This window comes from [Pseudopropionibacterium] massiliense (genome assembly GCF_900607225.1).
Lineage (GTDB): Bacteria > Actinomycetota > Actinomycetes > Propionibacteriales > Propionibacteriaceae > Arachnia > Arachnia massiliensis.
The window spans coordinates 1384208-1499550 of record NZ_LR027842.1 but is presented as its reverse complement, the minus strand read 5'-3'; the positions used below and the strand labels follow the sequence as shown (position 1 = coordinate 1499550).

Here is a 115343-nt window from a genome sequence, read left to right as displayed (position 1 = left end):
CGCGATGTCGGTGTCGGTCAGGGGTTTGAGCCGCAGCAGCAGCGAACGCGACAGCAGCGGGGAGATCACGGAGAAGCTGGGGTTCTCCGTGGTGGCGGCGATCAGGGTGACGATCCGGTTCTCCACCGCGGGCAGCAGCGCGTCCTGCTGGGTCTTGGAGAAGCGGTGCACCTCGTCGATGAACAGCACGGTCGAGACGCCCCGTTCCAGCTCCCGCCTGGCCGTATCGAGTTCGGCGCGCAGTTCCCTGACGCCCGCGGTCACCGCCGAGAGTTCGACGAACCGGGCCCCGGACGCGTTGGAGACTATGGATGCCAGGGTGGTCTTGCCGACTCCCGGCGGCCCCCACAGGAAAACGCTCATCGGTTGCCCCGCAACCAGTCGGCGAAGCGGTGCGCCCGGGCCGAGCAGGTGCTGCTGCCCGACGAGTTCGTCCAGGCTCGCGGGACGCATCCTGACGGCCAGCGGCGCCCCTTCGCCGCGGGCATTCCCCAAGGAACCACCCGCCCTGGCGGGTGTGGGGTCGGGATTACCGAACAGGTCAGGACTCACACGAATCACAGTAGCGTCACCATGGCGGGAAAACCCGGGCTCCTGCCGTATCATTTGCTTGCTCGTGACGCCCCTGCATCCGCGGAGTTCGAATGCCACAACCACTCGGGGACCGGTTCAGTGCGCGCCGACGGGTGGCGATCATCGTCACCCTCGGCCTGTTGACCGGTCTCGGTCCGTTCACCATAGACCTGTACCTGCCCACTTTTCCAGCCCTCAAGACCGACCTGGGGATCACCGACTCCCAGGTCCAGGTGACTCTCTCCGCCACCACTCTGGGTTTCGCTCTCGGGCAGCTCGTGGTCGGGCCCCTGAGCGACCGTCTGGGACGTAGGGTTCCGCTGACGGTGGCCGCTTGTCTGCACATCGTCTCCTCGGTTCTCGTGGCGATAGCCCCCAACGTCGCCTTCCTGACCACGATGCGTGTTCTCCAGGGGGTCGGGGCGGCGGGTGGTGCCGTGGTCTCCATGGCCATGGCCCGCGACCTGTTCTCCGGACGGCGGTTGGTCGTGATGCTCTCCCGGCTGGCGCTCGTCAACGGGCTGGCGCCCATCATCGCCCCCCTGGTTGGTTCGTGGATGGTCACGGTCATGAACTGGCGCGGAGTCTTCTGGGCACTCGCCGGCTACGGTGCTCTCCTGTTGGTACTGATCCTGCTCCTGATAGTGGAGACCCGCCCTCCCGGTGAGCGCACCGCGGGTGGATTTGCACCGCTCCGCGCCGCCTACCGTCGGGTGGCGGGCGACAGGATGTTCGTCGGCATCTGGCTGACCGCGTCCTGCTGCTTCGCCGGTTTGTTCTCCTACATCTCCACCTCGTCCCTGCTGCTGCAGGAAACCTTCGGGCTCCATGAAACCGAGTTCGGCGTGGTGTTCGCCATCTGTTCCATGGGGGTTTTCGCCGGGGTTCAGCTGGGAAGCCGCCTGTCCGCACGTTTCGGCCCACAGAATGTACTCATCGTCGGTACGGCGGGAATGATCGTCGCTGCCTCGGCGCTGCTGGGGCTCGATGCGCTGCGTGGTGGCCACATTCCCCTGATACCGGCGATGTTCTTCTACACCTTGTCCTTCGGGGCGTGCAATCCCGCGGCCCAGGTGCTGGCATTGCAGAACCACCGTGCCGATTCGGGAGTGGCCGCATCCCTGATGGGAGCCCTCAACATGACCCTCGCCGCCGTGGTGGGGCCCATCATCGGTCGGTTCGAACTGACCTCGGCCGCCCCGATGGCGATCTCGATGCTCTGCTGTGCCATCGCCGCCGCGCTGTGCCTGTGGCTGATCGCGCGGCCGAGACGAATCGAGTTCACACTGTGAGGCGGGGAATCTCCCCGGTCCTGCTGGTGCTGGCGGCCACCACCTCGGTGCAGATCGGTTCCTCCTTGGCCAAAGGGCTGTTCGTCGCGACCCCACCGCAGGTGGCGGCATGGTTGCGAATCCTGTTCGCCGCGGTGCTCCTCGGCATCGTGTTCCACCCGACCCTGCGTGGCCGCAGCCGGGGACAGTGGCTCTCGGCCGCAGGATACGGGGTGGCGCTCACGGGCATGAGCGCGATCTTCTACCTGTCGATCCAGCGCATCCCTGTCGGCATGGCGGTGACCTTCGAGTTCCTGGGGCCACTTGCCGTCGCCACTTTCGGATCGAAACGCAGGCGGGACCTGCTCTGGGTGGCTCTCGCCGCCCTGGGGGTGATTCTCCTCGGCATCAGTCCAGCCCCGCTGGATCCCGCGGGCGTGGTCCTGGCGCTGCTGGCCGGGGCCTGCTGGGGCGCCTACATCCTGCTCACCCCCACCCTCGGAGCTCGCTGGGAAGGTTTTTCCGGGTTGACGGTGGGATTCTGGATCGCTGCCCTCCTGCTGCTCCCCGTGACCCTCGCCACGGCCTTGTCGGGTCAGTACTCCTGGGCCCTGGATCCGAGCGTGTGGGGTACGGGGCTGGTGCTCGGCCTGCTCAGCTCCGCCATCCCCTTCACCTTGGAGATGCGGGCCCTGCAGCGCATGTCCCGGGCCACCTTCGGGATCCTGATGAGCCTCGAACCCGCGGCCGCTGCACTCGTCGCCTTCCTGTTGCTGGGCGAACAGCTCGGCGCACTGGAACTGATCGCCATGACGCTGGTGATCCTCGCAAGTGTCGGATCCATCCGAAGCTCCGCGGAAGGCCCGCGCACCGACAACGGCTGAATCGTTCCGGTTGATTTTCGGAAGAGAGAAGAAAGATTTGTACCCGATCCGCATTTGACACGGGTGATCAGGCGCCACGAGGCGCGGTGGTTCTCAACCGCTACCCAGGGAGTTGATCAATGTCCGTGCCACACGCGGGGTGGTACGGACATCGCGGATCACGATTTCGTGTTCTTCTCTCCCGGTTTGGAGTCGACCCCGGCCTCCTTGCGCTGCTGAACGGTGATCGGGGCCGGCGCCGCGGTCAGCGGATCGTAGCCGCCGCCCGACTTCGGGAAGGCGATGACCTCGCGGATCGACTCCGCGCCGCCGAGCAGGGCGACGATCCGGTCCCATCCGAAGGCGATGCCACCGTGCGGCGGGGCGCCGAAGGCGAACGCGTCCAGCAGGAAACCGAACTTCTCCTGCGCCTGCTCCTGTGTGATGCCCATCACCTTGAACACCCGCTCCTGCACGTCGCGGCGATGGATACGGATGGACCCGCCGCCGATCTCGTTGCCGTTGCAGATCATGTCGTAGGCGTAGGCGGTGGCCTCGCCCGGGTGTTCGTCGAAGGTGTCGAGCCACTCGGGTCTGGGCGAGGTGAAGGCGTGGTGCACGGCGGTCCAGGCTCCCTCGCCGACGGCGACGTCACCCTCGGCCCTCGCCTCGGATGCGGGTTTGAACAGGGGCGCGTCGACAACCCACAGGAAACTCCAGGAGTTCTCGTCGATCAGCCCGCAGCGACGGGCGACCTCGCCGCGGGCGGCACCCAGGAGGGTCTGGGATGCGATACGTTCCCCGGCCGCGAAGAAGATGCAGTCGCCGGGTTTTGCCCCGGTGCGTTCCGGCAGCGCGGCCAGTTCCGCCTCGGAGAGGTTCTTGGCAACCGGGCCACCCAGTTCCCCGGCCTCGGAGACGGTGACGTAGGCCAGGCCCTTGGCGCCGCGCTGCTTCGCCCATTCCTGCCAGGCGTCGAACTGGCGTCGCGGTTGCGAAGCACCGCCGGGCATGACCACCGCACCCACGTAGGGGGCCTGGAACACGCGGAACCGGGTCTCGGAGAAGACATCGGTCAGCTCCGTCAGTTCCAGGTCGAAGCGCAGGTCCGGTTTGTCGGAGCCGTAGCGGTTCATGGCGTCGGCGAAGCTCAGGCGCGGGAAGGGGGTTTGCAGTTCGATTCCCCTGATGGCCCAGATCTCCTTGACGATGGCCTCCCCCAGCTCGATCACGTCCTCCTGGTCGACGAAACTCATCTCGATGTCGAGCTGGGTGAACTCCGGTTGCCGGTCGGCGCGGAAGTCCTCGTCGCGGTAGCAGCGGGCGATCTGGTAATAGCGCTCCATTCCCGCCACCATCAGGAGCTGTTTGAACAGCTGCGGGCTCTGCGGCAGCGCGTACCAGGAACCGGGATTGAGCCGGGCCGGCACCAGGAAGTCGCGGGCCCCCTCCGGGGTGGAGCGGGTCAGGGTGGGGGTCTCGATCTCGACGAAGTCGCGTTCCCCCAGCACCTTCCGGGCTGCCTGGTTCACCTTAGAGCGCAACCGGAGCGCGGCTGCGGGTGCTGGCCGCCGCAGGTCCAGGTAACGGTGTTTCAGACGCGCCTCCTCGCCGACGGTGACGCGTTCGTCGATCTGGAATGGCAGCGGCGCCGACGGGTTGAGCACCTCCAGCTCGGAGATCGCGACCTCGATCTCCCCCGTCGGCAGGTCAGGGTTGGCGTTTCCCTCGGGGCGGGTCTCCACCACGCCGGTGACCTTGATGCAGAACTCGTTGCGCAGGTCGTGCGCACCGGAGGAGGCCAGCACCTCGTCCCTGACCACCACCTGGGCGATGCCGGAGGCGTCCCTCAGGTCGATGAACGCGACACCACCGTGATCGCGTCGCTTCGCCACCCAGCCGGTGAGCACCACCTCTTGACCCACGTTCGCGGCCCTCAGCTCACCCGCGTGGTGTGTGCGCAACATGCAGTTTCCTCTCTAGTTCCGGCTGCGTGGACGGCGCAGCCCGCCAGCGACGAATCCTACCCGGGAAGGCTCGCCTCGTCGTGTTCCCTTCCCGGGGTCTCCGGTCCCGTTTCCGGGTTCTCAGCCTCGGATGACCCGCGGGGTGGCGTCCTCGGCGGGTGGCCGCCAGGCATCAGGGGCAGCGGGCAGCTGCTCCCCCGACCGGATGTCCTTGACCGAGTCGTCGAGGTCCGCACCGAACCAGACGAACGGGATTCCCCTGCGTTCGGCGAACCGGATCTGGCGCCCGAATTTGTCGGCCCTGGGCGCCACCTCGCAGGCAATGCCGCGCTCCCGCAACCTGCGCGCCACGGATATCGCCCGGTCCCGGGTATCCTCCGAGTCGACGGCCACCAGGACCGCCGACGGCACGCCGCGGGTGGTGGTCAGGGCGCCCCTGCCGATCAGCGGGGCGAGTATCCGGGTGACGCCGAAGGAGTACCCGACCCCGGGGAAAGTCGTTCTCCCGTCGCTCGCCAGGGAGTCGTAACGACCGCCCGAGGCCACGGAACCGAGTTTCTCCGAACCCAGCAGCAGGGTTTCGTAGACGGTTCCCGTGTAGTAGTCGAGGCCTCGCGCGATCCTGAGGTCCGCCACCACCCGGCCCGGTTCGGTTCCGCGTGCGATCCGGATGAGCGAGGCGAGATCCGTCAGGCCCTCGTCCAGCAGCTCGTGGGTGACGCCCAGGGCCCGCACCTGATCGACGAAGGACTCGTCCTCGGATCTGATCCCCGCCAGGGCGACGCAGGCGCGGGCCTGGGATTCGCTCAGCCCCACCTGCTCGGTCAGCAACTCGACCACCACATCCGGCCCCACCTTGTCGTACTTGTCGACGCGCTGGAGCACGGCAGCCGTGTCGTCGATCCCGAGGCCCCGGTAGAACCCCTCCGAGAGTTTCCGGTTGTTGACCCGGATGCTCACCGGCGGCAGGCCCAGGTCCCGGTGCAGTTTCCCGAAGACGTCGAGGGCCACCAGGGGGATCTCGGCGTCGTGGTGGTCTGCCAGCCGGTCGCGGCCGACGATGTCGATGTCGGCCTGGGTGAACTCGCGGTAGCGGCCTTCCTGCGGGCGTTCGCCGCGCCAGACCTTCTGCACCTGGTAGCGGCGGAAGGGGAAGCTCAGGTGCCCGGAGTGCTCCAGCACGTAGCGGGCGAAGGGTACCGTCAGGTCGAAGTGAAGGCCGAGTTCATCCGTCTCCCCGGCCTGTGCGTGCAGGCGCCTGACGACGTAGATCTCCTTGTCGATCTCTCCCTTGCGGGAAAGCTGGTCAAGGGGTTCGACGGCCCGGGTCTCGATGGGTGCGAAGCCGTGGAGTTCGAAGGTGGAGGTGATGGTGGCGAGCACCTGATTCTCCACCAGGCGCCCGGTGGGAAGGAATTCGGGAAAACCGGAGATCGGTTTGGGGCGTGCCATGGCTCAGTCCTTCAGGAAATCGGCTTGCAGGTAGGGGTTGTGCAGTTTCTCGGCCCCGACGGTGGTGGGTTCCCCGTGACCGGGCAGCAGCACGGTCTCGTCGGGAAAGGCCTCAAGAATTCCCCGTAGGGTGGATCGCATCTGTTCCGGGTTCCCGCCGGGCAGGTCTGTTCGCCCGATGGTGCCCCGAAAGATCACGTCCCCGGTCAGCAGCACCTTCCCGGTCCCGTCCCCGACCTCCAGGAGCGTGGATCCGCGGGTGTGTCCCGGGGCGGCGTGGGGTCTGACCTCGAGTCCGCAGGGAGCCCGGAAGGTCTCGTGATCCCGGAGGTCACCGGGGGGATCCAGTTCGTCCTCGCCGATGAGCTGTCGGATCAGGGGCACCAGCCGGGGCCCCAGACCTGCGGAGGGGCGGACGAGCATCTCCTGGTCGACCTTTGCGCATCGGACGGGAGCGTTCCACACGGCCGCCAGGGTCGCCGCATCGCCGACGTGGTCGAGATGCCCGTGTGTGCACAGGATGACCTCCGGGTGCCAGCCAAGACGGCCCAGGGCCGCGGAGATCAGCTCGGATCCCTTCACCCCCGGATCGACGACAAGGCATCCGTTCTCATCCGAATCAGCCGCGATGAGGTAGCAGTTCGCGGTCCAGGGGGAAACGGGGATGGTCTCGATACGCACGCGCCCAACTGTATGGCAGCAATCCGGGGCGTGCACGAAAAGGTTTCACACAACCTTCGCACCCGCCCTGTCCCCTGAAGGGTTTGCCCGCTAGATTGTGTGCATGAGCCAACAGCAAGCGCCCGCGGACTTCGGTCGTGTTGACCCGGACGGCACCGTTTATGTTCGCATCGGTGACACAGAGAGAAGTGTCGGGCAGATCCCCGACTCCACCCCTGAGGAAGCCTTGACGTTCTACACACGGCGCTACGAGAACCTGGCCGCCGAGGTGACCCTGCTGGTGTCTCGCGTTGAGACCCAGGCCATGTCCCCCGAGGATGCACGCAAGGCCATCATCACCGCTCGCGCCAATGTCACGGAGGCGAATGCGGTTGGTGATCTCGCAGCCCTCGCGGCCCGGCTGGACGCTCTCGAGGAGCTGCTTCCGGCCCAGATAGAGGCACGCAAGGCCGCCCGCGCGGAACAGAACGCGTCCACCATCGCGGCCAAGCAGGCGATGGTGGACGAGGCCGAGTCCTTGGCGGGCGGCAACGACTGGCGTCGCGGGGTCGATCGGTTCCGGGAGCTCCTGGAGGAGTGGAAGGCACTGCCCCGCGTCGACCGCACCACCGACAACGACCTCTGGCACCGGTTCAGTTCGGCACGCACCCAGTACACGCGCCGCCGCAAGGCCCATTTCACCGAACTGAACTCACGCCGCGACGAGGCGAAGCGTCTCAAGGAAGAGATCATCGAGGAGGCCACACCCTTGGCCGAATCCACCGATTGGGGGCCGACCGCGGGCGCTTTCCGTGACCTGATGGCCCGTTGGAAGGCGGCCGGATCCGCCCGGAGAGCCGATGACGAGTCGTTGTGGGCCAGGTTCCACGCCCTGCAGGACAGATTCTTCAACGCCCGTTCAGCGGCCCAGCATGCCGTGGACGACGCGCAGGCAGAGAACCTCAGGGCGAAGACAGCGCTTCTGGAGCAGGCGGAACACGACCTCGACGGTGTGACGGATGTCGACGTGGCCAAGAGCACCCTTCGTGGGTTCCTGTCCAAGTTCTCCGAGATCGGCCACGTTCCTCGGGCGGCCATGCGTGACCTTGATTCCCGGGTCAGGAAACTTTCCGACCGGGTCGGCGAATTGGAGGCCGAACGTTGGCGCCGCACCGACCCCGAGGCGCGCAAACGTGCTGAGGACACCGTCGCCTTGTTCCAGTCGCAGGTGGACAAGCTGACCAAGGATCTTGAGACGGCGGAGGCCGCAGGTGATGCCCGCAGGGCGAAGGACGTGCGCACATCACTGGAGACCTACGCGTCGTGGCTGGACCAGGCCCGACAAACTCTTCAAGACTTCCAGGAGATGTGAGCGGGCAAGGCCGTTTCCCCTTCCCCCGGTCCCGGGAAAGGGGAAACGGCGGCTTCGGGATCAGGAATTCGTGCGGAAGGCGTCGTAGACCCCGGGAACCCGACGCACCTGTTTCAGGACGTGGTTCAGGTGCCTGGGGTCCGGGGACTCGAAGGTGAGTCTCCCGGAGAATTTCTTGTTGCGCCCCGATGTCAGTGTGGCCTCGAGAATATCGACGTGCAGGTCTGAAATCACCCGGCTGACGTCCGCGAGCAGACCCGCCCGATCGATGCCCTCGACCTGGATCGTGACGGGGAACTGTCCACCCTCCGTCTTGTCCCAGGCCACCTTGACCAGTCGCTCCGGGGTTTCCTGTAGGGCGGGAACGTTCGTGCAGTCGGTGCGATGCACCGACACCCCGTCGGTCCGGGTGACAAAACCCGTGATCGCATCCCCGGGAATCGGATGGCAGCAGCGCGCCAGTTTGACGACCATCGTCGGATCGTCGTCCACCAGAACTCGGGGTTCCATGGCCGCGCGGGGACGCCTGCGGGAGTTTCTCATCCCCTCGTCCTCGGTGATGGTGTCGACGACCTCGTCCTCACCCCCGACGAGCTCTATCAGATGGGTGACCACGGCCTGGGCGCCAATCTGCCCTTCTCCCATCGCCTTGTACAAGCTGGAAACATCCGCGTGGCGCAGTTCGTTGGCGACAGCGGTGAGGTTCTCCAGGGTGAGGAGACGCTGCATCGGCAAGCCGGTGCGACGAAGCCTTCTGGCCAACATCTCCTTGCCGTCCTCGATCGCCTCGTCACGACGCTCTCGAGAAAAGTACTGTTTGATCTTCTGACGGGCCCGGCTGGTGGCGACGAACCCGAGCCAGTCCCGGCTCGGCCCGGCATTCGGGGATTTCGAGGTGAGAATCTCAACCTTGTCACCTTGGACGAGTTTCGTCGACAACGCCACCAGGCGGCCGTTCACCCGCGCACCGATACAGCGGTACCCGACCTCCGTGTGCACGGAGAAGGCGAAATCGACCGGGGTGGCCCCGACCGGAAGGGCGTTCACCTCGCCCTTCGGGGTGAACACGTAGATCTCGTCGGAGTTGATCTCGAACAACACCGAGTCGAGAAACTCCGTCGGGTCCTCGGTCTCCTTGCTCATCACCCCGAGCTGGTGCATGGCCCGCAGCCCCGCCTCCTCGGGGGTGACCCCGTTGCGCAGGTTCTCCTTGTATTTCCAGTGCGCCGCGACGCCGTACTCGGCCCGGCGGTGCATCTCGTGGGTGCGGATCTGCAGCTCGACGGGTTCGCCCCGGTCCCCGAGCACGGTGGTGTGCAGGGACTGGTACATGTTGAACTTCGGGTTCGCTATGTAATCCTTGAACCGGCCCGGGATCGGCTTCCACTTGGAGTGCGCCACCCCGAGCACTCCGTAGCAGTCCCGCACGTCGTCGACCAGCACCCGCAACCCGATGAGGTCGTAGATGTCGGCGAAGTCGCGGCCCCGGACCATCATCTTCTGGTAGATCGAGTAGAAGTGCTTGGGGCGGCCGTAGATGGTCGCCTTGATCTTGTTGTCCGCCATCAGCTGCTTGAACTGCGCGATCAGGTCCCGCAGGTAGCGTTCCCGTCCCGGTGCCTGCTGCGCCACCAGATCCGCGATCTCCGAGTAGACCTTGGGTTCGATGGCCTGGAAGGACAGGTCCTCCAGTTCCCACTTCACGGTGTTCATGCCCAGCCGATGGGCCAGCGGGGCGAAGATGTTGAGGGTTTCCGTGGCGATCCTGACCTGTTTGTCGGGGCGGAGAAAACCGATGGTCCGCATGTTGTGGAGACGGTCCGCGAGTTTGATCACCAGGACCCGCACCTCCTCGGAGGTGGCCATGATCATCTTCCGGATGGTTTCCGCCTTAGCGGTTTCCCCGTAGGTCACCTTGTCCAGTTTCGTGACCCCGTCGACCATCCGGGCCACCTCGTCGGTGAACTCCTCACGCAACTGCTCGAGGGTGTACTCGGTGTCCTCGACGGTGTCGTGCAGCAGAGCAGCGACCAGCACGGGTTCGGTCATGCCCAGCTCTGCGAGGATGGTGGCCACCGCCAGAGGGTGGGTGATGTAGGGATCACCGGACTTGCGTTTCTGCCCCCGGTGCAGCTGCTCCGCCGTGCGATAGGCGTGCTCGATCAGTGACAGGTTGGCCTTCGGGTGACTGGCCTTGATGATCTTGAACAAGGGATCGAGCACGGCTGAACGGGGCCTGACCGCCCCGAGCCGGGCCAATCGATGCCGCATTCGCAGTCGCGGCTGCTCCGGTCCGCTGGTCAGGCGTTGCAATGCTCCTTGTTGCGTCACCTGCTCAGCCATGGTGAAAGTTTAGTGCGATTGGAACCGATATCTGACTCAGTCGTCGCTGTCTCGCAGGTCGGGTCGTTCCGCGCGGCGCACGACGATTAGTTGATCACCGGTTTGGATCTTGGATGCCGTGGAGTCGTAGAACCGCCGCAGCGTGCCGTTGCGGATGATCCCGATCACCTGCTCCCCCTTGACGTCGTTCGGGGACTGCCCCACCTCGCTGGGTCTCGCCTGCCTCTGCTGGACCTCAAGACCCGTACCCGCGGTCAGCAGGTCCTGGATGATGGCACCGAGCTCCGGACCGACCGCCGACAGGCCCAGCAGACGCCCCACCGTGTCCGACGAGGTCACCACGGAGGTGGCCCCGGACTGGCGGACCAGGGCGACGTTGTCCTTCTCACGGACGCTGACGACGATGCTCGCCCCGGGGTTGAGCTGCCTGGCGGTGAGTGTGGTGAGGATGGCGGCGTCGTCGCGGGACAGACAGATGATGATCTTCCGGGCCTTGGACACCTCGGCCCGCCGCAACAGGTCACGGCGTGTCCCGTCTCCCAGGAAGGCGGCCAGCCCGTCGAGGTTGGCCTCGCTCACCGCGACATCGCTGCTGTCGATGACCACGATCCGGTCGTCCGGTTCCCCGTGGCGACGAAGGGTGTTGATTGCGCTGCGGCCCTTCGTGCCGTAGCCGATCACGACGACGTGATTGCGCATTTTCTGCCTCCACTGCAGGTCACGGATGGCGCGGCTGCCCTCGTCCGCCAGCACGGCAATGGTGGTGCCGACCAGCAACACCAGGAAACCGACGCGCATCGGGGTGATGAGGATCGCGTTCAGGAGCCGGGCGTGCGGGGCGAGGGGGGTGATGTCGCCGTAGCCCGTGGTGGTCATGGTGACCGTCGAGTAGTACAGGGCGTCGATGAAACTGACCCCGTCATCGCGGATGTTGTCGACGTAGGAGTCGCGGTCCAACCAAACGACGAGGGTGCTGATCATCAACAGCACGAGCGCCAGCAACCCGCGTTTCCCGAGTTCACGCAGCGGCCGCACCTGTGGACGGGGCATGCTCACCATCGAGGTGGCATACCCCTTGGGGACCCGCTTCCTCAGTCTGCCCACGGCCCTAACTCGTCAGAACCGCCGAACAACTGCTGATCCCTTGGTCAGCGAGCCTTTCCCTGCCACCGAGGGCTGTGAGCTCGAGAAGCACGCTCACGTGCACGAGTTCCGCGCCGAGCCGTTTCAACAACGCGGCCGTGGCCGCCACGGTGCCGCCGGTGGCGAGCACGTCGTCCACGACGAGCACACGCGCCCCCGTGACGAGGGCATCCGCGTGCATGGTGAGGGTCGCGGTGCCGTATTCGAGGTCGAAGGATTCACTCAGCACGGGACGCGGCAACTTCCCCGGTTTCCGGACCGGCACGAAACCGGCCCCGAGAGCCAGGGCGACGGGGGCGGCGAAGATGAATCCCCGGGCTTCCATCCCGACCACCACGTCAATGGCCTCGGGGGCCGACGCCACGATGGCGTCAACCGCCTGCCGGAAACCCTCGGGAGAGGCAAGCAGCGGGGTGATGTCCTTGAAGACCACCCCAGGTTTGGGCCAGTCCGGAACGTCCGCAATCAGGGAGGAAACCAGGTTCATCGCTTTTGACGCTTCCTCTGCTCGCGCGACAGGTTGCTGCGCTGCCTGCGCGTCTCCGAGGAGACAACGGCCTCGGAACCCGAGGCGTCCTCCTCATCGTCGCCCGTGTCCTCCCCGGACGGCTTGCGCTCGGCCTTGGCGGCCGCGCGTTTGGCCTTGCGGGCCAGCGATGCGCGATGGGCCACCTGGGCGGGTTCCTTTTCCTTCATCTGCACCAGCAGCGGGGTAGCGATGAAGATGGAGGAATAGGCGCCGGCGATCATGCCGATGAACAGCGCCAGGCCGAGATCGGCGAGGGGGCCGCTGTGGAGCATGGCGCCGCCGATCAGCAGAGCCGTGACCGGCAGGATCCCGATCAGGGTCGTGTTCAGGGACCGGATCAGCACCTGGTTGATGGCCAGGTTGGCGGCCTCCCCGTAGGTCTTCCTGCTCTCCTTCAGGTTCCTCGTGTTCTCCGACACCCGGTCGAAGACCACCACGGTGTCGTAGAGCGAGTAGCCGAGAATGGTCAAAACGCCGATGACGGTCGCGGGTGTGACGGTGAAACCACTCAGCGCGTAGATGCCGATGGTGACCACCAGGTCGTGCGCCAGGGCTATGACGGCGGCCAAGGACATCTTCCAGTTGCGGAACCAGAAACCGATCAGCACCATCACGAGCGCTATGAACACCGCCAGGGCTATCAGGGCCTGCCGGGAGATCTGTTCACCCCACGAGGCGCCGATCGCCGTGTAGGTGACGTCATCGGGTTTCACGTCTGCCAGTTTGGCGATGGCGGCGCGAACGGAGACGGTTTCCTCGGGGTCGAGGGAGCGCGTCTGGATCCGCACGGCGCTCTCCCCGAGGGAGAAGACCTGGGCCCCCAGGTCCTTGACCTCGAAATCGGCCACCTTGGCGCGCACCTCGTCGACGGTGGTCTCGGTGACCGGCATCGCCACCTGGAAGTCGGTTCCGCCCCGGAAGTCGATGCCGAGCGCCAGGCCCTTGAACCCCACGGCCAGGAAACAGACGGCGAGCACCACGACCGAGAACGCGTACCAGAATTTCTTGTGGCCGACGAAGTCGTAGGAGATCTGGCCCGTGTAGAAACGGTGGGCGAGCCCGTGTTTGGTGGACATCAGGCCTCCTTGGCGCGGTGGGTGCGGCGGCTGCGGCGGCCCAGCAGGGAATCCCGGCTGACTCCCATGTGGCTGGCGTCGAGTCCGGAGAACCGGTGCCCCTCACCGAAGAACTTGGTGCGCCCCAGCAGCTGCACGAGGGGTTTGGTGAAGAAGAAACAGACCGCCAGGTCGAGCAGGGTGGTCAGGCCGAGGGAGAAGGCGAAACCCTTCACGCCGCCGACCGCGAGGATGAACAAGACGATGGCGGAGAGAATCGAGACCATGTCCGCGACCAGGATCGTGGGTCTGGCCTTGACCCAGCCCGTGGTGAGGGCGGATCTGAGACTTCGCCCATCGCGTATCTCGTCACGGATGCGTTCGAAGTAGATGACGAACGAATCCGCCGTCACACCAATTGCCACGATCGCCCCGGCGATGGCCGGGAGGTTCAGGGTGAATCCCATCGCCTCGCCGAGAATCACCATGGATGCGTAGGTTGCCAGCGCCGCGACACCGAGGGATCCGATCACCACGAGCCCCAGTCCACGGTAGTAGACGAGGCAGTACAGGATCACGAGCGCGAGACCGATGCCGCCGGCGATCAGACCGACGCGGAGCTGTTCGCCACCGAGTGTGGGGGACACCGTTTCCACCTGGGAGGGCTCGAAATTGAGGGGTAGCGCACCGAATTTCAGGATGTTGGCGAGTTCGGCAGCGGACTCGGCGGTGAAGTTGCCGGTGATCTGGGCCTGTCCGTTGGTGATGGCGGTCTGGACGCGCGGCGCGGACTGCACCACGCCGTCGAGCACGACCGCGAACTGGTTTTCCGGCGCCTGCTTGGAGACCATGGCCGTGGTCATCTGACTGAACGTGTTCGTGCCCGCTTCGTCGAACTCGAGGGTGACGACGTGGGCAACCTGTCCCTGCGGAACCCCGGAGTTGGCCTTGACAACGCGCTCACCGACGATGGCCGCGGGGCCGAGGAGGTATTTCATCTGGCCCGTCGGGTCACAACCCATCGTGGTCCTGTCCAATCGTGCCTCGACCTTGTCGCTGCACTTGAACTCGTTGAGAGCCTGGGTGTCCTGCTCCGTTGCCTTGTAGGCCAGCACCTCGTCGACGCTCAGGACGCTCCCGACATCACCCGGCTCCGGGGTGGGGGTGGGCAGGCCGGGAAGGCTGGGATCGGTGTTCTGCTGCCCCACCTGGCTGATGCCTAGCACAGGACGGAAGGTCAGCTGGGCGGTGCTGCCGATCAGGTTCACCATGTCGTCGCGTTGGATGTTGGGGGCGGAGACGACGATGTGCCTGTCACCGGAGGTGGTCACCGAGGCCTCGCCGATTCCCAGTCCGTCGACACGTTTCTGGATGATGCTCTTGGCCAGCTCGAGCGAGTCCTTGTCGACCGTCGAGTTCGTCGCGGTCAAGGTGATGGTCATGCCGCCCTGCAGGTCGAGGCCGAGCTTCGGGGACCAGGCACCGGCTGATGCCATGATCCCGAACATCGCGCCGATGGCGAGCAGGAAGACGAGCAGTGTCAACCCTGGACGGGGTTTACGGTATACCTTTGCCATACGGGCTCGATTCAGTTCTTCTCGGAAACGGACTCATCGACCGTGGCGGATTCCTGCGTTCCCGGGGTGTCGGTGCCGTCCGTGACATCTTCCCCGCCATCGGTGGTTTCGTTTTCCTCCACCACACCCACCTCATCGGTGAATTCGAACTCTTCCTCATCGTTCTTCGCGACGCGTGCAATGACCTGCTTGAGGATGGTCACCTCGACCCCGGGGGCCAGCTCCACGATCGCCTGTGTGTCGGCGATGTGGGAGATGGTGGCGAAAACACCGGAGTTGAGGATGACGCGGGCTCCGGGCTGCAGCGCGTCGATCTGGGACTGGTGCTCACGCATGCGCTTCTGCTGGGGCCGGATCATCAAGAAATATGCGGCGCCCACGAAGACGACGAGCATCAAAAGCAGATCGAGACCTGGCATCTGTTCATTCCTTAACGAGGCGGTTGGCGGGTTTGCCGTGGGTCAGAATAGCTCACTCGAACAACGAAGGCTCACCGACCGGAGGGCGCAGTCCGAGATGCCGCCAGCCTGCGGCGGTGGCGATTCGGCCACGCGGGGTGCGCATCATCAGGCCCTCGCGGATCAGGAAGGGCTCCGCCACCTCTGAGACGGTCTCGGTTTCCTCCCCCACGCTGAGGGCCAGGGTGGACAGGCCCACCGGCCCCCCGTTGAACAAGGTGCACAGGTTGCGCAGCACCCCCCTGTCGAGCCGGTCCAGGCCACGTTCGTCGACCTCGTAGAGTTCCAGCGCGGCCCGGGCGTGTTCGAGCTGCACTTCCCGGTGTCCCCCCACCTGGGCGTAGTCCCGGACACGACGGAGCAGCCGGTTCGCAATCCGAGGGGTCCCCCGGGACCGGCCCGCGATTTCCTTCGCCGCCACTTCCTGCAGCCGCACTCCCAGCTTCGCGGCCGAGGCCGCGACGATGTCCGCCAGATCGGCGGCGTCGTAGAACTCCAGCTGCGCGGTGAAACCGAACCGGTCCCGCAGCGGCCCCGGCAGCAGACCCGCCCGGGTGGTTGCGCCGACCAGTGTGAAGGCGGGCAGGTCTATCGGGATGGCCGTTGCCCCCGGCCCCTTGCCGACCACCACGTCGACCCGGAAGTCCTCCATCGCCAGGTAGAGCATCTCCTCGGCGGGGCGGGCGAGCCGGTGGATCTCGTCGAGGAACAGCACATCCCCCTCGTCGAGGCCCGAGAGTATGGCCGCCAGATCACCTGCATGCTGGATCGCAGGACCGGACGAGATGCGCAGGTTCACGTCGAGCTCCGCCGCGATGATCATCGCCAAGGTGGTTTTCCCCAATCCCGGTGGACCGGACAACAGCACGTGATCCGGGCTGCTTCCCCGGTGCCTGGCAGCTTCCAGAACGAGCCCAAGCTGGTCACGGACCCGGGGCTGACCCTCGAACTCGCTCAGACGCCTGGGCCGCAGGGCCGCTTCGAAGTCCTTTTCCTCGGAACGGCTTGCGGGATCCACCTCAGAGAAATCCACGGCTCCCTCCTCGGACATCAACGTTTCGCCAACGTTCCGAGGGCTGCCCGCATCAACTGGGCGACGTTCGCGCCCTCCGCAGCCAGGTCAGCGACGGCATCGCACGCGGATCCGGCCTCCTTCGCGGACCAACCAAGCCCCTGAAGGCCATCCACGACCTGGTCACGCCACGCCTCATTCGTCGTTCCGACCCTCGTCTCCGGCTCCGCATCCCCCAGGGCGAGCAGCCCGGCCTTGTCCTTGAGTTCCAGCACCAGCTTCTGAGCGCTCTTGTTTCCAATTCCGGGAACCCGGCACAGGGCACGCAGATCCTCCGTGAGAACGGCTCGTTTCAGATCACCGGGCGACAGCACGGAGCAGATCGCCAGGGCAACCCTCGGCCCGACTCCCGATGCGCCCTGCACCAGTTCGAAGGCCTCTCGTTCGGCGTCGCTACCGAAACCGAACAGCGTCAACGAGTCCTCGCGCACGACGAGAGACGTGTGGATGGTTCTCGTCTCACCCGGACGCAGTGTGGCTGCGGTCGCCGGCGTGCAGTTCCCGCGAAAACCCACCCCACCGACATCGATCACGAACCAGGCAGTCCCTGCGGCTGTCACTGTACCCGTCAAGTGGGAGATCATCATTTTCCTCTCGCAGCCGCCGCCAAGGCCGCATATCGATTCGTGTGGCCACCTCGCCAGGCGTGACAGACGGCCAGTGCCAAGGCATCCGCCGCATCCGCCGGCCTCGGGGGCACCCCGAGTTTCAGGACCATGGTGACCATGGAGGTCACCTGCGCCTTGTCCGCCCGCCCGGAGCCGGTGATGGCGGCCTTCACCTCGCTCGGGGTGTGGAACGTGACGGGAAGTCCACGCCGGGCCGCGACCAGGGCAGCGACCCCCGCGGCCTGTGCCGTGTCGATCACGGAGGCGGTGTTGTGCTGGGCGAACACACGTTCGATTGCGACCACGTCGGGAGAGCATTCGGTGAACCACCGTTCGAGCCCGGCCTCCACCTGGAGCAGCCGATGCGCCACGTCCAGATCCGGGCTGGTGCGCACGACCCCGACCGCGACGAAGACGGGAGGGCGTCCCACGGTACCGTCCACCACGCCGACACCACAGCGGGTGAGACCGGGATCGATCCCCAGAATGCGCTTCTTCTCGAACATCAGTTCGGATTATAGACGATCAATCCTCGGTTTCGAGAGCTGCCGCAACCTCCGGCGTGAGGTCGAGGTTGGTGAAGACGTTCTGCACGTCGTCGGAGTCCTCGAGGGCATCGATGATGCGGAAGATCTTCTGGGCGAGTTCCACGGTGTCGACCTCCTGGTCGAAGGACGCGACGAACTGAACCTCGGAGGAATCGTAGTCGAACCCCGCCGCCTCGACGGCCCTGCGAACCTCCACCGTGTCACCGGGATCACAGACGGCCTCCCAGGCCTCGCCCTCGTCGTTGACCTCCTCGAGACCCGCCTCGAGGGCTGCCTCGAGCAGGTCGTCCTCCATGATTTCCCTGCCCTCCTGCTGTTTGGGGACCACGACGACCCCTTTGCGGGAGAACAGGCGCTGTACCGATCCGACATCTGCCATGGTGCCACCGTTGCGGGTGACCGCGACGCGCACGTCCGAGGCGGAACGGTTCCGGTTGTCGGTCAGGCATTCGATCAGGATCGCGATCCCGGAGGGCCCGTAGGCCTCGTACATGATCGTCTCGTAGTCGGCGCCACCGGAGATGGCGCCGGAACCACGCTTGACGGCACGATCGATGTTGTCGTTGGGGACGCTGGACTTCTTGGCCTTCTGAATGGCGTCGTAAAGTGTCGGGTTGCCGCTCGGGTCTCCGCCACCGAGCCGGGCTGCCACCTCCACGTTCTTGATCAGTTTGGCGAACAACTTGCCGCGTTTGGCGTCAATGACCGCCTTCTTGTGCTTGGTCGTCGCCCATTTGGAGTGTCCGCTCATGCATCCCGTCCTTCGGGTAGAGGTCAATTTTGCTTGAGCGAGCTTATCTCAAGCCGCCGGGATGCTCTTTCCCAACAGGGTCACGCTGTCGCGCTCCTCATATCCGAGCACCCGGTGCAACCAGTCCGCGACCGCACGGTTGCGGGTGTCAACCCCGATACCCGCTGCGGGGCAGCCAGAGGCGGCCATCGAGTGAAGGGACCGGCACAACAGGGCCTGGGCCACTCCCTGATGCCGATGTGACCTGGCCACGCCCAACCGGTCGCACCACCCCTCCATCACGCCGTCCAGCCCTGCGGCGTCGTCGGTGCCCGACAGGCAGTACCCGACGACCTCGTCTCCCCTGATCGCGATCCATGACCAGTCGGCGCGAAAGGTTTCCTCCCTCAACGACTCCGCCCACGCGGCGTCGTCGATCCGCGCGCTGAAGCACGAGTTGTGCAGTCGCAGCACCTGGTCGCTGCGCTCCGGGGTGAAGTTCTCGAACACCAGCCCGGGGATGTCGTGCAGCTTGGGGAGGTTGAACAAATCCCTGTGCATGTCGAAGAAGTAGCGTTCCGCCAGGAAGCCCCGTTGCACGAGCAGGTGCCTCAGACAGGTCTGATCCGCCTCCACGTACGAACCGAGCCATATCGACTCCCCCGGGTGGTGCTCGTCCCGCCAGGCGAGTGCCCGCTCCTCCTGCCAAGCAAGCAGCGCACGCCCGATCCCCTGATACCGGTGTGTTGGGTGTACCCCACCGAGCAGGAAAAGTTTCGCGGGATGGCTTCCCGGCTCCGGGATGTTCCACCCGAAGGCAGACAGGTTCCCGTAGGAGTCCCAGCCGCCGATGGCGTCCCCTGCCGTCATGGTTCGCGCGTTCCCCCCGATCACCCGATCGGTGGCGGGCAGCACGAGGTCGTCCAGCGCCTCCAGTTGTGCCCTCAAGGAGAGCAACTCATCCCAGTCGTCCTGGGCGAGAATGCGCCACGTGAGATGGTTCTCGATGTAGAGATCCACGGCTTCTCCTCACCCGCTGTTCTTCCAGATGTGTCGGTCCCGGTCGGGACGCGGCGCCGTCTGCTGCCAGAGCCTACGCCAGCGGGGCATGGGTTCGCCGTTGGCCATGGGAGCGTGACTCTGGATCGCCCACCACGAGATTTCCTCGCTGTGGAAAAGCGCCCCAACCGCTCCTTGGATCACCTCAGTCGTTTCCGTGACCGACCTGCCCCGAGCATAGATCGGTGACCCGAAACGCACCGAGATTCGGGGCCTTCGCCGCAGGGCCAGCCTCAGCACCTCGTTCAGCTTGAAGGTCCCGACGATCGCCACCGGAATGATCGGTACGTTGTGCTCGGTCGCCAGTTCCGCTGGCAGCGCGGTGAACTCCCCCACTCCGCCGTCGACGCGCGAGGGCTCCGAGAAGACGACGATGCTGCGCTCCTTCGTCAAGGCGCGGTCGACACCCCGGTTGGTCGTGCGAAGCCGTGCTGGAAGAACGGCCTTCAGGACCTGCCAGTCGAGAACCCCCTGTTCGTTGACGGCGAAGATGACCGGCCCCTCCAGTCCCTGCAGCGAGTCGAGCCCCGCCACCCGGTACTCCAGCCGCCAGGTCAGTGGGTTGAACAGGTCCGGGGTCTCGCTCAGGTCCGAGCGCGCCAAGCGGTCACGGCGCCGCGCCGCCGGTTCCGGGGCGCCGGCAGGACGCCGCCGAACCAGTCCGAACCCCGTCGTCCGGGCAAACCCCAGCATGTCCGAGAACCAGGTGATCACCGCGACTCCCCGAAGATCCGTCCCGGTCCGTGCAGATAGATGGCATGCCCCTGGTCCCCGGTGATCTGCCGGGCAAGTTCAAGCGCGTCCTCCAGGGTGGTTGCCGCCCGCTGCCCGAGGACGCGGGCGGTTTCCCGGTCGGCCCCCACCCAGATGACATCAGCCAGTCGAGCGGTGGCACGACGGATCCCGTACCAGGTGTGGAATGCAGCCAGTGGATGCCAGGCGTTGTGGTCGCGATAGAGCTTCAGGTACCAGTCATCGGCCAGGGCCCGGCGTTCGAATCGCTCATGGATCTCGGCAGGTTCCCTCGTGCCGGGAAGCACCTTGGCGAAGAAATCGGCAGCCGGGGCGAGGACCCGGTTCGGAAAGGCCCGGCTGAGCGGGTGGAAGGCGACCAGTATCCCGCCGTCGCGCAGGAGGGAGCGCTCCGCATCGATTCCCGCATTGCGCAGCGCTTGGTGGGAGGCGTTGACGGGCGAGCCCACGGGGTCGCCCGGGTCGAAGCCACTGCCCCACACCGAGGTCAGGAGGATCCCGGTGCTCGGCGCCGCAACGGCGTTCGCCGCCCGCCACACCTCGGCGGCGCGGGTCGCCACCTGCTTCGGTTCGCCGCCGATGACGTCGCAGAGCTCGTAGTCCGCTCGCGGTGCCGCGTAGAGTTTCTGGGCACCCTGCCGGGGTAGGAGCGTGGTGAACTGACGGGCGGTGGCGTATGCCATCTGCTCCGGGAACCGCCATTCCCACTCACAGTGGTTCAGAAAACTCAGGTGGCGACCCAGGTAGGGCTGCCCGAGAACCGCGGTGACGGAGAAAACGGGAATGGCCCCGTGGATCGCCGCGGCGGCCTGCCCACGCGCCGATTCGCTGCCATTGAAACCAGAGATCCGGTTGATGGTGGCCACGTCCGTCGCCCCGGCCGCGAGCAGCATCCGCTCCCCGGGCCCGTGGCAGACATCCACCAGGACCACCAGGTCCGACTCCGCGATCCGCACACTCGTCCTGACCGGTTCCCCGCTCACGGTGGCCACCGTGACCAGGTCCTCCGAGGTCACGTCGTGGCTGGTGATCCTGCCCTCGGGCAGGAAGGACGCGGCGACCCGGTCCCCGAGGGCCTCGACGATGTCCTGACCACCCCACCGGGGTCCCAGACCACCGGCCACCACGATGGCGACGTCATCCACCCGCACCCTGGCGGCGTGTTCCAGGACGCGCTCGACGATGCTGCGCCTGATGTCGAAACGCATCCCGGGTTGCACCGGGTCGACGTTTCCCACCACGACGGTCAGTCTCATCCCCGGGCGCAACAGCCCCGCCAGGGGGGTGCTGTCGACCGGGTTGGCGAGTGCCCCCTCCACCAGAGCGACGGGATCCGAGGAGGGCACGGGCTGCGGCGGGTAGACCACACCGGTTCCGGCGGGGAAGCGTTGCAGTCCGACGTTGCAGCCCGCGAGGGTCAGCAGCGGCGGGGTGCGTTCGTCGACCTTCAGGACGAAACCGGGGCGGGTCACGACGGCAGCTTCCATCTGGGCTGAAGCGCATGGGATGGCCAGTCGATGATCGACCAGCCGGACTCCCTGGCGGCGCGCATCAACCCGATGTCCGGGCTGACCGCGACGGGATTCCCGACGGAGCGCAGCATCGGCAGGTCGACGTGGCTGTCCGCGTAGGCGAAGGATGCCGACAGGTCGATGCCGTGGAGACCCGCGTAATGGGTGAGCCACGCGGCGCGGGAGTCCCCCACCATGGGGGGACCGGTCAGGAAACCGGTGCACACCCCGTCCGCATCCGTCGCCAGGTCGGCGGCGACGATATGGTCGAAGAGCCCCTCGAACGGCCTGGTCAGGGGGCGGATGACTCCGGTGAGAAGGATCGTGGTGTGCCCGGCCTCCCGGTGCTCGCGAATGCGCCGGACCGCCTCGGGGGAGGTCCGGTCCAGCACGAACGGGGTCAGCCGCTCGTCGACGAAACGTTCCAGCTCGTCCAACCTGGCGCCCTCGTAGCGGCGGTACACCTGCCGCAGGAACACCCCACGATCCTTGCGTTCGGCCCCCAGGTAGTTGGGCAGCTGGGCGGCGACCCTCATCAACTCCCCCGCGCGCTGCGTCAGCGACAGCTCGGGCAGCCGCAGCCACAGGTAGGTCTCGATGACGTTGGTAGTCATCACCGTGCCGTCCAGGTCGAAGGCGGCCAGCACCGTCCCGGGCTCGGCGGGTTTGAGGTCCCGGTAGGTGGCGGAACGGGCCTTGCGGCGCCGCCGGGCGGCCTCGAGGCGACGCACGGGATCCGTGATCGCCGGGGCGTGAACATCCTCCAGGTAGTGGGTCCAGTCGAGGTTGCCCGAGTCGAAACCGAAGGTTTCGCGGTCATCCTCGTGAAGACTGTTGTGCAGGGCCAGGGTGCAGTCGTCGACGAAGTGCAGCTCAGACTGGAGGTACTCGCCGTAGAGACCCAGGTATCTGTTGAGGAAATCCAGCTGCTTCGCAGTCCTGTCGAGGGCCCGGGCCGCGGCGCGGGTCCTCCTGCCCCGCGGGGCGAAGTCCAGGAGACGATTGCCGATCGCAACTCCCTTCTCCGCGAACCAGAGCTTGCGCTCCACCGGTTCCGGACCGGGGAAGTTCCACGTGGCGAGCTGGTGGGAGCCCTGGCCGTCCCGGTAGGGATGGCGTGAGAAGTAGGAGCGGATGTGCTCGTAGATGCCGCGGAAGGTCAACGGGTTCCTGGCCCCTGAGGAGCAGTGGTAGAACTCCGGTTCCCCCACCTTCGGCCGGGTGGCACAGACGGCGACGATGGTGTTGACCACGTAGTCGCAGGGAATGATGTCGATCACGGCATCCGGAGAGGCCGGGAACTCGGGCAGTTGCCCCCGCCCGTAGGCCAGGATGATCGGATCTGCCATCTTGAAACCCTCGATCCATCCCGGGTGCGGGTATCGCAGCGACGACTCCACGATCGCCGGGCGGACGATGGAGACCTGCATGTCGCGGCACAGATCCGCGACGACCGCCTCACCCATCGCCTTGGCGAAGGTGTACACGTCGGTCCATCCCAGCGACCGAGCCCTCTCCGTTCCGGCAGCCACCAGCTCCCTCTTCACCCACTCGAGCCGTCGCCGCTCGGTGTCCTCGCTGGTGGTGAGGTACCCGGCACGGCGATGCAGTTTCTCTGCCTCCTTGCGCAACGCCGTCAACTGCTCGGATGTGCGGGACCGGGCCTCGACGAGGTCCGTCATCGCCAGCGCGGCCCGGGTCTCGGCCTCGTAGTCCACCTCGTGGGGATGGGCTGCCTCCGGGATCGGTCCCCTGCGACGCCCGGCCGTGTAGGCCGTCGAGATGTGTACGTAGTGCGGAACGCGCACCAGGACCCCGTTCTCGTCGGAGCAGGATTCACGGAACCGTTTCAGCAGCGCCTTGACACCGAGCACATTGGTCTTGAACGCCGCGTCGATGGGCGGATCGAAGGAGACGTCCCCGGCGCAGTGCACCAACACGTCGATGTCGCGTGGCAGCTCCGGGGCGTCCGGGAGGTCACCCTCGATGACATCGATGCGAGTGGCCATCAGTTCCTCGACGGAACCGGCCTCGGCGACGACGTCCTTGAAGATCTTCTTCCTCAGCAGCGAGGCGACCCGTTGGGTGGCGGACAGAGAACCCTTGCGGCGCACCAGCACCGCAGTTGTCGTCTCCGGGCACTCGGTGAGGAACTTCCAGAGCATCTGTTCACCGATGAAACCGGTGACACCCGTCATGGCGATCTTCTTGCCCGCGAGCAGCTCGGCGATTCGCCCGGTCAGCAACGGTGGGGTGTGAAGGCGGGTCGATTCCGAGGCACCGAAACTGCTGCGTGGCGCGGGACTCATGCCGCTCCTCCAATCTGCTGCGGACCAGCGACTTCAATGGCCTCGGCCAGGGTGAACCTGCCGAGGTAGAGGGCGGTGCCGACGATGGCACCCTCCACACCGTCACGGGTGAGGTCCCGCAGCGCACGCAGATCATCCAGGTCGGAGATACCGCCGGATGCGATCACGGCGGCACTCGTTCGAGCGCAGACATCAGCCAGCAGATCGAGGTTCGGCCCGGTGAGCATGCCGTCGGAGTTGACGTCGGTGACCATGAAACGACGGCACCCGACCGCTGCCAGCCGGTCAAGGGTCTCGGTCCACGGCCCTCCCTCGGTGGTCCAGCCCCGTGCGGCGAGCCGTTCCCCGCGCACGTCCAACCCGATGGCGACACGGTCGCCGTGACGCTCGATGATCCTTTCGCACCACTGGGGCCGCTCAAGCGCCGCGGTACCGATGTTGACCCGGCGGCACCCGGTGCCGAGGGCCCGCTCCAGGGATGCGTCATCCCGGATTCCACCGGAAAGTTCGACATTCACATCGAGTGCGTCGATGATCCCGGCGAGCAGAGCCGCGTTGGAGCCGCGCCCGAAGGCGGCGTCGAGGTCGACCAGATGGATCCAGGACGCGCCTTCCTCCTGCCACCTGAGTGCCGCGGAGAGCGGATCCCCGAACTCCTTCTGGGTACCCGCAACGCCTTGGACGAGTTGGACGGCCCGGCCGTCCTGCACATCGACTGCGGGCAACAACTGCAATGCTTCCACGACGCGCAACCCTACCGTGAAGGCAGGCTGTGGGACAGAAAGCATCAGCAGGGGTTGAGGCGGGACCAGGACGTCAGTCGAGCGCGCCATCCGCGAAGTGCGCCTCGGGAGCATCGAGATGGTTCAGGACCGCTCTGAGGCCTCGTTCCTGGGAGTCCAGGTCGAGGGTTTCCTCCGGGGGTACGTGGATGAACCCGCATCTCGGTCGGCTGTCCCGTGGGAGAGCCGCGGCCTCATGCAGTACCAGGTAGAAGAGCGCGTTGCAGACGTAGCTTCCGGCGCTGAGGGAGAGTTCCCCGGGCACCCCGGTCGCGTGCACGGCACGCAGCATCGCCTTCACGGGTAGAGTGGCGAACCTGGCGGCAGGACCGCCGGGGACCACAGGCCGGTCCACGGGCTGGGCCCCGGCGTTGTCAGGAATACGGGCGTCGATCAGGTTGACTGCAACCCGTTCCACGTTCAGTCCCGACGCACGGCCGGACAACCCCAGGCACACCACATGGGTGGGAGTGTGCTCGGCCAGCAGAGCCGGAACCAGCCTCCGCACTGTCCCGAACTCCACCGGAAGCACCACGGTGGCGAATTCGCCCTCGACCCGGGTGATCAACTCCTCGGAGGGGTTGTGGTCGGAGCCACCGAAGGGTTCGAAACCGGTAACCAAAATCTTCACCGGGGCAGGATATTCCCGTTCCAGGAGGTGACCCGGATGATGGGTGGACCTGCTTGACGGGACCACCCGACGATGTCGGGAACAACGAGGCCTGTTCACGGCTTCTCCGAAACTGGTTGAGCCTGACCGCGACGAAGGAGCGGTCCACATCGAAACCACCAGGGCCCGTCGCGATTCCCGGACACGAGACCACCAAGGGGTTTCGAGGCGGCCGGCTCGCGGAATGAGCAGGCCGACCCACCCGGTTCCCGTCTTCGCCGACGTTGCCAACGTATCGGATGGCGTATCGGATGGCTTGTGCAAGAGTGGTGGCATGAACCACCAGAAACTGGAACCGCTTCCCGTCGAGTTGCTGGAACGGGCACGTTCCGCCCGGAGGGTCCTGGTGTTGACCGGGGCGGGCATGTCGGCCGAGTCGGGGGTCCCCACCTTCCGTGACGAGTCCGCGGGGTTGTGGGCCCGTTACTCTCCCGAGGCGATGGCCACCGAGGAGGGTTGGCGTGCCGATCCCGAGCTGGTGTGGGCCTGGTACCTGTGGCGCATCGGGATCGTGAACTCCACCACACCGAACGCGGGGCACGAGGCGCTGGCCCGCTGGGCGGGACTGACCGGCGAAGGGTCTCCTCTGCAGCGCATGGACGTCGTCACCCAGAACATCGACGACCTCCACGAGCGGGCGGGATCGACGGTGCTCGCCCACCTGCACGGCAGGCTCGACCGTTTCCACTGCATCGATTGCGGGCTTCCCGGCCAGCCGGACCTGTCGATGGCCTCGCGGGAACCGGTCCTGCGCGTCCCGCCGTCCCCGTGCAAATCCTGCGGCGGTGATCTCAGGCCGAGCATCGTGTTCTTCGGGGAGCCCTTGGACGCAACCGACATCGACGCGTCCGTGGAGGCCGCCCAGCGGGCCGACCTGACCCTGGTCGTGGGGACCTCGTCGATCGTCTACCCGGCCGCTGCCCTACCCGGTCTGGCGGCGCGCGCCGGGTCGTTCGTCGTGGAGGTCAATCCCGATCCCACCGGCCTGGACTGCGACCTGCACTGGTGCACCACCGCGGCCATCGGGTTGCCGCAGCTGGTGGATCAGCTGGCGTCCTGAGGGTTCAGCGGATCCAGCCAGTTGCGCAGCAGCCGGGCGCCGGCCTCCCCGGATTTCTCGGGATGGAACTGTGTGGAGCAGACATTCCCCCGCTCCACGGCGGCCACGAAGGGAACCTCGTGGGTGGCGGTGGTCACCAGGGTGTCGCCGTTCCCCGGCATCCGGGTCGCCGCGTAGCTGTGAACGAAGTAGAACCGTTCGTCCTCGACGCCTGCGAACAGACGGCTGCCCGGGGGAACCTCGACGCGATTCCAGCCCATGTGCGGAAGCCGACGGGCCGCCAAGATCTGCACGGTTCCCGGCCAGATGCCAAGGCCAGTGGTGCGGATGCCGTGCTCGGTGCCCTCCTCGAAAAGGATCTGGTGCCCCACACAGATGCCCAGCAGTGGCTTCCCGGTGGGCAGCCAACCCGCCAGGAGCTCCGCTCCCCCGGCCGCCCGCAGCCCCGCCATGCAGGCGGCGTAGGCCCCGACGCCGGGCACCACCAGCGCATCGCATCCCGCGAGTTCCCGGATGTCCCCGGTCAGCACGACCCTGCCCCCGGCCGCCGCCAACGACCGTGCCGCGGAGTGCAGGTTGCCCGATCCGTAGTCGAACAACCCCACCCGGGGGTTCAGAGCGCCCCCTTCGTGGAGGGCACACCCACAACGCGCGGATCGAGGGCGACGGCGTCGCGCAACGCACGCGCCAGGGCCTTGTACTCGGCCTCGACGATGTGGTGCGGGTCACGGCCGGCGAGAAGCCGCAGGTGAATGCACAACCCTGCGTTCACCCCGAGGGACTCGAAAACGTGGTAGGTCATGGAGCCCGCGTAGGTGACACCCGATCCGCCGATGCGGGCGTAGGCCTGTGTTTCGGGCTCGCCCGAACACACCACGTAGGGGCGCCCCGCCACGTCGACAACGCAGTGCGCCAGGGCCTCGTCGAGGGGCACGGTGGCGTCCGCGTAACGCCGGATGCCGCGTTTGTCCCCGAGGGCCTCGCCCAGAGCCTGGCCGAGCACGATCGCGGTGTCCTCGACGACGTGGTGCCCGTCGATGTGCACGTCCCCGCTGGCCTGGATGTCGAGGTCGATCAGGGAGTGCCTGGACAGCGCGGTGAGCATGTGGTCGTAGAAACCGACCCCGGTCGAGATCCGGCTGTGGCCGGTTCCGTCCAGGTCGAGGGTGACGGTGATCTCGGATTCGCTGGTGGTCCGGGACCTGGTTGCAGTGCGGCTCATGAATGACGTCCTTCCGGATTGATCTCGGTGAGTGCCCGTTTCAGGGCCGCCATTTCCCGGGGGGTGCCGGCGGAGGCCCTCAGGAACCCGTCGGGTCCGGTTTCGCGGATCAGCACCCCGCGGTCCAGCAGCCCCTGCCACACTGCGTGACGGTCCCCGAAGCGCCCGAACAGCACGAAGTTCGCCTCCGAGCGAATCACCTCGTAGCCGTGGCCCCGAAGCCAGCCCTGGAGGACCCGGCACTCCTCGGCCAGCTCCTCCACCCGGGACAGCAGCTCGTCCCGGTGCGCGAGGGCCACCCGTGCCAGGACCTGGGTCTGGAGGCTCATGTGGTAGGGCAGCCGCACGATCCGACAGGCGTCCACGATCTCCGGGGATGCGGCCAGGTATCCGACGCGCCCACCGGCCATGGCGAAGGCCTTCGACATGGTGCGGGTGATGACGAGCCGGGGATGCCCGGCCAGCAACGACAACGCCCCGGGGTGGCGGGAGAACTCCTGATAGGCCTCGTCGACCACGACGATCGCGTCCGTGGCGGAGCAGATCTCATCGATCACTTCCGGGGCGGTGCGGGTGCCGGTCGGGTTGTTCGGGGTGGTGATGACGACCACGGTCGGTGCGTGGCGCTCCACGGCGGAGAGCACCAGGTCGGCATCCACCGTGAAGTCAGGGTTGCGGGACTCGGTCACGTAGGAGGTGCAGGTGTTGCGCGCGTACTCGGGATACATGGAATAGGTGGGGGTGAAGGTCAGCATCCTGCGGCCCGGCCCTCCGAAAGCGGTCAGCAGCTGCCCCATGATCTCGTTGGACCCGTTTCCCACCCAGATGTTGCGGGCGGTCAGGCCGTTGCCGAGATAGGCAGCCAGGTCCTCGCGGAGCGCCACCGCTTCCCGGTCCGGGTAGCGGTTCATCGTCGCGGCGGCCTCCTGGACGGCCTGCCCCATGGCCCGCCTCAACCCGGCGGAGGGCGGGTAGGGGTTCTCGTTGACGTTGAGGATCACGGGCACGTCGATCTGTGGCGCTCCGTAGGGTTCCTCCCCCACCAGGTCGTCCCGGAGCGGCAGGCCGGCGGACCCGCTCATCGTCTCGTCCTGACCGTGATCGCCGCGGCGTGACCCGGGAGGTCCTCGGCCAGCGCGAACCGTTCGATCCCGTCGGCGATCTCGGTCAGGGCCCGTGCCGAGTAGTCGATGACGTGCACGGTGCGCATGAAGGAACGCACGGTCAGCCCCGATCCGTGGCACGCGCAGCCAGCGGTCGGCAGGACGTGGGTGGAGCCGGCCGAGTAGTCGCCGAGACTGACCGGTGAGTGGTCGCCGACGAAGATGGCGCCGGCGTTGCGGATCCGGGCGGCGACTTCTCCGGCGTCGCGGGTCTGGATCTCCAGGTGTTCGGCGGCGTAGGCATCCGCGACCTCGACCGCCTGATCGAGGTCGCGCACCAGCAGCACGGCCGACTGCTGCCCCGTCAGGGCGGTACGGATCCGTTCCCGGTGTTTCGTGGCCGCCACCCGGGGCTCCAGCTCGGCCGCCACGGAATCGGCGAGTTCCGGGGAGTCCGTGATCAGGACGGACGCGGCCATCGGGTCGTGCTCTGCCTGGGAGATCAGGTCGGCGGCCACGTAGGCGGGATTCGCGGAGGAATCCGCGATGATGGCGATCTCGGTGGGTCCGGCCTCGGAGTCGATACCCACGATTCCCCGCAGCATCCGTTTCGCCGCCACCACGTAGATGTTCCCGGGTCCGGTGACCATGGCGACGGGGGCACAGAGGCCGGTCACCCCGTGGGCGAACATCGCGATCGCCTGGGCCCCGCCGACGGCGTAGACCTCCTCGACCCCGAGCATGTGGCACAGGGCGAGGATGTTCGGGTGCGGCCAGCCGCCGAATCCGGCCTGCGGCGGGGATGCGACGGCGATCTCCCCGACACCGGCCGCCTGGGCGGGAACGACGTTCATGATCACGCTGGAGGCCAGCGGGGCGAGCCCCCCCGGCACGTAGAGGCCGACCCGTTCGACGGGGATGTTGCGCAACCCGACCCGGGCGCCCTCGGCCAGGACGGCGGGGGCGGGATCGGTTTCGTGCTCCAGGGTCTCGGCGACGCGCCGGCGCCGCCGAATGGACTCCTCGAAGGCCTCGCGGAGCTCCGGGTCGAGCTGTTCGGCGGCCTCGGCCAGCACCCTTCCGGGCACCCGGAAGGTCCTGGGAACCACGCCGTCGAAGCGTTGTGAGTACTCGGCGAGCGCCTCGGTTCCCTGGTCACGGACGGCGTCGCACACCCCTCGCACCGCCTCCATGGCCCCCGCTACATCCAGCGCCGCCCTGGGAACGTGGGCACGGTAGCCGCCGTCGATGCTCGTCAGATCAACCGTTCTAAGCACGGTCGATCAGTCTACCGCCGCGATCCTGCGAGGCTCCGATGGTGGTGCCTGAACGGGATGCGGTTCAGGCCAGAATGCCGCGAGCAGCATCACGGGGGTGATGGCGCAGAACGGCCCCACCAGCAGGGCAGACATCGAGTGCAGGCTCAGGTCAATGGGAACGATGTCCCCGGCGGAGGCCGCCGCGAGGCGGGAATCGAAACTCGGTGGCAGAATCCACATCCCACCCAGCCAGATGAGCAGACAGACCATCAACGCCCCCCCGACGGCGGCCACGCACACCCACCAGCCACGATTCCTGAACCACCACCAGGAGATCAACCCGATTGCGAGCCCGCTCAGGGCGGCGAGCAGGACGAACAGCGCATCCGCGGAGAAAACCTCCGCCAGTCCCCGCTCCGACAGGCTCGCCCCGAGTTCCTGGGAGACGAGATACCCGGGCCTGCGTGCGAGCCATGCCCATGCGAGGGCACACAGGGCCCCCAGCCCCAGCAGCACCCCGAGGAACTGGAGTACGCGCCACAGCAGGCGGGGCATGGCCCGGGAAGGGCGAGGCTCAGCCATGCGCCGCCCCCTTCCCGAAGGACACCGCGCCAGGCCCCAGCAGCGCCTTCAGGTCGGCGAACAACGGCGAGCTCGGGGCGACGTGGAAACCGTTGCCGAGCCGGAAAGTGGTGAGCCGGTCGCCGTTGCGGAGCTGGAGATGTACCTCTGCGGACCCGGGATGACCCGACAGCACCTGTTTGAGGTTGCCCACCACTCCCGGGGTGCAGCGCACCGTCGGCAGGGTCAGCACCACCGGCCCCAGGCCACCGTCGGCGCTCACCTGTGGGGCGTGCACGTCCTGGGCCCGTATCCGCGCCCGGTCCTCCGCTTCCTCCACCACGCCCTTGACCGAGACGATGGTGTCCGGGGCCAGGTACTGGGCGACCACGTCGTAGACCTTCGGGAAGACCGTGACCTCGATGCTGGCCTCCAGGTCCTCCAGCACGAGGACCGCGTAGAATGCCCCCTTCTTGTTGACCCGTCTGGTCACCGAGGTGATGAGCCCGCACACGGTGGTCTCACCCCGGAACCCGCCCTCCGCGGCGAGGCTCGAGACTGAGTGTTTGCCGTGCTGGAGCAGCACGTGTTCCAGGCCGTTGAGCGGGTGATCGGAGACGTACAGTCCCAGCATCTCCCGTTCGAAGGCCAGCTTCGTGCGTTTGTCCCATTCCTCCAGGTCGGGCACGGGCTGCCTGTCGAGACCGCCCTCACCGTCACCGCCGAAGTCCCCGAAGAGATCGAACTGGCCGTGTTCCTCGTTCTTCTTGAGCTCGATCACAGAGTCGACGGCGTCCTCGTGGACGGTCATCAGCGACCTCCGGGTGTGGCCCAGCTCGTCGAACCCGCCTGCCTTGATCAGCGATTCGATCACCCGTTTGTTGCACATCAGCAAGGGGGCCTTGTCGAGGAAGTCGTGGAAGTCCTTGGCCTTGCCTTCCCGGGCCCGTTCCGCGGTCCACGCGGAGACCACCTTGTCGCCGACGTTGCGGACGGCCCCCAGCCCGAAACGGATGTCCTTGCCGACGGGGGTGAAGGCGATCTCGGAGGAGTTGACGTCGGGGGGCAGGACGTGGATCCCCATGCGCCGGCACTCCGCCAGGTAACCGGCGGACTTGTCCTTGTCGTCGCGGACCGACTGCAGCAGCGCCGCCATGTACTCGGTCGGGTAGTTCGCCTTCAGGTAGGCGGTCCAGTAGGAGACCAGCCCGTAGGCTGCCGAGTGGGCCTTGTTGAAGGCGTAGTCCGAGAACGGCAGCAGGATGTTCCAGAGCACGTCGATGGGTCCCTGGCTGAATCCCCGTTCCTTCATGCCCTTGCTGAAGCGTTCGTAGTGGGCGTCCAGCTCCGCCTTCTTCTTCTTGCCCATGGCGCGGCGGAGCATGTCGGCGGCGCCCAGCGTGTACCCGGCGAGCTGCTGGGCGATCGCCATCACCTGTTCCTGGTAGACGATCAGGCCGTAGGTCTCCCCCAGGATCGGCTCCAAGGCCTCGGCGAGCTCCGGGTGGATCGGTTCCACCTTCTCGCGCCCGGTCTTGCGTCGCGCGTACTTGTTGTGCGAGTCGGCGCCCATGGGACCGGGACGGTAGAGCGCACCGACGGCGGAGATGTCCTCGAAGCAGTCGGGCTGCATGGAACGCAGGAGCTGCCGCATCGGGCCGCCGTCGAGCTGGAAGACCCCTAGGGTGTCGCCGCGCTGCAGCAGGTCGTAGGTGGCGGGATCGGTCAGGGGAAGGTCCTCCAGCACGATGTCGATGTCGCGGTTGATCTTGATGTTGTTCACCGCGTCGGCGATAACCGTGAGGTTCCGCAACCCCAGGAAATCCATCTTGATCAACCCGAGGGATTCGCATCCCGGGTAGTCGAACTGGGTGATGATGGCGCCGTCGGATTCCCGTTTCATCACCGGGATGACGTCCTGCAAAGGGGCGTTCGACATGATCACCCCGGCGGCGTGCACACCCCACTGGCGTTTCAGTCCCTCGATGCCCTTGGCCGCCTCGACCACGGTCTTGACGTCCGGGTCCGAGTCGTAGAGGTCACGGAACTCCTGGCCCTCGGCGTAGCGTTTGTGTTCCGGGTTGAACAGCTCCGGCAGCGGAACCCCCTTGCCCATGACATCGGCGGGCATGGCCTTGGTGATCCGCTCCCCGACGGCGAACGGCATGTCCAGCACCCGGGAGGCGTCCTTGACGGCGGCCTTCGCCTTGATGGAGCCGTAGGTGATGATCTGGGCCACCTTGTCGGAGCCGTACTTGTGGGTGACGTACTGGATCACCTCGCCGCGGCGGCGGTCGTCGAAGTCGATGTCGAAGTCCGGCATGGAGACGCGTTCGGGGTTGAGGAACCTCTCGAACAGCAGGCCGTGCTCGAGGGGGTCGAGGTCGGTGATGCGCATGGCGTAGGCGCACATGGACCCTGCGCCCGACCCGCGGCCGGGACCCACGCGGATGCCGTTGTTCTTGGCCCAGTTGATGAAGTCCGCGACCACCAGGAAGTAGCCGGTGAATCCCATCTTGGAGATGATCCCGGATTCGAACTCGGCGCGTTCGATGACCTCGTCGGGAATGCCGTCGGGGTAGCGCTGGTGGAGTCCCCTCTCCACCTCCTTGTGGAACCAGGAGTTCTCGGTTTCGCCGTCGGGGCAGTCGAAGCGGGGCATGTAGGTGCCGATGCCCTCGTCGAAAACGGTTTCGATGCGTTCCGCGATGGCGAGGGTGTTGTCGCAGGCCTCGGGGAGGTCCTTGAACAGGGCCCGCATCTCCTCGGGGCTCTTGAGGTAGTAGCCGGAGCCGTCGAACCTGAACCGGTCGGTCTGGGCCTTGCGGGAACCCGCCGAGACGCACAGCAGGGTGTCGTGGGCGTCGGCGTCCTCGGCGCGCACGTAGTGGAGGTCGTTGGTGGCCACCAGGGGCAGTTTGAGGTCCTTGGCGATGCGGAGCAGGTCGCACCGCACCTTGTTCTCGATCGACAGGCCGTGATCCATCAGCTCGACGTAGAAATTGCCCTCCCCGAAGATGTCGCGGAACTCCGCCGCCGCGGCCCGGGCGTTGTCGTACTGGCCGAGCCGGAGGAAGGTCTGGACCTCACCCGAGGGGCAGCCCGTGGTGGCGATCAATCCCTTGCCGTACTCGTTCAGGAGTTCCCGGTCGGCGCGGGGTTTGTAGAAGAACCCCTCCAGGGAACTCCGGGAGCTGAGTTTGAACAGGTTGTGCATGGCCTGCTTGTCGGAGGCCCACATCGTCATGTGGGTGTAGGCGCCCTTCGATGCGACGTCGTCGCCGGTACCGTCGCCGAACTGCACGCGTTTGCGCTCGGTGCGGTGGGTGCGCGGGGTCAGGTAGGCCTCCAGGCCGATGATGGGTTTGACGTCGTAGCTCTTGGAGGCCTTGTAGAACTCGTAGGCCCCGTAGAGGTTCCCGTGATCCGTGATCGCCAGCGCCGGCATGCCCATGCGTTCCGCGCCCCTGAACAGGTCGTGGACGCGCGCCGCGCCGTCGAGCATCGAGAACTCCGTGTGACAGTGCAGGTGCACGAACGTGTCCCCCACGACTGCTCCTTCCATCCGACCCGAACGGGCACCAACCCTACCCCGGGATGCGGATCGGGACCGCACGGGCCGGTGGGAACCGCGTAAGCTGTGGCCCATGCCCCAACCGGACCACCTGCGCTGCTCGGACGCGGATCGCACGGCCATTGAACAGCTGCTGACCGACGCCTACTCCGACGGCCGCCTGACACGTGAGGAACACGACGAACGCCTCACCAGGACCTGGGAGGCGAAAACCTTCGGGGATCTGCGGGAGATCACCACCGACCTGGTGCCCACCGATCCCAAGCCCGCCTCGTACCTGGTGGAGAGAACCCGGGACGACCGGCCGCGTGCGCTGATCGATCCGACAGGGGCGGGATCGGGAAGTGAGAACATCGTCGCGATCTTCGGGGACGCCAAACGGGGCGAGGGCTGGCGGGTGCGCGCCAACACCCACGTGAACACGGTCTTCGGCGACGTGAAACTGGACCTGACCAAAGCCGTGTTCGATTCCGCGTCCTCCCAGTTGAACGTCATGGTGGCCATGGGCGATGTGGTCCTGCGAGTTCCCGCCGGGGTCAGGGTCCGCAACGAGGCCGCCTGCATCTTCGGGGACGTGGGGGTGGCCGGTCTGGAACCGGATGAGAGCGGTCCGGAACTGGTGCTGACCGGTGTCTGTATCTTCGGAAACGTCAAGGTGTACGGCCCGAAACACAAATCTTTCTTCAAGAAGTTCAAGGAGCTGCTCTGAAACTGTCGGGCCAGCCCCACCCCGGGTCTCGGGCCAGCGGGATGGGACCGAAGGCCGCCGGGGTGAAGAGTGAAACCATGAACACGACACCCACCTTCCGTCCCCCACTCGCGGGAACCATCGCCTACCTCCTCCTCGGCTGGCCCGTCATGCTGATGGCCTTCTGCACGGTCATACCTCTGGTTTCTCTCGGAGGCGGCCTGTTGATCATCTGGCTGGGCATCCCCATCCTGACGTTTGCCCTGCTGCTTACCCGCGGCTTCGCGACAGTGGAACGGCACGCCCAGGCGAGACTCTTCGGACACGAACCGGCAGCACTGCACTATCGGCAGCGTCGGGAGGGGGATTCCTGGTTCAAGGCGATGTTCAACGTCATCGCCGATCCCCAGTCGTGGCTCGATGTCCTGTGGGTCTTCGTGGGCTTCATCACCTCGACGATCACATGGTCGCTGGCCGTGACCTGGGTGGCCCTGTGCACGGGACCGGTGACAGGCCCCGTTTCCGCCCTCCTCAACGAGATCTTCCACTCGGATGGTGGTGGTCTCGCCTACCTCTACTGGTGGGGCACGGGTTTCACTCCCATGTTGAACTCGACCCTCGTGAGAATCATCGACGCACTCATCTACATAGTGGTCGGGTTGCTCGCCATCAAGCTGGCGCCAACCGTGTTCCGTGGCCTGGCGTGGCTGCACGGCTCGGTGGGCGATACCCTGCTGAACCTGAGGGCCCGCAACGATGCCCGGATCGGTCAGCTCAAGGACTCCCGTGCCGCGGTGCAGCGCGCCGAGACCGGGGCCCTGCGGAAACTGGAACGCGACATCCACGACGGCCCGCAGCAGCGGCTCGTGCGGCTCAACATGGATCTGGCCCGCACCCGCCGGCAGCTGGATCAGAACCCGGAACGGGCCCGCGAGATGCTGGGGGATGCCATGGCCCAGACCCAGGAAACCCTCGCCGAGCTGAGGCAGCTGTCCCGTGGCATCGCTCCGCCGGTGCTGGTCGATCGTGGGCTCGAGGCCGCCATCGACGAGGCCGCCGCCCGTTCCGCCATCCCGGTGACCGTCTACTCCAGCATCCCCGGGAAACTGCCCGATCACGTCGAGCAGGCGGCATACTTCGTGATCTCGGAATCCCTGGTCAACGCCAACAAGCACTCCGGGGCCACCACGATCGACCTGATCACCGCGGTCCAGGACGGCTGGCTGTACGCCACCATCACCGACGACGGCGTGGGCGGCGCCTCGACGGCCAAGGGCCACGGCCTGGCAGGTCTTGAGGAACGCCTCCAAGGGGTCGACGGCAGGCTGACCGTCACCTCCCCCGCAGGAGGACCGACCACGATCGAGGCGGTGATCCCTTGCGAGTCCTGATAGCCGACGACTCGGTCCTGCTGAGGGAGGGCCTGGCGTTGATCCTGGGCGACGGCGGTCACGATGTGATCGCCGCCGTCGGGAGCGGAACGGAACTGGTGCCCCGCGCACTGGAGCTGCGTCCCGAGCTGATCATCACCGACATCCGCATGCCCCCGTCGAACACCGACGAGGGCCTGCGGGCCGCCGTCGAGATCCGCAGCCGTTGGGGTGAGGCCCCCATCCTGTTGCTGAGCCAGTACGTCGTGGCCGCCTACGTGCAGGAACTGCTCGCCGACGGCGGCACCCACCTCGGTTATCTCCTCAAGGACAGGGTCGCCGACATCGACACCTTCTTGGAAGCCGCGGACCGTGTCGCGGGAGGCGGGCTGGTTCTCGATCCCGAGGTGGTGGCGCAGGTTCTGGGGCGAGGCCGGAAGGTGGATCCCGTCGCCCAATTGACCCCCCGGGAACGGGAGGTGCTGGGTTTGATGGCGGAGGGCCACACCAACACCGGAATAGCGAAACGCCTGGTGGTCACGGAGGGGGCCATCGAGAAGCACACCCAGCGCATCTTCTCCAAGCTCGGTCTCCACCCGGATCCGAGCGTTCATCGCCGGGTGAAGGCCGTCCTGACCCTGCTCTCCAATTGACGTCCCGCCCCCGCGGAAGATCTGCCCTCAGGAGGAGAGGAAGGTTCTCAGGCCGGTCTCGGGAGCATCCGGCAGATCGAAGAGGACGCTGAGGGTGACCTCCTGGGTCTCGTCGGAGGTCATGTCCACCTTCAGGTTCATCTCCGATTTCCTGCCCTGAACGGTCACGTCGGCGTTGAGTTCCATGGTGAGGTTCTTCATCCGGAAGGTACTCCTGTCGATGGTCAGGGTGAGCAGGCAAACGTCACGGTCGTGCCGCCCATCGACGTGTTGAGCACGGTGTTCATCATGGTGAACACCTTCGTCCCATCGGCCGGGGATCAGCCTACAACACGGAGGGTTCACCGAAGACCCGCTGCGGCCCGTCCGGGAACTGCCGGCCTTTGTTCGTCCTGCCCGGGTGATGCGCTGACGGATCAGTTCCCCACCGCGGGGCCCGGTGGCTCGGGCTCCCCGGCCCTCAACCGCGCCTGAGACCGGTTTCGACGTCGAAAACGTGGCGGACTGCGTCCCGCAGGTCGATGGTGACGTGGTCACCCACCCGGACGTCGGGAAAACCCGATTCACGGGCGACGAACAGCTCCCCTCCCCCGATGTCCACGATCACGTCGCTGTAGGCCCCCAGGGGTTCGATCACGGCCACCCTCCCGGCGGCCGTCTCCTCGGACGCCGACACCACGTGACACTCCGATGGCCGCAGACCGATCCGGATTTTCTCCCGGAGCTCCGGCAATTCCAGATCAACCTTCAAGCCGGTTCCGGGAACGGCCACCCGGCCTCTTTCCAAGGGCTCCGCCGTGAACAGGTTCATCCTGGGTTTCCCGACGAAACCGGCCACGAACTCCGTGGCGGGACGGCTGTCGATCTCCTCCGGGGAACCGTACTGCTCGAGCCTCCCGCGACTCATCACCGCGATCTTGTGAGAAAGCGACATCGCTTCCTCCTGATCGTGGGTGACGTAGATGCTCGTCGCCCCTATCTCGTTGTGCAGGAGTTTGAGCTCGGCGCGGGTCCTGTCCCGCAGGAGCGCGTCGAGATTCGACAGGGGCTCGTCGTAGAGGAGCACCCCGGGGCGGCGCGCGATGGCGCGGGCCAGGGCAACACGCTGCCTCTGCCCTCCCGACAACGCCCTGGGACGCTTGCGGAGCTGCTCGACCAGGCCCAGCTGCTCGGCCGCCGCCCTGACCCGGGTCGCGATCTCGGCCTTGGGCATCCGGCGCATCCGCATACCGAAGGCGATGTTCTCGTAAACCGAGAGGTGCGGGTAGAGCGCGTAGTCCTGGAACACGAACGCCAGATCGCGTTTGTGGGGTTCGAGCGTCTCGACGGAGACCCCGTCTATCTCGATGGTTCCTTCCGAAACGCTCTCCAAGCCCGCGATCATGTTCAGGGTCGTGGATTTCCCACACCCGGAGGGTCCCAGCAGGGATACGAACTCCTTGTCCTCCACGGTGTACGAAACCCCCCGGACGGCGAAGTCATCCCCCTTGCTGGCGTAGCGCTTACCGACGTCGGTCAACTTTATCTGCGCCATCTTCTCATCCTTTCACAGCCCCCTCGGTTATTCCCTGCACGATCCATTTCTGGGCCACCAGTGCGAGAAGTAGGACGGGGAGGGCCGTGATGACCCCGGCCGTGGCGGCCCGCGTGTAGTCCATGGCGAACAGCCCCTGGAAGGAGGCCGTGGTGACCGGCAGCATCGGCGTTTTCGTGCCGGTCAGCACCTTGGCGAGGAAGAAATCACTCCACGCCGTGATGAACGCGAAGATCGCGGTCGCGGTGAATCCCGGCCCGGACAGCGGCAGCACCACCCTGCGAAAGATCCCGATGCGACTGCACCCGTCCACGCGCGCGGCCTTCTCCAGGTTGACGGGAATGGAGTTGAAGAAACTGACCATCATCCATATCACCAAGGGAAGGATGAACGCCGTGTAGGTCAGGATCAAACCGATCCTGGTGTCGAACAATCCCATTCCACGAAGCAGCACGAACAACGGCACCGCCAGCACTATCGCGGGGACGGCCTGCACCGTCATCATGGCCAGCAGCAGCCCCTGTGAGCCCCGGAAACGGAAACGGGCCAGCACGTAGGCGCACAGCGAACCCAGGAGCATGCACAGGGCGGTGGTCGCCGCCCCGACGATGAGAGAGTTCAGCATGGAGGTCAGAAAAGCCTGATCCGTCAGCAGGCTCCGGTAGCTGTCGAAGGTGATGGCGGCGGGATTCAGGTCCATGGGGATGGCACGAAGGTTCTGGGACGGGTAGATGCTGTACACCACCATCCACACGAAGGGCAGCACCAGGTAGATGCAGAGCAGCACCACGAGCACCCGGTGGATCAGCGTTGCCCACCAGCTTCGTTTCATTCCTTCCATTCGGTCACTCCTTCCCCTTGCGGCCGAGGACCAGGACCCAGAACATCGCCACCAGGGTGACGACAACCATGATCGCGAGCGACATCGCCGCCCCGTATCCCCTGTCCAGGTAGCTGAAGGTGGTCAGGTAGGCCAGGAAGTTCACCGTGGTGGTCGCCTCCGCCGGCCCCCCGGAACCACCGGTCAGCACGTAGATGGAATCGAAAACCTTGATGGACCACATCGACTGGACTATGAGCAGGAACATGATGGTCCCTCTCATGTTGGGCAGCAGTATGCGCCAGAACTGTTGCCAGCTGCTCGCGCCATCGATCGTGGCGGCGCGATACATGTTCGCCGGAATTGCCTGCATCGATGCCAAGGCCATCAACGCCAGGAAGGGAGTCAATTTCCAGATCTCGGCGAGGATCAGCACCCCCATGGCCAGGTTCGGGGTCGCGAGCCACTGGATTCGGTCCTCGGTCAGTCCAAGGCCCATCAAAATGTAGTTGATCACCCCGTACGAGCCGTCGAACACGACCTTCCACATGATTCCGTTGACCACCGGCGGGACGGCCCAGGGAACCAGCAGCAGGACCCGTGCGACGGTTCGTCCCCTGAATCTTCTGTTCAGCAGGCTCGCGATCCCGATCGCCAGTCCCACCCCTCCGAAGACCGTGAACACGCAGAAGACAGAGGTCCTGAGCAGCGAGGACTGGAATCCGGAATCGGAGAGCAGGGCGAGGTAGTTTCCCGCACCGACGATTCCGTTGGATGCCGGGGTTTTGTCGTTGACCCGGTAGAACGAGAGCACCACCGCGTACAGCATCGGGTAGACGAACAGGGCACCGATGGTGATGACGGCAGGGGCCGAGGCAATGATCGCGAACCGCCTGTCCTGTCGCTCGGCGGCGGACACCGGAACCCTGTTCATCTCTTCCCCTGTCAGCCGAGGTACTTCGCGATGACCGGCTTGAGCTGTTCCTGGGTCGAGTCCAGGGCGGCCTTGGGCTCGATTTCCTGGTTCATGGCCTTGGAGACCTGCACGGACAGCAGCTGGTCGAGCTCACTGGACCACGGCGTGCCGTAGCGTTTCGTGACGTACTTGGTGCTTTCCTCGTAGGTCTTGACCACGGGAAGCGCCTCGACGGTCGCGGGATCCGCCAGGGTGGCCTTGGACACCGGGAACCAGCCCTCCTTCTCGACGATCTGTTTCTGGGCGACGTTGGAGGATGCGAACTCGAGCCATTTCATGGCCGCCGCCTTGTTCGTGGAGTTGACGTTGATCGCATATCCCTCCGATCCGTCGATGGATGCGGAGCGAACATTGATCCCGGGGATCAGGCCGTTCCCGACCACCCCTGCGGTCTTGGCCCCGGATGCGTTCGCGACGGCCCACTGGAACGACCAGTTGAAGACGATGCTGGTGTTGCCCTGGGCGAACACCTCGACCAGGTCCGAGGCGTTGGTGATCTGCAGTGAGGCCGGGTCCATGACCTTGTGGAGGTGGAGGAGCTCGACCATCTTGGTGAGGCCCTCGACGCCCGCATCGGAGTTGAGCTGCGGATTCCACTGGGCGTCGTAGAGCTCCCCGCCCGCCAGCAGCAGCGCCCTGAGGAAGTTCTGGTAGGCGCCCGCCGGGTTGCCCATGTCGCAGGTGTAGCCGTAGCGCCCGTCGGTGGTGAGGGTCTTGGTCGCGGCCACGAAGGATTCCCAGTTCTCGGGAGCGGCCTCGGGGTCGAGGCCTGCCTGTTTGAAGTGGTCCTTGTTCCAGAACATCGACTGGACGCTCGCGAACTTGGGAAGCCCGTAGATCTTGCCGTTCCAGGAGACCGCGTCGAGCGCCGGCTGGATCAGGTCGGAGGGAACGGCCTCCTTGTCGATCTCCTGGAGCCATCCGGCCTGCCCGAACTCGGCGGACCAGCCCGCCCAGGTCATGATCACGTCGAAGGACGTGTCCTTTGCCGCGAACAGAGTGGCGAAACGATCGTGGAGATCGTTGAAGTTGGCCATCTCGTACGACTTGACCTTGATTCCCGTCTGTTCCTCGAAAACCTTGATGAGTCCGTCCTTGAAAACGGAGTTCGTGTTGTCGTCGAGGATCGTGATCTCCCCGGATGCGGCTCCGGAACCGGAGCTGAGCGGGGCGTTGTCCGTCTGGTTCCCGCCGGTGGGGTTCACGCATCCCCCGAGGGCCAGGGCGCCCGCCGTCAGACCACCGAGCGCGAAGAGCGAACGACGGGTGAGAGAGGCCGTGTTGGAGGTCGTCATTTCTTCATCACCTTTCAACTGATCGCGACGTTGGTTCGGGTCTCGAGGGACTCGTGAAGGGCATGGATGGCACGCGTGACCAGCAGCCCCTGTTCGATCGTCGGATGATCGATCTCCGCTCCGGCGCAGAGATCGATGAAGTCCCGCATCATGTCGATGTGGGGTCCCAGCAGCCGACCGCGCAGATCGGTCTCGGGACCACCCAGGTAACGCACGCTGGACGCGTCGAAGGAGGTCACGCCGGAACGGTCGATCTCGATATCGAATTCCAGTCCCCTGGCCTCCAGGCCGTAGCGGAACTGGAACACGGAGGGACGGGACTCGGGCAGAACCCAGCCGGAGTCCAGGTCGAGGATGGAACCGTCGGAGAGAAGGAAACTGGCGGCTATCCGGTCGTAGGTGTCGATGCCGTCGGGAACCAGCACCTTGCGCACCCCACGGGCGAACACCTCCACGGGCTCCGCCCCGCTGATCCACATGGCCAGGTCGAGGGTGTGGGGCATCAGGAACCACGCCGGTGATGATTTTCCGGCCCACGACAGCATCCTTCGGGGGACGAACTCCGTGTCCTGGAGCAGGACGCGCTAGGCGATCAGCGGGGTTGCCGCCTCGCGCAGCATCTCGCGCACCATCTGGAATTTCGGATTCCAGCGGTTCTCGAAGCCGACCATCACCAGCCCCGATGAGGCCTCGGCCGCCTCGCTGAGCGCCAGCGCATCCGGCAGCGTGGTGGCCAGGGGCTTCTCGAAGAGCACATGAAGACCGGCCCGCAGACCGGCCAAACCGGCCTCCAGGTGAGCGAAGTCCGGCGTCGCAACCACCAGCGCATCCAACCCCTCGGCGATCAGGGCACCCACTTCCTCGTGCACCGGGACCCCGAACCGTTGCGTCAGGGAAACCTTCGCCGTGGGTGACGGATCACAGAAACCGACGAGCACACCCCGCGGGTGTTCCCTGATCACGGACCCGAACATCGAGCCCCGGATCCCGCCTCCGACGACCCCGATTCGAACACCAGCCTCCATGGTCTCCTCCACATCGTTGTGTCGCTCCGCCGTGGAGCGCGGAACGCAGTCTACGCCAGTTTGTTAGAAAGTACTACAAACTTTGGGGACCGTGGATAGGCTGGGGACATGATCGCGGAGGAATCCACCGGGGGATGCGGCTCCGCGCCCGAGGACTGGCTGCTGAATTCCTCCGATGTCGGTTTGGTGAACCGCTTCCGTGTGCTGAAGCTGTTGTACAGGACCGGACCCCTGACACGGGCCGAACTCGCCACTCGTCTCGCAGTCAGCCGGGCAACCGTGAGCGCGGTCGTCCAGCCCCTCATCGAGATCGGGATGCTGACGGAACAGGATGCGCGTGCCTCCGGCGAGAAAGGTGGCAAACCGGCCCGCCCACTGTGGTACGGCACCGCGCTACGTGTCGGCGCCATCTACCTCTCCCCCGACGAGTGCACGGCGGCCACCGTCGGACTCGACGGCCGCATCCACACTTCCCTGCGAATGAACACCGGCCACATCGGCGAGGACGAGCTCCCGGAAACCGTCTTCACGATGGTCACCTCGGTCCTGCGCGGTGAGAAACTGCTCGGCGTGTGCATCGCCTATGCCTGCACCGTCGACTGGCCCACCGGGGAACTGATCGCCAGCTACCGCCGTCCCGGTACCAGCCGCATTCCCCTGGTGAGCCTGCTCCGGGAGGACCTCGGCGTGCCGGTTTTCGCCACACACCATCCCCGCGCGCAGGCCTACGGGGACGCCTGGATGGGGCCGGGGAGAAACCTGAGCTCCTTCTGTTCGGTGTTCACCGGAGAGGTTCTCGGGATCGGGATCTTCCAGGACCACGAAGTGCGTCAGGGAACCCGGGGAGCGGGTGGCGAGGCGGGCCACATGGTGGTGGACATGAACGGGGATCCCTGCGCCTGCGGGCGCCGAGGCTGCTGGGAAACCGTCGCCACTCTGGGCTGGCTGAGGCAGCGCGCCAGGGAAATGGGGTTGCCGGACCCGGAGACGGTGACCTCCGTTCGCCTGATGTGCGAGGCGGAACAGGATCATCGCCAGGAGAACCTCGCCAGGTGGTATGCGAACATGATCGGGCTGGGACTCGCGAACATCGAACAGCTGCTGGGGCTCGGAACCTACATCCTGCACGGAGACGTGGCCCGTGGTGGGGAGCAGCTGAGGATGTGGACGGAGGATGCCCTGGTGACGAACTCCCCCGAACGGGACCCGAAACCACGCATCGTGCTCAGCGCCGAACCCGACCATTCCGTGATCCGGGGCTGCGTGGCCCTGGTCATCACGCATGTGTTCCCATCGACCCCCCGCAAGGGTGGTCGTCCGGTCAACGGCCCCTCCTGACACCCTCCAGGAGTTCTGTCACCAGGGCGCCCAACCGTTTCAGGTCCCCCGGCATGTCCGTCCCGTCGCTCGCCAGGCAACGCACCAGCGCGGAACCGACGATGACCGCGTCCGCATAGGCGCCGACCTCCGCGGCCTGGGCGCCATTGCCGACTCCCAGGCCAACCCCCACCGGCAGGCCCGGATCGATCTCCCGGGCACGAGCGGCGATCACCGGAGCGGCCTGTGACGTGCCCCGGCGCACACCCGTGACCCCCATGACGCTGGTGGCGTACACCCAGCCCCGGCAGGCCGCCATGGTCATGGCGATGCGCTCAGGGGTGCTGGAGGGGGCGATCAGGAAGATCCTGTCGATGCCGTGGGCATCGGTGGCGGCGATCCACTCGCCGGCCTCGTCCGGGGTGAGGTCGGGAGTGATGACGCCTGCTCCCCCGGCGGCGGCGAGGTCGCGGGCGAAAGCATCGGGTCCGTACTGTTCGATCAGGTTCCAGTAGGTCATCACCACAGGGGTCCTGCCGCACGAGGCGACGGTCTCGGCGGCGGTGAAGGCGTCGCGGGTGCGCACTCCCCGGGCGAGGGCCCTGGTGGTGGCGTGCTGGATGACGGGGCCGTCGAGGAAGGGATCGGAGTAGGGCATCCCGATCTCCACCATGTCGGCCCCCTCGCACAGGACGCGGTAGGCCTCGCAGCTCTTCGCGACGTCCGGGTAGCCGACCGGCAGGTAGCCGACGAAGGCAGCCCTCCCCTGGGCACGGCAGGAGGCCAGGATCCTGCCGGAGATTCCCAGGCGGGTGGGGTCCGTGAAGTTGCTCATTCCATCTCTCCCACGACTCGATCGGGTTCACCGGACATTCCGAACCACCTGAAGGCGGTGGAGACGTCCTTGTCACCCCGTCCGGACAGGCACACCAGAATGCGGGGGTGTGCTCCGGGTTGTTCCCCGGCCAGTTTCAGGGCCAGTCGTCTCGCCCCCGCCACGGCGTGCGCGGATTCGATCGCGGGAATGATTCCCTCGGTCCGGGTCAGCAGCCGGAAGGCGTCCATCGCCTCGACGTCGGTGACGGGTTCATAGCCGGCCCTGCCGGTCTCGGCCAGCCATGCGTGTTCGGGACCGACCCCCGGGTAGTCGAGCCCGGCGGAGATCGAGTGTGACTCCATGGTCTGCCCGTCCTCGGTCTGGAGCACGAAGGTGCGGGCACCGTGCAGCACCCCGGGGCGGCCCGCGCCGATCGTCGCCGCGTGACGGCCGGTCTCGATGCCCTCGCCCGCGGCCTCGATGCCGAGCAGGTGTACCGATTCGTCAGGGATGAAGTCGGCGAACACGCCGATGGCGTTGGAGCCACCGCCGACGGCCGCCACCACCCAGTCGGGCAGGCCGCCGTGTTCCTCGAGCATCTGGGCGCGGGCCTCGGTGGAGATCACCCGTTGGAGTTCCCGGACCAGGTATGGGAAGGGATGCGGTCCGCCCACCGTCCCGATCAGGTAGTGGGTGTTCTCGACGCTCGACACCCAGTCCCGCATGGCCTCGTTCATCGCGTCCTTCAGGGTGCGGGACCCGGAGGCCACGGCGTGGACCTCGGCGCCCAACAGCTGCATCCGGGCCACGTTGAGAGCCTGGCGTTCGGTGTCCAACTGCCCCATGTAGATGCGGCACTCCAGCCCGAGCAGGGCGGCCGCCGTCGCGGTGGCGACGCCGTGCTGCCCGGCACCGGTCTCCGCGATCACGCGCGTCTTGCCCATCCGTTTGGTGAGCAGTGCCTGGCCGAGCACGTTGTTGATCTTGTGGGCGCCGGTGTGGTTCAGGTCCTCGCGTTTGAGGAGGATCGTGGCGTTCCCGCAGTGCCTGGAAAAGTTCTCGGCCACCGTCACGGGAGTCGGTCTTCCCGCGTAGTTGCGTTGCAGGTCGGCGAGTTCGGCCCGGAAGACCGGATCGGCCCGGGCAGCCCGGAACTCGGTGTCCAGTTCCGCCAGCGCGGCGTGCAGCGCCTCCGGCACGAAAGTTCCACCGAACCGGCCGAAGTGGCCCTGGGCATCGGGAAGTAGGATCATGCGCAGCAGCCTACTGGTTCCCACGGGTGCGGACATCACCTTCCGAATCGCCGAGACTCCTCGATGCCACCTGGTCCCGATCGCCACAGCCCGCCCGATTCCGGTTCTCCTGCGGATCGCCCGACCCGAACCCTCCCCTGCCCGTTGGAGAACGAGAACCCACCGGTCAGTGGGATCAGTTGACCGATGCGAACTCCTCCACCGCTGCGCGGGGATCACCGCTCCGGACCAGCGCCTCCCCGACGAGGATGGCATCGGCTCCCTCCTGGCGCACCCTTCGGGCGTCGTCGAGGGTGAGAATCCCGGACTCGGCGACCTTGACCCGATCGTCGGGGATGAGAGAAGCGAGCTTCTCGAACCTGTCGAGTTCCACGTCGAGGGTTTTCAGGTCCCGGTTGTTGATCCCGATCACCTCAACCCCGGCGTTCACGGCCCGTTCCACCTCCTCCTCGGTGTGGGTCTCCACCAACGCGGTCATGCCCAGAGCATCGGTCAGGTCCAGGAAGGCCCGCAGCTCCACGTCGCTGAGGGCGGCGGCTATGAGCAACACCAGGTCGGCGCCGTGCACACGTGCCTCGTAGAACTGGTAGGGGTGCACCATGAAGTCCTTGCGGAGCAGTGGGGTCTCCACGGCCTCGCGGATCGCGTCGAGGTCCGTCAGCGAACCGTTGAAGCGCCGTTTCTCGGTCAGCACCGAGATCGCAGCGGCGCCCCCGGCGGCGTAATCGGTGGCGAGCGCCGCCGGATCCGTGATCTCCGCCAGGTTTCCCTTCGAGGGTGAGCGGCGTTTCACCTCCGCCATCACGGAGAGCCCGGAGGCCCTCAGCGCAGGGACCACGGGACGCGCAGGCTCCACCTCACGCGCCAGCTCCAGAAGTTTCTCGAAGGGTTGATCGGCTTGGCGAACGGCCAGGTCCTCTCTGACCCCGGTGATGATCTCGTCGAGCACGGTCATGTTGTTTCTCCCAACTTTGCGGCGCGGCGGAGCGCGGTGATGACGGCGGCCGCCTTGTGTGAACACTCGGCGTCCTCTCTCCCAGGAACGGAGTCGGCGACGATTCCGGCACCCGCCTGGACGTGGGCGATGCCGTCCTTGAGCACGGCGGTGCGGATCGCGATGGCGACATCCGAGTTGCCTGCGAAGTCGAAATAGCCGACCACGCCGCCGTAGAGACCACGGCGGCTGACCTCCAGCTGATCGATGATCTCCATGGCCCGCACTTTCGGCGCTCCGGAAAGGGTGCCTGCGGGGAAGCAGGACAAGGTGGCGTCCAGCGCTGTGCGCCCCTCGGCCAAGCGCCCGCTCACCGCCGCCTCCAGGTGCATGATGTGGCTGTATCGGTGAATCTGCATGAACTCATGGACGGTGACGCTGCCGGGCTCGCAGATCCGTCCCAGGTCGTTGCGCCCGAGGTCCACCAGCATCAGGTGCTCGGCCCGTTCCTTCGGATCCGCCAGCAGCTCGGCCGCCAGTTCCCGGTCCTCCGCCTCGGTGTCGCCCCGTGGTCGCGAACCGGCGATGGGTCGGGTGGTGGCGACGCCGTCCTGAACCGTCACGAGGGCCTCGGGGCTGGAACCCACGACCGCGAACCCCGGCAGCCGCAACAGGTACAGGTAGGGACTGGGGTTGGTGAGTCGGAGGGCTCGGTAAACCTCCAGCGCATCGGATTCGGTGGGCACGTCGAAGCGTTGCGAGACCACCACCTGGAAGGCCTCCCCCGCCTCGATCTCGGCGATGGTGTCCCGAACCGCCTGCTCGTACTCGGCCGGGGTGCGTTGACGCCTGATCTCGAGGTCGGCCAGGCCGTCGCGCGCCGGTTCCACCAAGGAGGGTACCGGCTCGCTGAGCCGTCCGGCCATCTCCTCGATACCGGTCAGCGCCTCGTGATAGGCCCGTTCCACGCCCTCGTCGGTGCCGTCGTAGTTGATGGCGTTGACGATCAGGTACACCTCGTGCGTCCTGTGGTCCAGAACCGCGACCTGGGACGCGAGCATCATCACGAGTTCGGGAAGCCCGAGGTCGTCGACGCAGTTGTCCGGCAGTGTCTCCAGGCGTCGTACGACGTCATAGCCGAGGTAGCCGACCATTCCGGCGTGGAACGGCGGCAATCCCTCGGTGGCCGGGGTGGCGAGTTCGACGAGGGTCTGCTGCAGGACACCGAGCGGGTCACCGTCACCGATGCCGGTCAGTTCCCTACCCAGCCAGACGGCCTTCCCGTCACGCTCCGTGAGGGTGGCGGCGCAGCGCACACCGACGAAGGAGTACCGGGACCACACCCCTTCCGATGCGGACTCCAGCAGGAAGGTTCCCTCACGCGCCCCGCACAGGGTGGCGTACAGGCCGATCGCGGTGAGGTGATCTGCCAGCAGACGGGCATGGACAGTGATCACACGTCGGGTCCTCGCCAGCTCGGTGAACTCGGCGAGGGTCGGCGAGATGTTCAGCATTCGGCATCGCTTCCGGTCAACTCGGTGAAGAAACAGGTTGGATTGCCCGTGTGGCAGGCGACCCCGGTCTGTTCGACGCGTAGCAGCACCGTATCGCCGTCGCAGTCCAGATGAACGGAGACCACGCGCTGGACATTGCCCGAGGTTTCCCCCTTGACCCAGTAGACCTGACGGCTGCGGGACCAGTATGTGGCCCGCCTGCTCGTCAAGGTACGGGCCAGGGCCTCCTCATCCATCCAGGCCAGCATCAGCACCTGCCCCGAGGAAACATCCTGGACGACTGCCGGAACGAGCCCGTCGGCGTTGAACCGCACCCGGGCGGCCACGTCCTCACGCAATCTCATGGCGCCATTCTTCCCGCAACCTCTGGGCCTGACCAACCCGAAAGGCCGTGGAAGTGCCACAGAAGTTCCGAGCCCCCTGGAAACGAGGTGCTCGTCAGGGACCTCGGCGAGAGAATCCGGCACGATCGCACGTTCGCCACGAGGTTCACCGGGCGGGATGCGTCAACCGCTGCTGCTTTCGGAACCGGGGAAGTCGTCCGGGGCGAGGGGACGAACGCTGCGCCGAGTTGCACACCACTGGCTACCCGAGGCCTGGCGCCCGGACCTCGTCGGTGGTACTGGTGCTGGGGCAACAGAGTGAGGTCTGTGATGTCGAGTTGTCAGCGGAGGTCGCGCCTGGGAAGATCGGCAGGGTTGGGTTTCGGGCGTCGGGTCAGCCGGACCAGGACGAGAACACCCCATGCGACCAGCATCACGGATGCGAGGACGACCCCCGCGGCCGGAGGGAGGAACCCGAGAACGACCTCCTGGTCCCGCATGCTCACGGAAATGATCAGCAGAGCGCCCGCCATGGTTCCGATCAGCCAGCCCACCAGGTACAGGGGCATGTCGCCAGGCCCTGCGGTGGGCGCAGGAGTGAAGGTCCGGGCGTAGTCCCGGGGGCTCCCGAAGGCCTGCCGCGGCGAGGTGCCACTGTCGGCCGTGTGGGATTCGACGCTCCAGACGGCCTCCTGGACCTGTTTCTCGTCCACGCCCCGGAAGCGAAGATGGCGTGCGAGTTCTGCCGTGTACTTGTCCGTTTTCTCACTCATCATGGTCGGCCTCTCCGTCGAGGATCCGCGTCATCGACCGAGACAGTGCGTCCCATTGGGTTCGTTGCCGGGACAGGAGCCCCAGGCCGGCCTGCGTCGGCCGGTAGTACTTCCTTGCCGGGCCCCGCTCGGCGGTCCGCCAGCTACCCGTCACGAGCCCCTTGGTCTCCAGGGTCCGCAGGGCCGGGTAGAGGGTCCCTCCTGGAATGGCTCCCCAGCCGTGTTTTTCGAGTTCCTGTGCGATGCCGTACCCGTGGAGGGGACTGCGGCCGAGGATCCCGAGGATCGCTGCGGAGAGCAGGCCCCGTTGCCACTCCGGGGGCCACGCACTGGTTGTCATGCAGTCAGTGAATCACCTATCTATGTAGATTGTCAATCTATTTCGAAAATAGGCTTCCTCGGTCGTTGTCAGCGGACACGGAGGCGCCGGGTTGGTCCGCCCCGCTCAAGGACGGCCCGGGTGGCTCTCGCCGACGGGTTGCGTTTCTCCGGTGAATTTGCCATGCTTCTCCGCGGCGTCAAGGAAGGCGCCGAACCCGGTTCGCCGGGTGAGCGAGAGGTTGGATCATGCGAGGAAAGCAGTTCGGTCGCGGCATCGCGGCGCGTCTGCTGCGTCCTGCCGCTTCAACCCACCCCACGAACTCCGCACAGTCCCGCTGAGTTCCGGGGCACGGAGCCCTCTCGCCCGGTTTTCCCACATGCCTCGCCTCCGAGAGGTCTCTGGTTGCCCCTGTCAACATTTCGAGGATCCGTGGGTGCTGCCCACCCGCGGACCCTCCCGCACCAGGAGAACCATCATGTCCATCTACCCGGTGCCGCTGAGCGGCACCGTGAACACCCTCATGTGGGCCGACGAGACCGGCATCGAGGAGGCCGCGATCAGGCAGCTCCGCAACGTCTCCGCCCTACCGTGGACCCACGGGCTGCGCGTCATGCCCGACGTCCACTACGGGAAGGGGGCCACCGTCGGATCCGTGATCGCCATGCACCAGGCGGTGGCCCCCGCCGCGGTCGGTGTCGACATCGGCTGCGGCATGACCGCGGTGCGCACCAACCTGGGTCCCGACCGGCTTCCCGATGATCTCGGACGGCTCCGCCGCACCATCGAACGGGGCGTCCCGGTCGGGAACGGGGCGCACGGGGACCACTCCCCCACCATCGACCGGCACGGCAGGCTGAAGCGCCGGTTCAAGGAGATGCGGGAGGGCTTCGAGTCGCTGCAGGCCCGTAGGCTCGCGCGCTCCTTCGGGAGGCTCGAGACCAAGGCCGTGAACCAGATCGGCACGCTCGGTGGCGGCAACCACTTCATCGAACTGTGCGCCGGGGACGACGACCGCATCTGGGTGACCCTGCACTCCGGCTCCCGCGGCATCGGCAACCGGCTGGCACAGGAACACATGGAGGTCGCCCAGTCCCTCACCCACAACAAGGGCCTGGTGGACCGGGACCTGGCCGTGTTCCTGAGCCACACCCCGCAGATGGAGGCCTACCTCCACGACCTGTGGTGGGCGCAGTCCTACGCGCTGCTCAACCGTGACGTGATGCTCGCCAGCATCTGCGACGACCTCTCGCGGCACATCCCCCGGATCGCCTTCGAGGATCCGATCCGCTGTCACCACAACTACGTGGCCGTGGAGACCTACGACGACCTGGAGCTGATCGTCACCCGGAAGGGGGCGATCCGGGCGGGGAAGGGCGACCTGGGTGTGATTCCCGGTTCGATGGGAACCGGCTCGTACATCGTGCGGGGGCTCGGCAACCCGGCCTCCTACGAGTCGGCCTCGCACGGCGCGGGCCGGAGGATGTCACGCAGCCAGGCCAAGCGGCGGTTCACCACCGAGGACCTGGCCGAGCAGACCCGAGGGATCGAGTGCCGCAAGGACCCCGGCGTGATCGACGAGATCCCGGCCGCATACAAGGACATCGACGAGGTGATCCGGGCGCAGTCGGATCTGGTCGAGGTCGTGGCACGGCTCCGGACCCTGCTGTGCATCAAGGGCTGAACCGGGGGTCGCCCCGGATGCCGTCCGCCGAGGCGAGGCCATGCCCCGAGCCCGTAGGCTTGGGGCATGAGCCTTGCTTCCCGGCAGCGCGAGTCGCTGTGCGATCTGATGTCCGAACTCGGGCCGCTGGCCCCCACCAGGTGCGACGGCTGGAACGTCGGCGACCTGGCCGCGCACCTGTGGATCCGGGAGCACAAGCCGGCCTCTCTTCCCGGGATCGGCTCGAAGCGGTTCGCCGAGCTCACCGAACGCATCCAGATCGAGGCCCTGCACCTGAAGGGATTCCCGGCCCTGGTCAGGGAGCTGCGCCGCCCGGGTTGGGTGATGCGCCCGCTCGACGGCATCGTCAACGCGGTGGAGTTCTTCATCCACCACGAGGACGTGCTGCGCGCGAACGGCCGGACCCAGTACCTCACCGAGAGGGACCAGGCGGAATTGCTGCGCACCGCCCGGGTGCTGGCCTTCCGGGCGCAGCGCGCCTGGGGTGGGCAGCTCATCCTGGTCCCCACCGTCGGCGAGGTCATCCGTCACGGCAGGGGCAACCGGCCGCTGCGCCTCGCGGGCCCGCCCTCGGAGCTGCTGCTGTTCCTGACGGGCAGGGAGGCCGACATCCAGATCACGGCCGAACCCGAGACCGTCGAGGAGTTCCGGAAGGCCGTCGGCGGCCTGTAGAGGCCGGGGTCCGGCCGGTCAGGTCAGTCTCTCCATCAGCAGTTCACGGACCCGGGCGGCATCGGCCCGGCCCTTCATGGCCTTCATGACCTGACCGATGAGTGCCCCCACCGCCTGGTGTTTGCCGCCGCGGATCTTCCGGGCCACGTCCGGGTTCGCGGAGATCACGTCCTCGACGGCCGCGTTCAGCGCGCCGTCGTCGGAGACCATCTTCAGGCCACGCCCGGCGACCACGTCGCCGGGCCTGCCCTCGCCCGCGATCACACCGTCGAACACTGCGCGCGCCAGCTTGTCGGTCAGCTCACCCGCGTCCACCATCGCCTGGGTTTCCGCAACATCCGCCGGGGTCACGCCGAGTTCCTCCAGCTCAACACCGGCCTCGTTGGCCCGGCGGGCCAGTTCGCTCAGCCACCATTTCCGGGCCGACTGCGGGGAGGCCCCCGCGGCCACCGTCGCCTCGATCAGGTCCAGGGCCCCCGCGGCCACGACGGAGGCCATGGTCCTGGCGTCGATGTCCCATTCCGCCGCCAGGCGCCTGCGGCGCTCGGCGGGAGGTTCGGGAAGCGTGGCGCGCAGCTCCTCGATCCACTCCGCGCTGGGCGCGACGGGCACGAGGTCCGGTTCGGCGAAGTAACGGTAGTCCTGCGCCTCCTCCTTGGAGCGGCCGGGACTGGTGGAACCGTCCCCCTCGTGGAAGTGCCGGGTCTCCTGCGTGACCCGTCCCCCGTCGGCGAGGATCGCGGCCTGGCGGCGCATCTCGAAGGTCACGGCCCGTTCGATGGAGCGCAGCGAGTTCACGTTCTTGGTCTCGGTGCGGATTCCCAGTTCACCCGACCCCCTGGGGGCCAGTGACACGTTCGCGTCGCAGCGCAGCGACCCCTGTTCCATGCGCACGTCCGAGACGTCGAGGGCGCGCATCAGGTCGCGCAGGTGGGCGACGTAGGCGCGCGCCACCTGCGGGGCCCGCGCCCCGGTGCCGAGGATGGGCCGGGTGACGATCTCGATCAGCGGCATGCCCGCCCGGTTGTAGTCGATGACGGAGTGGTCGGCCCCGTGGATGCGTCCCGTCGCCCCGATGTGGGTCAGTTTGCCGGCATCCTCCTCCATGTGCGCGCGTTCGATCTCGACCACGAAGGTCTCCCCGTCGACCTCCAGTTCGACCCGGCCGTCGAAGGCTATTGGTTCGTCGTACTGGGAGGTCTGGAAGTTCTTGGTCATGTCCGGGTAGAAGTAGTTCTTCCGCGCGAACCTGCCCCACGGCGCGATCCGGCACCCGAGCGCCAGGCCGATGCGGATCGCGGATTCGACGGCTTTCGCGTTGACCACGGGAAGCGCGCCCGGCAGGCCGAGGCACACGGGGCAGGTCTGGGTGTTCGGTTCCGCCCCGAACTCGGTGGAGCAGCCGCAGAACATCTTCGATTTCGTGTTGAGTTCGACGTGAACCTCCAGCCCAAGCGCCGGGTCGTAGTTCTCGATGACCTCGTCGAAGTCCATCAGGTCCGTCATCACCACACCGCCCTCGTTCCGTCGAGGGGCCTCGCCCGCTTGAGCAGCGGCCCCTCCATCTTGTCCTCCAGGGTCGCCTCGATGAAACCACCCACCCGGTAGAGCCGGTCGTCGGCCAGCGGGGGTGCTATCACCTGCAACCCGACGGGAAGTCCCTCCTCGCTCAGCCCGACGGGGAAACTCGCCGACGCGTTGCCCGCGAGGTTCGACGGGATGGTGCACAGGTCCGCCTTGTACATCGCCATCGGGTCGCTGGTGCGCTCCCCCAGCCTGAACGCGACGGTCGGTGTGGTGGGCGAGACCAGCACGTCGCACTCGGCGAAGGCCGCCTCGAAGTCGCGGGCCACGAGGGTGCGGACCTTCTGGGCGGATCCGTAGTACTGGTCGTGGTAGCCGCTGGACAGGGCGTAGGTGCCTATGATGAGCCGGCGTTTGGCCTCGCGCCCGAAGCCCTGCCCCCGGGTGAACGAGGTCACGGCCTCCATGTCGCGCGACCCGTCGTCGCCGAGTCGCAGCCCGTAGCGCACCGCGTCGAAGCGCGCGAGGTTGCTGGACAGTTCCGCCGGCATGATCAGGTAGTAGGCGGCCAGGGCGTACTCGAAGTGCGGGCAGGTGACCTCGACCACCTCGGCACCGCCGTCGCGCAGCCACTGGACGGCCTCGGCGAAACGGGCCTCGACGGCGGCGTCGTAGCCCTCACCGCCGAGTTCCTTGACCACACCGATCCTCAGCCCCCTGACCTCGCGGCGGCGCGCCGCCTCCGCCAGCGGGGGCAGCGGCTGGGCGATGGACGTGGAGTCCATGGGGTCGTGGCCGCCCATGACCTCGTGCAGCAGCGCGGCGTCCAGGACGTTGCGGGTGACGGGGCCGGGCTGGTCCAGGCTGGAGGCCATCGCCACCACCCCGTAGCGCGAGATCCCGCCGTAGGTGGGTTTCACGCCGACGGTGCCGGTCACGGCTCCGGGCTGGCGTATGGAACCCCCGGTGTCGGAGCCCAGGGCGAGCGGGGCGAGGCAGCCCGCCACCGCGGCCGAGGACCCTCCCCCCGAACCACCGGGGATCCGATCGAGGTCCCACGGGTTGCGGGAGGGCCCGAAAGCGGAGGTCTCGGTGGAGGAACCCATCGCGAACTCGTCCATGTTGGTCTTGCCGAGGATGATCAACCCGGCCTGTTTGAGGCGCGCGATGACCGTCGCGTCGTAGGGCGGGATCCAGCCATCCAGGATGCGGGAACCGCAGGTGGTGGGCAACCCCTTGGTGCAGAAGTTGTCCTTCACCGCGATGGGGATCCCCGCCAGCGGACCGAGTTCCTCGCCTCTGGCCCGGCGCGCGTCGATCGCGGCCGCGGCATCCAGGGCGCCCTCGGCGCCGACGTGCAGGAACGCGTTGAGTGCCGGGTTCACGGCCTCGATCTGGTCGAGGTGGGCGCGGGTCAGTTCGACGGAGGTCACCTCACCCGACGCGAGCAGGTCGGCTTGTTCGTGGGCCGTCCTGGTGATGATCTCGGTCACTGCTCAGTCCTCGCTCAGGATTCGGGGAACGCGGAAACGTTCGTCCTCGACGTCAGGGGCTCCCGCCAGCACCGCCTGCTGGGACAGGGATTCGCGCACCTCGTCGGGGCGCATCACGTTGGTCAGCGGAAGCGCGTGGGTCATGAGGGGGACATCGCCCCCCGCCACCTCGCCCACCCGGGCCACGGAGCCCAGGATCACATCCAGCTCGGGGGCCAGCTCGGCGCATTCCGGCTCGGTCAGCTCGAGCCGGGCAAGCGCTGCCAGCCGCGCCACATCCTGAGGGGTCAGGGCCACGGTTTCTCCTAATCGGTCTGCGGTCCCGCTGCCGCGGGCGTGGCCAATCCTAGCGCTGGAACCTCTCGAGAAGGGGCTCGTAGTGTGTGTGCACCGCTCGCCGGTAGCCGTCCACGTCCCCGGCCTCGGCGGCCCCGAGGATCTCCGCGTGTGCGCCGGGCGGGTCCGTCACGATGCCCGGCGGGAGCTTCGCCAGGGTCGCGGCCTGGACATCCCAGAAGGCCGCGACCAGGTCCGCGATGATCCTTCTGCCCGCGCGGCGCATGAGGGTGACGTGGAACCCGCGGTCCAGTTCCGCGAAAGCCTCTCCCTCCTTCCTCGCCCCGGCGATCCGGTCGACCAGCCGGTGGAGCTCCTCGTCGCTGGCACCCCGGAGCGCGGAACAGACCTGCCCGGCCTCGCCCAGGTCGATCCCCCGCCGCGCCTCGATCACCTCGCGGAGCGCCTGCTGGTTCTCTCCGGGGAGCATGTCCACGCGGAAGGTCAGCGTTTCCACCAGAGGATGGAGGGTGGCGTTCCCGACGAAGGTTCCCCGGCCGTGCTGGACCTCGACGATCTCGAGGGTGCTGAGGGTTCTGATGGCTTCCCGGACCGAGCTACGGGAAACACCGAGGCCGTCACACAGGTCGGATTCGCTGGGTAGGCAGTCACCGGGGTGAAGCCCGTTGGTCGTTATGAACTGTTTGATCCGTTCGACGGTCTCCGCTGTCCTGGTCACCCCTGTGCGCGGGCGGCGCTGCCCGTCTCCCAACCTCCGCATTCAATTTCCTGTCCTCGGCCCCCAGAACCAACCAGAGAATTGGGGAAGATCGTAACGGAACCGGTTCTGGGTCTTCGAGGCACTCCCCGCCAACCCGGTTCGGTCCCCCCAGGGGGACAGTTGTCGTCCACGGGATGCGGAAGGAACCGGCCGCGGGATCCCATGGAGACATGAACACGACAGAAGTGACACCAAAACCGCCTTCGAGCAGTCCGCACGGGCCACGCGGACCGGAACCACTCGGGAGCCTCGTGGTTGCCACCGAGGGGTTGACCAAGTCCTACGGGAACTTCGCCGCGGTGGACGGAATCAGTCTGCAGGTTCCCCAAGGAGGTGTCTACGGTTTCCTGGGCCCGAACGGTGCGGGAAAGTCGACGACGATGAAACTGCTGCTGGGTCTGGTGAAACCGACTTCGGGGAGGATGAGCGTGCTGGGCCACCCGGTGGGAACCGGGTCGCCCCTACCCGCCGGGACCGTCGGGTCGCTGATCGAGGGGCCGTCGTACTACCCGAGTCTGTCGGGCAGGGAAAACCTGGCGATGCTCGCTGACTACCTGGGGTTGCCCGGGACCCGGGTGCAGTACGCGCTGAGGACGGTCGGCCTGGCTGATCAGGACTCCAAACTGGTCAAGCGGTACTCAATGGGCATGAAACAGCGCCTGGGCTTGGCGATGGCATTGCTGGCGGATCCGCGGCTGCTCCTGCTGGATGAGCCGACCAATGGCCTGGATCCGGCCGGTGTGGCCGAGATCCGGCAGCTGATCGTGGCCCTGGCCCGGCAGGAGGGGGTGACCGTGATCGTCTCCTCCCACATCCTGTCAGAGATCGAGCAGATGGCCGACTCCGTGGGCATCATCTACTCGGGGAGGTTGCGCTACCAGGGGTCGTTGTCCGGGTTGCGGGACGAGGGGGTCATCGAGTTCACGGTCGCCGATCCCGCCGGGGTTTCCGCCCTCCTGAGGGCGCACCGGATCAGGCATCGGGTCATCGGCGGCGTCATTCGCACCCCGATGCTTCCCGATCCGCTCGTCGGGGACCTGGTGACCCGGATCGTCCAGGCCGGCCAGACCCTGTTCCGGGTCCAGACGGTGCGCAAGAGCTTGGAACAGGCCTTCCTGGAACTGACCGACCCTCTCGCCGGGCGGGAGGTGCGACGATGACTGCCGTCGGCATGGAGATCCGCAAGATGAAGCGCAAACACTACTGGCTCATGGCCTCCGGGGCCACCGCACTTCAGCTGCTCTGGCTCGCCGCCATGGCGCTCAAACGCAGCACGGGCGTGGTGGAGGCGCGCCTGATGGTTCTGAGTTTCACCGAGCCCCTCTACCTGGGGTTGCTGCTGATGCCCATCGTCGCGGCCCTGCTGGCCTCCAGGTTGGTCACGCTCGACACGGAGGAGCGCATGGATCAGTTGTTCACGGCCCTCAAACAGCGGGCAGCCACGCGGTTCACGGCGAAACTGGTGGTGGGTTCCGCGAGCATCGCGGCGGGTGAGTCGCTGTTCATCGGGCTCCTCGCCACGGCCGGGCCGGTGCTCGGGCTGAGGAACGGTGCGGGGTATCAGGAGGCGTTCTGGCCGGGGCTGGTCGTGCTGCTCGCGGCCTCGGTGGCCACCATGGCGGTGCAGCTGGCGTTGGCTACCTGTTTGGAGAAGCAGGCGATCGGCCTGGGAGTGGCCGTCGTGGCCGGGATCGTTTCCTCGGCCCTGCCATTCATGTATCTGGCCCCGCTGGGCTGGGCGCTGCCCTGGGGGTTGCCGGCCGCGGCGAATCCGGTGAGCACACGGCTGCTCGGGCAAACCGGCATGGAGACCGCGCTCGTCACCCATCCCTGGGTGAACGCGCTCGGGGCGGTTCTCGCAGCCACCGCCTGGGTTTGCATCTCCCGGTTCATCGTCAAGTACAAGGAGAATCACCGATGAGCACCATGACATTCGATCGTCTTCCCACCGGACACTGGAGACCACCCCTGCGCCGCCCCTCGGTGCGGGCGGCCTGGTTGTGGGAGAACCGCAAGGCCTCGAACCTCTGGTACTGGCCGGCGCTCGCCCTGCTGTGCGCGGTCGGCCTGCTCTCCGGATATGCCCAGTTCATGGAGTACCGCACGGAGTTTCTCGCCCAGGGGACCACCTGGGCCGTCATCTGGGGGCAGGGCTCGTTGATGTCGTCGATGCTCTTCATACCCTTGGCCGTCGGCGCCTTCATCGCCCAGAGCGCCGCCGGTGAACACGAGGGCCGGAACTGGCAGCGCATGTCGGCCTCCGGGCTGATGGTCACCATGGTCGCGGGCAAGCTTTTGCACACCCTCCAGACCGCGCTGGCGACCACCCTGGTGTTCCTCACCGAGTTCGTCCTCACCGGTTTGCTGCTCGGGTTCAACCCGGCGGAACTCGGCCCGTACATGGCCCGTGTCGTACCCGTCGCCCTGTCGGTGTGGGTCGTCGAGGTGTTCGTCATGTGGGTCGGGACCATCGCGAGCTCCTTCGCCGCGATCGTGAGCATTCTGCTGCTGACCACCATCGGGGGATTCGCCCTGAGTCTGGTGGCACCACCACTGGCAGGTCTGTATCCGCTGTCCCTGATCACATCGGCCTTCGCCTCCCGGCAGCCCGATAGCATCGCCTCCATGGATTCCATGCTGGTGGCGGGTTCCATCGCGGTGGCCTGGGTTGTGGTGTGGACGAGTGCGCTGCTGCGCAGGACCGCCCGCACCCCATGAGCGCGCCGCAGACACCCAAGGCCCCGAGGACCTTCATCGACCAGGTCGCCGGGGTCTGGCACACCAGTTCTGAACCCGTCTGGATCGGTGCCGGCATGATCGGTTTGTTCCAGGCCTTCATGACCTACCGGCTGCTGGATCTCAGGGACGCGGGAGGTGTGCTACCCACCCCGTGGTGGATGATGCTCACCGCTGTCAGCATCTCCTCCCTGCTGTTCCGGCGGCGCTGGCCGCTCATCACGGTCGTCGCCACCGGCCTGGTCCTGCTCACGGCGGGCCTCGTGCTGGCGGGGGCCCACAGCTATTACGTCTTTCCCCTGCTGATGGGCACCTATGCCCTGACCTCCCGGGCCGGTGTACCGGCGTGTTGCGCCGGGATCGGTGCGGCAGCCGCGTGCCTGATGCTCCCCGAGGCCCTCAGGGGTGGATCGAACGCGGTATCCATCGGGGGGATGATCTCGCCACTGTTCGTTCTCACGGCTGTGGTCGCCGTGGCCCTCACCTTCCGGGCGCGCCGTGAGCTGCTGCGTCATCGAGACGCCGAACTGGCGGCGCAGGCACGGCAGAATCAGCTGACCGATCAGCGCAATGCCGCCCGCCGCCAGGCGCAGATCGCCGCCGAACTCCACGACAGCGTCGGCCACGACCTGACGGCCATCATCGCCCTGTCCGAGGGGCTGCGGGAAACCACGGGAGATTCCGCCATCGAGGAGGCGATCGGCACGATCAACACCCTGGCCCGGGAGGGACTGGCCGACACCCGGCGGGCCGTGGACGCGCTCCACCCTGCATCCCGCGCCGACGGTTTCCCGGACGCGACAGCCCCCCACTCCTGGGAGGACCTCGATCCGCTGCTGGCGACCGCCCGGCGGACCGGCCTCGCCGTGGCAATGAGCAGGACGGGCACGCAACCCGACGATCCGGCCCTGGCGGGGCTGGCCTTCACGATCGTCCGCGAGGCCCTGACCAATGTCATGCGCCACGCCACGGACGCGACCCGGGTCACCGTAGCCTTCGACCACGCCCCGACCGCCACGACGATCACCATCACCGACGACGGCCGCGCGGACGATCGAGGTTCCCCCGGCCACGGCCTGACGAACCTGACCCGCCTCGTCGCCTCCCGCGGCGGCGCCCTGACCGCGGGGGCCATCGCGAGCGGCTGGTGTCTGCACGCCGTCCTGCCCAAGGAGCGGCCATGACCACGACGGTGATGATCGTCGACGACCAGCGGGCCACGCGTCTGGGGCTCGCCCTCATGATCGGCAAGGCCGATGATCTGCGGGTGATCGCGCAGGCCGAGAACGGACGGGACGCCCTCGACCAGCTCGCCGAGATCGAAAGGCGGCGCATGCCCCGTCCCGACGTGGTCCTGATGGATGTCCGGATGCCGGTCCTGAACGGCATCGACGCCACGGCCGCCATCGCCAGGAACCATCCCGGGGTCAAGGTGCTGGTGTTGACCACCTACGACCAGGACGACTACGCCTTCGGTGCGCTCGGGGCCGGCGCCTCCGGTTTCCTCCTGAAGGACACCCGGACCGCCGATCTGCACCAGGCGCTCCGGGCGGTCGCCGCGGGCGACGCAATCCTCACCCCGCGCATCACACGGCAACTGCTCGAACGGCACATGCCGCGCTCCACCACCCCACGACAACGCGCGGCACGGGAACGCCTCGGACTGTTGACCTCCCGGGAACGCGAGGTCGCGGCGCTCATCGCCCAAGGAATGACCAACGCCGAGATAGGTGAGCGGCTGTTCATCCAGCCCGAATCCGTCAAGAAAACCGTCACCCGGATCCTGGCGAAACTCAAGCTCCGGGACCGGGTGCAGCTGGTGATAATCCTGCGCGATGCGCAGTCCTCCCGCTGATGCCACCCGATGTGGGCCGCGAATCCCTAGAGTTGTGGCCATGAACCCAGCTCTGGTCACGGATGGTCTGTTCAAACGCTTCGGCCCCAAGGTGGCCGTGGACAACCTGAGCCTTCAGATCCCCCAAGGGCATCTGTTCGGTCTGGTCGGCCCGAACGGCGCGGGCAAGACCACCGCGATGTCCATGATCTGTGGCCTGCTCCGGCCCGATTCCGGAACGGCCCGGGTACTCGGTGACGACGTCTGGGCCGATCCGGTGACCGCCAAGAAACACATCGGGGTGCTGCCCGACGGAGTGCTGCTGTTCGACCGCCTGACCGGCGCCGAACTGCTCCGCTACAACGGTCGGCTGCGTCGCCTCGCCCCCGAGGTCGTGGTGGAGCGTTCGCGGGAGCTGCTGAGCGTGCTGGATCTGGCGGACGCCGCCGACAAGCTGGTCGCCGACTACTCGGCAGGCATGACGAAGAAGATCTCGCTGGCCAGCGCCCTGATTCACGCTCCGAGGTTGTTGATCCTCGACGAACCTCTCGAGGCCGTGGATCCGGTTTCCGGTCAGGTCATCCGCGACCTGCTGCGTGACTACGTGGACGGTGGTGGCACGGTGCTGCTGTCCAGCCACGTCATGGAGCTGGTGGAGAACATCTGCGACGGGGTCGGGATCATGGCTGCCGGGCGCATCCTGGTCTCCGGAACCGTCGACCAGGTCCGGGGTGACGGGACCCTCCAACAGAGATTCGTGGAACTGGTCGGCCAGGGCCGGATGGCCGGGGAGGAGACGCTGCAATGGTTGCGCCACTCGTCGCTGTGAGGCTTCGCTCCCAGCTCTCCGCGCTCAGGAGCAGCCCGTGGGCGGCGGTCGGATACGTGCTGCTCGCCTTGATGATGCTGCCGCTGTTCATCGGCCTGACCGTGGGATTGGCCTCCTTGCGGTTCCTGCCCGATGCGCGTTCCCCCGTGATGCTCGCGGCGGGTGCCGTTCTGGTGCTGGTGTGGACCTTCGGGTCGGTGTTGTTCTTCGCCATGGATGATTCCGTGTCCCCGCAGCGCCTGGTGCTGTTCCCGCTCCGGTCCCGTGACCTGGTGGTTCCGCTGCTGGTCTCGGACCTGCTCACCCTGCCCGGAATCTTCACCCTCCTGGTCTGCTGCGGCTTCGTGATCGGCTGGGCCACCGATCCGCTGCTGGCGATCGCCGGGATCGTTTCCACGGTTCTCGGAGTGGTGACGGGAATGCTCGCCGGCCGGATCCTGGTGACCGCCCTGTCGCGCTGGCTGGCGGCCCGCAGGAGCCGGGACATCCTGTACGTGGTGATCCTGCTCGGCCTGATCGCGGTCAGCTGGGGTGCCCCGCTGCTGGGCCGCGGAATGTTCGATCTCGGCCTGACCTGGGAAACCGTCGATCTGGTGGGCGGTGCAGCCGGCTGGACTCCGATGGGGTGGGCCTGGGCGCTGCCCGTCGACCTGGCGGCCGGGCGGCCCGGGTTGGCGGCGTTGCGGCTCGCCCTGACCCTGGTGCTGCTCGTGGCGATGACCTGGGTGTGGTCCAGGCAACTGGACCAGGCCCTGACCGCTCCCCTGCCGAGCGCCGGCAGCGGCGCCCCGACCGTGTCCTCGCCCTGGCTGGACCGGCTCTTTCCCCCGGGTCCCGCCGGGGCCATCGCGGCCCGGAACCTGCGGTACCTGCGACGCGATCCGCGCCGGTTCGCCTCGGTGCTGGTGGTCATGGCCACACCCTTCTTCGTGGTTTTCGTGAACATGGTCCGGGACGAGAAACCGGTGCCGGAGCTCCTGTGGCTGGTGGTTGCCCTGGCCACCTGGATGGGGGGCATCGGGGCGCTGCAGGACACGCCCATGGATGGTTCGGCGTTGTGGCTGCACGCGGTCTCCGGGATCCGGGGTTTCGAGGACCGGCTGGGCCGTCTCATGGCGAATTCCTTGGTCTACGGCGGCACGTTCGTGGTCACCGTGGTGCTGGCATCGGCGCTGCTGGGAGCGTGGGGTGTCTTCCCGTTCGCCCTCGGGCTGGGCCTGGGCGCCTTGATCGCGAACCAGGGGATGAGTCTGCTGGTCAGTTCCTTCCTGAACGGAACCGCTCCCCCGCCGGGCACCAATCCGTTCGCCAGCACCTCGAAGGGGCAAGGGGCGGCTTTCCTCGCCAGCGTGCTCCAGATGCTCGGTTCCGTGGTCCTGCTGCTTCCGGTGGTGGGGATGGTCTTCGCGTCCTACCGTTTCCCGCTGCTCGGCTGGGTGTTCCTGCCGGTGGGACCGGTTCTGGGCGTCCTGGCCGCCCTCGGGTTGATCTCCCTGGGCGGGAAGCGGATGGACCGGACCTGGCCGGAGGTCTTGAAGGCCGTCACCTACGAGAAATAGGCCCCGGCCTCGTCCCCGGTGAGCAGCAGGTAGAAGGTTCGGGCAAGGAAGAAGACCCCGACGGCCAGGCCGATCGCGATCAGCGGCACGAGTACCCGAGCCCATTTCTTCCAACGGGTGGAGGGCACCATCTCCGGCCCCCACTCCCCGACCCGGGGCTGCGCACGAAGCGGGGTGGGGCCGTTCAGGTTGAGGTCGGAGAAGAACCGCACGAAGGCAAGTCTAGTGCAGGGCCTCGGCGACGAGGGCGGCCGCTCGTCGGAGCGAGGCCAGCTGACCCGGCACATCCGCCACCTTCCAGGAGGCCATGCCGCAGGCCGTGGTGAGCAGCACCCCGGAGTCGGTGCCCGGGGCGGGCAGCTCCAGGTGGCGCAGCACCCGCAGGCTTTCCCGGACCAGTTCGTCGACGCCCTGGATGCGCCCGGCCGCGGTGTCGACGACCCCCAGGGCCAGGCCCCGCCCCGCCTGCGCCCACTCCGTCAGGGAATCGATCTCCGCGGATTCCCGGAACAGCCGGGTGTCGACGGCGGCCGCCGCGAATCCCGCACGTCCCGCCACCGGCAGCCAGCTCCCGGGGGCGCAGCAGTGCAGCCAAGCGCCGTCCGCCAAGGGTTTGATGGCACCGGTCAGTTCCGGGTCCTCGACGCGGCGGTGCCTGCCGAAACCAGAGGCCGTGGGAATGGTGCCGTCGCCGACCGCAGTCAGCGCGGGTTCGTCGAGCTGCAGCAGCACCCTCGCTCCCGGGATGCGGCGCTGCAGGTCCGCCCGGAGCCGGAACCAGCCCTCGGTCAACGCCTGCGCCAGCTCCCTGCGGGCCCCGTGATCGGCCAGCACCCGGTCTCCCCGGGGGCGTTCCACCGTGGCGGCGAGGGTCCACGGCCCGGCCAACCCGATCTTCAGCACACCGTCGAAGCCCTGGAGCAGTTCCTCTGCGTCGTCCAGGTCGTGGCGCCACCGGGCCCTCGCCCTGCGATGATCGGCCCCGGGTGCAGTGGTCAGGCGCCACCCGGCGGGCTGGATGTCGAAACCGAGGCCGTCGATGATTCCCAGCGCCCTGCCGGTCATCCCGGATTCCACGCCCCGGGCGGGCAGCTCGGGGAGGGGAAGCACATCCGGAAGGGCCTCGGTCATCGCCGCCAGGGCCCCGCGGAAGTCATCGCCGGGCACGGAACCGGCGGCGGTCACGCGCATCACGAGGTCCCGCTGATCGTCGCGGAGCCGACCACTCGGGTGGCATCGAAGAACACCATGGACTGTCCCGGCGCCACCCCGCGGGTCGGTGCGTCGAGTTCCACCCGTACCCGGTCGTCCCCGGCGGCGGTGGTGATGGTGGCGGGCAGAGCCGCGCCGTGGGCCCGGTACTGCACCTGTCCCCGCCACCTCCCGGGCACCCTGTGCTGGGTCCAGGTGGGGCGGATGCCCGCGAGCCGGGTGACCAGCAGCGATTCCCCGGGGCCGACGACCACGCGGTTGTCGGCCGGTTCGATCCGCAGTACGTAGCGGGGGTTGCCGTCCGGCGCCGGGACGCGCAGGTCGAGGCCCTTGCGCTGCCCGATGGTGAATCCGTGATGCCCCCTGTGCCGCCCGAGCTCGGTTCCGGAGCGGTCCACGATCGGCCCCGGGATCTCGCCGAGATGAGCCCTCAGGTAGCCCTGGGTGTCGCCGTCGGGGATGAAGCAGATGTCGTAGGAGTCGGGTTTGTCCGCGACTCTGAGGCCCAGGGAATGGGCCTCCGCCCGCACCTGCGGTTTCGGCGTGTCGGCGAGTGGGAACAGGGAGCGGCGCAGCTGGTCCTGGTTCAGCACGCCGAGCACGTAGGACTGGTCCTTGTCCGGGTCGGCGGCGCGGTGCAGTTCCAGTTCCGACCCGTTGTCCACGACCCGGGCGTAGTGCCCCGTCGCGACGGCGTCGAAACCGAGCGCGAGCCCACGCTCCAGCACGGCCGCGAACTTGATCTTCTCGTTGCACCTGAGGCACGGGTTCGGGGTGCGGCCCGCGCGGTACTCGGCTATGAAGTCGTCAACCACCTCCGCCTGGAACTGCTCCGAGAAATCCCACACGTAGAAGGGGATGTCCAGCAGGTCGGCGGCGCGCCTGGCGTCGTGGGCGTCCTCCAGGGAACAGCAGCCGCGCGACCCCTCCCGGTAGGGCTGCGGGTTGCGGTTCAGCGCCAGGTGCACCCCGGTCACGTCGTGTCCGGCGGCGACGAGGCGCGCCGCGGCGACGGCGGAGTCGACCCCGCCCGACATGGCTGCCAGTACCTTCAACTCCCCTCCCTTCTCCGGATCTGCGGCCGAAAAATTCTACCCGGCCGCCCGGGCCCGTTCCACGGCCACCGGCAGCACCTCGCGAAGCCGGTCGACGTCCCCTCGGCCGCTGGTGTGGCCGAGGGAGAACCGGACCGTGGACATGGCCTCGTCCTCGGGGGCACCCATCGCCAGCAGCACCTCGCTGGGCCGGTACACCCCGGCTCGGCACGCGGAACCCGCCGAGGCGTGGATGTCCTCGGCATCCAGCAGGAACAACAGGTCCTGGGCCCGTATCCCGGGGAAAGTGGCGCTGACGACGTGTGGGGCGCAGTTCTCGCCGTTGATGCGTCCCCCGCAGGCCGAGGCGGTCTCGCGGATCCCGTCCCGGAGCGCGAGGAGCCGCTCGGACTCGGCCTCGAGACCCGCCACGGCAGCCGTCGCGGCGGCCGCGAAGGAGGCGGCGAGAGCCACCGGGAGCGTACCGGAGCGGATGCGGCCCTCCTGCCCACCGCCGAGCCCGATCGGCGCCGGGGTGACGCCGCGCCGCACGACGAGGGCCCCGAACCCGACGGGACCGCCGATCTTGTGGGCGGAGACGCTCATCAGGTCCAGACCCGTGGCGTGGAAGTCCAGGGGCACGTGCCCGAGGGCCTGCACGGCGTCGCTGTGACTCCACGCACCCGTCCTCGAGCTGGCGGCGATCAGACCGTCGAGGGGATGGATCACCCCGGTTTCGTTGTTCACCCTCACCACCGAGATCACGGCCACCTTCTCGTCCGCGGCCTCCCACGTGGTGTCCTCGACGACTCCGCGGGAGTTCACCGCGAGCACCTCGGCCCCCCTGCCACGGGCCTCCTGCACGGCCGGGTGCTCGACCGCCGAGATCAGGCTCCGTGGTCTTTCGGGCCGGGCGGCCAGGGAACCCAGGATGGCGATCGAGTCGGCCTCCGAACCGCCCGATGTGAAGATCACCTCCCCGGGGTGGGCGCCGAGCGCCGCCGCCAGTTCCTCCCGCGCCTCCTCGAGGCGGCGCCTGGCCCGCTGTCCCGCTCGATGCTGGGACGAGGGGTTGCCGACCCTTCCGAGCTCGGTAAGCAGCGCATCCCGCGCCTCGGAACGCATCGGCGAGGTGGCGGCGTGGTCCAGATAGGTGCTCACCGGTTCACCATAACCATCAGCGGCTCCGGTCAAGCGCTTGTCACGCGGAGGTTTCCGCGAGATCAGACGACATATGGCAAAATGGTCCGGCCCTCGGGGCGGATGCCCACCGGGGGCCGGAAGGCGAAACATGTTCATTGAGCCGCTCGACACCAGCCGCTTGGGAGCAAAGGTCGAGAAGGACGGCGTCAGCTTCGGTCTGTGGGCCCCCCACGCCAAACGCGTGGAGCTGTCGCTCGTGGACCTGATGAAGAACCAACGAAACGTGGAAATGAGGGAGGACGGCCGGGGAATCTGGCACGCCTTCGTTCCCGGTATCGGTGAGGGGCAGGAGTACGGCTACCGCGTGCACGGGGACTGGGCGCCGAGCCGCGGCCGCCGTTTCAATCCGGCCCGGCTGCTGCTCGACCCCTACGCCCGGGCCGTGACCAGCGGCATCGACTACCGGGGCCCGATCCACGATCACCTGGCCCACGACGATTTCCGTCCCGACGCCACCGATTCCTTCGGGGCCGTGCCGCTCAGCGTCGTCGTCGCCGACACCCCTGCACCTCCTCCGGTGGCGGGTGGTAGGCGTCCGATGGCGGAGTCGGTCATCTACGAGATGCACGTGCGCGGTTTCACGAAGATGCACCCGCTGGTGCCCGAACACCTGCGCGGCTCGTATGCGGCCCTGGCCTACCCGGACGTGATCTCCTATCTGCTGGACACCGGCGTCACGGCGGTGGAACTGCTGCCCATCCACCACTACGCATCCGAGCCTTTCATCGCCCACAAGGGGCTGAGCAACTACTGGGGCTACAACACCCTCAGTTATTTCGCCCCGCACGCCTACTACGCCACCCGGGGCACCCTCGGGAACCAGGTGACGGAGTTCAAGGCCATGGTCGCCGCTCTCCACGACGCCGGCATAGAGGTGATCCTCGACGTCGTCTACAACCACACCGCGGAGGGCGGGCACGAGGGTCCGACGCTTTCCATGCGCGGTATCGACCACGCGGGCTACTACCGTCTCACCGATGACCTGAGGGACGACTACGACGTGACCGGCTGCGGGAACTCGGTGAATTCCGCCACGCCGATGGTGCGGCAGCTGATAGTCGACTCCCTGCGTTACTGGGTGGAGCACATGGGGGTCGACGGGTTCCGTTTCGATCTGGCTCCCACCCTGTTCCGCAACGGCCAGCATCATTTCGTCCATGACCATCCCCTGAAGCAGCAGATCGACTCCGACCCTGCGCTCGCCGGGGTGAAGCTGATCGCCGAACCCTGGGACATCGGCCCCTACGGGTATCAGCTCGGCAGCTTCGGTCTCGGTTGGTCGGAGTGGAACGACCGGTTCCGTGATCACGTGCGCGACTACTGGAAGAGCACCGTTCACGGGGTCCAGGAGCTCGCCACCCGGCTTTCCGGTTCCCCCGACGTGTTCCAGCACAACGGTCGTCCCCCGCAGGCCTCGATCAACTTCGTCACCGCTCACGACGGGTTCACGATGCGCGACCTGGTCAGCTACGACGTGAAGCACAACTCCGCCAACGGGGAGGGCAACCGCGACGGCAGCGACAACAATCGTTCCTGGAATCACGGTTTCGAGGGCGACAGCGACGATCCCGCCATCAATGACCTGCGGGCCCGGCAGGTGCTCAACATGCACGCCACCCAGGTTCTCGCCGCCGGGACCCCCATGATCCTCGCCGGCGACGAGTTCGGGCGCACCCAGAAGGGCAACAACAACGCCTACTGCCAGGATTCTCCGCTGAGCTGGGTGGATTGGACCCCCGATGCCCGCTGGCAGGCGGTCCGGAGCCGCTTGGCCGAGCTCCTGCGCCTGAGGACGAAGCATCCCCTGCTGCGTCCCGACCGCTACCTGCACCACACGGACGTCATCAACGCCCACGGGGAAAACCTCGGACGCGTCGATCTCACCTGGTTCAACGACCACGGCGCCCAGATGACAGAGCAGGACTGGCACGACGGGTCCCGCCGCCTGCTGGGCATGTACGTCTCCGATGAGGCGAATGCCTTCCTGACGTGGTTCCACTCGGGGGCCGATCCCATAGACGTGACCCTTCCCGGCCTGCCCTGGGCCGCCCACCTGAAGATCGCCTGGCATTCGGCGGGAACCGATGAGCTGCCGTCCGAGGAACTGTCGCCCGGTTCCGTGCTGAGGGTCCCGGGACGTTGCGTGGTGCTGATGCGTTGCGACGTGCCGACCACCGCCGCCGAGCTGCTGGGCATGCCCCTGTCCCTCATGCCCTGATCCCGGTACCACTGGCACGGGAAAGCCCCCGCGGGTTCCTTTCCCCGCGGGGGCTTTCCGGTTGCGGCGTGCCGGCAGGGCACGGCCCGGGTCACCTGATGACGGCGGACAACCCCATCTCGGAGTCGCTGGCCAGCAGCGGATGCGAGGGCACCATGCGGGCCAGGCAACCGATCTGTCCCGCGTAGCGGGTGGGGATCTCGGCGACGAACCGGGTCACCCCGTCCGCCTCCCCGACGGGAACCGTCGGGTACTTGCGGATGTTGTGGAGCCTGTCCTCGTTGTCGACGTCGCCGAAGATCAGCTGCACCGCGACGTCCTCGGCCCTCAGGGCACCGAGCCGGACGTCAACGGTCGGACGCAGGACGGTGCCGGTCTCGAGCTGCCCGATGACACCGACGTCGAGGCCGACGACCTGGGCGGTGTGCCAGTCGCGGCGGATCCGTTCCTTCCACTTCGCCAGGTCGGCGGCGACGCCATCATCGTTCCGGGCGGCGAGGGAACGCGCGGCCGGGGTGTAGTAGTCGGTGACGTAGTCGCGGACCATGCGGGAGGCGAGGATCTCCGGGCCGAGTTCGGAGATGCAATCGCGCATCATCTTGAGCCACTCGGCGGGGTTGCCGTTCGCGTCGAGGGTGTAGAAGCGCGGGATGATCTCGTTCTCGATGATCGAGTAGAGGAACTCGGCCTCCGCGGCGTCACGCTCGGCCTGGTCCGTGATGCCCTCCGCCGAGGGAATCTCCCAACCGAACCTCGGTGAGTACAGTTCGTCCCACCAGCCGTCGCGGATGGACAGGTTCGCGGCGCCGTTGAGGGCTGCTTTCATGCCGGAGGTGCCGCAGGCCTCGTAGGGCCGCAGCGGGTTGTTGACCCACACGTCGCAGCCCGGGTACAGGGGACGGGCCAGGGACATGTCGTAGTCGGGCAGGAAGACCAGTTTGCCGCGCACGTCGTCCTGGTCGGAGAACTGCACCATCTGCTGGATCAGCGACTTGCCGATGTTGTCGGCGGGGTGGGCCTTGCCCGCGATCACGATCTGGATGGGCGTGGTGGGGTGGTTGAGGAGGGCCTTCAGGCGCTCCGGGTTCGACAGCATCAGCGTCAGGCGCTTGTAGGAGGCGCCGCGGCGGGCGAAACCGAGGGTCAGGACCCGCGGGTTCAGTGCCTCGGAGGTCCAGTCGGCGGGGATGCCCCGGGCCTTGCAGGACTCCGCCAGGCGTTTGCGCGCCATCTGGATCATGGAGGAACGCAGCTGTCGTTTCAGGCCCCAGAGGGTGTCGTCGTCCACTTCCTGGATGGCGGCCCAGTCGTAGCCGTCGACGACCGTGCTGGCGTCGTCGGTGTGCGCCTTCAGGATCTCCAGGAGCTCCGGGTGGATCCAGGTGCGGTGGTGGACACCGTTGGTGACGGAACCGATGGGCACCTCGGTGGCGTCGAAGTCCTGCCACAGGCCGTTGAACATCTCCCGCGAGACCTCGCCGTGAAGCTTGGAGACACCGTTGGCGCGCTGGCCGAGCCTCAACCCGAGGACGGCCATGTTGTAACGCGACGGGTCGCCGCCGTGGTAGGTCTCGGAACCGAAGGACATGATGGCATCCAGCGGCAGCCCGGGATCGAAGTTCGCGAACTGGTGCTCCACGAGGCTCTTGTCGAAACGGTCGATTCCCGCCGGCACGGGAGTGTGGGTGGTGAAGACGGTTCCGGCGCGGGTCAACTCGATGGCAGTGGGAAGGTCATGCCCATCGGCCAGGTACTCGCGGATGCGTTCGAAACCGAGGAACCCGGCATGGCCCTCGTTGCAGTGGTAGACATCGGGCTGGGGACGACCGGTGATCTCGCAGTAGCGGCGCAGTGCCCGGACACCACCGATGCCAAGGACGACCTCCTGCGCGAGACGATGCTCGGTGCCGCCGCCGTAGAGCCGGTCAGTGATGTTGCGGGCCTCAGGGTCGTTGTCGTCGCGGTCGGTGTCGAGCATCAGCAGCGGGATGCGGCCGACGGAGGCCACCCAGATGGAGGCGAAGACCTCCCGCCCGGAGACCTCCACGCTGATCTCCTGCGGGTTCCCGGCGGAATCCAGCAGGCGGGCCACGGGCATTTCGTTGGAGGGCAGCACCGGGTAGCGTTCCTGCTGCCACCCGGAGGCGTTCAGCCACTGCCGGAAATACCCGAACCGGTAGAGAAGGCCGACCCCGATCAGGGGCAGGCCGAGGTCGGAGGCCGCCTTCAGGTGGTCGCCGGCGAGGATTCCCAGGCCACCCGAGTACTGGGGAAGCACCTGGCTGACGCCGAACTCGGCGGAGAAGTAGCCGATGCCCGCGGGCGCTCCCTTGTTCTCGGCGGCGTAGCGCTGGAACCACAGGTCGGCGGAGAGGTAGTTGACCAGATCGTCGTGGAGGAGACCCACGTTACGGGCGAAGACGTGGTCGGCCGCGAGCTGCTGGACCCGTTCGGGACGCACCGCGGACAGCAGTTTCACGGGGTCCTCTCCCACTTCCTCCCAGAGTTTCGGGTCGATTGCCCGGAAAAGATCCCGGGTTTCCTGATGCCACGACCAGCGAAGATTCTTCGCCAGCGCATCGAGCTTCGCGATGCGTTCGGGCAGCACAGGATGAACGGTGAATCGTCGGAATGCACGCACGAGCATAAATTACATTGACTCACCCCGGCACACGAAACCCTGAAGAAGATAGGGTGGTTCCTGTGAACCACCCCACACCAGCCAGAGCACACCTGCGACGCACCGAAGGCGGTTTCGGCCGCATCCCGGTAACGGGGGTTTCCCCCGTGATAGCCGACGGCGCCTACCCGGTAAAGGCCGTGGCGCATGAACGAATCCTGATCAGCGCGAACGTGTTCCGCGAGGGCCACGACGCCGTGAACGCATCGGTGATCCTCACCGCCCCGCACGGAACCCAGCGCCGGATCGACATGACCCAGGTCGAACCCAAGGGGCTCGACATCTGGCAGGCCCATGTCCGCATGGCGACCGAAGGGGACTGGACCTTCCGCGTCGAGGGCTGGTCCGATCCCTGGGGCACCTGGCGCCACAACGCGCTTGCGAAGCTGCCGCTGGGCATGGACGTGGAATTGCTCTGCCTGGAGGGCCGGGAGCTCTTCCACGAGGCGGCCGAGACCGCCGAGCAGTCCCGTGTGATGGCGGCATCCCACCTGCTACGCGCCGCGGCCGAGGCGCTGAACCCAAACACCCCCGTCAGCGAGATCGAGGATCTGGTCAACTCGCGTCCCATCGAACGCGCCATGGCGCGGTTCGGCCCCCGGGAAGCGATCTCCGCCACCCAGGAATACCCGATCCGCGTAGAACGCCGCCGCGCCCTCTACTCGTCGTGGTACGAGTTCTTCCCGCGCTCCCAGGGGGCCATGCGCGACGAGGAGGGCAACTGGATCTCGGGTGGTTTCGACTCCTCGCACTCGCGTCTCGAGGCGATCGCGGCGATGGGTTTCCACGTGGCCTACCTGCCCCCGATCCATCCCATCGGTTCGGCCTTCCGGAAGGGGAAGAACAACAGTCTCGACCCGGCCCCCGACGACCCGGGGTCCCCGTGGGCCATCGGTTCTCTCGACGGCGGGCACGACGCCATCCACCCCGACCTGGGTGATCTCGAGTCCTTCGAGCGGTTCGTCGCGAAGGCGAAGTCCCTCGGACTGGAGCTGGCCCTCGACCTCGCCCTCCAGGCCTCCCCCGACCATCCGTGGGTGCAGGAACATCCCGAATGGTTCACCACCCGCCTGGACGGGACCATCGCCTACGCGGAGAACCCGCCCAAGAAGTACCAGGACATCTATCCCCTGAACTTCGACAACGATCCCGAGGGCATCTACCAGGAGGTGCTGAGGGTCGTGCAGCTGTGGATCGACCGCGGCGTGACGATCTTCCGGGTGGACAACCCCCACACCAAACCCGTGGAGTTCTGGGACTGGTTGCTGGAGCGGGTGCACGAGACCAACCCGGAGGTCATCTTCCTGGCCGAGGCCTTCACCAAACCGCAGATGATGGCGGCCCTCGGCAAGGTCGGTTTCCAGCAGTCGTACACGTATTTCACCTGGCGCGTCGCGAAGTGGGAGCTCACGGAATACCTGACGGAGCTGAGCCGGGACATGGCCCCCTACTACCGGCCCAATTTCTTCGTCAACACCCCGGATATTCTGCCCTTCCACCTGCAGTCCGGGAATCCCGCGATCTTCGCCATCCGCGCGATCCTGGCCGCCACACTATCGCCCTCGTGGGGCGTCTACTCGGGTTTCGAGCTGTTCGAGCACACCCCCCTGGCCCCGGGACGTGAGGAATACCTGAACTCGGAGAAGTACGAGTACCGCCCACGGGACTTCACCGAGGAACCGAACCTGAACCTGCTCCTGGGGACCCTGAACGGGATCCGCGAGAAGCACCAGGCCCTGCAGCAGCTGCGCGACATCCACTTCCACCACGCCCCGCACGACTCGGTGATGGCCTACTCGAAACACGACGGGGACGACGTCATGCTGGTGGTCTGCTCACTGGATCCGGACAACACCGTGGAGTCCGAGGTCTACCTGGACCTCCCGGCTCTGGGGCTTCCCCCGGGAGCTGCCGTCGAGGTCCACGACGAGCTGTCGGGCGACACCTACATCTGGGGTGAGAAGAACTGGGTTCGCCTTTACCCAGGCAAGCCCGCCCACATCTTCCACGTCACCTCACGCTGAACCATGAACCGCAACCACGACCCACTGCTCGGGGCGCTCTGGAAGCTAGCCGAAAATGCCCGGTGGTTCTCCGGGCGTTCCCGCGGCGGGGTTCCCCGCCAAGTAGAACTCACCGACTGGTTCCGGCCGCCGGGAGAAGCCAGCCCCGGGCTGCGAAGCGCCCTGCTGGAGGTGGCCTACCCGACGGGGGAAACAGAGAGATACCACGTGCCACTGGCCTTCCACGCCGCCGGGGACTGCCCCACGGAACCCTTGGCGCGCATCGAATTGGAAGGAACCGGTTTCGATGTCGCGGAGGTCGCGGACGAACCCGCCGCGATGACCGCGCTGCTCGACTGCCTATCCTCCGGCGCACCGGGTTTCGTGGCCACCCGGGAGGTTCCCTCCGGGCTCCCGGGCCGCCGCTACCGCGGGGAACAGTCGAACACGTCGATTTTCTTCGGGGACCTGATCGTCGGAAAGATCTTTCGTCGCATCGAGAACGGCCCGAACGTCGATGTCGAGATGCACCGGGCCCTGTCCGGTTCCGGTGCGGTGGCGGAGCTTTTCGGCTGGTGGGAGTGGCGTGGGGCGCACCTCGGGGTGTTCCTGGAGGCGCTGCCCGATCCGCGCGACGGATTCGTCGAGGCCTGCCGGGCCGCCGGGACCGGAACCGGTTTCACTGAGCAGGCCCGGGAACTGGGCCGCCAGCTGAACCGGGTGCACGACCTTTTGGCCAGTCGTTTCCCCACCGGCAGACTGCACGGACGGAAACTGGTGGCCCAGTTCCGGGCACGACTGGACGCCGCCGCATCTGAGGTTCCGCTGCTCGAGAGGTTCCGCGGCCCGGCGCTGCGGGCCTATTCCGCCATTGAGGAACTCGAGTTGCCGATCCAGCGCATCCACGGGGACTGCCATCTCGGTCAGGCGCTGTCGACCCGGAACGGCTGGCGCTACGTCGACTTCGAGGGCGAACCCATCAAATCGTTGCAGGAGAGACGCGAGCCCGATTCCCCGCTGCGGGACGTGGCCGGCATGTTGCGCTCCTTCGACTACGCCGCGGCCAGCGGGCACGCCTCCGAGGGCTGGCGGGACGACGCCCGGGCGGCCTTCCTGGATGGCTACGGTGGCTCCACCGGGACCTTGGCGGATGTCCTGCTCGCCTACGAGGTGGACAAGGCCGTCTACGAGGTGGTCTATGAAACCCGGAATCGCCCCACTCACCTCCGTATCCCGGTAGATTATCTGACAGGCATCGAGTCTTGAGGAGCTGACAATGGCGCATGATCCGTTTGGCGGGCTGACCGGCTGGGACCTGGAAGGATTCCACAACGGTGGCGACACCGAACTCTGGAAGCGTCTTGGTGCCTTCCAGTGCACGGTCGAGGACGACGAGAGGGGACCCATCGAAGGCGTCAGGTTCGCGGTCTGGGCCCCCAATGCTCGCGCGGTGCAGGTGATCGGTGATTTCAACTGGTGGACCGGCGACCCGATGCAGCTGATTCCCGGTTCCGGGGTGTGGGGCACCTTCATCGAGGGTCTCAAGGAGGAAACGCTCTACAAGTTCCGCATCCAGGGACCCGACGGTGTCTGGCGGGAGAAGGTCGATCCGCTGGCCCGGTTCTCCGAGCAGGCCCCGGCCAATGCCTCGATCGTCTACGAGTCGAAATACATCTGGTCCGATGACGAGTGGATCGCGAAACGGGAGAGGTCACAGCCCTACAAGGAACCGATGAGCATCTACGAGGTGCACCTCGGTGGTTGGCGACGCGGCAAGAGCTACCTGGACCTGGCTGAGGAACTCATCTCCTACGTGAAGTGGCAGGGTTACACGCACGTCGAGTTCATGCCCCTGGCGGAGCATCCCTTCGAGCCGAGCTGGGGCTATCAGGTGACCGGGTATTACTCTCCCACAAGCCGTTTCGGCAAACCCGACGATCTGCGTTTCCTGATCGACAAGCTCCACCAGGCCGGGATCGGCGTGATCCTCGACTGGGTTCCCGGCCACTTCCCGAAGGACGACTGGGCGCTGGGCCGTTTTGACGGCACCGCCCTGTACGAGCACGCCGACCCTCGCCAGGGCGAGCACATGGACTGGGGAACCTACATCTTCAACTACGGCCGCAACGAGGTGAAGAGCTTCCTGGTCTCCAACGCCCTGTACTGGCTGTCCGAATTCCACGTCGACGGCCTGCGCGTCGATGCGGTGGCCTCCATGCTCTACCTCGACTACTCACGCGCCGAGGGCCAGTGGGTGCCGAACAAGTACGGAGGCCGCGAGAATCTGGAGGCCATTGACTTCCTGCGCTACGTCAACCGGCACATGTACGAGCGCCACCCGGGAACGATGATGATCGCCGAGGAATCCACGAGTTTCCCCGGTGTCACCAAACCCGTCGACAAGAATGGGCTCGGTTTCGGTTTCAAGTGGAACATGGGGTGGATGAACGACACCCTGCGCTACCTGGCGCTGGACCCGGTCTACCGCCAGTACGAACACAACCTGTTGACGTTCGCGATGGTCTACCAGTATTCGGAGAACTTCATCCTGCCGATCAGCCACGACGAGGTCGTGCACGGCAAGGGATCGATGATCAACAAGGTGCCCCAGGACGACTGGCGCAAGTTCGCGACATTGCGCGCCTTCTACTCGTTCATGTGGAGTTTCCCCGGCAAGAAGCTGATCTTCATGGGATCCGAGTTCGCCCAGCGCCCCGAGTTCAACGAGGCCACCAGCCTGGAGTGGTGGGTGACGGAGCTCTGGGGACACGGCGGTCTGCAGCGGCTTTTCCGCGACCTCAACTCGATCTACCGTGACAATCCTCCGCTGTTCGAGCTGGACAACACCCCGGAGGGTTTCACCTGGATCAATGCCGATGACACAGGGCACAACACCCTGAGCTGGGTGCGCAATGACTCGCTGGGAAATCATGTGGCGTGTTTCACCAATTTCTCCCCCGAGCCGTTGCGTGACTACCCTGTCGGACTGCCCGCCGACGGTGAATGGGAGGAGATCCTGAACACCGACTCCGATACCTATGACGGCTCCGGACAATTCGGCAATCTGGGAGTGGTCACGGCGCACGACGAGCCATGGGGACATTTCCCGGCCAGCGCCGAGGTGACCATTCCCCCGCTGGGATCGATCTGGCTACGCCGCAAGGCCAGCAAAGCCAAGTGAGCGACTTCAAGGTCCGGGTGGACATCGTTGACGGTGTCGGCCAGCTCCGCTGGGAGGAGCAGGTGGTGGATGCCGCGACTCTCGAGCGAGCGGTTTCCCTCGCCGCCGACGATGCCATCCTGGCCCACGATCTCCGTCGACTGCAGTGCGACATCCCGGCCACGGATCGGGCAGCCATGGTCGCGTTGCATCGTTGTGGTTTCCGGCGGGAGGGCAGGCTGCGCTCAGCCCTGCTCACACCGTCAGGACACCTGGTGGACGTGCTGATCTACGCCCGGCTCGCCGTAGACCCTGTGTATGGTCCGCATGGCTTCTCCGGTGTGATGAACTCGGTTCTCCCGACGAAACGTGTCATCGCCCATGTCGTATTCCAGGACGAGAACGGCCGGGTGTTGCTGGCCGAGACCAACTACAAGGATGACTGGGAACTCCCCGGCGGGGTGGTCAACGCGAACGAGTCGCCCCGAGCGGGCGGGCACCGCGAGCTGCTGGAGGAGATCGGCCTCGACATCGCCCTGGGAGAACCCGCCATCACCGACTGGATGCCATCCCATCTCGGTTGGGATGATGCCGTCGAGTTCATCTACGACGGCGGGGTTCTTCCCGGTCCGGTCGCTCGCTCCGTCTCTCCCTGCGACCACGAGCTCAAAGCGATCCACTGGGTTTCCCCGGAGGATCTTCCGGCCAGGGTCAGCGAGCTGTCGGCCAGGCGGATCGGTCTGTTCCTCGACGGTTATCGGGGCGCCACGGAGAACGGGATGCGGATCCCCTGACCGGGTGGCTGGCACACCACCCCTTACTTTTTCGCAGAAAATAGGGTTGACTTGCCTTGCCCAATTCCGGCAACCGTGGAGGAGAACCGTGAGCATCCCGAAGACCCGTCTGCTACCCACCTTGGCCGCCCTCGTGTGCGTGAGCATCGGCCTCACCGCCTGTGGCGGCGCGAGCTCTCAGCAGAGCGATTCCGCCAGTGCCTCGCAGTCCGCCGGGGCGACCACCGTGACCATTGAGGACAACCGTGGTTCCGTGACCGTCCCGGTGCCCGCCAAGAGCGTCATCGTCACCGACAATCGCCTTTTCCAGCCCCTCCAGGAATGGGGCGTGAAGCTGGCGGCCGCCCCCCAGGACATCATGCCGAAGGATTCCCCGTACAAGACCGACAGTTCCATCGTGAACCTCGGGGACCACCGGGAACCCAACATGGAGGCCGCGGTCGGAGTCCAGCCCGACCTGATCATCAACGGGCAGCGTTTCGAGGACAAGTACGACCAGTTCAAACAGCTGGTCCCCGAGGCTGCCCTCGTGGACATCGACATCCGCAAGGACAAGCCCTTCGGCGACGAGCTGAAACGCCAGGTCACCGTGGCCGGGGAGATCTTCGGAAAGAAGGACGAGGCGGCCAAGCTGGTGAGCGATTTCGACGCCTCGATCGCCCGCGTGAAGGCGGCTTACAAGCCTGACTCCAAGGTGATGGCCGTCATCGTCTCGAAGGGCAAGGTCAACTACTCCGCCCCCGGTTCCGGCCGCACGCTCGGGCCCGTCTTCGAGATCCTCGGCCTCACACCGGCCCTGGAGAGCCAGGGCAGCAGCGACCACCAGGGCGACGAGATCTCCGTAGAGGCCATCGCCCAGTCCAACCCGGACTGGATCCTCGTGATGGACCGCGACGCCTCCGTCACCGCCGAAGGAGAGACCGCCACCCCGGCCTCCGACGTGATCGCGGGTTCCGCTCCCCTGCAGAACGTGACGGCCGTCACCAAGAAACAGGTCGTCTACATGCCCGCCGACACCTATCTCAACGAGGGCATCCAGACCTACACCAAGTTCTTCAACGACGTGGCCGACGCCATGGAGAAGTCTGCGTGACCAAACCGACAACCGCCGGGGACGAGACCGACAACCGAGTCCCCGGCGGCGCCGCGTCCCGGCAACGGCTGCTCACCGCTCCCCTGCTGCTGGGTGTCCTCGGACTCCTGGCGTTGACCGTCGTGTCCCTGCTGGTCGGGGTCTACGACGTGTTCGGTTCTCCGGACGGCGCCTACATCTTCGCCCTGACCCGCATTCCCCGCACCGTCTCCCTCTTGCTGGCGGGTTCCGCCATGGCCATATCGGGCCTGGTGATGCAGCAGATCTCCCAGAACCGTTTCGTCGAACCCACCACCACCGGGACCACGGAATGGGCGGGCCTGGGGCTGCTCTGCGTGCTGATCCTCTACCCGGAGGCACCGTTGATGGTGAAGATGGCGGTCGCCATCGTCGCCGCCTTCGGGGGCACCATGGTGTTCTTCCTGGTCCTGAGGCGCATCCAGTTGCGTTCCGCGATGATCGTGCCGATCGTCGGCATCATGCTGGGCGCGGTGGTTGGCGCCGTCTCCTCCTACCTGGCGCAGGCCACCAGCATGCTCCAAACTCTGGGAGTGTGGTTCCAGGGCTCGTTCTCCGCAGCGATCCAGGGACAGTACGAGCCGGTCTGGGCCGTGGTGATCGTGGTCATCGGGGTTTTCCTGGTGGCGGATCAGTTCACGATCGCGGGGCTCGGCAAGGACGTCGCGACGAATGTCGGACTCGATCACCGGAAGGTGGTGCTGCTCGGTACCGGGATGATCGCGGCGGTCACCGGCATCATCACGGTGGTGATCGGGAATCTTCCGTTCCTGGGGTTGATCGTCCCGAACATCGTCTCCCTGCTGCGGGGGGACAACCTGCGTTCCAACCTGCCGTGGGTCTGTCTGACCGGTGCCGCGATGGTGACGCTCTGCGACATCGTGGGGAGACTCGTGATCATGCCCTTCGAGGTCCCCGTCGGCACCATCCTGTCGGTGGTCGGGGCGTTCGTGTTCGCCATCCTCCTGTTGAGGAGGCGGAAAAATGCCTGAGACGATGACGCGCGCGGGGCACGGCGCCTTCGCCGATTCCCGGGCAGCGCGACGCTACTGGATGATTCTCGCGCTCCTGGTTCTCCTGGCCCCGGCCATCTGCTACGGCATCCTCGCCTGGGGCAATCCCGCATCCCCCGGGTCACCCGGTTTCTGGAGGATCGCCCAGTTGCGCGCCACCTCCGTGGCGGTGATCCTGGTGGTCGCCTGGTGCCAGGGACTGGCGACGGTCGCCTTCCAGACCATCACCAACAACCGGATCATCACGCCCTCGATCATGGGATTCGAGTCGCTGTACCGTCTGGTTCAGACCAGCATCGTGTTCTTCTTCGGCGTCACGGGACTGACCAGCATGAACAGCACGGGGCAGTATCTGATGCAGGTAGGGCTCATGGTCGCCCTGGCCGCTCTGCTCTACGGCAGACTGCTGCAGCGTGAAAACACCAACATCCATCAAACGCTGCTGTTGGGCATCGTCATCGGAACCGGGTTCGGAGGACTTTCCACCTACATGCAGAACCTCCTGAACCCGTCGGCTTTCGACATCCTGAGCGCCAGGCTCATCGGAAACATCTCGAACGCGGATGCATCCCAGCTGACAATCGCGCTTCCCCTGGCCCTGGCGGCCGGCGGATTGCTGCTGGCGTTGTCGCGCACCCTCGACGTCCTGGGTCTGGGACGTGATGCCGCAGTCGGTCTGGGTGTGGATCACCGCCGCAGTTCGTTGATGATCCTGATGCTGGCAGCGGTGCTGATGGCCGTCAGCACCTCGCTGGTCGGCCCCTTGTCGTTCCTCGGCTTCCTGGTGGCGATGACCGCGTATCAGCTGTCCGACACCCACGAGCACCGGTTCGTCCTGCCGATGGCCTGGCTGGTCGGTGTGGTGATCCTCGGCGGCGCCTATTTCACCCTGCGACACATCTTCTACGCCACCGGCTCCGTGGGCATCATCATCGAGGCGGTGGGCGGCACCTTCTTCCTCATCCATCTCCTGAGAAAGGGGCGACTGTGATCCTCGTGGACGCGGCCCTCAAGAAATACAGCTCCACGACGACCATTGGTCCTCTGGAACTCGAAATTCCCGAAGGCGGCATCACCGCCCTGGTGGGTCCCAACGGAGCCGGCAAATCCACGCTGCTGACCATGATCGGGCGCCTGCTGGGTATGGACGCCGGCACCATCGAGGTGGCGGGCATGAACGTGACAACGACGAAGTCCAGGGATCTGTCCAAGGTGTTGTCCGTGCTCCGCCAGGAGAACCACTTCGTGACCCGGCTGACGGTTCGCCAACTGGTGGGTTTCGGGCGTTTCCCCTACTCACGTGGACGCCTGACCGTCGAGGACATCGAGATCGTCGAACAAGCGATCTCCTTCCTGCGTCTGGAGGAGATCGCGGATCGTTTCATCGACGAACTCTCAGGGGGTCAGCGGCAACGCGCCTACGTGGCCATGGTGCTGGCCCAGGACACCAGGTACGTGCTGCTGGACGAGCCTCTGAACAATTTGGACATGGCTCATTCGGTGCAGATGATGCAACACATGCACCGGGCCGCAAAAGATCTGGGACGCACGATCGTGATCGTGTTGCACGACATCAATTTTGCGGCCACCTACGCCGATACGATCATTGCCATGAAGAACGGGCAGGTGGCGGCTTCCGGAAGCCCGAAAGAACTCTTTCGTGAGGAGATTTTGACGGATATTTTCGAGACACCAGTGAAAATCATCCCGGGGCCACGCGGCCCCGTCGCCGCATATTTCTGATCGTCAACCAGGCATGTGGGCAGCCTGGGGTCTGTTCGCCCGGAAGCCTGTGAGTTGCCATGGCTCGGGGGCGGTGTTGCCGGGCGACACCTGTGACCTCGGATGTCGAACGATGCTCCCGGCTATGACAGGGAATTTCCGCGGCCCGGAGGGCATTTCCCGCCCCTGACCCATGGCGCCAGGATCTCAGAACAGCACGGTCGTCAGACGGCGGCGGGCCTTCAGAACGTCCGGGGAGGTTCGTCCTGCAACCTCGAAGAGTTCCAGCAGCCGAACCCGGATGGTCTCCCGCTCGTCCGGTGCGACCTCTGCGGCCAGCCCCAGGAGACGATCAAAGGCGGAGCTGTACTCCCCCTGGATCACCTCCAGGTCAGCGGCATCCAGCTGAGCGGCGACATCATCCGGGCGCTCGACAGCGGCCTTCACGATGGCGGCGCCGTCGAAGGATGCGGAACGCTCCAGGAGCGCCGCCTGAGCGCGACCCGCGGTTGCCTCGGGATCCCCCGGGGTGGCTGCGAGAAGAGCATCGAATTCAACGACGGCCTGAGCGAAATCCCCGGCCGCCAGAGCAGCATCGGCCTTCTCGAAACGCGGATCCGTTGCCGGTACCGCTGCTTCCTCCGGAGCTGCCGCTCCCGTCGTCTGGGCGCGGCCCGTCATGCCATTGGCGACGGCCAGCTGGGCCACCTGATCGAGGACGGCCGAGATGTCCGCACGATCACGTGTTCCCTGGAAGAGCGGCATCACCTGTCCCCCGATGATCGCCACGACCATCGGCACCGCGGTCACCCCGAGCGCCTGGGTGAGACGCGGCTCGGTGTCCACATTGACGCGGGCCAGGAGGAAACGCCCCTCTGCTGCGTTGACGAGTGCCGCCAGGTCGCTGGAGACCTTCGCGCCGCCCGTGTCACGGGGTGAGTGGAACTCCACGATCACGGGGTACTGCATCGAACGGCCGACCAGCTCCTGGAAGCCCGTCTCGGTGATATCGGTCACATAGCCGCCTCCTCCGGCAGCACCAGTGGCGGGCTGGGCCGTGGTGAGGGAGGACAGGTCTACGGCACCGGGGCGCGTGAAATTCGGATTCGTCATGTCATCAATCTTTGCGGGCGGACTCAATTCCCACAACCGAAGGTGGAAAGATGGGTGCATGGCACATGAGCGAGCTGGCCTAGTGGCCTTGGAATCCGATCTCATCGACGTCGACGCCGTCCTCGCGGCCTACTACGACCTGACCCCCGACCCCAGCAATCCCGACCAGAAGGTGGTCTTCGGTACCTCCGGACATCGCGGCTCCAGCCTCGACACCGCCTTCAACGACCTCCACATCGCCGCCACGACGCAGGCCATCGTGGAGTACCGGGCGGCGCAGGGGGTTCACGGCCCCTTGTTCATCGGCAAGGACACCCATGCGCTGTCCCTGCCCGCGTGGCGCACCGCCGCCGAAGTACTGGTGGCGAACGATGTCCCCGTCTTCGCGGAGCAGGAGGACGAGTACACCCCGACCCCCGCCGTTTCCCGCGCCATCATCCGTTACAACCGCGAACACCCGGAGCAGGTCGCCGACGGCATCGTCGTGACCCCCTCCCACAATCCGCCGCGCGACGGCGGTTTCAAGTACAACCCGCCAACGGGCGGCCCCGCCGACACCGACGCCACGAAGTGGATCGCCAACCGCGCCAACGCCCTGATGGCCTCCCCCGCGGGAATCCGCCGCAGACCCTATGAGCAGGCCGCCGGCGAGGTGACCCGCTTCGATTACCGAACCCCCTACTGCACCGAACTCGCGACCGCCCTGGACCTCGACGCCATCGCTGCTGCGGGTGTCCGCATCGGGGCGGACCCGCTTGGCGGGGCCTCCGTCCAGTACTGGGAGTACCTGGCCGAGCACAGCCCCCTTGATCTGACCGTGGTGAACCCGACGGTGGATCCCACCTGGAGGTTCATGACCCTGGACACCGACGGCAAGATCCGCATGGACTGCTCGTCGCCCAATTCGATGGCCTCCCTGGTCGCCAACCGCGACCGCTACGACATCGCCACGGGCAACGACGCGGATTCGGACCGCCACGGAATCGTCACCCCGGACTTCGGGCTGATGAATCCCAACGCCTTCCTTGCGGTCGCGATCGACTACCTGTTCTCCCATCGCCCCGGCTGGGCAGCTACGACTGGGGTCGGCAAGACCCTGGTGTCCTCCTCCATCATCGACAAGGTGGCTGCACGGCTCGGACGCAAGCTGGTGGAGGTGCCCGTCGGTTTCAAGTGGTTCGTCCCCGGCCTGACCGACGGTTCGCTCGGTTTCGGCGGGGAGGAGTCCGCGGGGGCGAGTTTCCTCGATTTCGAGGGCCGCACCTGGACCACCGACAAGGACGGCATCCTCCTGGCCCTGCTCGCCAGCGAGATCCTGGCCGTGACGGGACGCTCACCCAGTCAGCACTACGCCGACATGGAATCGGCCTTCGGGACCTCCTACTACGCCCGCGTCGACGCGGAGGCCAGCCGCGAACAGAAGGCCCGGCTCGCGGCTCTCTCCCCCGACGACGTCAAGGCTGACGAGCTTGCGGGGCAGCCCATCTCCGCGGTCCTGACCCATGCCCCCGGCAATGGGGCACCCATCGGTGGCATCAAGGTGACCACCGAGTCGGGCTGGTTCGCCGCTCGCCCCTCCGGGACCGAGGACAAGTACAAGATCTACGCCGAGTCGCTTCGTGACGCGGATCACCTGGCGCAGATCCAAACAGAGGCCCGCGACGTGGTCGCCGCCGCCCTTCAGGGCTGAGCCTTCCTTCCACGAGGCCGGCGGGTCACACCCCGTCGGCCTCGTCCTCGTCCTTCATGACCATCTTCTTGCGGAGGCCGGAACGCTGGATCACCCGTTGAATGGTCAGATCCCGTTCAGCAGGACGGGCAACATAGCGGATGTCCCGCAGTCCCTGCGCCTGAGCGGCGGACTCGAACACCAGGTGTCCGTAATCGAAGATCTTCCCGAGCACCGGCTGTTCCAGGGAGATGTCCAGGATCCGGGTCATGGGCATCGTCGCCAAATGGGTGTTGAACACCCCGTGGATCCGAAACACCCGCATGTTGGTTATGACGAACCGGTCCATGTGGGCGACATGGGCCTTCCAGAACCCGAAACCCAACAGGCAGAACCCGACGAGCATCGGGACCCAGAAGAAACCGCGCGCCACGATCATGAGGACGAACGAGGGAATGCTCAGGGCCATCACGCCTATCCACGGCAGGGACACCACCCAGTGTTTACGAACCTCGTCGATCACCCGTTCGTCCTCCTCCACCAGCAGATGGCGCTGGATGTCGGGTTCGAGGAGGCGGGCGAGCAGACCCACGATCGGCTAACCCGCCAAGCGGGAGAAGAACCGGACGACCGATTCAAAGGCACCGAAGAACGCCCTGATGGCCTCCGCCGCCGCCTCCGGGCGGGTGAACAGGTAGTAGACCACGAAGGCGATGCCGAGCACGAGCAGGACCTTCTTGATCCAGCCAACCATGATGTCTCCAAGTCTCAAGGGGGAAGGGACTCACACAAGCGCCTACCAGTGTGCATCATCCGAGGTGCTGCTTGAACCAGACGCGCCGCTGTTGAACTCCACAGTCTCCCACTTCGACCGCCTCGAAGTGCTCACGCCGCGCCGTCGCATCGCCTGCATCGTCCTTACCTCCCACCCCAGCGCCGGGGTTCATCACCCGGGTGGAAGAATGGCGAGCATGGAGAACCAAGATCTTTTCATCTGCATCGATCACGTCGGTCTGGCCGTTCCCGACCTCGACGAGGCCATCAAGTTCCACAGCGAAGTTTTCGGGTGGCGTGAGCTTCACCGCGAGGTCAACGAGGAGCAGGGTGTTGCGGAAGCCATGATCGGCACCGGGACCCAGGGCGAGGAGAACGCCAAGATCCAGCTCCTGGCCCCCCTCAACGAGAAGTCAACCATCGCCAAGTGGCTGGATCGCAACGGCGGCCCCGGCATCCAGCAGCTCGCCTACCGCGTGCACGACCTGGATCACGTGAGTGCGGTCCTGCGCGAACGCGGCCTCAGGCTGCTTTTCCCGGAGGCCAAACGGGGAACTGCCGATTCCCGCATCAATTTCGTTCATCCGAAGGATGCCGGCGGCGTCCTGCTGGAGCTGGTGGAGCCCGCCAAGGATGCCTCCCACTGAGGTCGTTCACGGAAGCGCCGGTGAACGCCATCGCGTCCGCCGGCGCTTTCATCCCTACTCCGAGGTAGGCTCGGTACCGACCGTGCCAAGCCAGGAGACAACAATGACCGATGTTCGTACTGAGATCGAGGAGGAGACCGGCCTCAACCTCTTCGAGGACAAGGCCAGCGCCGTCGGGGGTTTCCCCCATGCCATGCTCGGCTATGACAAGCAGGCGGTGGATTCCTACATTCAGGATCTCGAGCAGCGACTGCTCGAGATGAAGGTGCAGCTGCGGGAGCAACGTCGGGAGACGAGCTTCGTGCGGGCGCAGGTCGGAACAACGGACTTCGCCAAGCTGGGCGCTCATGCTCGCGGCCTGCTGGAGGCCGCGGAGGCACAAGCAGCCGAGCTCGTCCGTCTGGCGGAGGCCGAGTCCGATCGACTCCGGCAGGAGGCACGACTGGCCGCAGCGGCTTCCCGGGAAGCCGCCCAGCAGGAAGCAGACGATGTGCGTTTGTCCGGACTCGCCAGCCTCCGCAAGCTCCGGCAGGAACAGGCTGAGGCGGGACAGGCCGTACTGGAGGCGGCCCGGCGTGACGCGAACCTGGTCCGCGCCGATGCGGAGGCCCAGTCGAAGTCATTGCTGGAGGAGACCTCGCAGCGCATCAACGCACAGCTGGAAGCCGCCCGAATCGATGCTGCCCGAATGCGTCAGGAGGCCGAGCGGGACGCCACCGCTGCGCGTCTGGCCACGGAGAAGTCCACGGCCGCGGCACTGTCGAAACAGGCCGAAGCGGTCAGGAAGACCGAGGAGAACGTCAGCGCCCAGCTCGCCGAGGCCAGGGCCCGCTCCGAGGCCGCTACCAAACAGATCGAGGAAGCCCGGGCAGAAGCCATCAAGGTCCGCGAATCAGCGGTGGAGGAGGCCGAACAGATCCGAACCACCGCCACCCGTGAGGCCGAGGCCACATTGTCGGCCATGCGGGAAGAGGTACGTCAGAAGCAGGAACAACTCGAGGAACAGGTCGCCTGGCGCAAGGAGCAGCTCGAACGAGAGGTGGCAGCACTGATGGCTCGCCGAACCTCCATCGTGGCATCCATGCAGAACCTGCGTGCCATGGCCGAGGAGGCCGTACCCGACATGGAACTCACCGAGATCATCAGTGGTGGCGAGGTGACGGCTCCACAGCCACGGGAACGCAAGCAGGCAAAGTGACGACCCTCGTTCCCGGGGCTGCGGACGAACCTCCGACCTCCGGTGGTATCGGGAGGAATCCCGAGGCCGCAGTGGGGGAGCCGCCATCCCCCACGCCCCGGCCCGAGCAACCGGCGACGGGGTCCGCCGTCCCGGCGGAAGGTGTCAGACGCAGGAGAAAGCCTGCCTCCGGTGGAGGAGCATCGCCGGGCAGGTTTCGACAGTTCTTCGGGGGTTTGTTCGGCAATGCGCGCAAGGGAGCCGAGCAACTCTTGGCCCCCACGCCCGAGGAGCCGGTCTCGCCCGTTCCCCCGGTGGTGGTTCAGAACGAGACGAAGCTGCTGAACCACTCCCCTTTCTCCATGGGTTTTTTCGGCGCCCTCGGGGTACTCGTCGCGATCGGTCTCATGGCCGCCGTCACGCAGGTGCAGAACATCCTGACCCTTGTGGTGCTCTCCTTGTTCCTGGCGCTGGGGCTCAATCCCGCGGTCGAGTTCTTCACGCGACGCCGGGTACCCCGCACACTGGCGGTGTTCTTCGTGACGGTCACCCTGCTGGGAATCATCGTTCTGGGAGTCACCGCGCTGGTTCCGTTGATGATGAACCAGGTGCAGTCCCTGACCTTCAGGGTGCCGTACTGGATGGCGATGCTGGCCACGAATGAACAGGTGGCCCGCTGGGATACCCAGTACAACCTGCTCGAGACGGCACAGCGCTATCTCGCCTCGGGTGGGCTGGTGCAGAACCTGTTCGGAGGCATCTGGGGAGCAGGCGTGCTGGTGGCCAACCTCATCTTCTCCGTGATCATGACACTGGTGCTCACCATCTACTTCCTGGCTTCACTGCCAGCGATCAAGGAGGCCATCTACAAACTCGCCCCGGCCAGTCGACGTGCCCGCTCCCGTTACCTGGCCGATGAAATCTTCCGCGGGGTGTCCGGGTACATCACCGGGATGTTCATGATCGTTGCAGTGGCCTCGGGATGCAGCTTCATATTCATGAACATCGTCGGGCTCGGCGCCTATTCCCTGGCGCTGTCCTTCATCGTCGCCCTGTTCTGCTTCATCCCCTTGGTCGGGTCCTCACTGGCCATGCTCGCGGTCGCCCTTGTCGGCTTCGCCACATCCCCGACCATCGGTGTGGCCACCATCATCTATTTCCTGATCTACCAGCAGTTCGATGCCTACATCCTCTACCCCACCGTCATGAAACGGGCGGTGAAGGTGCCCGGAGCGCTTGTCGTCCTGTCCGCGCTGATCGGCGGCATTCTGCTGGGAGTGATCGGCGCCCTGATAGCCATCCCCACGGCGGCCGCCCTGCTGCTGCTCTACCGCGAGGTGGTTCAACCACATCTGGACGCCAGTTAGGATCTATCCGTGCGTCTCGTCATTGCTCATTGTCAAGTCGACTATGCGGGTCGATTGACGGCTCATCTCCCCATGGCCAAACGGTTGATCATGCTGAAGGCTGACGGCTCCGTCTCCGTGCACGCGGATGACCGCGCATACAAACCCCTAAACTGGATGAGCGCCCCCTGTTCCCTCACTGTCGCAGAACCCGACGATGCGGCTCGGGAAGCAGGAGCAAACGCCCTGTGGCTGATTCGTTCCAAGTCCGGCGACACCTTGCGAATCGCCCTGGGGGAGGTCTTTCTCGACGTGGATCACAGTTTTGGTGTTGATCCGGGTCTTCGCAAGGACGGGGTTGAAGCACATCTCCAGGCCTTGCTCGCCGAGCACCCCGCGACCTTCGGGGAAGGCTGGCAGATGGTCAAACGCGAGTTCTACACTCCGATCGGCCCGGTCGATCTGTTGTTGCGCGACGCCGATGGAGTCCACGTCGCGGTGGAGGTGAAACGACGTGGCGAGATCGACGGTGTGGAACAGCTGACCCGTTATCTCGAGCTGATGAATCGCGACCCGCAGCTGGCCCCCGTCAAGGGAGTTTTCGCTGCCCAGCAGATCAAACCGCAGGCGGCCACTCTCGCCGCCGATCGGGGCATCACGTGTCAGCTGCTGGACTACGACATGCTGCGTGGGATGGACAATCCCGAGGAGCGGCTCTTCTGATGGCACGGCGCCCCTCGAAGCACCTGCGTCCTCCACGTCCTCTCGACACCTCCCGTCATGTGTCGAGAAAGATGACCTCGGCAGGACCCTTTCTCGTGAGAGAGGTTCCCACGGATCGCGCGGTGAAATCGTACACCTGTCCCGGGTGCAACAACGCGATCCCCGTCGGAATGGCTCACGTTGTCGCGTGGCCCGAGGAACCCGCTGTTGGTTTCGGCTCCGGAGTGGAGCAGCGCCGTCACTGGCACCCACACTGCTGGAGATTGAACCGATGATCCACAGCACAACCATCGGCTCAGGCCAGGCGCAGGTGGTTTTCCTGCACGGTTTGTTCGGACAGGGCAAGAACTTCACCCGTATCGCGACTGCCTTGGCCGAGGTCGCCACCTGTCACCTGCCCGATCTTCCCAACCATGGAGCGTCCTCCTGGACCATCGGTTTCAGCCTGGACGGTCAGGCCGAGCACATCGCACACTGGCTGCAGGAGAAGTTCGACGAACCCATCGCCTTGGTGGGGCATTCGTTGGGCGGAAAGCTCGCGATGAGGCTGGCCCTCGCACACCCCGATCTCGTCGAGCGTCTCCTGGTGGTGGACATCTCCCCGGTCGCGAGCGATGGCCCAACCGGGTTCGCTCCTCTGGTGGCTGCCATGCACAACCTCGATCTGGAACATCTGGCAAGTCGCACCGAGGCCAGTCGACGACTCTCAGAAGCAATCCCCGATCCACAGGTACGCGGTTTCCTCCTGCAAAACCTGCGACGGCTAGGCGGGGACTGGGCCTGGATGGCCAACTTGGATCTGCTCGGCGATTCCCTCCGCACGATCGGGGGCTGGCCGCGAACGGAGAAGATCTACGATGGCCCCGTCTGGTGGGTTGCAGGCGGAAAATCGCCCTATGTCCTACCTGAGCACGCCGAACCAATGCACAGGTTGTTTCCCCGAGTCGTCACCATCACACTCAAACATGCAGGCCACTGGGTTCACGCCGACGAGCCGGATGCCTTCGCCTCGATCTGCACGGAGTTCCTGGCATCTCCCGGCCTCGTCAGCTCAACGTCACCGAGCTGATGACGGCTTCTGCTATGGGACTCACGCCATCGGATTCGTCGACCCCTTGTGCCGCGATTCCCTGCACGACGGCCAGTCCCCCGTCGTCAACAGTGCCGAAAACTGCGTAATCGGGACTGAGCTGACTGTCCTCCCAGACAATGAAGAACTGCGACCCGGCCGTGTTCGGTTTCCCGGTGTTCGCCATTGCGACGGTTCCCTTGGGATAGGTCGCAACGCTTCCTTCCTTCTCCAAACCGGTGGTCCGGGGGCTCAGCTCGTCGGGGATCGTGTACCCGGGTCCACCCGTTCCGGTTCCGGTCGGGTCCCCGCACTGGAGCACGAAGATCCCATAATCGGTGAGCCGGTGGCACCTGGTCTCGTCGAACCAGCCCTGTTGCGCCAACGACATGAAGGAATTGATGGTGCACGGAGCGGCCGAACGGTCCATCGTGATCTCCACGTCGCCCGCCGTCAGGTGAAGGGTTGCCTTGGTTTCCCCAGCGTTCAGGACATCCTCGCCGCTGGGCGGATCCACCGGCTTGGCAGGTTCCCCGCCGGGAGGATAGGAACAGCTGATGGCTCTCCCGGTCTCATTCGTGGGATTCGACTGATTGGCATCACCGCACCCGGCGAGAAGGACAGCGGAAGCGATCAGGGGAGCAAAGGCCTTGAATGACACCCCAGCAATTGTAGATACAGTTGCTCCATGGTGAATCTGACACGCATATACACCCGCACCGGCGACGCCGGAAATACTCGCCTGTCGGACAATGCCGAGGTGCCGAAAACCGATCTTCGGGTCGAGGCCTATGGCGCGGTCGACGAGACCAACTCGAACCTGGCACTTGCGGTCGCCCACGGTGGACTACCGGAGCGCGTTGTGGAGATGCTCGCTCTGATCCGCAACGAACTCTTCGATGTCGGCGCGGATCTCAGTACCCCCCTGCATCCCAGTCCCCAGTATCCGCCGCTCCGTATCGAGCAGTCCTCCATCGACCGTCTGGAGGAGTGGTGCGACGAGCTCGGCACCGAGCTGCCGTCGCTGCGTTCCTTCATCCTGCCCGGGGGCAGTCCCGCCGCGGCCCAGTTGCACGTCGCGCGCACGGTGTGCCGACGTGCCGAACGGGTGGCCTGGCGGGCAGCACAGGCCCACGGAACCGCCCCGTCGGAGGAACGCGGCGGGGGTGGGGTGAACCTGCTGGCGATCACCTACCTGAACCGGCTGAGTGATCTGCTTTTCAACATGTGCCGGACCGCGGCGGGCCCGGAGGGGGATGTCCTGTGGGTTCCGGGAACGGATCGTCAGGCGCCCGACACGTCCCGCAGCCGCGCGAAGAAAAACGGCCCTTCACAAGGGTGAGTCAGCGCTGCCCGGAAGGTAGTGGCTCCCGGGCGGAGCCGACTCCAGCCAGGCCATCAGCCCCAGCACGTTTTCCAGGTCCATGGCGAGGTTGTGTTCATGCCCGGTGAAACGATCCCTGACCGTGACGATCCACGAGTTGTCGAACAGGACGACCTCCTCCAGCGCGGTTGCGACGCGGCGCCGCTGCCAGCTGGTTCCCGCACGGGAGAAGGACCGGCTCGGCCGCAACGCCAAAGAGAAAGCCCGATACCAGTCGAGCCGGTCCCCGCGGTAGCGGGCGAAGCCCAGCACCCAGCCGACCCCGGGCCCGCCGTCACGCATCCTGTGGGCACAATCAAAAAGGCCGCCCTGGCGGGTGAGCCAGCGGCGGCGTGCGTAGAGCAGAACAAAAGGGAGGATACAGACGCAGGTGACCGCCACGATTGTCACGATCACTGTCAGCCCCATGCACAAAACATAGCGTCGCCCTGCCGATGACGAACGGGGACACTCGCAAACAAACCACGATTTGTCCCGACTCACCATGGAATGACCGTCAGCGACTGGTCTGATACTTCTCCCCCGCCCGGATCTGAGCATTGAGAATGTGCAATCGATGCACCTGCTCGTCCGTTGCCTCACCCTGGCTCCGTAGATGACGCAGGTCGTGGGCCTCCCTGCGAGCTTCTTCCAGAAGGATCTCCTCGGCGAGTTTGACCTCATGACTGAGAACTCGAACGTGTCCTTGGGCAACGGCCAACAACCCACCGTCGATGGCGAGGATCTCCGTCGTACCATCCACGACGACGATCTCCACCATGCAGGGAACCAGAGCGGCCATGAGCGGCTCGTGCCCTGGCAGGATGCCGACATCGCCCTCATCGGTGCGCGCGATGACGTTGACGACATCACACTGCATGACCATCTTCTCCGCGGAGACGACCTCCAGCTTCAGCGGCTGATACTCCACGCTCACAGATCCTTCTGCATCGTTTCCCAGTTCGCGAGGACATCATCCATGCCACCGACGTTGAAGAAGGCCTGCTCGGCGATGTGATCGACGTCGCCACGACAGATCATCGAGAATCCCTCGATGGTGTCCGCCAGCGGCACCGTCGACCCGGGGATGTTCGTGAACTTCTCCGCCATGTAGGTGTTCTGGCTGAGGAACTGCTGAATCCGTCGCGCCCGATTGACCGTGATCTTGTCCTCCTCGGAAAGCTCATCAATGCCGAGGATGGCGATGATGTCCTGGAGTTCCTTGTTGCGCTGCAGGATCTGCTTGACGCGCACGGCCGTGTCGTAGTGCTCCTGGCCGATGTACTGCGGGTCGAGGATCCGCGATGAGGACGTCAGTGGGTCAACGGCCGGATACAGACCACGGGAGGCGATCTCACGGCTCAGCTCCGTCGTGGCGTCCAGGTGGGCGAAGGTCGTCGCCGGAGCAGGATCGGTGTAATCATCCGCAGGGACGTAGATTGCCTGCATCGACGTGATGGAATGCCCCTTGGTGGACGTGATCCGCTCCTGGAGCTGCCCCATTTCATCGGCCAGGTTCGGCTGGTAACCGACGGCCGAGGGCATGCGTCCCAGAAGCGTCGAAACCTCGGAACCTGCCTGGGTGAACCGGAAGATGTTGTCGATGAACAGCAACACGTCCTGGTTCTGGACGTCACGGAAGTACTCCGCCATGGTGAGGGCCGTCAGGGCGACACGGAGCCGGGTCCCCGGAGGTTCGTCCATCTGTCCGAACACCAGGGCCGTGTCCTTCAGGACGCCGGCCTCCTCCATCTCGTTGATGAGGTCATTGCCCTCGCGGGTACGTTCCCCCACGCCCGCGAACACGGAGGTGCCACCGAAATTGTGGGCGATGCGATAAATCATCTCCTGGATGAGCACGGTCTTGCCGACACCAGCGCCGCCGAACAGACCGATCTTGCCGCCCTTGACGTACGGGGTGAGCAGGTCGAGAACCTTGATGCCGGTCTCCAGCATCTCGGTGCGGGGCTCCAGGGCGTCGAACTCGGGGGCCGGGCGGTGGATCGGCCAGCGTTCCGTGACCTGGATCGACGCGGGATCGACATTCAGCACATCGCCCGTCACGTTCCAGACGTGCCCCTTGGTGATGTCCCCCACGGGAACCGAGATCGGGGCTCCCGTGTCGCGGACCTCCGCGCCGCGGCGCATGCCATCGGTGGGTTTCAGGGCGATGGCCCGGATCAGGTTGTCGCCGACGTGGAGAGCGGTCTCCATCGTCATGGTTCGTTTCTCACCCATGACCTCGGTCTCGACGAGCAGGGCATTGCCGATCTCGGGGATCTGGTCAGCTGCGAACTCGACATCCACGACCGGGCCGATGACTCGGGCGACGCGGCCGATGCCTGCCGCGGTGGTCGAATGTGCAGTGGCGGTCATGTCTTACCTCACTCGTTTCCGGCTGATTCGGCGAGCGCCGCGGCGCCACCGACGATTTCAGAGATTTCCTGGGTGATCTCGGCCTGACGGGCCTGGTTGGCCTCGCGGGTCAGGCGTTCGATCAGCTGCTGGGCGTTGTCCGTCGCCGATTTCATGGCGCGCTGCCTGCTGGCCAGTTCCGAGGCGCTCGACTGGAGCAGCATCGAGTGGATGCGGTTGGTCACGTACATCGGGAGCACCTGGTCCAGTACCGCCTCAGGGGTCGGCTCGAAGGCGTAGTGCGGCAGCACGGCATCGCCGCTGCTCGCCGGCTCGTCCGATTCCTCCACCGCGAGGGGAAGCAACCTCAGGGTGACCGCCTCCTGGGTGAGCATCGTGATGAAGCGGGTCGCGACGACGTGAAGCTGGTCGACGCCGCCATCCTCGTAGGGACGCAGGAACCTCTCGATCAGGACATCGGAGATTTCCTTGGCGTGCGAGTACTGCGGCGCGATGGAAAACCCGGTCCAGCTCTGCTCAACCGGGCGATGCCGAAAATCGTAGTAGGAGACACCCTTGTTCCCGGTCACATAGATCAAGCACTCCTGCCCCTCCCCCAGCAGCTTCGCCCGCATCTGTTCCGCGACCCGGATCACGTTCGCGGAATACGCTCCTGCCAAGCCCCGATCACCGGTGATGACGAGCACTGCCGACCGGCGGGGCGGCTCGACGTCGCGAAGCAGCGGATGCTCCAGGACGTGGGAGTAGGTGGCCAGGGCGGAGACCGCATGCACCAAGGCATCGGCATACGGCATGGCGGCGCACACCGCCTGCTGTGCCTTGACGATACGAGAAGCAGCGATCAGCTCCATGGCGCGGGTGATCTTCTTGGTGGTGGCGACGGAGTTGCGCCGCCGCCGGAGTTCCCGCAGGCTACTGGCCATCGGACATCAACCCCGCTTCTTGCGAACGATCGTCTCCTGGGAGATTGCCTCGTCCGGCATCGGCGTGTGCTCCTCCTCAACCAACAGAGCTCCCTCAGAGGTCCGGAACAGCTGCTTGAACTCTGTCAGGGCCTGCTCCGTGGCCTCCCTCAGGTCGTCGCCGAACAGTTTGGTCTGCGCAATGGTCTGGAGCACCTGGGTGTTGTGACGCAGGTGGTCGAGGAATTCCTGTTCGAAACGGAGCACATCGTTGACGGGGACGCCGTCGAAATGCCCTTGGACACCGGCCCACACCGAGATGACCTGTTCCTCCACCGGGTAGGGGGCGTACTGCCCCTGCCGCAGCAGTTCCACGAGCCGCGCACCGCGATCCAGCTGCTGGCGGGATGCCGCGTCCAGGTCGGATGCGAACATCGCGAAGGCCTGCATGTCACGGTACTGTGCCAAGTTGATCTTGAGGGATCCGGCAACGGATTTCATCGCCTTGACCTGTGCCGCGCCACCGACCCGGGAGACCGAGATGCCGACGTCGATCGCAGGACGCTGGTTGGCGTTGAACAGGTCCGACTGGAGGAAGATCTGGCCGTCGGTGATGGAGATCACGTTCGTGGGGATGTAGGCCGAGACGTCATTGGCCTTGGTCTCGATGATGGGCAGACCCGTCATCGAACCGCCGCCCAGCCGGTCCGACAGTTTGGCGCAACGCTCCAGCAGGCGCGAGTGCAGGTAGAACACGTCACCGGGGTAGGCCTCGCGTCCCGGGGGGCGGCGCAGCAGCAGGGACATCGCGCGGTAGGCCTCGGCCTGCTTGGTCAGGTCGTCGAAGATGATCAGCACGTGTTTGCCCTGGTACATCCAGTGCTGCCCGATGGCCGACCCCGCGTAGGGAGCGATGTACTTGTAGCCCGCGGGGTCGGAGGCCGGGGCGTGCACGATGGTGGTGTACTCCAAAGCCCCGGCTGCCTCGAGGGTGCTACGCACCTCCGCGACGGTGGATCCCTTCTGGCCGATTGCCACGTAGATGCAGCGGACCTGCTGTTTCGGGTCGCCGGTTTCCCAGTTGGATTTCTGGTTGATGATCGTGTCGATCGCGATCGCGGTCTTGCCGGTCTTGCGGTCACCGATGATCAGCTGGCGCTGTCCCCGGCCGATCGGGGTCATCGCGTCGATGGCCTTGATGCCGGTCTGAAGGGGTTCGCGAACCTCCTGGCGGTCCATGACACCCGCGGCCTGGAGTTCAAGAGCCCGTCTTCCATCGATGCCCTTGATCTCACCGAGCCCGTCGATGGGATCACCCATCGCGTCGACGACACGCCCGAGGTAGCCGTCACCGACGGGAACGGAGAGCACCTCGCCCGTGCCGTGAACGGTGGATCCCTCGTCGATGCCCTCGGAGTCACCGAGCACGACCACGCCGATCTCCCTCTCGTCGAGGTTGAGGGCGATGCCCATGGTGCCGTTCTCGAAACGCAGCAGCTCGTTCGCCATCGCCGAGGGCAGACCCTCGACGCGCGCGATGCCGTCACCGGAGGTCACGACAACGCCGACCTCCGTCATGCTGGCAGCGGCGGGTTGGTAGGACGAGACGAACTCGTCCAGCGCGCTGCGGATCTCTTCGGGACTGATGGTGAGTTCAGCCATTGCGTCCTACTTTCGCTTATCGCTTGATGTCAGTTCAGGAGCCGGCGGGCCTCGTCGAGCCGCCCGGCCACGGTTGATTCGAATACGTGCGTCCCGAGATCGACGCTCATGCCGCCGATCACACTCTCATCCACCGTGATCCGCAGGAGAACAGGGCCGCCGACCCGGGCCTCCAAGGCCCTGCGAAGCCGTTCGGTGCGTCCCTCGTCGAGGGGACGGGCCACGGTGACCCGCGCCACCCGCTCCCCCGCCAGGTCCGCGGCGAGACCCAGATAACCGGTGAGGGTGAGCGGGACCGTGCGGGCACGGGCCGCTGCCGCGCGCGACGCGAGCCGCTCCGTGACGGGAGCCACCCGGCCCGCCAGCAGGCGCGCGATCAGGGCGCGACGATCCGCGAGGGCCCTCCCTCGGTTGCGCAACGCATCGGATAGTTCCGGAGAACCGTCGATGACCAGGGCGAACCGATGCAGCTCCTCCTGAACGCGCTTCAGTTCCCCACGTTCGTTGGCGACACGGAGCAGGCCACGCACGCCCTGCCTCTCGATGACCTCGATCATGGTCCGTCCGCTGGGCCAGGGGCGGGACGCCACCTCGGTGACCACGGAGAGAGCGGCTGCCCCCAGCCTGCCCTCGAGGAGCCTGCGGGCCAGCGCCTGCCGGTCCCCCGCGCTCGCTGAGGGATCGGACAGCGAACGTCTCAGCGGGGGGTTTCCCTCGAGCAGGTCGACAACCGCGAACAGCTCATCGGCAGCGGTTGCGTCCACCCGTATGGCGTCCGCCACCGGGTCGAAGGCGCTGAGGGCGACGTCGCGGGATTTCATCGGGAGGTGCCTGCCGTTTCCAGTTCTTGCAGGAAGCGGTCGATGGTCCGGTTGGCGCGCTCGTCGTCGGTGAGCGCCTCACCGACGATCCGTCCGGCGAGGGTGGTGGCCAGGCCACCGATGTCCCCACGGAGCTCGGCCAGCAGCTGCGCGCGCTCGGCCTCCAACTGGGCCCTGCCCGCGGCGAGAATGCGATCTGCCTCCTTGCCAGCCCGTTTCCGGGCCTCCGCCAGCAACTGGGCCCCGGTGTTCTTGGCCTCCTCGCGGATCTTCGCCGCCTCTTCGCGTGCGGAGTTGAGTTGCTCGTTGTACTCCGCCAGCGCGGCCTCCGCCTTCGACTCGGCCTGCTCGGCCCGCCGGATTCCGCCCTCAATGCGTTGGTAGCGCTCTTCGTACAGTTTCTCGAAGGCCGGGACGACGGCCTTCCACATGACGAGGAACACCAGCAGCATCAGGATGATGCCGACCACGACCTCGGACAGGTGATGGGGCAGGAGCGGTCCGAGATCGATTCCGGACTCGAGCAGCACCCCATTCACGGGGATCACGTCAATCCTCACTGGAGAACGAAGGCGAGGGCGATTGCGATGATGGCGAGCGCCTCGACGACGGCGAAGCCGATGAAGGCGGTGCTCATCATGGCACCACGCGCCTCGGGCTGGCGGGCGGTCCCGTTGATGACGGAGGCGAAGATCCAGGCGACACCCAGGCCCGGGGCGATGGTGGCGATCGCGTAGCCGATCATGTTGAGTGAACCGTTGATTTCCAGGAGGGTCTGCATGGTTTTCCTTTCGGATGGCTTCTCACCGGGATTGGTGATGGAGTCGGATTTCTCGAATCAGTGGGCCTCGGAGACGGAGGTCGACACGTACTGGGCGGTCAGGACGGTGAAAATGTAGGCCTGCAATGCGCCGATGAACAGTTCCAGGAACAGGAGCGCGAAACTGAACACCACCGAGACGGCACCGGAGACGTTGTACATGAGGTTGTTCTGGAAGGTCAACAGGAAGGACCCTCCGACCACGAACACCAGAATCACCAGGTGCCCGGCGAACATGTTGGCGAACAGACGCAGGGCGAGCGTGACTGGGCGGGTGACGAACGTCGCGAGAAACTCCAGCGGGATGATCAACCACAGGAGATACCACGGAACGCCCTCGGGGATGAGCGCCTTCTTGAGAAACCCGATGCCGAATTTGCGGAATCCCGCACCGACGTAGACGCACCAGGAAAGAAGAGCCAGGCCGTAGGCGAATCCGACATTGCTGAAGGTCGGGAGCATGAACACGAAGGTCTCACCGAACCAGTTGTTGATCAGCAGGAAGGAGAACAGGCCGAGCAGATATGGCAGAAAACGCTTGTAGTCGTGGTGGAGGATGTCGCGGGCGATGCCGTTGCGGACGAATTCGTAGAGGTACTCGGAGAGGAACTGTCGTTTGGATGGCAGCACCTTGAGCCGGCGCGAGGCAAACCACCAGAGCAGAACCACCAGCAGAGCTGCTATGACCGCCTGCCAGAAGGGCTTGTTCATCCAGGCAGGGGTGCCGGGAATGACGGGGGTGTCGAAGATGAAGTCGTTGACGCTCGGCGGGGTGTAGCCGCCGTCACCACCGCTCTCCAGCGGAAGAAGCCAAGGGTTCACGCGCCACTCCCATATCGCTTGACGATCAGATACGTGCTGCAGGCAAGGCCCAGGATCAGGCCCAGCGGTAGCAACCACGATGTCTTCCAGAGATGATCACCCAGCCAGCCCAGACCTCCGTAGAAGAGCAGGCCCGCCAAGATGTAACTGAGCACAACCATGCCGTCCTCGGTGCCCCGTTGCTGCGAGGGCTTCTCCTCGGATCCTGGTCTCATGCCCATGTCGAGAGTGAGCCTAGCGGAAAAACCTTCCGCCTTCATCCCCCCGGGCCGCATTTCTCAGCCTTGGTCGTGAATATCGTAAATGGGTACGCGTTGCCGCGACGCCACCACGACCACACCCGTCGTCCAGGCAAGCACCGTCGCGACGACCGCGCCCGCCAACCATTTCCCGTCCGTGGCGGGCCCGAGCCGCGGATGACTCGTCACGAACCAGAAACCGGCCCCGATCCCCGCCACGCGAACAGCATAACTCACGAGCACCACACCGAGACCCTGGACGGGTTCCAGCTCGCAGGCCACGACCTCGACCGCCTGTCCCACGGAGAAGAAGAGAACCACCGCGGCGAATCCCAGTGCGGCCCCGATGAGCGCCTCCCGGGAGCCGGTCGCCAGGGCCAGTCCGCACACCGAGATCCCCACCGCATTCCCGACCACCAGCCCGCCGATCATCATCTGCCGGGCACGCCGGGTGGCCCCCGTGACCCGACGTTCAGCCATGTCTCGCCGCCCCGGATCCGCGTCTGACGGGCATGACCGTGACCAGCACCAGCAGCACGAGGAACACCCCGATGGCCCACCATGTCGCGGGGTGGTTCAGGAGCACCGTGCAGACCAGGCCACCCGCTATCACCGCACCCCAGGAGCACATGATGAACACGACCCCGCGCTGCGAGTGTCCCCGGGCCACCAGCCTGTGGTGCAGGTGCTGTTTGTCCGCCTTGAAAGGATGCTGGCCTCGCGCGGTCCTGCGGATCCAGGCCAGGACCAGGTCGCTCAGCGGTAGGGCCATCGTGGCGAACGGCAGCAGCACCGGGAGCAGCGCGGGTAGGACGTCGTCGTGGTCCCGGCTGAGGGCGCTCGGATCCACCTGGCCGGTGAACGAGACGGCGCTCATCGCCATCAGGAATCCCAGCAGCATGGATCCCGCATCCCCCATGAACATGTGCGCCGGCTGGAAGTTGTGACCAAGAAACCCGAGGCAGATACCGAGAGTGGCCACGGTCAACAGGCTCGCCGTCGTGGCCCGGGCCAGGTCCTGTTCATAGGCGAGCACGTACGAATAGGCGAAGAACGCCCCTGCGCCGACCGCCACCAGCCCGGCCGCCAACCCGTCCAGCCCGTCAACGAAGTTGACGGCATTCGCACACACCGCGATGAAGATGACCGTGATCAGGATGCTGCTGGCGTCGTCGAGGGCCAGCACCGCGTTCGGCAGGGGAATCCAGTAGATGCGGACCCCTCCCAACACGGCCGCCCCCGCGGCCAGCACCTGGCCGCCGAATTTCACGACGGGGCTCAGCTCGACGACGTCGTCGACCAGCCCGACGGCGCAGATCAGGCCACTCGCCAGGAGAACAACCAGGGCGTCGTGCCCGACGGTTGCGACTCGAGACAGGAAAGGCATGTTCACGGCGAGCATGAGACAGACGACCAGCCCGCCGAACATCGCAAGCCCGCCGAAATAGGGTTTGGGGCTGGTGTGGACATCGCGCGCCCTCACCTTCGCCACCGCGTTCCAACGCAGGGCGAGCTGACGGCACACCGCTGCGAACAGGTAGGTGGCGGCGGTGGCAACCAGCAGCACGAGAAGGTATTCGCGCATCAGCCAGCCTGCAGCTCCGGCACCACCCCGCGGAGTTCCTCGAGGTCGAGTGCCCCCTGACGGAGAACCCGCCCGTGCTCGTCGCCGGTGAAATCGATGATCGTGGACGCCTCCCCCCCGGGGGCCCTTCCACCGTCCAGGTAGACCGCGACGGCGTCCTCCAACATGTGACGGGCCTCCCCTGCGGTGGTGGCGGCCGGCTGCCCCGAGACGTTCGCCGAGCTCACGGCCATGGGGCCGGTGCGGCGCAGCAGGGCACGGGCCTGGTCGTGATCGGGGACCCGGACCGCCACCGTTCCCCGGGTGTCTCCCAGGTCCAGGGGAAGCGACCGCTGCGCCTTGACGATGATGGTCAGTGCCCCCGGCCAGAACCGTGCCACCAGTTTCCTGGCCGCATCCGGGACCTGACCGGCGAGGGCCCGCAGCATCGATGCCTCCGCGATCAGCACCGGCGGAGGCATGTCCCGTCCCCGCCTCTTCGCGTCCAGCAGTCTCGTGACCGCTTTGGCATCGAAAGCGGCACACCCGATCCCGTAGACGGTGTCGGTTGGGAAGACGACGCACTGCCCAGCCGCGACCGCTTCCCGGGCGGCCTCAAGGGCGGCATCGGTTTCAAGCTCAAGGGACAGCGTCCTCGACCCGGTTTCACTCACCCGCCAATCCTGCCACGTCTGGCGACAAGGTGCCGGGGAAGCCCTGCCAAGTCGCGTACCGTGCGAACATCGCGGAAACCGTCCGAGAAGATTCCCCGGACCTGCTCGGCGTGCGACTGGTCGTGCTCCATGGCAACCAGGCCTCCCGGCACCAGGAGTCTGCGTGCCACCGAGTGGACGACCCGGATGGCCTCCAGCCCGTCATCCCCGCCGAACAACGCCTCATCCGGGTCGTGGGTCACCTCCACCGGGAGCCGCCCACGCAGACCGCTGGGGACATAGGGCGGGTTCGCCACCACGACGTCGACCTTGGAGTCAAGATCGTGAAAGGCCTCGGACATGTCCTGACGGCGGCAGTCCACACCGAGCCCCTCGAGGTTTCGCAGCAGCCAAGTCCACGCATCGCGGGAACGTTCCACGGCGTACAGATCCAGGCCGCCACGTTCCCTGGCGAGGCTCCGGGTGATGGCCCCCGACCCGGCACACAGTTCAACCACACGATGTCTTCCGGTGGGCAGGGACGTCAGGTACGCGAGCACCTGGTCCACCAACAGTTCCGTTTCGGGGCGCGGTATGAAGACCCCGGGCCCCACGGCGAGGGTTTCGTAGCGGAACGGGACCCGGCCCGTGATGTACTGGACCGGTTCCCCGGTTTTTCGGCGGGCCACGAAGCCGGCCACCCGATCGCGGTCCTCGGGCGAGGCGTCCCGGAGAATCAGCGTCGCCGAGTCGCATCCCAGGGCATGGCACACGAGCCAGCGGGCATCGGCAGCCGGAGTGGTGACACCTGCCTGCGCCAGTTGCTCCGAGACGTCGAGGACCAGGTCCCAGGCCCTCATCAGCCTGACCCGGACAACCGTTCGGCCAGGTCCGCCTCGGCCAGCGCGTCGAGCACGGGAGCCAAGGCTCCCGCCAGGACCAGGTCCAGGTTGTGGGCCTTGAAACCGATCCGATGGTCGGCGAAACGGTTCTCCGGAAAATTATAGGTTCGGATCCGTTCGGAGCGGTCCACCGTACGCACCTGCGATCTGCGTGCTGCGGATGCCGCTTGTCTCATCTCGGCCTCCCGGATGGCCGCGAGCCTGGATCGCAGCAGACGTATCGCCTGCTCACGGTTCTGCAGCTGGGAACGTTCGTTCTGACAGCTCACCACCACGCCTGTCGGGAGGTGGGTGATCCTGACCGCCGAATCCGTGGTGTTCACTCCCTGACCGCCGGGCCCGGATGCGCGGAACACGTCGATCCTGAGGTCGGATTCGCTGATTTCCAGTTCCTCCGGCTCGAGGTCAGGGGAGACCAGCACACCGGCTGCGGATGTGTGGATGCGCCCTTGGGTTTCGGTGACGGGAACGCGTTGAACCCGATGCACCCCGCCTTCGAACTTGAGCCGCCCATAGGGCCCGACCCCGTCGGTGACGGTTCCCTTGATGGCCACCGTCACCGACTTGAATCCGCCGAGATCCGTTGCCTGGGAATCCAGCACCTCCAGGTGCCAGCCGACCTGCTCCGTGTACCGCTGGTACATGCGCAGCAGATCAGCAGCGAACAGAGCGGACTCCTCACCACCCTCTCCCGACTTGATCTCGAGGATCGCGTCGGCGTCGTCGTTCGGGTCCCTCGGCGCCAGTAGCCGGGTGAGCCGCGCCGCGGTTTCCTCCAGCCGCGCCCCGAGCATCTCAGCCTCCTCAGCGAATGCCGGATCCTGCTCCGCGAGCTCAAGTGCTGCCTCCCGGTCGGCGGCCAGTCCGCGGTACAGCGCCAAGGCCTCGACCACGGGGCGCAGCGCCGCATAACGACGACCGACCCGGCGCATCAGCGCCGGGTCGGCGTGCGTCGCGGGGTCGGCCAGCTGGGCCTCGAGCCGATCGTGTTCGGCGATCAGGGAATCCGCGCTCTCAAACAATTTCGCCGACTCCGCGAACTCACTTCTTCTTGTTCTTGGCGTACATGCGCTCGAAACGAGCGACGCGGCCACCGGTGTCGAGAATCTTCTGCTTGCCGGTGTAGAAGGGATGGCACTCAGAGCACACGTCGGCGCTCAGAGTTCCCTTCTTCGAGGTGCTGCGGGTCGTGAAGGTGTTGCCGCAGGTGCAGTGGACCTTCGTCTCGACGTAATCGGGGTGGATACCCTGCTTCATGGTTTTCTCCTAGGTGTGTTCTTCCCGGGTCGCCACACCGTTGGTGGGCGTGAACCGGCACGGCCTGCAATTGTGCCAGCCGATGCCGTCGAATCAAAACGATCCCTGCGGCCTCGGCGCGGCCGTCGTTTCAGCCTTCCTGTGCCGGGGTGGTCTTCAGGACGCTCAGCAGGAACTCGTGGTTGTTCTGTGTCTTGCGCATCCTTGCCAGTAGGGTCTCCAGGGCGGCCTGGTCGTCGAGCCCGGACAGTGCTCGCCGCAGCTTCCAGATGATGTTGAGCTCGTCACGGCCGAGCAGCAGGTCCTCACGACGGGTACCGGAGGCATCCACATCGATCGCGGGGAAAATCCGCTTGTCGGCGAGCTGCCTGGCGAGTCTGAGCTCCATGTTGCCCGTGCCCTTGAACTCCTCGAAAATGACCTCGTCCATCCGGGAACCGGTCTCGATGAGGGCGGTCGCCAGAATCGTCAGGGAACCACCGTTCTCGATGTTGCGGGCTGCCCCGAAGAATTTCTTGGGCGGGTAGAGGGCCGCGGAGTCGACACCACCGGAGAGGATGCGCCCGGATGCCGGGGCTGCCAGGTTGTACGCCCTGCCCAGACGCGTGATGCCGTCGAGCAGGACAACCACGTCATGCCCGAGTTCGACAAGACGCTTGGCCCGTTCGATGGCCAGTTCGGCAACCACGGTGTGGTCCTCTGCCGGACGGTCGAAGGTGGACGCGATCACCTCCCCTGAGACGGTCCGCTGGAAGTCCGTGACCTCCTCGGGACGCTCGTCGACGAGGACCACCATGAGGTGAACCTCGGGATTGTTCGCGGCAATCGCGTTCGCAACGGCCTGCATCACCATCGTCTTGCCCGCCTTGGGGGGGGAAACGATGAGGCCACGCTGTCCCTTGCCGATCGGAGCCACCAAGTCGATGACACGACCGGTCAGCTGCGTGTTGACCGTTTCGAGGCGGAGTTTCTCCTGGGGATAGAGGGGCGTCAGTTTCGCGAACTCAGGACGCTGCTTCGCCCTTTCGGGATCATCACCGTTGATGGAGTCGATCCGCACCAACGGGTTGTACTTCTCCCTACGTTCGCCCTCCCGGGGGGTACGGATGGCACCGACGATCACATCACCTCGTCGCAATCCGAATCGACGCACCATCGCCAATGGCAGGTAGGCGTCGTTGGGGCCGGGAAGGTACCCGGTGGTACGCACGAAGGCGTAGTTGTCGAGGATGTCCACGATCCCGGAAACGGCGGCAAGCACATCGTCCTCCGAAACCGTGGGTTCGTTCTCGAAACGATCCATTCCGCCAGATCCACGGTTGCGACGGTTCTGGCGGTCGCGGTTGCGACGGCGGCGCCCGCGGCGCCCCCCCTCGTTCTCCTCCTCGAAACGACCGGCGCCTGCGCTGGCGGGGGCGAGGACGGGTGCCGCGGCAGAACCGCCGGCCTGCCCGAGCGCCACGGCCAAACGCTCCCCAACCTCTTCGTTCGTGGCCTCCTGAGCCGCACGGTCACGTTCTTTGTTGCGTTCACGACGTCGCCGGTTGCGACTGATCCCGTCGCCGTCCGCCCGCGGCTGGGACTGCTGGGTGGAAGATTCGGAATCCGTTTTTTCCGCTTTCGGTTGCTCGGGGCCGACACGTTCCGGCACTTCCACAGGGAGTTGCGGCTCGGCCTCGGTCTTCTTCCTGGGACGTGAGGCGCGGGTTTTGTGCTCAGGCCTGGCAGGGACGTTGACCCCACCGGAAATGGCGGCGATCAGATCACCCTTGCGCATCGCGGAAGTGCCCTTGATGCCCATCCCTGCCGCCATCTTCTTGAGCTCGGGGAGCTTCAGGTCTGCCAGGGAGCTGGAACCGGATTCGGTCACGGATTGCCTTCCTTAACTCAGGAAACCGGTGGCACTGAAAATGCTCAACCGGTGAAGTGTCTAGTCAAAGCGCTCATTTCACGGTGGTAAAAGAAACCGCCACCGGCGCCGTTCAGATGACTGGTGAAATACTAACACAAAGCCCGTCCTTCTCCCCAGCTGACGCCACGGATAGGGTCCTGAGGCGGTTCCGGAGCATTACCGTGGACCTCTGTGAGCAGGTGACGTGCAGCGACGCATCCCCCAGCACGCCACCCACTCAGGCGGAGCAACACGGTCAGGTCCCCACAGGTACGATCACGACACCCATCCTCCCCCGAAGGATTTTGCACGCCACCCGGGTGCTGAAGATCCCCGGCACCGTTCAGCCCAGGATCTGCACTCCCCCACCCAGCGCGAGGTCATGCCGCCGAAATCCTTCGTGTTCGAGGGACCCCGCTTTCGCCAGTTGATCCTCCAGCCCGACAGCGAACACGGTCGGCCCCGCCCCGGATATGGTTGCGGGAACCCCGGCCTGCCGCAATCGTCGCAACAACGACCAGGAGGCCGGCATCAACTCGGCTCTCTGGAACTGATGCAGACGGTCTCTCGTGGCGGGCAACAACAGATCGGGGCGTTGCTCAAGGGCCAGGGGAAGAGATGCGGCCGCCACGGCCTGCGCCACGGCGTCCTTACGGGTGACCATGTCGGGCAGGACCGCCCTGGCTCCTGCGGTGCGCACTTCCAGGTCGGGAACGAACACGAGACATTGCAGGCCTTCCGCGGGTCGCAACCGGATCAGTTCGACCCGTTCACCATCGAGCCAGGCCAGAATCACACCGCCCCAGACCGCCGCCCCCGCATTGTCCGGATGCCCTTCCAGGAAGCTGGAGATCCGGGTCAGCTCGGTACGGTCCAGTTCCTCATCAGGAAAGGCGATTCCGTGGGCAAAGGCGCAACCAGCCACGATGGCGGCGGCGGAGGAACCGAGGCCGCGTGAGTGCGGAATCGTGTTGTGCGCCGTGAGTCGCAAACCACCGGGTGGTGTCCTGCCCCATTGGCGCAGGGCGTGCAGCAAGGTTGCGATCACGAGATGGGACTCGTCTCGCGGCACCTGTTGGGCGCCCTCACCGGTCACCTCGATGTCGATCCCCCCGGTCCCCGAGACCTCCAGGGTCAATTCGTCGAACCAGTCCACGGCCAACCCCACGCAGTCGAATCCCGAACCCAGATTGGCGGTGGTCGCCGGGACACGTACGGTGAGTCTCACTTGCCCTCGATGCGCATGTAGTCGATGGCTTCCCCGATGAAGGGGGCCTCCCGGAGCGCCGCGACAACGTCCTGGAGATCCTGTTCACGAGCGTCGTGGGTCATGAAGTTCAGCTCCGCGGTGAATCCGTCGGTGCGTCCCAGACCCTCCAGGTAGGATTGCTGACAGGTTTGCAGGGAAACTCGATGAGCACCGAAGATGGTGGCGCACTTCGCCAGGACACCCGGTTTGTCCTCCACCTGGAAACGGATGTAGTACCGGCTGGTGGCGTCCCCGATGGGGGCGACCTCACGTTTGGTGTATCCGGTCCCCAGGTGGCCAGCGGTTCCCCGCACCCGGTTGCGCGCCACGGTCACCACATCCCCCATGACCGCGGAGGCGGTGGGAGCACCCCCCGCCCCCTGACCGAGGAACATCAGTTGTCCGGCCTCGACCGATTCGACGAAGATCGCGTTGTATGCCCCGGAGACGGAGGCCAGCGGATGGGTCTTCGGGACCATGGTGGGGTGGACCTTGACGATGACCCGGTCGTCATCGGCCAGTTTGGCGACGGCGAGCAGTTTCACCACACATCCCATCCGGTCGGCGGCCAGGATGTCGGCCTCCGTCACAGACGCAATACCCTCGCAGAAGACCTCGGAACTGTGCACCTCGGTGTGGAATGCCAACCCGGCGAGGATCGCGGCCTTCGCGGCCGCGTCCTTGCCCTCGATGTCGGCGGTGGGATCAGCCTCCGCGAAACCGAGTTCCTGGGCCTGGCGAAGCGCCACGTCGAAACTCAGGTGATTCGTGGTCATCTGGTCGAGGATGTAGTTGGTGGTGCCATTGACGATCCCCATGACCGTACGAATCTCATCCCCGACCAAGGACTCCCGGAGCGGCCGGATGATCGGGATCGCTCCCGCCACCGCCGCCTCGTAGTAGAGGTCGACGCCGTTCCTCTTGGCGGTTGCACCCAGCTGCGCCAGGTCCTCGGCGAGCAGCGCCTTGTTGGCGGTGACCACGGAGGCCCCAGCATTCATGGCCTCGGCGAGCAGGGTTCGCGCGGGTTCGATGCCGCCGATCACCTCGATGACGAGATCCAGGTCGCCTCGAGTGACGAGTCCGTGCGTGTCCGTGGTGAACAAGGAGGGATCGATTCCGGGACGTTCCACGTCGAGTCTACGCACCCCGATACCGACGAGCTCCAAGGAGCGCCCTATGCGCTGACGCAAGGACTCCGCTTCCTGGCTCAGGATTCGGGCCACCTGGGAACCCACCACACCGGCACCGAGCAGCGCCACCTTCAATGACGAGGTCTCCTCAGCCATGTTCACTCCCCTACGTCAAGTCGCATCAGGTCTTCCAGGGTCTCACGCCTGAGAAGCGTTCGTGTCTCCCCCCGGCGCACCGCCAGCAGGGGCGGTTTCGGAATCTGATTGTAGTTACTGGCCATCGATCGGCAATACGCTCCGGAACCGGGAACCGCAATCAGGTCGCCGGGGTGGATGTCCCGGGGCAGGAAGACATCCCGGATCAGGATGTCGCCTCCCTCGCAGTGTTTCCCGACGACCCGCGCGAGCACGGGGTCGGCCTCCGTGGCCCGGTTCGCCAAGGCGCAGGAGTACTCGGCAGCGTACAGGGCCGGACGGATGTTGTCGCTCATGCCCCCGTCAACGGAGACGTAGGTGCGCGAACGCCCGTTCTCCAGCTCCACCACCTTCACGGTCCCGACCTCGTACAGGGCGACCCCGGCCGGGCCGCAGATGGCGCGGCCGGGTTCGATGCTGAGTTGGGGGCGTTTCAACCCGAAACCCTGGCACTCGTGTTCGAGGATGTCCTCGAATGCCCGGGCGAGGGCGTCGGTGGGCATGGGTGAATCGGCCTCCGTGTAGGCGATTCCGAATCCGCCCCCGAGGTCCAGTTCAGCGAGCTCCACCCCGGTGGCGACACGGAACTGCTCCGCCAACCGCAACGCGCGGCGGATCGCCACCTCGAAACCGTGGGTCTCGAAGATCTGGGAACCGATGTGGCTGTGGATGCCGCGAAGCTCGATGAAGGGCGACGACTGGCACCGCACCAGCGCCGCGAGGGCGTGACCACCCAGAATGGACAGGCCGAATTTCTGGTCCTCGTGGGCCGTGGCGATGTACTCGTGCGTGTGGGCCTCCACCCCGGTGGTGACCCGCACCAGCGCATGGGCCCTCCTCCCGAGCTCCCGGCAGGCGGTCTCGATGCGGTCGATCTCGTGGAAGGAGTCGACGATGATTCGCCCGACCCCCTGTTCGAGGGCGAAACGGATCTCCTCCGCCGATTTGTTGTTGCCGTGGAAACCGAGCCGCTCCGCCGGCATCCCCCCTGCCAGGGCGATTCGCATCTCCCCCATGGTCGTCACGTCCATGTGGAGCCCGTCCTCGGCCATCCAGCGCGCCACCGCTCGTGTCAGCAGGGCCTTTCCCGCGTAGTAGACCCGCCACCCGGCGAAGCTGTCGCGGAAGGCCCGAGCCCTGGCGCGGAGGTCCTGCTCGTCGATCACGTAGGCGGGTGTGCCCTGCTCGGCCGCGACCCGCGCCAGGGGGACCCCACCGATCACGATACGACCCTCTTCATCCCTCCCGGTCCCGGCGGGCCACAGTTCCGCTCGCAGCTGGTTGAGGTTTTCGGGCAGCGTGAGCCACTGCGGTCCCGTTTTGGCGGCGTCGGCATGGATCGAGCCGGCGATGTGAGCGTGGGTCATGGGGTCAAAGCTTGCCAGAAGGGGCGCGCCGGGACCGATGAAACTCCGGCACGCCCCACGAAATGGGCACGTTGGGACAAGATTCCGATTGCCTACTCCCCTTGAGCGCGGAACTCCTCCTCGACGGCCTCAAGGGTCTTGCCGGAGGTCTCGGGCACGTGACGCACCATGAACCAGATCGCGATCACGCCGAGCAGGGCGAAGATCCCGAAGGTCGGGCCGACCCCGATCGCGGTGACGACGGGCAGGAATCCCAGCGTGACCAGCCCGTTCGCGAGCCACAGCATGAACACGGAGAAGCCCATCGCGAAGGAACGCGTCCTCAGCGGGAACATCTCGGACAACAGCAGCCAGCTGAGCGGACCGATGAAGGCCTGCATGGAGAACACGAAAAGCGCGACGAACGCGAGGATCAGATAGGGCTTGCCCGCGAACTCATCGGGAACGAACTGGGCGGAGAGTCCGACCAGGACGTGGAAGAAGGTCGTCAGACAGAATCCCAGGATGATCATCACGCGCCTGCGGAAACGGTTGGTGATCATCACCGCGAGCGTCACGCCGATCATGGATGCCACACCGTTGAGGGTGTTCGCGATGATGGCGGAATCGGCTGAGAATCCCGAGGTCTTGAGCAGCTCGGTCCCGTAGTACATGATCACGTTGATGCCGCTGAACTGGGAGAAGACCCCGATTCCGACCCCGATCAGCACGACCCTGCGGATCCACCTGGTGTGAAGGATCGCCGACCATCCCATCTGAACCATCCTGCGGTCCTCCTCCACCAGGCGCCGAACCTCCTCCAGCTCGGCGTCGGCCCGTTTCGGGGAGCGGATCAGCTTCAGCACCTCGTGGGCCTCCCGGTCCCTTCCCTTGGCCACGAGCCAGCGCGGCGACTCGGGGACTCGTAACATCCCGAAGAACAGGCCGAACGCGGGCAGCACGGCCACCAGCAGCATCACGCGCCAGATCCCGTTGATGCTTCCCCAGTAGTTGTGGATGACCGCGTTGATGACGAAGGCCAGGAATTGGCCGAAGACGATCATGAACTCGTTGCGCGTGACTATCCGGCCCCGCGTCTCGGAGGGCGCGATCTCGGCCAGGAAGACCGGGACCACCGCGGACGCCCCGCCGACCGCCAGTCCCAGGACGAACCGGAAGATCGCCAGCGCCACCCAGCTCGGTGAGAGAACACAGCCGAGGGTTCCCAGCATGAAGAGATGAGGGCCAGGGACTGGATGCTGCGTTTCCGGCCGAAACGGGTGGAGACGCTCCCCTCACACACGCCACCGATGGCGGCTCCGAAGATCAGGATCGATGTGACGAAACTGGTGGTCCAGTCGGTCAGCCCCAGATCGGGTTTCATGGAGTCCAGGGCACCGTTGATGACCCCGGTGTCGTAACCGAACAGCAGACCACCGAAGGTGGCCACGACCGCGATCAGGCCAAGCCTGCGGCCATGGGGACCGGGTTCGTTCGGAGGCAGGGTGGGGTGGGGTGGCGGTGGGCACCCCCTGAATGGGCACTTGTCTGGTTGGGCATCGTCGCTCCTCTCGTGGTTCCCCCACAGGGAACTCCCAGACCCCGGAACTTTGTTCGCACAAATCTGGGACCGGTCCCAATACTTTGCTAATCTCACCCCGTTGTCAACCCCCGACCGGAATCAGCCAGCCTTGCCCAGTTCACAACGCCCCGCCGAGAGGGCCACGATCCGCGACGTGGCCCTGCGCGCCGGAGTTTCGAAATCCACCGTCTCGCGCTACCTGCAGGGCCGGATCACCGACAGCACCCGCGACGCGATCGCGCAGGCCATCCGCGAACTCGACTACCGCCCGAACACCGCGGCCAGGAACCTGACCCGCAACCGCAGCGGGGCCATCGGCGTGCTCGGCAACGACATCAGGCAGCCGTGGCACGGAGAATTCCTGGCGGGACTGGCCAGCGTCCTGGACCGCCACGGGTACTTCATGCTGGTGGGTGACATGCGGGTCGAGCAGAGACTCCACGAGCGCTTGGTGAAGGCCTTCGCCGAGGGCCAGGTGGACGGGCTGGTCCTGGCCGGGACCATGCACGTGACCCCTGCCCTCGCCCGCGCGATGCGGTGCATACCGACGGTGGTCGCGGGAAACCACGAATTCGACCTGTCGGACCTGGACGTGGTGGTTCCCGACGATCACGCGGCCGCCACCCTGGTCATGGATCACCTGCTGGGCCTCGGCCATCGCCGGATTGCCCACATCAGCGGCCCCGGCACGGGAACCTTCCCGATCCGGCGCCGGGTATACGAGCAACGCATGAGTTCCCACGGACTGGCCGAACACATCATGGTGGAGTCGTGTGACACCACCGACGACGGGGGCTTCGCGGCCACCGATCGGCTCCTGGACGGCACCGGACCGCGTCCCACTGCGCTCTTCGTGGGCAACGACCTGGCCGCGCTCGGCGCCCTGGCCCTGGCGCGTTCCAGGCGGATGGCGATCCCGGGGGAGCTGGCCATCGCGACCATCGACGACACCTTCCTGGCCCGCAGTCCGGCCATCTCCCTGACCTCGGTGACCCTCGGGACCGAACGTCAGGGGTCCCTCGCCGGGGAGCTGATGATCCGCAGAATCCGGGAACCCGGGGCGGAACGCGCGAAACTGGTGATGCCTCCTGCCGGCATCAGCATCCGGAACTCCACCGCTTCCTGACCCGGGTTCTCGGGATGTCTCGCCGACGGTGCGAGCGCACCGGACGGATCGCCCCCCCTGCGATGACCGCATCGTCATCGCAGGGATCGCGGCTCACCCAGGCCGGGGCGCAACCGAAGGATGACCGATTCACCACATCCTCGGGAACTCCGAGTTGCCCTGAGCCTTCGGGTTCGTGCTAGCCTTTCGAACGTCGAAGCCCCCGTAGCTCAGGGGATAGAGCACCGCCCTCCGGAGGCGGGTGCCGAGGTTCGAATCCTCGCGGGGGCGCTTCACGGCCGGCGTTGCCGGCAATCCCAGAATTCCAGGGGGTCCGTGCTTGACCGAGACCGCGCCAACACCCATCAAGCGCTCCTCCCGCGCCACATCGGCCCTCGCGATAGCCCTGATGTTCGTGGCGACCCGTGCGTTCAATGTCCTGCTGTGGAAGATCCCCCACGTTTCCTTCGTCCAGAATGACGTCAGCTACTACGGGTACTGGCTCTGGTGCCTGCTCGGCGACGGAAGCCAGAACCCGCAGTGCGCCACGGCCCTGGCGGGCCCCGGGGTGATGACGGAGTATCCGCTTCCCGCCGTCTGGTTCCTGGAGTTTCTCTACACACTCGGGGGAGGCCACCCCTGGTGGCTGCCCTTCCTCCTGCTCGGGGGACTTCTGGCCGGCATCGTCCCCATCGCCGTGCTGTGGAACCAAGGGCACAGAAAACCTGCTCTTCTCGGGGGAAGCGCCCTGATCATTCTGCTCGTCGCAGTCTGGTTCAGCGTTTCCCTGCCCTATCGCGCCACCGCTTTCAATTCCTGGCTTCCGGTCTTCGCCTCAGCAATGCTCCTGCTCGACGGGATCGTGGCAGCGATGCTCTTCAGATACGGCTCGGTGGGCGCCACCGTTTTCTGGATCCTGTTCATCGGCGCCTGCGGACCCATCGTGTGGTTCCGCTTCGACATGTTGACGGCCGCAGCCGTCGCCCTGGCCTGTCTGTGGCTGAATCGTCATCCCGCGATATCGGGAGCCCTGATCGGCCTCGGTGCTGCGATAAAACTCTGGCCTGCCCTGCTGATCGCCCCGATGTCGGCCCCTGCGCCCCTGCACACGGGGAAGGGACGACTCCGCCTGATCGGTTTCGTCGCCGCCGGGTTCTCGCTGGGCCTCGCATCGTTGCTGATAGGCGGATGGTCCCGTTCCACATCACCCATGATCTGGCAGTCGAACCGTGGGCTCCAGATGGAGTCGATACCTGCGACGGCACTCGTATTCCTGCGCACGTTCACCACCAACCCGGCCTGGCAGGTGGCACTCAGCAAATACAACGCCATCGAATTCCAGGGACCGGCCGTCGATGTCCTTCTCGGGCTGTCGACCTTCCTCACGGCTGGTTCGCTCCTGCTCACCGTGGCACTCGCATGGAGATTGCTCCGTAAGTTCCACTCGAACGACGAAGGAGCACCCCAAGCCATTCTGTTGTCGGTACTCGCCGTGACGCTCGCCACCGTGATCGCGAACAAGACCCTCTCCACGCAGTACGTGCAATGGCTGGCAGGACCGCTGGCCGCCCTGCTCGCCCTCAAGACCAGCCCATGGCTACGACGCCCTCGCAGGGTTCTGGCCACCGGCTTGGTGCTCGTGGCGGTACTCACCCAGTACACCTATCCTTGGGGAACCTTGGGGATCATGGCGATACCCAACGGATCCGGCTTCGAGTCCTCCACCCTGGTGGCGCGCAACGTGCTTCTCGTGCTGCTGGCGGGTTTCGCGACAGGACTCGCATGGCGTGCCACCTCTTCCCCGACCCGGGTCGCGGTGGCCGAAGTTCGCTAAGCTGACCTCTGGGCGAAGAAGCCTGACGCCCAAGCAGTAGTCTCACGTAAGGGGATCGTGGCAGCAGCCACTGGCTAAGATGTCGACACCTGACTCACACGACGCATTCGGTGCGAACTCCTGGTTGATTGACGAGATGAGGGAGGCCTGGGAAAAAGACCCCGCATCCGTGGACGAATCGTGGCAGATGTTTTTCGAGGAAAAACCTGCCCCGACGAATACCGCACCCGCCCCACCTCCTCCGTCGGGAGATGAAGAACACCCTGCCCCACAACCACAGGAACGCTCCTCCCGGCAGGAGGGGAACCAACCGACGGTGGAATCGGTCAAACCGACCACGGAATCTCCCTCCACCCCGGGCACCGGGGCCGGTTTGTCAGCCAATGCCCCGAATCCGTCACTGCGTCCCGAGCCCTCTGCCGTGGCGCCTCGCCTGACGGTGCTTCGTGGCGCGCCGATGCGCACTGCGAAGAACATGGACGCATCCCTGAGCGTCCCCACCGCCACATCGGTGCGATCAGTCCCCATGAAGCTCGTGATCGACCAACGCACCGGAATCAACAATTTCCTGAAGACGTCCAAGGGTGGCAAGGTCAGTTTCACCCATCTGATCGCCTACGCGATGATTCAAGCGCTCAAATCCGTGCCTGCGATGAACAATTCCTACGACGTCATCAACGGAAAACCGACCTTGATCGAGAACCCGACGATCAATTTGGGAATCGCCATCGACCTGAAAAAGTCAGACGGCACCCGCCAACTCCTGGTTCCCAACATCAAGGGATGCGAGAAACTCAACTTCGCACAGTTCTGGGCAGACTACGAAAAGGTTGTCGCCAAAGCACGCTCCGGCGACCTCACCGTGGCTGATTTCGCCGGGACAACCGTCACCATCACCAATCCCGGCGGTATCGGAACCAACCATTCCGTACCGCGCCTGATGAATGGGCAAGGAATGATTCTGGGGGTCGGGAGCATCGACTACCCGGCGGAGTTCCAAGGAACTTCCTTGTTCCATGTCGACGACTTCGGAATCTCCAAGATCACCACGCTCACATCCACCTATGATCACCGCGTTATCCAAGGCGCCCAATCCGGAGAATTCCTGAGGATCATCCACCAGCTGCTGCTCGGGGAGCAGGATTTCTACGACAAGATCTTCGAAGCCCTGCGCATACCCTACGAACCATTGCGGTGGAGCGTTGATGTCTCGACCCACCGCGAGAACCAGGTCGCGAAACAGGGACGGGTGCTAGAACTCATCAACGCCTATCGTTCGGTGGGGCACCTGGTGGCCGACACCGATCCGCTGGAGTACCGGCAACGTTCACACGAGGATCTGCGGCTGGAAACCCACGGCCTGTCGATCTGGGACCTGGACCGCGAATTCGCGGTTGGCACCTTCGGCGGACAGGAAAGGGTCTACCGTTCTCTGCGGGAGATCCTCGCCATTCTGCAGGATTCCTACTGTCGGACCGTGGCTGTCGAGTACATGCACATCGCCGATCCCCAACAACGAGAGTGGTTCCAGGACCGCATCGAGGTGCCACGCCAGGCCCTCACGCACCAAGAGCACATGCACGCTCTCGACAAGCTGAACGAGGCAGAGGTTTTCGAAACCTTCCTGCAGACCAAGTTCGTCGGACAGAAACGCTTTTCCTTGGAAGGCGGAGAATCCGTCATCGTCCTGCTGGACGAGATCTGCCAGCAAGCGGCAAACAAGCATCTGGACGAGGTGTGTATCGGCATGCCGCATCGTGGTCGTCTCAATGTGTTGTCGAACATCATTGGCAAGGACTACGCCCAGATCTTCCATGAGTTCGCGGGTACCATCGACGTCTCCGGCACTGGCGACGTCAAATACCATCTGGGCTCG

General features: G+C 66.0%; 110 protein-coding genes, 1 tRNA gene and 1 pseudogene (2 of these 112 running past the window's edge). 37 read left to right on the top strand and 75 right to left on the bottom strand.

The window, feature by feature from the left end:
* A protein-coding gene (locus tag E0E39_RS06610) for a replication-associated recombination protein A (RefSeq protein WP_130874025.1) crosses the window boundary here: on the bottom strand, window positions 1-606 show its 5' end (the start). The gene continues 795 nt to the left of window position 1, outside the view; only the first 606 of its 1401 coding nucleotides appear in the window; its start codon is at window positions 604-606; the stop codon falls past the left edge of the window.
* Between the two features lie 38 nt (window positions 607-644).
* Here E0E39_RS06610 and E0E39_RS06605 point away from each other — a divergent pair, with 38 nt between their 5' ends.
* Window positions 645-1865 (top strand): multidrug effflux MFS transporter, encoded by a 1221-nt coding sequence (locus tag E0E39_RS06605; protein ID WP_130874024.1) that lies wholly within the window; start codon window positions 645-647, stop codon window positions 1863-1865.
* Complete coding sequence (locus tag E0E39_RS06600) at window positions 1862-2728, top strand: EamA family transporter (RefSeq protein WP_207302442.1); 867 nt, start codon at window positions 1862-1864, stop codon at window positions 2726-2728. The genes E0E39_RS06605 and E0E39_RS06600 overlap by 4 nt, the downstream gene beginning before the upstream one ends.
* Window positions 2729-2886: 158 nt before the next feature.
* Here the strand turns inward: E0E39_RS06600 and aspS are convergent, their stop codons facing one another.
* The 3 genes from aspS to E0E39_RS06585 form a co-directional block, all read right to left on the bottom strand.
* Window positions 2887-4674: an aspartate--tRNA ligase gene (aspS, locus tag E0E39_RS06595; protein WP_130874022.1), complete on the bottom strand. Its 1788-nt coding sequence runs from the start codon at window positions 4672-4674 to the stop codon at window positions 2887-2889.
* Window positions 4675-4794: 120 nt separating this feature from the next.
* Window positions 4795-6126, bottom strand: a complete 1332-nt coding sequence (gene hisS, locus E0E39_RS06590) for a histidine--tRNA ligase (protein WP_130874021.1) — start codon at window positions 6124-6126, stop codon at window positions 4795-4797.
* A 3-nt stretch (window positions 6127-6129) separates the two neighbouring features.
* Complete coding sequence (locus tag E0E39_RS06585; protein WP_165444669.1) at window positions 6130-6807, bottom strand: MBL fold metallo-hydrolase; 678 nt, start codon at window positions 6805-6807, stop codon at window positions 6130-6132.
* A gap of 103 nt (window positions 6808-6910) precedes the next feature.
* Between E0E39_RS06585 and E0E39_RS06580 the strand changes: the two genes are divergently transcribed.
* Window positions 6911-8158 (top strand): DUF349 domain-containing protein, encoded by a 1248-nt coding sequence (locus E0E39_RS06580; RefSeq protein WP_130874019.1) that lies wholly within the window; start codon window positions 6911-6913, stop codon window positions 8156-8158.
* A gap of 60 nt (window positions 8159-8218) precedes the next feature.
* Here the strand turns inward: E0E39_RS06580 and E0E39_RS06575 are convergent, their stop codons facing one another.
* The 16 genes from E0E39_RS06575 to E0E39_RS15730 form a co-directional block, all read right to left on the bottom strand.
* Complete coding sequence (locus tag E0E39_RS06575) at window positions 8219-10501, bottom strand: RelA/SpoT family protein (RefSeq protein WP_130874018.1); 2283 nt, start codon at window positions 10499-10501, stop codon at window positions 8219-8221.
* A gap of 36 nt (window positions 10502-10537) precedes the next feature.
* Entirely contained in the window at window positions 10538-11560 is a 1023-nt protein-coding gene (locus tag E0E39_RS06570; RefSeq protein WP_130874017.1) for a potassium channel family protein, read from the bottom strand.
* A gap of 49 nt (window positions 11561-11609) precedes the next feature.
* On the bottom strand, window positions 11610-12131 hold the full coding sequence (locus tag E0E39_RS06565) for an adenine phosphoribosyltransferase (RefSeq protein WP_014846667.1): 522 nt from the start codon (window positions 12129-12131) through the stop codon (window positions 11610-11612).
* Window positions 12128-13249, bottom strand: a complete 1122-nt coding sequence (secF, locus tag E0E39_RS06560) for a protein translocase subunit SecF (RefSeq protein ID WP_130874016.1) — start codon at window positions 13247-13249, stop codon at window positions 12128-12130. Before secF ends, E0E39_RS06565 begins: the two co-directional genes overlap by 4 nt.
* Complete coding sequence (gene secD, locus E0E39_RS06555) at window positions 13249-14736, bottom strand: protein translocase subunit SecD (protein ID WP_425470703.1); 1488 nt, start codon at window positions 14734-14736, stop codon at window positions 13249-13251. Before secD ends, secF begins: the two co-directional genes overlap by 1 nt.
* An 80-nt stretch (window positions 14737-14816) precedes the next feature.
* Window positions 14817-15224, bottom strand: a complete 408-nt coding sequence (gene yajC / locus E0E39_RS06550) for a preprotein translocase subunit YajC (RefSeq protein ID WP_130874014.1) — start codon at window positions 15222-15224, stop codon at window positions 14817-14819.
* A 52-nt stretch (window positions 15225-15276) separates the two neighbouring features.
* Window positions 15277-16314, bottom strand: coding sequence for a Holliday junction branch migration DNA helicase RuvB (gene ruvB, locus E0E39_RS06545; protein WP_165444668.1), 1038 nt, complete (start codon window positions 16312-16314; stop codon window positions 15277-15279).
* Window positions 16314-16919, bottom strand: a complete 606-nt coding sequence (gene ruvA / locus E0E39_RS06540) for a Holliday junction branch migration protein RuvA (protein WP_130874012.1) — start codon at window positions 16917-16919, stop codon at window positions 16314-16316. The genes ruvB and ruvA overlap by 1 nt, the downstream gene beginning before the upstream one ends.
* Window positions 16919-17428, bottom strand: coding sequence for a crossover junction endodeoxyribonuclease RuvC (gene ruvC / locus E0E39_RS06535; protein WP_207302541.1), 510 nt, complete (start codon window positions 17426-17428; stop codon window positions 16919-16921). Before ruvC ends, ruvA begins: the two co-directional genes overlap by 1 nt.
* A gap of 40 nt (window positions 17429-17468) precedes the next feature.
* Window positions 17469-18242, bottom strand: coding sequence for a YebC/PmpR family DNA-binding transcriptional regulator (locus tag E0E39_RS06530; protein WP_130874010.1), 774 nt, complete (start codon window positions 18240-18242; stop codon window positions 17469-17471).
* A 48-nt stretch (window positions 18243-18290) separates the two neighbouring features.
* Complete coding sequence (locus tag E0E39_RS06525) at window positions 18291-19241, bottom strand: GNAT family N-acetyltransferase (RefSeq protein ID WP_130874009.1); 951 nt, start codon at window positions 19239-19241, stop codon at window positions 18291-18293.
* A gap of 9 nt (window positions 19242-19250) precedes the next feature.
* Window positions 19251-19994: a lysophospholipid acyltransferase family protein gene (locus E0E39_RS06520; RefSeq protein WP_130874008.1), complete on the bottom strand. Its 744-nt coding sequence runs from the start codon at window positions 19992-19994 to the stop codon at window positions 19251-19253.
* The gene (locus E0E39_RS06515; protein WP_130874007.1) at window positions 19991-21520 is read right to left on the bottom strand and encodes a lactate racemase domain-containing protein; all 1530 of its coding nucleotides are present in this window, start codon (window positions 21518-21520) and stop codon (window positions 19991-19993) included. Before E0E39_RS06515 ends, E0E39_RS06520 begins: the two co-directional genes overlap by 4 nt.
* Window positions 21502-23853, bottom strand: coding sequence for an SDR family oxidoreductase (locus tag E0E39_RS06510; protein WP_130874006.1), 2352 nt, complete (start codon window positions 23851-23853; stop codon window positions 21502-21504). Before E0E39_RS06510 ends, E0E39_RS06515 begins: the two co-directional genes overlap by 19 nt.
* Window positions 23850-24641 carry a bifunctional 1-(5-phosphoribosyl)-5-((5-phosphoribosylamino)methylideneamino)imidazole-4-carboxamide isomerase/phosphoribosylanthranilate isomerase PriA gene (priA, locus tag E0E39_RS06505; protein ID WP_130874005.1) on the bottom strand — a complete coding sequence of 264 codons (792 nt, stop codon included), beginning with the start codon at window positions 24639-24641 and terminating at the stop codon, window positions 23850-23852. The genes E0E39_RS06510 and priA overlap by 4 nt, the downstream gene beginning before the upstream one ends.
* A gap of 28 nt (window positions 24642-24669) precedes the next feature.
* Window positions 24670-25266, bottom strand: coding sequence for a pyroglutamyl-peptidase I (locus tag E0E39_RS15730; protein WP_165444667.1), 597 nt, complete (start codon window positions 25264-25266; stop codon window positions 24670-24672).
* A 313-nt stretch (window positions 25267-25579) separates the two neighbouring features.
* On the opposite strand from E0E39_RS15730, the gene E0E39_RS06495 reads away from it, so the two are divergent.
* On the top strand, window positions 25580-26365 hold the full coding sequence (locus E0E39_RS06495) for an SIR2 family NAD-dependent protein deacylase (protein WP_130874003.1): 786 nt from the start codon (window positions 25580-25582) through the stop codon (window positions 26363-26365).
* Here the strand turns inward: E0E39_RS06495 and hisH are convergent.
* The 6 genes from hisH to dnaE are packed head-to-tail and all read right to left on the bottom strand — an operon-like array spanning window position 26350 to window position 34075.
* Complete coding sequence (gene hisH / locus E0E39_RS06490; RefSeq protein ID WP_130874002.1) at window positions 26350-26970, bottom strand: imidazole glycerol phosphate synthase subunit HisH; 621 nt, start codon at window positions 26968-26970, stop codon at window positions 26350-26352. The genes E0E39_RS06495 and hisH overlap by 16 nt on opposite strands.
* Window positions 26971-26978: 8 nt before the next feature.
* Entirely contained in the window at window positions 26979-27587 is a 609-nt protein-coding gene (gene hisB / locus E0E39_RS06485) for an imidazoleglycerol-phosphate dehydratase HisB (RefSeq protein WP_130874001.1), read from the bottom strand.
* Complete coding sequence (locus E0E39_RS06480; RefSeq protein ID WP_130874000.1) at window positions 27584-28669, bottom strand: histidinol-phosphate transaminase; 1086 nt, start codon at window positions 28667-28669, stop codon at window positions 27584-27586. Before E0E39_RS06480 ends, hisB begins: the two co-directional genes overlap by 4 nt.
* Complete coding sequence (gene hisD, locus E0E39_RS06475; RefSeq protein ID WP_130873999.1) at window positions 28666-29967, bottom strand: histidinol dehydrogenase; 1302 nt, start codon at window positions 29965-29967, stop codon at window positions 28666-28668. The genes E0E39_RS06480 and hisD overlap by 4 nt, the downstream gene beginning before the upstream one ends.
* Window positions 29968-29973: 6 nt before the next feature.
* Window positions 29974-30531: a hypothetical protein gene (locus E0E39_RS06470; protein ID WP_130873998.1), complete on the bottom strand. Its 558-nt coding sequence runs from the start codon at window positions 30529-30531 to the stop codon at window positions 29974-29976.
* Window positions 30524-34075, bottom strand: a complete 3552-nt coding sequence (gene dnaE / locus E0E39_RS06465; RefSeq protein WP_207302441.1) for a DNA polymerase III subunit alpha — start codon at window positions 34073-34075, stop codon at window positions 30524-30526. The genes E0E39_RS06470 and dnaE overlap by 8 nt, the downstream gene beginning before the upstream one ends.
* 82 nt (window positions 34076-34157) lie before the next feature.
* Here dnaE and E0E39_RS06460 point away from each other — a divergent pair, with 82 nt between their 5' ends.
* From E0E39_RS06460 to E0E39_RS06450, 3 genes are all read left to right on the top strand, one after another.
* A complete protein-coding gene (locus tag E0E39_RS06460) occupies window positions 34158-34793 on the top strand; it encodes a DUF1707 SHOCT-like domain-containing protein (protein WP_130873996.1) in 636 nt (211 codons plus the stop codon).
* Window positions 34794-34870: 77 nt separating this feature from the next.
* Entirely contained in the window at window positions 34871-36163 is a 1293-nt protein-coding gene (locus E0E39_RS06455; RefSeq protein ID WP_130873995.1) for a sensor histidine kinase, read from the top strand.
* A complete protein-coding gene (locus E0E39_RS06450) occupies window positions 36151-36795 on the top strand; it encodes a response regulator transcription factor (RefSeq protein WP_130873994.1) in 645 nt (214 codons plus the stop codon). The genes E0E39_RS06455 and E0E39_RS06450 overlap by 13 nt, the downstream gene beginning before the upstream one ends.
* Before the next feature lie 27 nt (window positions 36796-36822).
* Here E0E39_RS06450 and E0E39_RS15725 read toward each other — a convergent pair whose 3' ends face one another.
* The 7 genes from E0E39_RS15725 to E0E39_RS06420 form a co-directional block, all read right to left on the bottom strand.
* Window positions 36823-36996, bottom strand: coding sequence for a hypothetical protein (locus E0E39_RS15725; protein WP_165444665.1), 174 nt, complete (start codon window positions 36994-36996; stop codon window positions 36823-36825).
* 259 nt (window positions 36997-37255) lie between these two features.
* Window positions 37256-38329, bottom strand: a complete 1074-nt coding sequence (locus E0E39_RS06445) for an ABC transporter ATP-binding protein (protein WP_130873993.1) — start codon at window positions 38327-38329, stop codon at window positions 37256-37258.
* Between the two features lie 4 nt (window positions 38330-38333).
* Complete coding sequence (locus tag E0E39_RS06440; RefSeq protein WP_130873992.1) at window positions 38334-39170, bottom strand: carbohydrate ABC transporter permease; 837 nt, start codon at window positions 39168-39170, stop codon at window positions 38334-38336.
* A 4-nt stretch (window positions 39171-39174) separates the two neighbouring features.
* Window positions 39175-40083 (bottom strand): carbohydrate ABC transporter permease, encoded by a 909-nt coding sequence (locus tag E0E39_RS06435; protein WP_130873991.1) that lies wholly within the window; start codon window positions 40081-40083, stop codon window positions 39175-39177.
* Window positions 40084-40094: 11 nt separating this feature from the next.
* Window positions 40095-41420, bottom strand: coding sequence for a sugar ABC transporter substrate-binding protein (locus E0E39_RS06430; protein ID WP_130873990.1), 1326 nt, complete (start codon window positions 41418-41420; stop codon window positions 40095-40097).
* Window positions 41421-41434: 14 nt separating this feature from the next.
* Entirely contained in the window at window positions 41435-41965 is a 531-nt protein-coding gene (locus E0E39_RS06425) for a Gfo/Idh/MocA family oxidoreductase (protein WP_425470615.1), read from the bottom strand.
* A 39-nt stretch (window positions 41966-42004) separates the two neighbouring features.
* Entirely contained in the window at window positions 42005-42445 is a 441-nt protein-coding gene (locus E0E39_RS06420; protein WP_130873988.1) for a Gfo/Idh/MocA family protein, read from the bottom strand.
* Between the two features lie 108 nt (window positions 42446-42553).
* Here E0E39_RS06420 and E0E39_RS06415 point away from each other — a divergent pair, with 108 nt between their 5' ends.
* On the top strand, window positions 42554-43783 hold the full coding sequence (locus E0E39_RS06415) for an ROK family transcriptional regulator (RefSeq protein ID WP_130873987.1): 1230 nt from the start codon (window positions 42554-42556) through the stop codon (window positions 43781-43783).
* Here the strand turns inward: E0E39_RS06415 and trpA are convergent.
* The 7 genes from trpA to E0E39_RS06380 all read right to left on the bottom strand — a co-directional run bounded on the left by trpA (window position 43767) and on the right by E0E39_RS06380 (window position 49716).
* Window positions 43767-44597, bottom strand: coding sequence for a tryptophan synthase subunit alpha (gene trpA, locus E0E39_RS06410; protein WP_130873986.1), 831 nt, complete (start codon window positions 44595-44597; stop codon window positions 43767-43769). The genes E0E39_RS06415 and trpA overlap by 17 nt on opposite strands.
* The gene (trpB, locus tag E0E39_RS06405; protein ID WP_207302440.1) at window positions 44594-45832 is read right to left on the bottom strand and encodes a tryptophan synthase subunit beta; all 1239 of its coding nucleotides are present in this window, start codon (window positions 45830-45832) and stop codon (window positions 44594-44596) included. The genes trpA and trpB overlap by 4 nt, the downstream gene beginning before the upstream one ends.
* A 175-nt stretch (window positions 45833-46007) precedes the next feature.
* Window positions 46008-46787 (bottom strand): indole-3-glycerol phosphate synthase TrpC, encoded by a 780-nt coding sequence (gene trpC, locus E0E39_RS06400; protein ID WP_130873984.1) that lies wholly within the window; start codon window positions 46785-46787, stop codon window positions 46008-46010.
* Window positions 46784-48280: an anthranilate synthase component I gene (locus tag E0E39_RS06395; protein WP_130873983.1), complete on the bottom strand. Its 1497-nt coding sequence runs from the start codon at window positions 48278-48280 to the stop codon at window positions 46784-46786. The genes trpC and E0E39_RS06395 overlap by 4 nt, the downstream gene beginning before the upstream one ends.
* Entirely contained in the window at window positions 48274-48624 is a 351-nt protein-coding gene (gene hisI, locus E0E39_RS06390; RefSeq protein WP_130873982.1) for a phosphoribosyl-AMP cyclohydrolase, read from the bottom strand. The genes E0E39_RS06395 and hisI overlap by 7 nt, the downstream gene beginning before the upstream one ends.
* A 320-nt stretch (window positions 48625-48944) precedes the next feature.
* Window positions 48945-49376: an HAAS signaling domain-containing protein gene (locus E0E39_RS06385; RefSeq protein WP_165444664.1), complete on the bottom strand. Its 432-nt coding sequence runs from the start codon at window positions 49374-49376 to the stop codon at window positions 48945-48947.
* Window positions 49369-49716 carry a PadR family transcriptional regulator gene (locus E0E39_RS06380; protein WP_130873980.1) on the bottom strand — a complete coding sequence of 116 codons (348 nt, stop codon included), beginning with the start codon at window positions 49714-49716 and terminating at the stop codon, window positions 49369-49371. Before E0E39_RS06380 ends, E0E39_RS06385 begins: the two co-directional genes overlap by 8 nt.
* 457 nt (window positions 49717-50173) lie before the next feature.
* Between E0E39_RS06380 and E0E39_RS06375 the strand changes: the two genes are divergently transcribed.
* A complete protein-coding gene (locus E0E39_RS06375) occupies window positions 50174-51379 on the top strand; it encodes an RtcB family protein (protein WP_130873979.1) in 1206 nt (401 codons plus the stop codon).
* A 66-nt stretch (window positions 51380-51445) separates the two neighbouring features.
* Window positions 51446-52051, top strand: coding sequence for a maleylpyruvate isomerase family mycothiol-dependent enzyme (locus E0E39_RS06370; RefSeq protein WP_130873978.1), 606 nt, complete (start codon window positions 51446-51448; stop codon window positions 52049-52051).
* Window positions 52052-52069: 18 nt separating this feature from the next.
* On the opposite strand, the gene gatB is transcribed toward E0E39_RS06370, so the two are convergent.
* The 4 genes from gatB to E0E39_RS06350 are packed head-to-tail and all read right to left on the bottom strand — an operon-like array spanning window position 52070 to window position 56125.
* Window positions 52070-53557, bottom strand: coding sequence for an Asp-tRNA(Asn)/Glu-tRNA(Gln) amidotransferase subunit GatB (gene gatB / locus E0E39_RS06365; protein WP_130873977.1), 1488 nt, complete (start codon window positions 53555-53557; stop codon window positions 52070-52072).
* A complete protein-coding gene (gatA, locus tag E0E39_RS06360; protein ID WP_130873976.1) occupies window positions 53557-55068 on the bottom strand; it encodes an Asp-tRNA(Asn)/Glu-tRNA(Gln) amidotransferase subunit GatA in 1512 nt (503 codons plus the stop codon). The genes gatB and gatA overlap by 1 nt, the downstream gene beginning before the upstream one ends.
* A gap of 3 nt (window positions 55069-55071) precedes the next feature.
* Window positions 55072-55365: an Asp-tRNA(Asn)/Glu-tRNA(Gln) amidotransferase subunit GatC gene (gene gatC, locus E0E39_RS06355; protein ID WP_130873975.1), complete on the bottom strand. Its 294-nt coding sequence runs from the start codon at window positions 55363-55365 to the stop codon at window positions 55072-55074.
* A gap of 49 nt (window positions 55366-55414) precedes the next feature.
* Window positions 55415-56125 (bottom strand): FadR/GntR family transcriptional regulator, encoded by a 711-nt coding sequence (locus tag E0E39_RS06350; RefSeq protein WP_130873974.1) that lies wholly within the window; start codon window positions 56123-56125, stop codon window positions 55415-55417.
* 251 nt (window positions 56126-56376) lie between these two features.
* Here E0E39_RS06350 and E0E39_RS06345 point away from each other — a divergent pair, with 251 nt between their 5' ends.
* From E0E39_RS06345 to E0E39_RS06315, 7 genes are read left to right on the top strand one after another with little or no spacing between them, the layout of a single operon-like run.
* Window positions 56377-57285 carry an ABC transporter ATP-binding protein gene (locus E0E39_RS06345; protein WP_130873973.1) on the top strand — a complete coding sequence of 303 codons (909 nt, stop codon included), beginning with the start codon at window positions 56377-56379 and terminating at the stop codon, window positions 57283-57285.
* Complete coding sequence (locus E0E39_RS06340) at window positions 57282-58046, top strand: ABC transporter permease (RefSeq protein ID WP_130873972.1); 765 nt, start codon at window positions 57282-57284, stop codon at window positions 58044-58046. Before E0E39_RS06345 ends, E0E39_RS06340 begins: the two co-directional genes overlap by 4 nt.
* Window positions 58043-58843, top strand: coding sequence for an ABC-2 family transporter permease (locus E0E39_RS06335; RefSeq protein ID WP_130873971.1), 801 nt, complete (start codon window positions 58043-58045; stop codon window positions 58841-58843). The genes E0E39_RS06340 and E0E39_RS06335 overlap by 4 nt, the downstream gene beginning before the upstream one ends.
* On the top strand, window positions 58840-60045 hold the full coding sequence (locus E0E39_RS06330; RefSeq protein ID WP_130873970.1) for a sensor histidine kinase: 1206 nt from the start codon (window positions 58840-58842) through the stop codon (window positions 60043-60045). The genes E0E39_RS06335 and E0E39_RS06330 overlap by 4 nt, the downstream gene beginning before the upstream one ends.
* Window positions 60042-60716 carry a response regulator transcription factor gene (locus tag E0E39_RS06325; protein WP_130873969.1) on the top strand — a complete coding sequence of 225 codons (675 nt, stop codon included), beginning with the start codon at window positions 60042-60044 and terminating at the stop codon, window positions 60714-60716. Before E0E39_RS06330 ends, E0E39_RS06325 begins: the two co-directional genes overlap by 4 nt.
* Before the next feature lie 40 nt (window positions 60717-60756).
* Window positions 60757-61524 (top strand): ABC transporter ATP-binding protein, encoded by a 768-nt coding sequence (locus E0E39_RS06320; protein ID WP_130873968.1) that lies wholly within the window; start codon window positions 60757-60759, stop codon window positions 61522-61524.
* The gene (locus E0E39_RS06315; RefSeq protein WP_130873967.1) at window positions 61500-63083 is read left to right on the top strand and encodes a hypothetical protein; all 1584 of its coding nucleotides are present in this window, start codon (window positions 61500-61502) and stop codon (window positions 63081-63083) included. The genes E0E39_RS06320 and E0E39_RS06315 overlap by 25 nt, the downstream gene beginning before the upstream one ends.
* On the opposite strand, the gene E0E39_RS06310 is transcribed toward E0E39_RS06315, so the two are convergent.
* From E0E39_RS06310 to E0E39_RS06295, 4 genes are read right to left on the bottom strand one after another with little or no spacing between them, the layout of a single operon-like run.
* Complete coding sequence (locus E0E39_RS06310; RefSeq protein ID WP_126378123.1) at window positions 63071-63295, bottom strand: hypothetical protein; 225 nt, start codon at window positions 63293-63295, stop codon at window positions 63071-63073. The genes E0E39_RS06315 and E0E39_RS06310 overlap by 13 nt on opposite strands.
* A 10-nt stretch (window positions 63296-63305) precedes the next feature.
* A complete protein-coding gene (locus E0E39_RS06305) occupies window positions 63306-64274 on the bottom strand; it encodes a uroporphyrinogen decarboxylase/cobalamine-independent methonine synthase family protein (RefSeq protein ID WP_207302438.1) in 969 nt (322 codons plus the stop codon).
* On the bottom strand, window positions 64274-65332 hold the full coding sequence (gene mnmA, locus E0E39_RS06300) for a tRNA 2-thiouridine(34) synthase MnmA (protein ID WP_130875645.1): 1059 nt from the start codon (window positions 65330-65332) through the stop codon (window positions 64274-64276). The genes E0E39_RS06305 and mnmA overlap by 1 nt, the downstream gene beginning before the upstream one ends.
* Window positions 65333-65386: 54 nt before the next feature.
* Window positions 65387-66490, bottom strand: coding sequence for a cysteine desulfurase family protein (locus E0E39_RS06295; RefSeq protein WP_130873966.1), 1104 nt, complete (start codon window positions 66488-66490; stop codon window positions 65387-65389).
* A gap of 130 nt (window positions 66491-66620) precedes the next feature.
* Between E0E39_RS06295 and glgX the strand changes: the two genes are divergently transcribed.
* Window positions 66621-68750 carry a glycogen debranching protein GlgX gene (glgX, locus tag E0E39_RS06290; protein WP_014846723.1) on the top strand — a complete coding sequence of 710 codons (2130 nt, stop codon included), beginning with the start codon at window positions 66621-66623 and terminating at the stop codon, window positions 68748-68750.
* A gap of 91 nt (window positions 68751-68841) precedes the next feature.
* On the opposite strand, the gene glgP is transcribed toward glgX, so the two are convergent.
* The gene (gene glgP, locus E0E39_RS06285) at window positions 68842-71397 is read right to left on the bottom strand and encodes an alpha-glucan family phosphorylase (RefSeq protein WP_014846724.1); all 2556 of its coding nucleotides are present in this window, start codon (window positions 71395-71397) and stop codon (window positions 68842-68844) included.
* 56 nt (window positions 71398-71453) lie between these two features.
* Between glgP and E0E39_RS06280 the strand changes: the two genes are divergently transcribed.
* The 8 genes from E0E39_RS06280 to E0E39_RS06245 all read left to right on the top strand — a co-directional run bounded on the left by E0E39_RS06280 (window position 71454) and on the right by E0E39_RS06245 (window position 81254).
* Window positions 71454-73454: a maltotransferase domain-containing protein gene (locus tag E0E39_RS06280; protein WP_061786940.1), complete on the top strand. Its 2001-nt coding sequence runs from the start codon at window positions 71454-71456 to the stop codon at window positions 73452-73454.
* Between the two features lie 3 nt (window positions 73455-73457).
* On the top strand, window positions 73458-74699 hold the full coding sequence (locus tag E0E39_RS06275; protein WP_130873965.1) for a phosphotransferase: 1242 nt from the start codon (window positions 73458-73460) through the stop codon (window positions 74697-74699).
* A 10-nt stretch (window positions 74700-74709) separates the two neighbouring features.
* Window positions 74710-76614 (top strand): 1,4-alpha-glucan branching protein GlgB, encoded by a 1905-nt coding sequence (gene glgB, locus E0E39_RS06270; protein ID WP_130873964.1) that lies wholly within the window; start codon window positions 74710-74712, stop codon window positions 76612-76614.
* Window positions 76611-77387 (top strand): NUDIX hydrolase, encoded by a 777-nt coding sequence (locus tag E0E39_RS06265; RefSeq protein WP_245988221.1) that lies wholly within the window; start codon window positions 76611-76613, stop codon window positions 77385-77387. Before glgB ends, E0E39_RS06265 begins: the two co-directional genes overlap by 4 nt.
* 88 nt (window positions 77388-77475) lie before the next feature.
* Window positions 77476-78480: a siderophore ABC transporter substrate-binding protein gene (locus tag E0E39_RS06260; protein ID WP_130873962.1), complete on the top strand. Its 1005-nt coding sequence runs from the start codon at window positions 77476-77478 to the stop codon at window positions 78478-78480.
* Complete coding sequence (locus E0E39_RS06255) at window positions 78477-79490, top strand: ABC transporter permease (RefSeq protein ID WP_207302437.1); 1014 nt, start codon at window positions 78477-78479, stop codon at window positions 79488-79490. The genes E0E39_RS06260 and E0E39_RS06255 overlap by 4 nt, the downstream gene beginning before the upstream one ends.
* Window positions 79483-80502, top strand: coding sequence for an iron chelate uptake ABC transporter family permease subunit (locus E0E39_RS06250; protein ID WP_130873961.1), 1020 nt, complete (start codon window positions 79483-79485; stop codon window positions 80500-80502). Before E0E39_RS06255 ends, E0E39_RS06250 begins: the two co-directional genes overlap by 8 nt.
* Complete coding sequence (locus E0E39_RS06245; protein WP_130873960.1) at window positions 80499-81254, top strand: iron ABC transporter ATP-binding protein; 756 nt, start codon at window positions 80499-80501, stop codon at window positions 81252-81254. Before E0E39_RS06250 ends, E0E39_RS06245 begins: the two co-directional genes overlap by 4 nt.
* A gap of 186 nt (window positions 81255-81440) precedes the next feature.
* Here the strand turns inward: E0E39_RS06245 and E0E39_RS06240 are convergent, their stop codons facing one another.
* Window positions 81441-82346: a tetratricopeptide repeat protein gene (locus tag E0E39_RS06240; RefSeq protein WP_165444663.1), complete on the bottom strand. Its 906-nt coding sequence runs from the start codon at window positions 82344-82346 to the stop codon at window positions 81441-81443.
* A 58-nt stretch (window positions 82347-82404) separates the two neighbouring features.
* On the opposite strand from E0E39_RS06240, the gene pgm reads away from it, so the two are divergent.
* On the top strand, window positions 82405-84036 hold the full coding sequence (gene pgm, locus E0E39_RS06235) for a phosphoglucomutase (alpha-D-glucose-1,6-bisphosphate-dependent) (RefSeq protein WP_130873958.1): 1632 nt from the start codon (window positions 82405-82407) through the stop codon (window positions 84034-84036).
* Window positions 84037-84061: 25 nt separating this feature from the next.
* On the opposite strand, the gene E0E39_RS06230 is transcribed toward pgm, so the two are convergent.
* Entirely contained in the window at window positions 84062-84607 is a 546-nt protein-coding gene (locus E0E39_RS06230) for a PH domain-containing protein (RefSeq protein WP_245988220.1), read from the bottom strand.
* A gap of 6 nt (window positions 84608-84613) precedes the next feature.
* The gene (locus E0E39_RS15720; protein ID WP_165444662.1) at window positions 84614-84769 is read right to left on the bottom strand and encodes a hypothetical protein; all 156 of its coding nucleotides are present in this window, start codon (window positions 84767-84769) and stop codon (window positions 84614-84616) included.
* 208 nt (window positions 84770-84977) lie between these two features.
* Here E0E39_RS15720 and mce point away from each other — a divergent pair, with 208 nt between their 5' ends.
* The 5 genes from mce (at window position 84978) to E0E39_RS06200 (ending at window position 89751) form a co-directional block, all read left to right on the top strand.
* Window positions 84978-85436 (top strand): methylmalonyl-CoA epimerase, encoded by a 459-nt coding sequence (gene mce / locus E0E39_RS06225; protein ID WP_130875643.1) that lies wholly within the window; start codon window positions 84978-84980, stop codon window positions 85434-85436.
* A gap of 103 nt (window positions 85437-85539) precedes the next feature.
* The gene (locus tag E0E39_RS06220; RefSeq protein ID WP_130873956.1) at window positions 85540-86634 is read left to right on the top strand and encodes a coiled-coil domain-containing protein; all 1095 of its coding nucleotides are present in this window, start codon (window positions 85540-85542) and stop codon (window positions 86632-86634) included.
* On the top strand, window positions 86631-87980 hold the full coding sequence (locus tag E0E39_RS06215; RefSeq protein WP_245988219.1) for an AI-2E family transporter: 1350 nt from the start codon (window positions 86631-86633) through the stop codon (window positions 87978-87980). The genes E0E39_RS06220 and E0E39_RS06215 overlap by 4 nt, the downstream gene beginning before the upstream one ends.
* 9 nt (window positions 87981-87989) lie before the next feature.
* Window positions 87990-88682 (top strand): endonuclease NucS, encoded by a 693-nt coding sequence (nucS, locus tag E0E39_RS06210; protein WP_130873955.1) that lies wholly within the window; start codon window positions 87990-87992, stop codon window positions 88680-88682.
* Between the two features lie 271 nt (window positions 88683-88953).
* Complete coding sequence (locus E0E39_RS06200) at window positions 88954-89751, top strand: alpha/beta fold hydrolase (protein ID WP_130873953.1); 798 nt, start codon at window positions 88954-88956, stop codon at window positions 89749-89751.
* Here E0E39_RS06200 and E0E39_RS06195 read toward each other — a convergent pair.
* Window positions 89729-90412 carry a peptidylprolyl isomerase gene (locus tag E0E39_RS06195; RefSeq protein WP_281275575.1) on the bottom strand — a complete coding sequence of 228 codons (684 nt, stop codon included), beginning with the start codon at window positions 90410-90412 and terminating at the stop codon, window positions 89729-89731. The two genes, E0E39_RS06200 and E0E39_RS06195, sit on opposite strands and share 23 nt — an antisense overlap.
* Window positions 90413-90439: 27 nt before the next feature.
* Here E0E39_RS06195 and E0E39_RS06190 point away from each other — a divergent pair, with 27 nt between their 5' ends.
* Window positions 90440-91093 (top strand): cob(I)yrinic acid a,c-diamide adenosyltransferase, encoded by a 654-nt coding sequence (locus E0E39_RS06190; RefSeq protein WP_130873952.1) that lies wholly within the window; start codon window positions 90440-90442, stop codon window positions 91091-91093.
* Here the strand turns inward: E0E39_RS06190 and E0E39_RS15715 are convergent.
* The 22 genes and pseudogenes from E0E39_RS15715 to E0E39_RS16770 form a co-directional block, all read right to left on the bottom strand.
* Window positions 91082-91543 (bottom strand): DUF2550 domain-containing protein, encoded by a 462-nt coding sequence (locus E0E39_RS15715; RefSeq protein WP_165444661.1) that lies wholly within the window; start codon window positions 91541-91543, stop codon window positions 91082-91084. The two genes, E0E39_RS06190 and E0E39_RS15715, sit on opposite strands and share 12 nt — an antisense overlap.
* 88 nt (window positions 91544-91631) lie before the next feature.
* Window positions 91632-92045, bottom strand: coding sequence for an ATP synthase F1 subunit epsilon (gene atpC, locus E0E39_RS06180; protein ID WP_207302436.1), 414 nt, complete (start codon window positions 92043-92045; stop codon window positions 91632-91634).
* 2 nt (window positions 92046-92047) lie between these two features.
* Window positions 92048-93490, bottom strand: coding sequence for a F0F1 ATP synthase subunit beta (atpD, locus tag E0E39_RS06175; protein WP_130873949.1), 1443 nt, complete (start codon window positions 93488-93490; stop codon window positions 92048-92050).
* A gap of 8 nt (window positions 93491-93498) precedes the next feature.
* On the bottom strand, window positions 93499-94413 hold the full coding sequence (locus E0E39_RS06170) for a F0F1 ATP synthase subunit gamma (protein ID WP_130873948.1): 915 nt from the start codon (window positions 94411-94413) through the stop codon (window positions 93499-93501).
* 6 nt (window positions 94414-94419) lie between these two features.
* On the bottom strand, window positions 94420-96054 hold the full coding sequence (gene atpA / locus E0E39_RS06165; protein ID WP_130873947.1) for a F0F1 ATP synthase subunit alpha: 1635 nt from the start codon (window positions 96052-96054) through the stop codon (window positions 94420-94422).
* Between the two features lie 29 nt (window positions 96055-96083).
* The gene (locus E0E39_RS06160) at window positions 96084-96875 is read right to left on the bottom strand and encodes a F0F1 ATP synthase subunit delta (protein ID WP_130873946.1); all 792 of its coding nucleotides are present in this window, start codon (window positions 96873-96875) and stop codon (window positions 96084-96086) included.
* Entirely contained in the window at window positions 96872-97423 is a 552-nt protein-coding gene (locus tag E0E39_RS06155; RefSeq protein ID WP_425470613.1) for a F0F1 ATP synthase subunit B, read from the bottom strand. The genes E0E39_RS06160 and E0E39_RS06155 overlap by 4 nt, the downstream gene beginning before the upstream one ends.
* Before the next feature lie 8 nt (window positions 97424-97431).
* Entirely contained in the window at window positions 97432-97656 is a 225-nt protein-coding gene (atpE, locus tag E0E39_RS06150; RefSeq protein ID WP_130873945.1) for an ATP synthase F0 subunit C, read from the bottom strand.
* Window positions 97657-97713: 57 nt separating this feature from the next.
* Window positions 97714-98517 (bottom strand): F0F1 ATP synthase subunit A, encoded by an 804-nt coding sequence (gene atpB / locus E0E39_RS06145; RefSeq protein ID WP_130873944.1) that lies wholly within the window; start codon window positions 98515-98517, stop codon window positions 97714-97716.
* Window positions 98514-98732, bottom strand: coding sequence for a hypothetical protein (locus E0E39_RS06140; protein ID WP_130873943.1), 219 nt, complete (start codon window positions 98730-98732; stop codon window positions 98514-98516). The genes atpB and E0E39_RS06140 overlap by 4 nt, the downstream gene beginning before the upstream one ends.
* A 63-nt stretch (window positions 98733-98795) precedes the next feature.
* On the bottom strand, window positions 98796-99236 hold the full coding sequence (locus tag E0E39_RS06135; protein WP_130873942.1) for a hypothetical protein: 441 nt from the start codon (window positions 99234-99236) through the stop codon (window positions 98796-98798).
* Window positions 99229-100341 carry an MraY family glycosyltransferase gene (locus E0E39_RS06130; protein WP_130873941.1) on the bottom strand — a complete coding sequence of 371 codons (1113 nt, stop codon included), beginning with the start codon at window positions 100339-100341 and terminating at the stop codon, window positions 99229-99231. Before E0E39_RS06130 ends, E0E39_RS06135 begins: the two co-directional genes overlap by 8 nt.
* The gene (locus tag E0E39_RS06125) at window positions 100341-100994 is read right to left on the bottom strand and encodes an L-threonylcarbamoyladenylate synthase (RefSeq protein ID WP_130873940.1); all 654 of its coding nucleotides are present in this window, start codon (window positions 100992-100994) and stop codon (window positions 100341-100343) included. The genes E0E39_RS06130 and E0E39_RS06125 overlap by 1 nt, the downstream gene beginning before the upstream one ends.
* The gene (gene prmC, locus E0E39_RS06120) at window positions 100991-101833 is read right to left on the bottom strand and encodes a peptide chain release factor N(5)-glutamine methyltransferase (protein ID WP_130873939.1); all 843 of its coding nucleotides are present in this window, start codon (window positions 101831-101833) and stop codon (window positions 100991-100993) included. The genes E0E39_RS06125 and prmC overlap by 4 nt, the downstream gene beginning before the upstream one ends.
* Complete coding sequence (gene prfA / locus E0E39_RS06115) at window positions 101833-102897, bottom strand: peptide chain release factor 1 (RefSeq protein WP_130873938.1); 1065 nt, start codon at window positions 102895-102897, stop codon at window positions 101833-101835. Before prfA ends, prmC begins: the two co-directional genes overlap by 1 nt.
* Before the next feature lie 19 nt (window positions 102898-102916).
* A complete protein-coding gene (gene rpmE / locus E0E39_RS06110; RefSeq protein WP_130873937.1) occupies window positions 102917-103132 on the bottom strand; it encodes a 50S ribosomal protein L31 in 216 nt (71 codons plus the stop codon).
* A 130-nt stretch (window positions 103133-103262) separates the two neighbouring features.
* Window positions 103263-105002: a transcription termination factor Rho gene (gene rho, locus E0E39_RS06105; RefSeq protein WP_130873936.1), complete on the bottom strand. Its 1740-nt coding sequence runs from the start codon at window positions 105000-105002 to the stop codon at window positions 103263-103265.
* Window positions 105003-105366: 364 nt separating this feature from the next.
* Entirely contained in the window at window positions 105367-106251 is an 885-nt protein-coding gene (gene thrB / locus E0E39_RS06100; RefSeq protein ID WP_130873935.1) for a homoserine kinase, read from the bottom strand.
* Window positions 106248-107561, bottom strand: coding sequence for a homoserine dehydrogenase (locus E0E39_RS06095; RefSeq protein ID WP_130873934.1), 1314 nt, complete (start codon window positions 107559-107561; stop codon window positions 106248-106250). Before E0E39_RS06095 ends, thrB begins: the two co-directional genes overlap by 4 nt.
* Before the next feature lie 2 nt (window positions 107562-107563).
* Window positions 107564-108967 carry a diaminopimelate decarboxylase gene (lysA, locus tag E0E39_RS06090; protein WP_130873933.1) on the bottom strand — a complete coding sequence of 468 codons (1404 nt, stop codon included), beginning with the start codon at window positions 108965-108967 and terminating at the stop codon, window positions 107564-107566.
* Between the two features lie 92 nt (window positions 108968-109059).
* The gene (locus E0E39_RS06085; protein WP_281275573.1) at window positions 109060-110178 is read right to left on the bottom strand and encodes a sugar porter family MFS transporter; all 1119 of its coding nucleotides are present in this window, start codon (window positions 110176-110178) and stop codon (window positions 109060-109062) included.
* Window positions 110179-110246: 68 nt separating this feature from the next.
* Window positions 110247-110396, bottom strand: a pseudogene (locus E0E39_RS16770) (MFS transporter); the annotation flags it as partial.
* A 241-nt stretch (window positions 110397-110637) separates the two neighbouring features.
* Here E0E39_RS16770 and E0E39_RS06080 point away from each other — a divergent pair.
* From E0E39_RS06080 to E0E39_RS06065, 4 genes are all read left to right on the top strand, one after another.
* Window positions 110638-111654 carry a LacI family DNA-binding transcriptional regulator gene (locus tag E0E39_RS06080; RefSeq protein WP_165444660.1) on the top strand — a complete coding sequence of 339 codons (1017 nt, stop codon included), beginning with the start codon at window positions 110638-110640 and terminating at the stop codon, window positions 111652-111654.
* 198 nt (window positions 111655-111852) lie between these two features.
* Window positions 111853-111924, top strand: a tRNA-Arg gene (locus tag E0E39_RS06075).
* Between the two features lie 49 nt (window positions 111925-111973).
* Window positions 111974-113467, top strand: a complete 1494-nt coding sequence (locus E0E39_RS06070; RefSeq protein ID WP_130873931.1) for a glycosyltransferase 87 family protein — start codon at window positions 111974-111976, stop codon at window positions 113465-113467.
* A 79-nt stretch (window positions 113468-113546) separates the two neighbouring features.
* Window positions 113547-115343, top strand: the 5' portion of a protein-coding gene (locus tag E0E39_RS06065; protein WP_130873930.1) for a multifunctional oxoglutarate decarboxylase/oxoglutarate dehydrogenase thiamine pyrophosphate-binding subunit/dihydrolipoyllysine-residue succinyltransferase subunit. The gene runs 1908 nt beyond the window's last position; the window shows 1797 of its 3705 coding nt (coding positions 1-1797); it begins with the start codon at window positions 113547-113549; the stop codon falls past the right edge of the window.

Coding starts and splice junctions, on each gene's coding strand:
- E0E39_RS06605 (WP_130874024.1), top strand. CDS start 645: ATGCCACAACCACTCGGGGACCGGTTCAGTGCGCGCCGACGGGTGGCG.
- aspS (WP_130874022.1), bottom strand. CDS start 4,674: ATGTTGCGCACACACCACGCGGGTGAGCTGAGGGCCGCGAACGTGGGT.
- hisS (WP_130874021.1), bottom strand. CDS start 6,126: ATGGCACGCCCCAAACCGATCTCCGGTTTTCCCGAATTCCTTCCCACC.
- E0E39_RS06580 (WP_130874019.1), top strand. CDS start 6,911: ATGAGCCAACAGCAAGCGCCCGCGGACTTCGGTCGTGTTGACCCGGAC.
- E0E39_RS06575 (WP_130874018.1), bottom strand. CDS start 10,501: ATGGCTGAGCAGGTGACGCAACAAGGAGCATTGCAACGCCTGACCAGC.
- E0E39_RS06570 (WP_130874017.1), bottom strand. CDS start 11,560: ATGGTGAGCATGCCCCGTCCACAGGTGCGGCCGCTGCGTGAACTCGGG.
- E0E39_RS06565 (WP_014846667.1), bottom strand. CDS start 12,131: ATGAACCTGGTTTCCTCCCTGATTGCGGACGTTCCGGACTGGCCCAAA.
- secF (WP_130874016.1), bottom strand. CDS start 13,249: ATGTCCACCAAACACGGGCTCGCCCACCGTTTCTACACGGGCCAGATC.
- secD (WP_425470703.1), bottom strand. CDS start 14,736: ATGTTCGGGATCATGGCATCAGCCGGTGCCTGGTCCCCGAAGCTCGGC.
- yajC (WP_130874014.1), bottom strand. CDS start 15,224: ATGCCAGGTCTCGATCTGCTTTTGATGCTCGTCGTCTTCGTGGGCGCC.
- ruvB (WP_165444668.1), bottom strand. CDS start 16,314: ATGTCCGAGGAGGGAGCCGTGGATTTCTCTGAGGTGGATCCCGCAAGC.
- ruvA (WP_130874012.1), bottom strand. CDS start 16,919: ATGATCTCCCACTTGACGGGTACAGTGACAGCCGCAGGGACTGCCTGG.
- E0E39_RS06530 (WP_130874010.1), bottom strand. CDS start 18,242: ATGAGCGGACACTCCAAATGGGCGACGACCAAGCACAAGAAGGCGGTC.
- E0E39_RS06515 (WP_130874007.1), bottom strand. CDS start 21,520: ATGGAAGCTGCCGTCGTGACCCGCCCCGGTTTCGTCCTGAAGGTCGAC.
- E0E39_RS06510 (WP_130874006.1), bottom strand. CDS start 23,853: ATGAGTCCCGCGCCACGCAGCAGTTTCGGTGCCTCGGAATCGACCCGC.
- priA (WP_130874005.1), bottom strand. CDS start 24,641: ATGCTTTCTGTCCCACAGCCTGCCTTCACGGTAGGGTTGCGCGTCGTG.
- E0E39_RS06495 (WP_130874003.1), top strand. CDS start 25,580: ATGAACCACCAGAAACTGGAACCGCTTCCCGTCGAGTTGCTGGAACGG.
- hisB (WP_130874001.1), bottom strand. CDS start 27,587: ATGAGCCGCACTGCAACCAGGTCCCGGACCACCAGCGAATCCGAGATC.
- E0E39_RS06480 (WP_130874000.1), bottom strand. CDS start 28,669: ATGAGCGGGTCCGCCGGCCTGCCGCTCCGGGACGACCTGGTGGGGGAG.
- E0E39_RS06470 (WP_130873998.1), bottom strand. CDS start 30,531: ATGGCTGAGCCTCGCCCTTCCCGGGCCATGCCCCGCCTGCTGTGGCGC.
- dnaE (WP_207302441.1), bottom strand. CDS start 34,075: ATGGAAGGAGCAGTCGTGGGGGACACGTTCGTGCACCTGCACTGTCAC.
- E0E39_RS06460 (WP_130873996.1), top strand. CDS start 34,158: ATGCCCCAACCGGACCACCTGCGCTGCTCGGACGCGGATCGCACGGCC.
- E0E39_RS06455 (WP_130873995.1), top strand. CDS start 34,871: ATGAACACGACACCCACCTTCCGTCCCCCACTCGCGGGAACCATCGCC.
- E0E39_RS15725 (WP_165444665.1), bottom strand. CDS start 36,996: ATGAAGAACCTCACCATGGAACTCAACGCCGACGTGACCGTTCAGGGC.
- E0E39_RS06445 (WP_130873993.1), bottom strand. CDS start 38,329: ATGGCGCAGATAAAGTTGACCGACGTCGGTAAGCGCTACGCCAGCAAG.
- E0E39_RS06440 (WP_130873992.1), bottom strand. CDS start 39,170: ATGGAAGGAATGAAACGAAGCTGGTGGGCAACGCTGATCCACCGGGTG.
- E0E39_RS06435 (WP_130873991.1), bottom strand. CDS start 40,083: ATGAACAGGGTTCCGGTGTCCGCCGCCGAGCGACAGGACAGGCGGTTC.
- E0E39_RS06430 (WP_130873990.1), bottom strand. CDS start 41,420: ATGACGACCTCCAACACGGCCTCTCTCACCCGTCGTTCGCTCTTCGCG.
- E0E39_RS06425 (WP_425470615.1), bottom strand. CDS start 41,965: ATGCTGTCGTGGGCCGGAAAATCATCACCGGCGTGGTTCCTGATGCCC.
- E0E39_RS06420 (WP_130873988.1), bottom strand. CDS start 42,445: ATGGAGGCTGGTGTTCGAATCGGGGTCGTCGGAGGCGGGATCCGGGGC.
- E0E39_RS06415 (WP_130873987.1), top strand. CDS start 42,554: ATGATCGCGGAGGAATCCACCGGGGGATGCGGCTCCGCGCCCGAGGAC.
- trpA (WP_130873986.1), bottom strand. CDS start 44,597: ATGAGCAACTTCACGGACCCCACCCGCCTGGGAATCTCCGGCAGGATC.
- trpB (WP_207302440.1), bottom strand. CDS start 45,832: ATGATCCTACTTCCCGATGCCCAGGGCCACTTCGGCCGGTTCGGTGGA.
- trpC (WP_130873984.1), bottom strand. CDS start 46,787: ATGACCGTGCTCGACGAGATCATCACCGGGGTCAGAGAGGACCTGGCC.
- E0E39_RS06395 (WP_130873983.1), bottom strand. CDS start 48,280: ATGCTGAACATCTCGCCGACCCTCGCCGAGTTCACCGAGCTGGCGAGG.
- hisI (WP_130873982.1), bottom strand. CDS start 48,624: ATGAGATTGCGTGAGGACGTGGCCGCCCGGGTGCGGTTCAACGCCGAC.
- E0E39_RS06385 (WP_165444664.1), bottom strand. CDS start 49,376: ATGAGTGAGAAAACGGACAAGTACACGGCAGAACTCGCACGCCATCTT.
- E0E39_RS06380 (WP_130873980.1), bottom strand. CDS start 49,716: ATGACAACCAGTGCGTGGCCCCCGGAGTGGCAACGGGGCCTGCTCTCC.
- E0E39_RS06375 (WP_130873979.1), top strand. CDS start 50,174: ATGTCCATCTACCCGGTGCCGCTGAGCGGCACCGTGAACACCCTCATG.
- E0E39_RS06370 (WP_130873978.1), top strand. CDS start 51,446: ATGAGCCTTGCTTCCCGGCAGCGCGAGTCGCTGTGCGATCTGATGTCC.
- gatB (WP_130873977.1), bottom strand. CDS start 53,557: ATGACGGACCTGATGGACTTCGACGAGGTCATCGAGAACTACGACCCG.
- E0E39_RS06350 (WP_130873974.1), bottom strand. CDS start 56,125: ATGCGGAGGTTGGGAGACGGGCAGCGCCGCCCGCGCACAGGGGTGACC.
- E0E39_RS06340 (WP_130873972.1), top strand. CDS start 57,282: ATGACTGCCGTCGGCATGGAGATCCGCAAGATGAAGCGCAAACACTAC.
- E0E39_RS06335 (WP_130873971.1), top strand. CDS start 58,043: ATGAGCACCATGACATTCGATCGTCTTCCCACCGGACACTGGAGACCA.
- E0E39_RS06330 (WP_130873970.1), top strand. CDS start 58,840: ATGAGCGCGCCGCAGACACCCAAGGCCCCGAGGACCTTCATCGACCAG.
- E0E39_RS06325 (WP_130873969.1), top strand. CDS start 60,042: ATGACCACGACGGTGATGATCGTCGACGACCAGCGGGCCACGCGTCTG.
- E0E39_RS06320 (WP_130873968.1), top strand. CDS start 60,757: ATGAACCCAGCTCTGGTCACGGATGGTCTGTTCAAACGCTTCGGCCCC.
- E0E39_RS06315 (WP_130873967.1), top strand. CDS start 61,500: ATGGTTGCGCCACTCGTCGCTGTGAGGCTTCGCTCCCAGCTCTCCGCG.
- E0E39_RS06305 (WP_207302438.1), bottom strand. CDS start 64,274: ATGCGCGTGACCGCCGCCGGTTCCGTGCCCGGCGATGACTTCCGCGGG.
- mnmA (WP_130875645.1), bottom strand. CDS start 65,332: ATGTCGGGCGGGGTCGACTCCGCCGTCGCCGCGGCGCGCCTCGTCGCC.
- glgX (WP_014846723.1), top strand. CDS start 66,621: ATGTTCATTGAGCCGCTCGACACCAGCCGCTTGGGAGCAAAGGTCGAG.
- glgP (WP_014846724.1), bottom strand. CDS start 71,397: ATGCTCGTGCGTGCATTCCGACGATTCACCGTTCATCCTGTGCTGCCC.
- E0E39_RS06275 (WP_130873965.1), top strand. CDS start 73,458: ATGAACCGCAACCACGACCCACTGCTCGGGGCGCTCTGGAAGCTAGCC.
- glgB (WP_130873964.1), top strand. CDS start 74,710: ATGGCGCATGATCCGTTTGGCGGGCTGACCGGCTGGGACCTGGAAGGA.
- E0E39_RS06250 (WP_130873961.1), top strand. CDS start 79,483: ATGCCTGAGACGATGACGCGCGCGGGGCACGGCGCCTTCGCCGATTCC.
- E0E39_RS06240 (WP_165444663.1), bottom strand. CDS start 82,346: ATGACGAATCCGAATTTCACGCGCCCCGGTGCCGTAGACCTGTCCTCC.
- pgm (WP_130873958.1), top strand. CDS start 82,405: ATGGCACATGAGCGAGCTGGCCTAGTGGCCTTGGAATCCGATCTCATC.
- E0E39_RS15720 (WP_165444662.1), bottom strand. CDS start 84,769: ATGGTTGGCTGGATCAAGAAGGTCCTGCTCGTGCTCGGCATCGCCTTC.
- mce (WP_130875643.1), top strand. CDS start 84,978: ATGGCGAGCATGGAGAACCAAGATCTTTTCATCTGCATCGATCACGTC.
- E0E39_RS06220 (WP_130873956.1), top strand. CDS start 85,540: ATGACCGATGTTCGTACTGAGATCGAGGAGGAGACCGGCCTCAACCTC.
- E0E39_RS06200 (WP_130873953.1), top strand. CDS start 88,954: ATGATCCACAGCACAACCATCGGCTCAGGCCAGGCGCAGGTGGTTTTC.
- E0E39_RS06190 (WP_130873952.1), top strand. CDS start 90,440: ATGGTGAATCTGACACGCATATACACCCGCACCGGCGACGCCGGAAAT.
- E0E39_RS15715 (WP_165444661.1), bottom strand. CDS start 91,543: ATGGGGCTGACAGTGATCGTGACAATCGTGGCGGTCACCTGCGTCTGT.
- atpD (WP_130873949.1), bottom strand. CDS start 93,490: ATGACCGCCACTGCACATTCGACCACCGCGGCAGGCATCGGCCGCGTC.
- E0E39_RS06170 (WP_130873948.1), bottom strand. CDS start 94,413: ATGGCCAGTAGCCTGCGGGAACTCCGGCGGCGGCGCAACTCCGTCGCC.
- atpA (WP_130873947.1), bottom strand. CDS start 96,054: ATGGCTGAACTCACCATCAGTCCCGAAGAGATCCGCAGCGCGCTGGAC.
- E0E39_RS06160 (WP_130873946.1), bottom strand. CDS start 96,875: ATGAAATCCCGCGACGTCGCCCTCAGCGCCTTCGACCCGGTGGCGGAC.
- atpE (WP_130873945.1), bottom strand. CDS start 97,656: ATGCAGACCCTCCTGGAAATCAACGGTTCACTCAACATGATCGGCTAC.
- E0E39_RS06140 (WP_130873943.1), bottom strand. CDS start 98,732: ATGAGACCAGGATCCGAGGAGAAGCCCTCGCAGCAACGGGGCACCGAG.
- E0E39_RS06135 (WP_130873942.1), bottom strand. CDS start 99,236: ATGGCTGAACGTCGGGTCACGGGGGCCACCCGGCGTGCCCGGCAGATG.
- E0E39_RS06130 (WP_130873941.1), bottom strand. CDS start 100,341: ATGCGCGAATACCTTCTCGTGCTGCTGGTTGCCACCGCCGCCACCTAC.
- prmC (WP_130873939.1), bottom strand. CDS start 101,833: ATGAGGGCCTGGGACCTGGTCCTCGACGTCTCGGAGCAACTGGCGCAG.
- rpmE (WP_130873937.1), bottom strand. CDS start 103,132: ATGAAGCAGGGTATCCACCCCGATTACGTCGAGACGAAGGTCCACTGC.
- E0E39_RS06095 (WP_130873934.1), bottom strand. CDS start 107,561: ATGGCTGAGGAGACCTCGTCATTGAAGGTGGCGCTGCTCGGTGCCGGT.
- lysA (WP_130873933.1), bottom strand. CDS start 108,967: ATGACCCACGCTCACATCGCCGGCTCGATCCATGCCGACGCCGCCAAA.
- E0E39_RS06085 (WP_281275573.1), bottom strand. CDS start 110,178: ATGCTGGGAACCCTCGGCTGTGTTCTCTCACCGAGCTGGGTGGCGCTG.